98 protein-coding genes and 5 pseudogenes (2 of these 103 running past the window's edge) are annotated in these 115,343 nt (G+C 69.4%); 62 read left to right on the forward strand and 41 right to left on the reverse strand.

The window, feature by feature from the left end:
• Positions 1-191 (forward strand): annotated as a pseudogene (locus RNB18_RS03475) (PQQ-dependent sugar dehydrogenase); it begins 924 nt to the left of the window's first position.
• Between the two features lie 389 nt (positions 192-580).
• On the opposite strand, the gene RNB18_RS03480 reads toward RNB18_RS03475, so the two are convergent.
• Positions 581-1,525 (reverse strand): helix-turn-helix transcriptional regulator, encoded by a 945-nt coding sequence (locus RNB18_RS03480; RefSeq protein ID WP_311712637.1) that lies wholly within the window; start codon positions 1,523-1,525, stop codon positions 581-583.
• Between the two features lie 232 nt (positions 1,526-1,757).
• Between RNB18_RS03480 and RNB18_RS03485 the strand changes: the two genes are divergently transcribed.
• The 4 genes from RNB18_RS03485 (at position 1,758) to RNB18_RS03500 (ending at position 4,924) form a co-directional block, all read left to right on the forward strand.
• Positions 1,758-2,507: an SDR family oxidoreductase gene (locus tag RNB18_RS03485; protein ID WP_311712638.1), complete on the forward strand. Its 750-nt coding sequence runs from the start codon at positions 1,758-1,760 to the stop codon at positions 2,505-2,507.
• A 10-nt stretch (positions 2,508-2,517) separates the two neighbouring features.
• A complete protein-coding gene (locus RNB18_RS03490; RefSeq protein ID WP_311712639.1) occupies positions 2,518-2,898 on the forward strand; it encodes a hypothetical protein in 381 nt (126 codons plus the stop codon).
• Between the two features lie 28 nt (positions 2,899-2,926).
• A complete protein-coding gene (locus RNB18_RS03495) occupies positions 2,927-3,763 on the forward strand; it encodes a helix-turn-helix transcriptional regulator (protein ID WP_311712640.1) in 837 nt (278 codons plus the stop codon).
• Between the two features lie 417 nt (positions 3,764-4,180).
• Positions 4,181-4,924, forward strand: a complete 744-nt coding sequence (locus tag RNB18_RS03500; RefSeq protein ID WP_311712641.1) for an NADPH-dependent F420 reductase — start codon at positions 4,181-4,183, stop codon at positions 4,922-4,924.
• A 370-nt stretch (positions 4,925-5,294) separates the two neighbouring features.
• On the opposite strand, the gene RNB18_RS03505 is transcribed toward RNB18_RS03500, so the two are convergent.
• Complete coding sequence (locus RNB18_RS03505) at positions 5,295-6,221, reverse strand: AraC family transcriptional regulator (RefSeq protein ID WP_311712642.1); 927 nt, start codon at positions 6,219-6,221, stop codon at positions 5,295-5,297.
• A 190-nt stretch (positions 6,222-6,411) separates the two neighbouring features.
• On the opposite strand from RNB18_RS03505, the gene RNB18_RS03510 reads away from it, so the two are divergent.
• From RNB18_RS03510 to RNB18_RS03520, 3 genes and pseudogenes are all read left to right on the forward strand, one after another.
• Positions 6,412-7,194: an MBL fold metallo-hydrolase gene (locus RNB18_RS03510; RefSeq protein WP_311712643.1), complete on the forward strand. Its 783-nt coding sequence runs from the start codon at positions 6,412-6,414 to the stop codon at positions 7,192-7,194.
• 222 nt (positions 7,195-7,416) lie between these two features.
• Positions 7,417-7,560: pseudogene (locus tag RNB18_RS03515) on the forward strand (DUF6192 family protein); the annotation flags it as partial.
• Positions 7,561-7,757: 197 nt separating this feature from the next.
• Positions 7,758-8,111, forward strand: a complete 354-nt coding sequence (locus RNB18_RS03520) for a DUF6192 family protein (protein ID WP_311712644.1) — start codon at positions 7,758-7,760, stop codon at positions 8,109-8,111.
• 781 nt (positions 8,112-8,892) lie between these two features.
• Here RNB18_RS03520 and RNB18_RS03525 read toward each other — a convergent pair.
• Complete coding sequence (locus RNB18_RS03525) at positions 8,893-9,048, reverse strand: hypothetical protein (protein WP_311712645.1); 156 nt, start codon at positions 9,046-9,048, stop codon at positions 8,893-8,895.
• A 16-nt stretch (positions 9,049-9,064) separates the two neighbouring features.
• Here RNB18_RS03525 and RNB18_RS03530 point away from each other — a divergent pair, with 16 nt between their 5' ends.
• A complete protein-coding gene (locus RNB18_RS03530) occupies positions 9,065-9,652 on the forward strand; it encodes an alcohol dehydrogenase catalytic domain-containing protein (protein ID WP_394817591.1) in 588 nt (195 codons plus the stop codon).
• 99 nt (positions 9,653-9,751) lie between these two features.
• On the opposite strand, the gene RNB18_RS03535 is transcribed toward RNB18_RS03530, so the two are convergent.
• From RNB18_RS03535 to RNB18_RS03560, 6 genes are all read right to left on the reverse strand, one after another.
• Positions 9,752-10,171, reverse strand: a complete 420-nt coding sequence (locus RNB18_RS03535; RefSeq protein WP_311712647.1) for a (R)-mandelonitrile lyase — start codon at positions 10,169-10,171, stop codon at positions 9,752-9,754.
• A 36-nt stretch (positions 10,172-10,207) separates the two neighbouring features.
• Entirely contained in the window at positions 10,208-11,050 is an 843-nt protein-coding gene (locus RNB18_RS03540; RefSeq protein WP_311712648.1) for an SDR family oxidoreductase, read from the reverse strand.
• 47 nt (positions 11,051-11,097) lie between these two features.
• The gene (locus RNB18_RS03545; RefSeq protein ID WP_311712649.1) at positions 11,098-12,141 is read right to left on the reverse strand and encodes an NAD(P)-dependent alcohol dehydrogenase; all 1,044 of its coding nucleotides are present in this window, start codon (positions 12,139-12,141) and stop codon (positions 11,098-11,100) included.
• 92 nt (positions 12,142-12,233) lie between these two features.
• Positions 12,234-12,839 (reverse strand): SDR family NAD(P)-dependent oxidoreductase, encoded by a 606-nt coding sequence (locus RNB18_RS03550; protein WP_311712650.1) that lies wholly within the window; start codon positions 12,837-12,839, stop codon positions 12,234-12,236.
• Positions 12,840-12,930: 91 nt separating this feature from the next.
• A complete protein-coding gene (locus RNB18_RS03555) occupies positions 12,931-13,806 on the reverse strand; it encodes a carboxymuconolactone decarboxylase family protein (RefSeq protein WP_311712651.1) in 876 nt (291 codons plus the stop codon).
• Positions 13,807-14,119: 313 nt separating this feature from the next.
• Positions 14,120-14,779, reverse strand: a complete 660-nt coding sequence (locus tag RNB18_RS03560) for an SDR family NAD(P)-dependent oxidoreductase (protein WP_311712652.1) — start codon at positions 14,777-14,779, stop codon at positions 14,120-14,122.
• A 300-nt stretch (positions 14,780-15,079) separates the two neighbouring features.
• Between RNB18_RS03560 and RNB18_RS03565 the strand changes: the two genes are divergently transcribed.
• From RNB18_RS03565 to RNB18_RS03580, 4 genes are all read left to right on the forward strand, one after another.
• The gene (locus RNB18_RS03565) at positions 15,080-16,063 is read left to right on the forward strand and encodes an aldo/keto reductase (RefSeq protein WP_311712653.1); all 984 of its coding nucleotides are present in this window, start codon (positions 15,080-15,082) and stop codon (positions 16,061-16,063) included.
• Positions 16,064-16,096: 33 nt separating this feature from the next.
• Complete coding sequence (locus RNB18_RS03570; RefSeq protein WP_311712654.1) at positions 16,097-17,065, forward strand: aldo/keto reductase; 969 nt, start codon at positions 16,097-16,099, stop codon at positions 17,063-17,065.
• 43 nt (positions 17,066-17,108) lie between these two features.
• Entirely contained in the window at positions 17,109-17,714 is a 606-nt protein-coding gene (locus RNB18_RS03575; RefSeq protein ID WP_311712655.1) for an alpha/beta fold hydrolase, read from the forward strand.
• A gap of 255 nt (positions 17,715-17,969) precedes the next feature.
• Positions 17,970-18,338 (forward strand): cupin domain-containing protein, encoded by a 369-nt coding sequence (locus RNB18_RS03580; RefSeq protein ID WP_311712656.1) that lies wholly within the window; start codon positions 17,970-17,972, stop codon positions 18,336-18,338.
• Positions 18,339-18,432: 94 nt separating this feature from the next.
• Here the strand turns inward: RNB18_RS03580 and araD are convergent, their stop codons facing one another.
• The 9 genes from araD to RNB18_RS03625 form a co-directional block, all read right to left on the reverse strand.
• Positions 18,433-19,158, reverse strand: coding sequence for an L-ribulose-5-phosphate 4-epimerase AraD (gene araD, locus RNB18_RS03585; RefSeq protein ID WP_311712657.1), 726 nt, complete (start codon positions 19,156-19,158; stop codon positions 18,433-18,435).
• A gap of 35 nt (positions 19,159-19,193) precedes the next feature.
• The gene (araA, locus tag RNB18_RS03590; RefSeq protein ID WP_311712658.1) at positions 19,194-20,711 is read right to left on the reverse strand and encodes an L-arabinose isomerase; all 1,518 of its coding nucleotides are present in this window, start codon (positions 20,709-20,711) and stop codon (positions 19,194-19,196) included.
• Between the two features lie 63 nt (positions 20,712-20,774).
• On the reverse strand, positions 20,775-22,454 hold the full coding sequence (gene araB / locus RNB18_RS03595; RefSeq protein WP_311712659.1) for a ribulokinase: 1,680 nt from the start codon (positions 22,452-22,454) through the stop codon (positions 20,775-20,777).
• 143 nt (positions 22,455-22,597) lie between these two features.
• The gene (locus RNB18_RS03600; RefSeq protein ID WP_311712660.1) at positions 22,598-24,403 is read right to left on the reverse strand and encodes an RICIN domain-containing protein; all 1,806 of its coding nucleotides are present in this window, start codon (positions 24,401-24,403) and stop codon (positions 22,598-22,600) included.
• 21 nt (positions 24,404-24,424) lie between these two features.
• On the reverse strand, positions 24,425-26,590 hold the full coding sequence (locus RNB18_RS03605; protein ID WP_311712661.1) for a beta-galactosidase: 2,166 nt from the start codon (positions 26,588-26,590) through the stop codon (positions 24,425-24,427).
• 49 nt (positions 26,591-26,639) lie between these two features.
• Positions 26,640-27,557, reverse strand: coding sequence for a carbohydrate ABC transporter permease (locus tag RNB18_RS03610; RefSeq protein ID WP_311713011.1), 918 nt, complete (start codon positions 27,555-27,557; stop codon positions 26,640-26,642).
• Between the two features lie 14 nt (positions 27,558-27,571).
• Positions 27,572-28,516: a carbohydrate ABC transporter permease gene (locus RNB18_RS03615; RefSeq protein ID WP_394817576.1), complete on the reverse strand. Its 945-nt coding sequence runs from the start codon at positions 28,514-28,516 to the stop codon at positions 27,572-27,574.
• A gap of 73 nt (positions 28,517-28,589) precedes the next feature.
• The gene (locus RNB18_RS03620) at positions 28,590-29,987 is read right to left on the reverse strand and encodes an ABC transporter substrate-binding protein (RefSeq protein ID WP_311712662.1); all 1,398 of its coding nucleotides are present in this window, start codon (positions 29,985-29,987) and stop codon (positions 28,590-28,592) included.
• Between the two features lie 370 nt (positions 29,988-30,357).
• Positions 30,358-31,500 (reverse strand): LacI family DNA-binding transcriptional regulator, encoded by a 1,143-nt coding sequence (locus RNB18_RS03625; protein ID WP_311712663.1) that lies wholly within the window; start codon positions 31,498-31,500, stop codon positions 30,358-30,360.
• Positions 31,501-31,813: 313 nt separating this feature from the next.
• Between RNB18_RS03625 and RNB18_RS03630 the strand changes: the two genes are divergently transcribed.
• Positions 31,814-32,251 (forward strand): NAD-dependent epimerase/dehydratase family protein, encoded by a 438-nt coding sequence (locus RNB18_RS03630; protein WP_311712664.1) that lies wholly within the window; start codon positions 31,814-31,816, stop codon positions 32,249-32,251.
• 123 nt (positions 32,252-32,374) lie between these two features.
• On the opposite strand, the gene RNB18_RS03635 is transcribed toward RNB18_RS03630, so the two are convergent.
• The 3 genes from RNB18_RS03635 to RNB18_RS03645 form a co-directional block, all read right to left on the reverse strand.
• Positions 32,375-33,001 (reverse strand): NAD(P)-dependent oxidoreductase, encoded by a 627-nt coding sequence (locus RNB18_RS03635; RefSeq protein ID WP_311712665.1) that lies wholly within the window; start codon positions 32,999-33,001, stop codon positions 32,375-32,377.
• A 310-nt stretch (positions 33,002-33,311) separates the two neighbouring features.
• Positions 33,312-33,620: an SRPBCC family protein gene (locus RNB18_RS03640; RefSeq protein WP_311712666.1), complete on the reverse strand. Its 309-nt coding sequence runs from the start codon at positions 33,618-33,620 to the stop codon at positions 33,312-33,314.
• Positions 33,621-34,037: 417 nt separating this feature from the next.
• A complete protein-coding gene (locus RNB18_RS03645) occupies positions 34,038-34,748 on the reverse strand; it encodes a GntR family transcriptional regulator (protein ID WP_311712667.1) in 711 nt (236 codons plus the stop codon).
• A 109-nt stretch (positions 34,749-34,857) separates the two neighbouring features.
• Here RNB18_RS03645 and RNB18_RS03650 point away from each other — a divergent pair, with 109 nt between their 5' ends.
• From RNB18_RS03650 to RNB18_RS03710, 13 genes and pseudogenes are all read left to right on the forward strand, one after another.
• Positions 34,858-36,024, forward strand: coding sequence for a mandelate racemase/muconate lactonizing enzyme family protein (locus tag RNB18_RS03650; RefSeq protein ID WP_311712668.1), 1,167 nt, complete (start codon positions 34,858-34,860; stop codon positions 36,022-36,024).
• Between the two features lie 184 nt (positions 36,025-36,208).
• On the forward strand, positions 36,209-37,549 hold the full coding sequence (locus RNB18_RS03655; protein ID WP_311712669.1) for a cation:dicarboxylate symporter family transporter: 1,341 nt from the start codon (positions 36,209-36,211) through the stop codon (positions 37,547-37,549).
• 136 nt (positions 37,550-37,685) lie between these two features.
• Positions 37,686-39,431 (forward strand): CocE/NonD family hydrolase, encoded by a 1,746-nt coding sequence (locus RNB18_RS03660; protein WP_311712670.1) that lies wholly within the window; start codon positions 37,686-37,688, stop codon positions 39,429-39,431.
• 266 nt (positions 39,432-39,697) lie between these two features.
• Positions 39,698-40,666 carry an NADPH:quinone oxidoreductase family protein gene (locus RNB18_RS03665; protein WP_311712671.1) on the forward strand — a complete coding sequence of 323 codons (969 nt, stop codon included), beginning with the start codon at positions 39,698-39,700 and terminating at the stop codon, positions 40,664-40,666.
• Between the two features lie 113 nt (positions 40,667-40,779).
• On the forward strand, positions 40,780-41,469 hold the full coding sequence (locus tag RNB18_RS03670) for a TetR/AcrR family transcriptional regulator (protein ID WP_311712672.1): 690 nt from the start codon (positions 40,780-40,782) through the stop codon (positions 41,467-41,469).
• Positions 41,470-42,130: 661 nt separating this feature from the next.
• A complete protein-coding gene (locus RNB18_RS03675; RefSeq protein WP_311712673.1) occupies positions 42,131-42,970 on the forward strand; it encodes a helix-turn-helix transcriptional regulator in 840 nt (279 codons plus the stop codon).
• Between the two features lie 331 nt (positions 42,971-43,301).
• Positions 43,302-43,895 (forward strand): TetR/AcrR family transcriptional regulator, encoded by a 594-nt coding sequence (locus RNB18_RS03680; RefSeq protein WP_311712674.1) that lies wholly within the window; start codon positions 43,302-43,304, stop codon positions 43,893-43,895.
• Positions 43,896-44,013: 118 nt separating this feature from the next.
• Positions 44,014-44,751, forward strand: a complete 738-nt coding sequence (locus RNB18_RS03685; protein ID WP_311712675.1) for an NADPH-dependent F420 reductase — start codon at positions 44,014-44,016, stop codon at positions 44,749-44,751.
• Positions 44,752-45,001: 250 nt separating this feature from the next.
• On the forward strand, positions 45,002-45,700 hold the full coding sequence (locus RNB18_RS03690; protein WP_311712676.1) for a nitroreductase: 699 nt from the start codon (positions 45,002-45,004) through the stop codon (positions 45,698-45,700).
• 49 nt (positions 45,701-45,749) lie between these two features.
• Positions 45,750-47,090 (forward strand): NtaA/DmoA family FMN-dependent monooxygenase, encoded by a 1,341-nt coding sequence (locus tag RNB18_RS03695; protein WP_311712677.1) that lies wholly within the window; start codon positions 45,750-45,752, stop codon positions 47,088-47,090.
• A 13-nt stretch (positions 47,091-47,103) separates the two neighbouring features.
• Positions 47,104-47,377 (forward strand): annotated as a pseudogene (locus RNB18_RS03700) (IS5/IS1182 family transposase); the annotation flags it as partial.
• Between the two features lie 512 nt (positions 47,378-47,889).
• Complete coding sequence (locus tag RNB18_RS03705) at positions 47,890-48,876, forward strand: cellulase family glycosylhydrolase (protein WP_280859895.1); 987 nt, start codon at positions 47,890-47,892, stop codon at positions 48,874-48,876.
• A 35-nt stretch (positions 48,877-48,911) separates the two neighbouring features.
• Positions 48,912-49,274, forward strand: a complete 363-nt coding sequence (locus tag RNB18_RS03710; protein WP_311712678.1) for a hypothetical protein — start codon at positions 48,912-48,914, stop codon at positions 49,272-49,274.
• Between the two features lie 292 nt (positions 49,275-49,566).
• Here RNB18_RS03710 and RNB18_RS03715 read toward each other — a convergent pair whose 3' ends face one another.
• From RNB18_RS03715 to RNB18_RS03745, 7 genes are all read right to left on the reverse strand, one after another.
• Positions 49,567-50,772 carry a DUF6596 domain-containing protein gene (locus tag RNB18_RS03715; protein ID WP_311712679.1) on the reverse strand — a complete coding sequence of 402 codons (1,206 nt, stop codon included), beginning with the start codon at positions 50,770-50,772 and terminating at the stop codon, positions 49,567-49,569.
• Positions 50,773-50,831: 59 nt separating this feature from the next.
• Positions 50,832-51,194, reverse strand: coding sequence for a YciI family protein (locus RNB18_RS03720; protein WP_311712680.1), 363 nt, complete (start codon positions 51,192-51,194; stop codon positions 50,832-50,834).
• Positions 51,195-51,893: 699 nt separating this feature from the next.
• The gene (locus RNB18_RS03725; protein ID WP_311712681.1) at positions 51,894-52,451 is read right to left on the reverse strand and encodes a DUF1097 domain-containing protein; all 558 of its coding nucleotides are present in this window, start codon (positions 52,449-52,451) and stop codon (positions 51,894-51,896) included.
• Between the two features lie 2 nt (positions 52,452-52,453).
• Positions 52,454-53,491, reverse strand: coding sequence for an alpha/beta fold hydrolase (locus RNB18_RS03730; RefSeq protein ID WP_311712682.1), 1,038 nt, complete (start codon positions 53,489-53,491; stop codon positions 52,454-52,456).
• A gap of 20 nt (positions 53,492-53,511) precedes the next feature.
• Positions 53,512-54,759 (reverse strand): formamidase, encoded by a 1,248-nt coding sequence (fmdA, locus tag RNB18_RS03735; RefSeq protein ID WP_311712683.1) that lies wholly within the window; start codon positions 54,757-54,759, stop codon positions 53,512-53,514.
• Positions 54,760-54,801: 42 nt separating this feature from the next.
• Complete coding sequence (locus tag RNB18_RS03740) at positions 54,802-55,083, reverse strand: FmdB family zinc ribbon protein (RefSeq protein ID WP_311712684.1); 282 nt, start codon at positions 55,081-55,083, stop codon at positions 54,802-54,804.
• 103 nt (positions 55,084-55,186) lie between these two features.
• A complete protein-coding gene (locus tag RNB18_RS03745) occupies positions 55,187-56,284 on the reverse strand; it encodes a substrate-binding domain-containing protein (protein ID WP_059203778.1) in 1,098 nt (365 codons plus the stop codon).
• Between the two features lie 109 nt (positions 56,285-56,393).
• On the opposite strand from RNB18_RS03745, the gene RNB18_RS03750 reads away from it, so the two are divergent.
• Positions 56,394-56,834 carry a MarR family winged helix-turn-helix transcriptional regulator gene (locus RNB18_RS03750; RefSeq protein WP_311712685.1) on the forward strand — a complete coding sequence of 147 codons (441 nt, stop codon included), beginning with the start codon at positions 56,394-56,396 and terminating at the stop codon, positions 56,832-56,834.
• 348 nt (positions 56,835-57,182) lie between these two features.
• Here RNB18_RS03750 and RNB18_RS03755 read toward each other — a convergent pair whose 3' ends face one another.
• Entirely contained in the window at positions 57,183-58,094 is a 912-nt protein-coding gene (locus RNB18_RS03755; RefSeq protein ID WP_311712686.1) for an LLM class flavin-dependent oxidoreductase, read from the reverse strand.
• A gap of 61 nt (positions 58,095-58,155) precedes the next feature.
• On the opposite strand from RNB18_RS03755, the gene RNB18_RS03760 reads away from it, so the two are divergent.
• From RNB18_RS03760 to RNB18_RS03770, 3 genes and pseudogenes are all read left to right on the forward strand, one after another.
• A complete protein-coding gene (locus RNB18_RS03760; RefSeq protein WP_311712687.1) occupies positions 58,156-58,614 on the forward strand; it encodes a MarR family winged helix-turn-helix transcriptional regulator in 459 nt (152 codons plus the stop codon).
• 421 nt (positions 58,615-59,035) lie between these two features.
• Positions 59,036-60,724, forward strand: a complete 1,689-nt coding sequence (gene murJ, locus RNB18_RS03765; protein WP_394817578.1) for a murein biosynthesis integral membrane protein MurJ — start codon at positions 59,036-59,038, stop codon at positions 60,722-60,724.
• Between the two features lie 108 nt (positions 60,725-60,832).
• Positions 60,833-61,355, forward strand: a pseudogene (locus RNB18_RS03770) (methyltransferase domain-containing protein); the annotation flags it as partial.
• Here the strand turns inward: RNB18_RS03770 and RNB18_RS03775 are convergent.
• Positions 61,334-62,281: a methionyl-tRNA formyltransferase gene (locus tag RNB18_RS03775; RefSeq protein WP_311712689.1), complete on the reverse strand. Its 948-nt coding sequence runs from the start codon at positions 62,279-62,281 to the stop codon at positions 61,334-61,336. The pseudogene RNB18_RS03770 and the gene RNB18_RS03775 sit on opposite strands and share 22 nt — an antisense overlap.
• A 249-nt stretch (positions 62,282-62,530) precedes the next feature.
• Between RNB18_RS03775 and RNB18_RS03780 the strand changes: the two genes are divergently transcribed.
• The 10 genes from RNB18_RS03780 (at position 62,531) to RNB18_RS03825 (ending at position 85,882) form a co-directional block, all read left to right on the forward strand.
• Positions 62,531-63,886 carry a lysine N(6)-hydroxylase/L-ornithine N(5)-oxygenase family protein gene (locus RNB18_RS03780; RefSeq protein WP_311712690.1) on the forward strand — a complete coding sequence of 452 codons (1,356 nt, stop codon included), beginning with the start codon at positions 62,531-62,533 and terminating at the stop codon, positions 63,884-63,886.
• Between the two features lie 109 nt (positions 63,887-63,995).
• Positions 63,996-65,054 (forward strand): FecCD family ABC transporter permease, encoded by a 1,059-nt coding sequence (locus RNB18_RS03785; protein WP_311712691.1) that lies wholly within the window; start codon positions 63,996-63,998, stop codon positions 65,052-65,054.
• Positions 65,051-66,133 carry a FecCD family ABC transporter permease gene (locus RNB18_RS03790; RefSeq protein WP_311712692.1) on the forward strand — a complete coding sequence of 361 codons (1,083 nt, stop codon included), beginning with the start codon at positions 65,051-65,053 and terminating at the stop codon, positions 66,131-66,133. Before RNB18_RS03785 ends, RNB18_RS03790 begins: the two co-directional genes overlap by 4 nt.
• A 40-nt stretch (positions 66,134-66,173) precedes the next feature.
• Positions 66,174-67,013 carry an ABC transporter ATP-binding protein gene (locus RNB18_RS03795; protein ID WP_311712693.1) on the forward strand — a complete coding sequence of 280 codons (840 nt, stop codon included), beginning with the start codon at positions 66,174-66,176 and terminating at the stop codon, positions 67,011-67,013.
• A gap of 111 nt (positions 67,014-67,124) precedes the next feature.
• Positions 67,125-68,174, forward strand: coding sequence for an iron-siderophore ABC transporter substrate-binding protein (locus tag RNB18_RS03800; protein ID WP_311712694.1), 1,050 nt, complete (start codon positions 67,125-67,127; stop codon positions 68,172-68,174).
• Positions 68,175-69,962, forward strand: a complete 1,788-nt coding sequence (locus RNB18_RS03805; RefSeq protein ID WP_311712695.1) for an ABC transporter ATP-binding protein — start codon at positions 68,175-68,177, stop codon at positions 69,960-69,962.
• A gap of 68 nt (positions 69,963-70,030) precedes the next feature.
• Positions 70,031-80,950: a non-ribosomal peptide synthetase gene (locus RNB18_RS03810; protein WP_311712696.1), complete on the forward strand. Its 10,920-nt coding sequence runs from the start codon at positions 70,031-70,033 to the stop codon at positions 80,948-80,950.
• A 4-nt stretch (positions 80,951-80,954) separates the two neighbouring features.
• Complete coding sequence (locus RNB18_RS03815; RefSeq protein ID WP_311712697.1) at positions 80,955-82,658, forward strand: ABC transporter ATP-binding protein; 1,704 nt, start codon at positions 80,955-80,957, stop codon at positions 82,656-82,658.
• Between the two features lie 357 nt (positions 82,659-83,015).
• On the forward strand, positions 83,016-83,831 hold the full coding sequence (locus RNB18_RS03820; protein WP_311712698.1) for an MHYT domain-containing protein: 816 nt from the start codon (positions 83,016-83,018) through the stop codon (positions 83,829-83,831).
• A gap of 47 nt (positions 83,832-83,878) precedes the next feature.
• On the forward strand, positions 83,879-85,882 hold the full coding sequence (locus tag RNB18_RS03825) for a sensor histidine kinase (protein WP_311712699.1): 2,004 nt from the start codon (positions 83,879-83,881) through the stop codon (positions 85,880-85,882).
• 64 nt (positions 85,883-85,946) lie between these two features.
• Here RNB18_RS03825 and RNB18_RS03830 read toward each other — a convergent pair whose 3' ends face one another.
• A complete protein-coding gene (locus RNB18_RS03830; protein ID WP_311712700.1) occupies positions 85,947-87,038 on the reverse strand; it encodes an alpha/beta hydrolase-fold protein in 1,092 nt (363 codons plus the stop codon).
• Between the two features lie 106 nt (positions 87,039-87,144).
• Between RNB18_RS03830 and RNB18_RS03835 the strand changes: the two genes are divergently transcribed.
• Genes RNB18_RS03835 through RNB18_RS03845 form a run of 3 tightly spaced genes read left to right on the forward strand, consistent with a single transcriptional unit; the run spans position 87,145 to position 89,170 of the window.
• Positions 87,145-87,357, forward strand: coding sequence for an MbtH family protein (locus tag RNB18_RS03835; RefSeq protein ID WP_266513522.1), 213 nt, complete (start codon positions 87,145-87,147; stop codon positions 87,355-87,357).
• An 8-nt stretch (positions 87,358-87,365) separates the two neighbouring features.
• Positions 87,366-88,943: an amidohydrolase gene (locus RNB18_RS03840; RefSeq protein WP_311713013.1), complete on the forward strand. Its 1,578-nt coding sequence runs from the start codon at positions 87,366-87,368 to the stop codon at positions 88,941-88,943.
• Positions 88,940-89,170 carry a hypothetical protein gene (locus RNB18_RS03845; protein WP_311712701.1) on the forward strand — a complete coding sequence of 77 codons (231 nt, stop codon included), beginning with the start codon at positions 88,940-88,942 and terminating at the stop codon, positions 89,168-89,170. Before RNB18_RS03840 ends, RNB18_RS03845 begins: the two co-directional genes overlap by 4 nt.
• Positions 89,171-89,651: 481 nt before the next feature.
• Here the strand turns inward: RNB18_RS03845 and RNB18_RS03850 are convergent, their stop codons facing one another.
• Positions 89,652-90,110, reverse strand: coding sequence for a MarR family winged helix-turn-helix transcriptional regulator (locus tag RNB18_RS03850; protein WP_311712702.1), 459 nt, complete (start codon positions 90,108-90,110; stop codon positions 89,652-89,654).
• A gap of 62 nt (positions 90,111-90,172) precedes the next feature.
• On the opposite strand from RNB18_RS03850, the gene RNB18_RS03855 reads away from it, so the two are divergent.
• Positions 90,173-90,541, forward strand: coding sequence for a VOC family protein (locus RNB18_RS03855; RefSeq protein ID WP_311712703.1), 369 nt, complete (start codon positions 90,173-90,175; stop codon positions 90,539-90,541).
• Between the two features lie 647 nt (positions 90,542-91,188).
• On the opposite strand, the gene RNB18_RS03860 is transcribed toward RNB18_RS03855, so the two are convergent.
• Positions 91,189-92,160: a helix-turn-helix transcriptional regulator gene (locus RNB18_RS03860; protein ID WP_311712704.1), complete on the reverse strand. Its 972-nt coding sequence runs from the start codon at positions 92,158-92,160 to the stop codon at positions 91,189-91,191.
• Between the two features lie 136 nt (positions 92,161-92,296).
• On the opposite strand from RNB18_RS03860, the gene RNB18_RS03865 reads away from it, so the two are divergent.
• Complete coding sequence (locus tag RNB18_RS03865; protein WP_311713014.1) at positions 92,297-92,692, forward strand: RidA family protein; 396 nt, start codon at positions 92,297-92,299, stop codon at positions 92,690-92,692.
• 211 nt (positions 92,693-92,903) lie between these two features.
• Here RNB18_RS03865 and RNB18_RS03870 read toward each other — a convergent pair.
• Positions 92,904-93,002 (reverse strand): annotated as a pseudogene (locus RNB18_RS03870) (short-chain dehydrogenase); the annotation flags it as partial.
• Between the two features lie 178 nt (positions 93,003-93,180).
• On the opposite strand from RNB18_RS03870, the gene RNB18_RS03875 reads away from it, so the two are divergent.
• Together RNB18_RS03875 and sigJ are read left to right on the forward strand one after the other, a co-directional pair.
• Positions 93,181-93,756 carry a carboxymuconolactone decarboxylase family protein gene (locus RNB18_RS03875; RefSeq protein ID WP_311712705.1) on the forward strand — a complete coding sequence of 192 codons (576 nt, stop codon included), beginning with the start codon at positions 93,181-93,183 and terminating at the stop codon, positions 93,754-93,756.
• Positions 93,753-94,613, forward strand: a complete 861-nt coding sequence (gene sigJ / locus RNB18_RS03880) for an RNA polymerase sigma factor SigJ (RefSeq protein ID WP_311712706.1) — start codon at positions 93,753-93,755, stop codon at positions 94,611-94,613. The genes RNB18_RS03875 and sigJ overlap by 4 nt, the downstream gene beginning before the upstream one ends.
• Before the next feature lie 795 nt (positions 94,614-95,408).
• Here the strand turns inward: sigJ and RNB18_RS03885 are convergent.
• Positions 95,409-95,759, reverse strand: coding sequence for a VOC family protein (locus RNB18_RS03885; protein ID WP_311712707.1), 351 nt, complete (start codon positions 95,757-95,759; stop codon positions 95,409-95,411).
• A gap of 183 nt (positions 95,760-95,942) precedes the next feature.
• On the opposite strand from RNB18_RS03885, the gene RNB18_RS03890 reads away from it, so the two are divergent.
• The 3 genes from RNB18_RS03890 (at position 95,943) to RNB18_RS03900 (ending at position 97,288) form a co-directional block, all read left to right on the forward strand.
• Positions 95,943-96,107, forward strand: coding sequence for a DUF3223 domain-containing protein (locus RNB18_RS03890; RefSeq protein WP_311712708.1), 165 nt, complete (start codon positions 95,943-95,945; stop codon positions 96,105-96,107).
• Positions 96,108-96,218: 111 nt separating this feature from the next.
• Positions 96,219-96,434 carry a hypothetical protein gene (locus tag RNB18_RS03895; RefSeq protein ID WP_311712709.1) on the forward strand — a complete coding sequence of 72 codons (216 nt, stop codon included), beginning with the start codon at positions 96,219-96,221 and terminating at the stop codon, positions 96,432-96,434.
• A 371-nt stretch (positions 96,435-96,805) separates the two neighbouring features.
• Positions 96,806-97,288, forward strand: a complete 483-nt coding sequence (locus RNB18_RS03900; protein ID WP_311712710.1) for a hypothetical protein — start codon at positions 96,806-96,808, stop codon at positions 97,286-97,288.
• 61 nt (positions 97,289-97,349) lie between these two features.
• Here RNB18_RS03900 and RNB18_RS03905 read toward each other — a convergent pair whose 3' ends face one another.
• From RNB18_RS03905 to RNB18_RS03915, 3 genes are all read right to left on the reverse strand, one after another.
• Entirely contained in the window at positions 97,350-97,739 is a 390-nt protein-coding gene (locus RNB18_RS03905; RefSeq protein WP_311712711.1) for a VOC family protein, read from the reverse strand.
• A 9-nt stretch (positions 97,740-97,748) separates the two neighbouring features.
• Positions 97,749-98,024 carry a DUF1684 domain-containing protein gene (locus RNB18_RS03910; RefSeq protein ID WP_311712712.1) on the reverse strand — a complete coding sequence of 92 codons (276 nt, stop codon included), beginning with the start codon at positions 98,022-98,024 and terminating at the stop codon, positions 97,749-97,751.
• Between the two features lie 438 nt (positions 98,025-98,462).
• Positions 98,463-99,386 carry an LLM class F420-dependent oxidoreductase gene (locus tag RNB18_RS03915; protein WP_311713015.1) on the reverse strand — a complete coding sequence of 308 codons (924 nt, stop codon included), beginning with the start codon at positions 99,384-99,386 and terminating at the stop codon, positions 98,463-98,465.
• 170 nt (positions 99,387-99,556) lie between these two features.
• Here RNB18_RS03915 and RNB18_RS03920 point away from each other — a divergent pair, with 170 nt between their 5' ends.
• Positions 99,557-100,765 (forward strand): RNA-guided endonuclease InsQ/TnpB family protein, encoded by a 1,209-nt coding sequence (locus RNB18_RS03920; RefSeq protein ID WP_311712713.1) that lies wholly within the window; start codon positions 99,557-99,559, stop codon positions 100,763-100,765.
• A gap of 26 nt (positions 100,766-100,791) precedes the next feature.
• Here the strand turns inward: RNB18_RS03920 and RNB18_RS03925 are convergent, their stop codons facing one another.
• The 3 genes from RNB18_RS03925 to RNB18_RS03935 form a co-directional block, all read right to left on the reverse strand.
• Positions 100,792-102,192: an NtaA/DmoA family FMN-dependent monooxygenase gene (locus tag RNB18_RS03925; protein ID WP_311712714.1), complete on the reverse strand. Its 1,401-nt coding sequence runs from the start codon at positions 102,190-102,192 to the stop codon at positions 100,792-100,794.
• Complete coding sequence (locus RNB18_RS03930) at positions 102,189-103,292, reverse strand: LLM class flavin-dependent oxidoreductase (protein WP_311712715.1); 1,104 nt, start codon at positions 103,290-103,292, stop codon at positions 102,189-102,191. Before RNB18_RS03930 ends, RNB18_RS03925 begins: the two co-directional genes overlap by 4 nt.
• 393 nt (positions 103,293-103,685) lie before the next feature.
• Positions 103,686-104,699, reverse strand: coding sequence for a LacI family DNA-binding transcriptional regulator (locus RNB18_RS03935; RefSeq protein ID WP_311712716.1), 1,014 nt, complete (start codon positions 104,697-104,699; stop codon positions 103,686-103,688).
• 293 nt (positions 104,700-104,992) lie between these two features.
• Between RNB18_RS03935 and RNB18_RS03940 the strand changes: the two genes are divergently transcribed.
• From RNB18_RS03940 to RNB18_RS03985, 10 genes are all read left to right on the forward strand, one after another.
• Positions 104,993-106,012, forward strand: a complete 1,020-nt coding sequence (locus RNB18_RS03940; RefSeq protein ID WP_311712717.1) for a sugar ABC transporter substrate-binding protein — start codon at positions 104,993-104,995, stop codon at positions 106,010-106,012.
• Positions 106,012-107,088 carry an ABC transporter permease gene (locus RNB18_RS03945; RefSeq protein ID WP_311712718.1) on the forward strand — a complete coding sequence of 359 codons (1,077 nt, stop codon included), beginning with the start codon at positions 106,012-106,014 and terminating at the stop codon, positions 107,086-107,088. The genes RNB18_RS03940 and RNB18_RS03945 overlap by 1 nt, the downstream gene beginning before the upstream one ends.
• Positions 107,089-107,096: 8 nt before the next feature.
• Positions 107,097-108,002, forward strand: a complete 906-nt coding sequence (locus tag RNB18_RS03950) for an ATP-binding cassette domain-containing protein (protein ID WP_311712719.1) — start codon at positions 107,097-107,099, stop codon at positions 108,000-108,002.
• 73 nt (positions 108,003-108,075) lie between these two features.
• The gene (locus RNB18_RS03955; protein WP_311712720.1) at positions 108,076-108,927 is read left to right on the forward strand and encodes a sugar phosphate isomerase/epimerase family protein; all 852 of its coding nucleotides are present in this window, start codon (positions 108,076-108,078) and stop codon (positions 108,925-108,927) included.
• A 54-nt stretch (positions 108,928-108,981) separates the two neighbouring features.
• The gene (iolC, locus tag RNB18_RS03960; RefSeq protein ID WP_311712721.1) at positions 108,982-109,971 is read left to right on the forward strand and encodes a 5-dehydro-2-deoxygluconokinase; all 990 of its coding nucleotides are present in this window, start codon (positions 108,982-108,984) and stop codon (positions 109,969-109,971) included.
• Between the two features lie 4 nt (positions 109,972-109,975).
• Complete coding sequence (locus RNB18_RS03965; RefSeq protein WP_311712722.1) at positions 109,976-110,848, forward strand: Cgl0159 family (beta/alpha)8-fold protein; 873 nt, start codon at positions 109,976-109,978, stop codon at positions 110,846-110,848.
• Positions 110,845-111,726 carry a 5-deoxy-glucuronate isomerase gene (gene iolB, locus RNB18_RS03970; RefSeq protein WP_311712723.1) on the forward strand — a complete coding sequence of 294 codons (882 nt, stop codon included), beginning with the start codon at positions 110,845-110,847 and terminating at the stop codon, positions 111,724-111,726. The genes RNB18_RS03965 and iolB overlap by 4 nt, the downstream gene beginning before the upstream one ends.
• Positions 111,723-113,606: a 3D-(3,5/4)-trihydroxycyclohexane-1,2-dione acylhydrolase (decyclizing) gene (iolD, locus tag RNB18_RS03975; protein ID WP_311712724.1), complete on the forward strand. Its 1,884-nt coding sequence runs from the start codon at positions 111,723-111,725 to the stop codon at positions 113,604-113,606. Before iolB ends, iolD begins: the two co-directional genes overlap by 4 nt.
• Before the next feature lie 29 nt (positions 113,607-113,635).
• A complete protein-coding gene (locus tag RNB18_RS03980) occupies positions 113,636-115,132 on the forward strand; it encodes a CoA-acylating methylmalonate-semialdehyde dehydrogenase (RefSeq protein ID WP_311712725.1) in 1,497 nt (498 codons plus the stop codon).
• A gap of 79 nt (positions 115,133-115,211) precedes the next feature.
• Positions 115,212-115,343: the 5' end (the start) of a Gfo/Idh/MocA family protein gene (locus tag RNB18_RS03985; protein WP_311712726.1), read on the forward strand. The gene runs 1,065 nt beyond the window's last position; the window shows 132 of its 1,197 coding nt (coding positions 1-132); the start codon lies at positions 115,212-115,214; its stop codon lies off the right edge, out of view.

Consider the following 115,343-nt stretch of genomic DNA (forward strand, 5'->3'; position numbering starts at 1 on the left):
TGTGGCGCATCCCGCTGGACGGCTCCAGGGTCGCGGGTGAGCCGTCGGCCGCGCTGGAGGGCTCGTACGGCAGGCTGCGCACGGTGGTCGCGGCGGGCGGCGACCGGTTGTGGCTGGTCACCAGCAACACGGACGGCAAGGGTTCGCCGGAGGACGGCGACGACCGGATCCTGCTTCTCCGGGTGTCCTGAAGGCACACCAGCGCGGGCACATCGGGCTTGCTCCGTTTCCCCGGCCGGAACAGCCCATAGACACCCGGGAGTTCGGTCGGGTACGGGAGGACGCTGTGCCGCGCTGTTCGGTTGGCGTGGCCGCTCAAAAATGTTGGCGGTGTCCCAGAAGGTGATGCCGAGTTCGACGGTCTGCCGGGAGATCGGCTCGGCCGCTGTGTCGTCGAGCACCCATGGCATGCGCTTCGCGGGGTCGCCGAAGCTCATGCAGCCGAGGGCGACGCGGCTGACCTTCAGGCCCGAGGTGCCCAGGCGCGTGTATTCCATGAACAACTACCTCTGTCCGTCTGTCTGTCGGGGTCTGTCTGGCCGAACGCGTCGACTGCTGTCCTGCTCGGGTCGGTGTCGGCTCAGTAGGGGCGGTCGCCCTGTGGGGTGTGCAGGGCGGTCCTCGACGCATGGGCGGAGTCGGACGCCGCCAGATCGAGCAGGACCATCGCGTCGTACTCGGCGCTGCCGGGCTCGGCGTGGTACACGACCATGCGATGGCCGGGGGCGCCCTCCAGTTGCAGGGACTGGTAGCCGAGCGTGAGATCGCCAACGTCGGGGTGGTGGAACGTCTTACGGCCGTAGGAGTTGCCCTTGACGTCATAGCGTTCCCACAAGCGCGCGAACTCGGGGCTTTTGAGGAGGAGATCACCGGCAAGCCGGGTGAGGTCGGGGGCGTCCGGGTCAGTGCCGGCCAGGGCCCGCAGGCGGGCTACGCAGCCGCGGACCTGGTTTCCCCAGTCGTCGAAGAGGTCGCGGGCGGCGGGGTGGAGGAAGACGTAGCGTGCGATGTTGCGCTGTCTCGCGGGCCAGTCCTCCATGCCGGCGAGCAGTCGAAGTCCGCCCGGATTCCAGGCCAGTACGTCACCCGTGCGGCTGACCACGTGCGCGGGCAGGGGCCGCATGGCCTCCAGCATGATCTTCACCCCGGGGCGAACGGAGCGGCTGGGTGTGGGCCGTTCCGGAGCGCTGGGCGTCCCCGCGCTCGAGCGAAGCCGAGAGTGGGGGAGGGCGGCATGCGTGACCAGGCTGCGCAGGTGGTCGTGTTCCTCCTCCTCCAGCCGGAGGGCGCGGGCGAGGGAGTCGACGACGGATGGGCTGGGGTGGGTCTCCTTGCCGCGCTCCAGCCGGGTGAAGTAGTCGATGCTGATCCCGGCCAGGGTGGCCAGTTCCTCGCGGCGCAATCCAGGTGTGCGACGCACCCCCGCGCCGGGTGGAAGGCCGACCTCCTCGGGGGTCACCTGGGCCCGTCGGGCGCGTAGGTAGCGCCCCAACTCGGTGCCGCCGCTGTGCTGCTCACGATCCATGTCTTCCGAGTGTGGGGATGCCACGACCTGGGCGGAAGGCGGATGGGGTGCCCTGTCACGGCACTGAACAGCACTCCGGGCTCGGACCCAACCCGACGGACCGGCGTTCTCCTCACGAGGCAGGGACCGCCGATCCATGGATGAACCTTCCTCTCCCGCCTCTGTGCGGGCGCCCCTACGGTCGAGGCTGCGGGCGTTCACCGGCCCGCCGTAGCGGAGGAGCAGGACCCCTATGAAGATGACCGGTAACACGATTCTGATCACCGGTGGCACCTCGGGTATCGGCCTTGGTCTGGCTCTGCGTCTGCACGAGGCCGGCAACAAGGTGATCGTCGCCGGCCGGCGCAAGGAACTCCTGGACGAGATCACGGCCGAGCACCGGGGCATCGACGGGCTCGTCCTGGATGTCGCGGACCCCGACTCGATTGCACGGGCCCGTGAGACGGTGGCGGCGAGCCATCCGGGGCTGAACGTCCTGGTCAACAACGCCGGCATCATGGCGTTGGAGGACCTCCTGGACCCGGCCGGACTCCAGGTGGCCGAGGATCACGTGACGACGAATCTGCTCGGCACGATCCGGATGACGTATGCGTTCCTGCCGCTGCTGGTGGGCAAGGACGACGCGGTCGTCATGAATGTCACCTCGGCGCTGGCGTTCGTCCCGTTTCCGCTCACGCCGGCCTACAGCGCGACGAAGGCCGCGCTGCATTCCTTCTCGGAGAGCCTGCGTATCCAGCTTGCTGGTGCTGATGCCGGTGTTCAGGTGATCGAGGTGGTCCCGCCGGGTGTGCGTACGACCCTGCTGGGCCAGCAGGACAGCGACCAGTCCATGCCGTTGGAGGATTTCCTGACCGAGACCCTCGACCTGCTGCGTGAGAAGCCCGAGGCGAAGGAGTTGGTCGTCGAGCGGGCCAGGTTCATCCGCGACGCGGTGGCGAACGGTTCCTACGACGACGTCCTCGCCATGATCGCCAGCAGCTGACCGACCTGACATGCCGGACGCGGAAGGCTCGGGAAGCGCCTTCGGGTTTGCCCCGGTCGTCGCACTGGAGGCGACCGGTTCCGTCCTGAGCGCCGACGGCAGGTCGAGCGCCCATCACACGACGAACATCGTCGTGTCGGCCGGGCCGGGCGACGAGTCCCGCGGCCGGTCCCAAGCGTTGGGCGTCCTCGACGGAGAACCGTCGCGGCGGGCCGTCTTCCAGGCCGACGGCCTGCGGCGCACCGCCGACAGCCGGCGAATTTCCCAGCGGGTCATGCAGGTCATGATCAACGGATCGTCTCGCTGCGAGCACTATCGGCGTCGGCCGTATGAGCGGCTTTGCGCGGGCGGGACAGGACTGCTCAGCCATGGATCGGCGGTCTCTGGATAGCCGGGCGGGATGCGGCGAGGATGGGCGCATGGACAAGAAGGAACTGGCGGAATTCCTGCGCCACCGGCGTGAGACCTTGCGCCCTCGCGACGTCGGGCTGGTCGCGGGGTCGCGCAGGCGTACGCAGGGGTTGCGCCGCGAGGAGGTCGCGCAACTCGCCGGCATGTCCACCGATTACTACGCCCGGCTGGAACAGCAGCGTGCTCCGCAGCCCTCCGTCCAGATCACCGCGGCTCTCGCCCGGGCGCTGCGGCTGACCCTGGACGAACGCGACCATCTCTTCGTCCTCATCGGCCACAACGCCCCGGCCCGCTTCGAGCGCTCCGAGCACGTCAGCCCGACGCTGCTGCGGGTTCTGGACCGCCTGGACGATTCCCCGGCCCTGGTAACGACAGACCTGGTCGACACCCTCGCGATGAACCCCTTGGCCGTCGCGCTGCTCGGCGACCAGACCCGCCACACCGGTCTGGCCCGCAGCGGCTACTACCGCTGGTTCATGGACCCCGCCGAACGTCTCGTGTATCCCGAGGAGACCCACGAAAGCCACGGCCGCGCCCAGGCGGCACGTCTGCGGGCCGCGCTGACAGCCGGCAGCGACACCCCTCGAGCCGCCCGGATCCTCGCCGAACTCCAGGAACGCAGCCCCGAGTTCGTCCGCATGTGGGAACTTCAGGAGGTCGCCCGCTACGGCCACTGCAAGACCATCCTCCATCCCGAACTCGGCCGCATCGACGTCGACGCCCAGCTCCTTTACACCGAGAACCGCGCCCAAACGCTGGTGGTGCTGACCACTCGCCCCGGCACGGAGAGCCACAGCAAGCTCGAACTGCTCTCCGTCATAGGGCACCAGCAGCTCACCCCCTGACGTCCTGGACCGGGGCGGGCTCCGCGCTCAGGTCGCCGGTTTGACCGGATGGGGCCTCCGTTTTAGTCTCGGATGTGTACGGAGGCAGCATCCGTTTTGGTGCGGCCGCAGGATCAGGGCAGGCGGGAGGGCGTATGAGCGCCGGTGAAGTGCGGGGACGCAAGCTGCGTGCGGACGTTCAGCGCAACCGCGCCGCCCACCGCTGAATCACCCGACACGCCTCGCGTGCACCCAACGGCACGAGAGCGGCAGCGCCGTTACGCCTCAAACACACACGACGAACACGAAGAGCGCGCTCAGTTCGGCAAGGTCGTCATCACCCACTGGCACCACCGCGTCCGCAGTCGGCCGCAGGGACCAAGCCCCGGAACCCCGGTCACCGAAACCCGGGTTCCGTTCCGGACAAGGAGTTTCACCATGAAGATCGGCATTCTCGGCACCGGGAACATCGGCAAGACGTTGGCCAGGCGGTTGAGCGCGGCCGGGCACGAGGTGAAGGTGGCCAATTCGCGCGGCCCGGAGACAATCGAGGCGGACGTGCTGGCCTCGGGCCGACGAGCGGTGACAGCGGCGGAAGCCGTAGCGGACGTCGACGCCGTGATCCTCTCCATTCCCTTCACCCGCATTCCGCAGGTCGCACCCCTGATCGCCAAGGTGCCGGCTGACACGGTTGTCATCGACACGTCCAACTACTTCCCGCATCGGGACACCGACATCGCGGCGATCGAGGCCGGCCAGGCCGAGAGCGTTTGGGCTGCCAAGCTGCTGGGCCGAACCGTCGTCAAGGCGTGGAACTCGATCGGAGCCGAGTCGTTCGCGCACAGGAACAAGCCGGCGGGAAGTGCGGACCGCATCTCGCTCCCCGTCGCGGCCGACAGTCCGCGAGAGCGTGACCTGGCAATGGCACTCGTTGAGGACACCGGGTTCGACGCCTTTGATGCGGGGCCCCTCGCGGAATCGTGGCGGCAGCAGCCCGGCACACCCGCCTACTGCACGGATCTCACCCGGCAGGAGCTGCCGGACGCACTTGCGGCGGCCGACGCGGCGCGATCACCGAAGCGGCGCGACCTCGGGCTCGCCGTGGTCCAGGAACGCTTCGGGGCCGGCGTGCAACCAGACGCGGAATACCTTGTCCGCCTGAACCGCGCAATTTCCATGTGAGGAGGGACGGGGGCTGACGCGGTGACCCGTCAGAGGCCCTCGTATCTCGCCCACCCCCTTCTCCAGCTGCTCCGCGACGAACGCCGCCGCCCCCGGCGGCACGTCGGCCGGCCAGCCGGAAAAACTCCTCCAGCTCCTGAACGGACGGCTCGCCGGCGAAGCGCGCGTACCGGGCCTTCTGCTCAAGGGTTCTGCAGGACGGCGAGGGTGAAGGAGACGGGATTGAAGGCGACGATGGTGTCGGTGGCCGACAAGCCCAGCCAGGTTCAGAACCTTGGGGGCCCGGTTGGCAAGTGACCGACTCTGAGAGTCGCTGCACGCCGAGCGGACACGCGGAGTTTCCACACGTCGGCCCGACAGCCCCGGCCGATCAAGGCGCCCGCTGAGGCAAAACGCGTTGGGAGGCGCGGAAGGCCAGGGGGGTGTGACCGGTGTGGCGTTGGAAGAACTTGCCGAAGTGGGTGGCGCTGGTAAAGCCGAGGTGGGCTGCGATGGTGGCGGCGGGTTCGGTGCCGTGGGCGAGGAGGCGCTTGGCCTCCAGGGCGAGGCGCTCGTCGAGGTAGTCCTTTGCGCTGAGGCCCGCTGCGGTCTGGGTGGCGCGGGTGAGGGTGCGGGTCGAGTAGCCGAGCTCGCGGGCGTAGTCGTCGATGCGGTGGGTGCGGGAGAAACCCCGCTCGACAGCGTCGCGGAACCGCACGAAGGGCTCGGGTGCGGATTCCGCGGCCTGACCGTCCTGCTGCAGGTTGGCCAGGCGCAGGAGTACCACGTCGAGCAGGCGGTGCAGCAGGGCGGTGTGGACCGGCAGCGGATGGCGGTCCGACTGGGAGAACTCCGCGGCCAGTTGTTCGGCCGCAGAGGCCAGTGCGGGGGCCTCCGAAGGATCGGGGCTGTACAAGGGCATCGGGGCAGTCGTGGCGCCGAGGCCGGCCAGTTCCGCGGTCTCGGGGGCGACGAAGTCCTCCTGGAGCATGATCATGATGGCCTCGGCCTGGTCGGGGTTCTGCCACTGGTGCACTTGGCCGGGCCGGATCCACAGCCAGGAACCGGGCGGCAGTACGTACCCGGTGAAGTCGACGCGGTGGCGCAGAGTGCCGGAGGTGACCAGCAGCAGGGCGTGGAAGTCCTGCCGGTGCGGGGTGGCGATGTGCCAGGGCCAGTCACGGGTGCGGTCGCGGAAGTCGGCCAGAGTCATCACCTCCAGGCCTGCCGGGGATCCGTCCGGAGGCTGGAAGACCACCTTCGGAAGCCCCAGCTCCCGTCGACCGGACTTCTGCCGCGCCTGTCGCCTGTGGACCATCACGAGACCGCAGCGTACCTCGCCAGACGTCGGGTTCCACCCCAGTATGGAGCTGTTACAAGGGGCGGCCCGCCCCAGGCGTGGGAGCCGGAGCCGTGTCCGCTGCAGCCGATGGCCGGTCGTAAGCCGGGACACCAATGGCCCCGCCTCTTCCCCCGTTGCCTCACCGCACTTCGACAGGAGCAGAGCCATGCACGGCACCTTCACCGTCATCGACAAGGGCCCGGTCCGCATCCACAGCTACGCCGCGCCCGAGGACGGTCTGGACGTCAACACCCAGCTGATCGAGACGCCGTCGCGGATCATCGCCGTCGACGCGCAGTTCGTCCTTGCCTACGCCGACGAGGTCGTCGCCCACGCCAAGCAGCTCGGCAAGCCGCTCGACCGCCTGGTCATCAGCCATGCACACCCGGACCATTACCAGGGCGCGGCCCGCTTCGGCGTCCCCGTGCACGCCCTGCCGGAGACCATCGCGGAGATCGTCGCCGTGGGCGCCAAGACCGACCTGCCCACCGGCACCCCGATCCCGCTCGCCGACATGACCCCGACCGTGGAGATCGCCCCCGGCACCGAGGTCATCGACGGCATTCCCTTCGTGTTCGAGAAGGTCACCGGCGGCGAGATCCACACCACTCTCGTGATCAAGCTGCCCGAGCAGGGCGTCCTGGTCGCCCAGGACGTCGTCTACAACCGCACCCATCTGTGGTTCCTGGACAAGGACTTCGACGGCTGGCAGGCCAACATCGACCGCTTCGCCTCCGAGAGGGAGTACGACACCATCCTCCCCGGCCACGGCGAGCCGGCCACCCCTGCCATCTGGGCCGAGCTCACCGACTACGTCAACGCGGGCCGCGAACTGCTCGGCGACGACGGCGACGCCTACAAGAAGGCCATCACCGAGCGCTATCCCGCCTACCAGGGCGCAGCCCTCATCGACGTCGCCAACGCCTACATGTTCGGGCCCAAGGGCTGACGCGTCTCCCGGGCCGGCGACGCCCGCGTCCACGCTCGCCTGCAGCACCAGCGGCGAAGGAGGCAGGCGCTGGAGAACGTGCCGATCCGCGAGTGCGGCGGGCACCTGCGAGTTCCCGAGAATGGGCAGAGCGTCGAGGAGGCGCGCTGTGATCTGCCGTGGCCGTGATGAGGACGTCGCCGTGAGCCGCTACCACGAGCTGGTGGCCTCATCGTCGCGGACGTGGACGAACGGTGGGCGGCGATCGAGGACGCGCCGTTCAACCCGCGCACCGGGGCGAGGCAGTGGAGGCCGGACGGCGCGAAACGGGTCGTCGGCCGGCGGGTCGACCGGCCGGTCACGGTGGATGAGCAAGTCCAGGCCGTCGCCGACCTGACCCGGGACGACGAGGTCGCAGCCCAGGTCGCCACCGACCTGCTGAAGCGGCATGGCGGTCACCGAGCACGTCACCCTGGCCGAACGGGTGCGGGTCGTCACGGAGCTGACCGGGGATGGCCGTGCCCAGCAGGTGACCACCGACCTGCTGCGCCGGCCGGACGACCATGCGGGACGACACCACTCGAATGCTCGTCAACCGCGCGCAGTTCGACAACTCCGCCGAGACCCGGGACCGCCGGATCCGGGAACGCACCCCGGCGGTCCGCGCGATCGAGCACACCATCGAGTACCTCGACCTGGTGGGCTCCTGCCACGGCTTCGTGGCCACCCTGAGCAGGCTGGTCCCGCAGCTGCGCGGGCAGGAGTTCACCGAGGACGAGCGCGAGACTGTCCGCCGTCAGATCGGCCGGGTCTGCGCGGCGGCGCACTGGCTCGAAGGGGCGCTCGACAACGGCGAGTTCACCCAGGACGAGCCGCTCTTCCAGCTGCTCAAAGACGCCCGCGCCAGCATGTCGACCAAGAGGCCCACCTCGGGCTAGGGGCTGATCACTGAGTTGGACGCCCACGCCGCCGCTTGGCGCGCCCGGATCCCCGGAGTCCGTCTCGCAGGTTGATGAACTCGAGGACTCCAGCGATCCCCCGGCCGATCCATCGCAGTAGACGGGGCGCTGAACTCGTCAGGTCATCCACGGTGTTTCCCCCCAGCGGTTTCACAGCGGAGCCTGCCGCCAAGATCAGAACTCTCCTCCACAAGGTATCCGATGTCACCGAGCTGAGTCCGACAGCCAGTTCGATGCGAGAAGCGCCTGCTGGCACGCCGGTTGAGGATGCCGACGCACTCACGCAGCGCAGACGTCGGGCGATCGGCACGCTCTGGTCTCCGGGCCGAGAGCCTCTTCCCGTCCGCCCGCCGAGGCGCCATCTGGCTACGGTGCTACCTTGCGCTCTCTACGGGACCGAAACCACGAGAACAGTGACCCGGCGGCTATCACCGACGCGGACGTCACCGCAGTGGTCAGCCAGCCCCGGTAATCGCCCGTGAGATCAGTGGCGAAGCGCATGATAAGGGTAAAAACAACCCAAATAGCCAGCCATCGAGCTGTCTTGGTCATTCGCCTCTGCCCTCGCACAGTGTGAGCATATCGGTGGGCCTCCGGGAGAACAGGCCAGTCCTTGACCTGTCGTGCTCCACGCGAGCCGTAGACGGTCTCCCTGCCGAGAACCTGCCGACGACATCCGGGGACATGAAACGCTGGCGGCCCTGAAGGCGGCACGGTCGGTGGAGTGCTGTTCGGCCATGCCCAGCGTCGTCGCACTATCTCAATGATCCGCATGCACCGGCCCTATCGCCAGAGGATCCGGCGTCCCGATCAGATAGCGACCGCGACCGAACCGCTCGTCCCCACCAGCCTCGAGCGCCGCGACGTCGGCCCGCACGACGTCCTCATCGAGATCAAGTACTGCGGCATCTGCCACGCCGACATCCGCCCCCATCGTCCGCGGCGAATGGGGCCCGCAGACCTACCAGGTCGTCCCCGGCCACGAGTTCGTCGGCATCGTCACCGAGGTCGACTCCGAGGTCACCAAGCACGCCGTCGGCGACGGGTCGGCGTCGGTTGCGTGGTCAACTCCTGCCGTGAGTGCGCGAATGGCGGCCCTCGTCAAGGACGGCACGCGCACCCAGGGCGGCTACTCCACCCACGTCGTGGTGACCGAGGACTTCGTCGTACGCGTTCCCGAAGAGCTCGGGCTGGACGAGGCGGCCCCGCTGCTGTGTGGGGGCGCCACGACGTACTCCCCGCGCACGCGATGGGCGCCGAGGTCGACGTCCTGTCGCGCCGGCACCTTCGATGGCCTCCTGAACCCCGTGAGCGGGAACCTCGGCCGGGGCGCCTACATGAACCTGCTCGCCCTGAACGGTGCGTTCGTCGCCCTGGGCGCCTCCTCGGAACCGGAGATCTCGTTCCCCATGTTCGCCGTGGCGGCCAACCGCCGTGTGTTGACGCACTCGCTGATCGCCGGCGTCCGCGAGAGCCAGGAGATGCTCGACTTCGTGATTGACCCTTCGACGCTCGCTTGATCAGCAGACCTCACTGTGTGTCAGGGGACAGTGAGGACGATCTTTTCGTGGGCCCGGTGGGAGCGGAGCCGTTCGGGCACTTCTCCTTCGCGTACGGGGTCAGTGGCTGCGGGTGCGCGGGCCCGCGTACTGCTCGTCGGTGATGTGCTCCAGCCAGGTGGTTTCGGGCCGGTCGTCGTCCGGGGCGGTGCCGTCCCACAGAGCGAGGTGCTGCATGAAACGTTCCTCGGTGGCGCCGTGCCAGTGCTCCTCGCCGGGCGGGCAGGTAACCGTCTCGCCGGGGTGGGCCTCGTAGACGGTGCCGTCGCGGGTGCCGATCAGGGCGATGCCGGCGACGACGTGCAGGGTCTGGCCGACGGCGTGGTGGTGCCAGGCGGTGCGGGCGCCGGGGGCGAAACGCACCATGTTGGCGCGGATACGGGACGGCTCCTGGCCTGCGTGGACGACGTCGAACCAGACGTCACCGTTGAACCAGTCCGCGGGGCCCTTTCCGGTGGGCTGCGGCTTGACGAATTCCATGAGTGCTCCTCGAGTTCTTCGTAGGGACCGGGGTGGTCAGGCGGCGTCGTCGTGGGAGAGGGCGATGCCCAGGGAGCGGGATGCGCTCGCCTGGTCGGCGATTTCCTTGCCCTTGCCCTCTGCCCTGGGAATCGCGTCGTCGCCGGCGACGAACCGCAGCGGCGGCTGGTCCAGGTCGATCACCTTCAGCAGGGCGTCGGCAAGTTTGGTGGGATCGCCGGGCTGCTGACCGTTCATGGACTGCCACATCTTCTTGGTCTCGGCGGTGCGCCCGGCGTAGTCGTCGAGGGACAGTTCCGCCCAGCTGGTGCAGGCGTCCACGAGCAGTTCGGTGCGGAAGAAGCCGGGCTCGACGATCGTGGTGCGGATACCGAACGGTTCCAGGTCGAAGTGCAGGGACTCCATCCAGCCTTCGACACCGAACTTCGAGGCGGCGTACGCGACGCAGAACTCCTGGCCGACCAGGCCGGCGATCGACGAGATGGTGACGACGTGACCGGCGCGCTGGGAGCGCATGACGGGAAGGACGGCGCGGGTGACGTTCATCGGGCCGAACAGGTTCGTCTCGATCTGCGCCCGCATCTGGGCGTCGGAGATCTCCTCGAAGTAGCCGGCCTGGAACGTGGCGGCGTTGTTGATCAGCACGTCGATACGGCCGAACTTCTCCGTGGCGGCCTCGGCCGCGGAGCGGGCGGCGTCCGGGCTGGTGATGTCCAGGCCGGTGGCCAGCAAGTTGTCCTGCTGCCCTCCGAGGGCGTCGATGACCTTCTGCGGGTTACGGGCGGTGGCCACGACCTGGTGGCCGGCGTCCAGAGCCTGCCGGGCGATGTCGGTGCCCAGGCCGCGCCCGGCACCGGTGACGAAGATGACCTTGCTCATGGGGAGTGCTTCCTGCTGTTGAGGGGGGAGGGGCCGCCGAGAAGGGCTCAGCTCAGCGTCGCGATGTCGATGACGAACCGGTAGCGCACGTCGGAGGCGAGGACGCGCTCGTACGCCTCGTTGATCTTCTCGGCGGGGATCACCTCGACCTCGGAACCGATGCGGTGCTCGGCACAGAAGTCGAGCATCTCCTGCGTTTCGCGGATGCCTCCGATCAGGGAGCCGGCGAGGGCCCGCTGTCCGCCGAGGAGGGCGAAGACGTTGAGTGAGACCGGCTCGGCGGGAGCGCCGACGTTGGCCAGGATGCCGTCCGTGGCAAGCAGCGACAGGTAGGCATCGAGGTCGATCCGGGCGCTGACCGTGTTCACGATGACGTCGAAGCTCCCGGCGAGCTGCTCGAAGGTGGCCGGGTCGCTGGTGGCGTGGTAGTGGTCGGCGCCCAGACGCAGACCGTCGTCCTGCTTCTTGAGCGACTGGGAGAGCACGGTGACCTCTGCGCCCATCGCGTGGGCGAGTTTGACGGCCATGTGGCCCAGCCCGCCCAGGCCGACGACGGCGACCTTCTTGCCGGGGCCGGCACCCCAGCGGCGCAGCGGTGCGTAGGAGGTGATGCCCGCGCACAGCAGTGGCGCGGCGGCGTCGAGTCCGATCCCATCGGGGATGCGGAGGACGAAGTCCTCGGTGACGACGATGTGGGTGGAATAGCCGCCCTGGGTGAGGCGGCCGTCCTCGCCGAGGGAGCCGTAGGTGAGCGTGTTGCCCTTGAGACAGTATTGCTCCCGGCCCTTGCGGCAGTTGACGCATTCGCGGCAGGAGTCGACCATGCAGCCGACGCCGACCCGGTCGCCCACGGCGTACCGCGTGACGTCGGAACCGACCTCACTGACGACGCCGGCGATTTCGTGGCCGGGAACGAGGGGGTAGGTCTCCTCCCTCCAGTCACTGCGGGCGTGGTGGATGTCGGAGTGGCAGATGCCGGTGTACTCGACCTCGATGAGGACATCGTGCGGGCCGACTTCGCGACGGTCGACCGTCATGGGGACGAGCGGCTCGGTCGCGGAGGTCGCTCCGTACGCGTTGACGGTGAACATGGTTCTCCAATCAGTACCGGTGCGGGTACGTGACGGGTGGTTGTTGTCCGGCAGCGCAGGACGGGTTGGGCGGTCCGTGAGGCGGTTGTCGGTCACTCCCCGGCGGGGTAGTCCGTGGACTTCGCCAGGTCCCGCTGCGACTCGAAGTCGGCGGTCCTCCTGCGCAGCACGTCGAGGGTGGCGTCCAGAGCCTGTGAGCCGAGGACCATCCGCAAGGGGGCGGGCTCGACGTCAACGGATTCGATGATGCGCGCGGCCATACGCTGCGGATCGCCGGGCGCGAGGCCGTTCGCGGGGTCGAGCATCGCCTTGAAGGCGTGGGCGGGGGTGGCGTCGTAGACCTCGGTGAGGTCGGCGACTCGTGCGCTGCCGCAACGGAACTCGGTGCGGGCACCGCCGGGTTCGACGATGGTCATGCCGATGCCGAACGGAGCGACCTCCTGTGCCACCGACTCGACGAAGCCTTCGATGCCCCACTTGGTCGCGTGGTAAAGGGAGTTGCCGGGGAACGCGACCTGACCGCCGTAGGAGGACAGTTGGACGACGCGTCCGCCGCCCTGTGCCCGCAGATGGGGGAGGGCCGCACGGATCAGGGTGATGGATCCGGTGAGGTTGGTGGCGATGATGTGGTCCACCTGCGCGTCGGTGAGTTCCTCGGCGGCGCCGAACAGCCCGTACCCGGCGTTGGAGACGATCACGTCGACACGGCCCGCCGCGAACGCCTCGTCTGAGTGGTCAGGGCGTGGCCGAAGCCGCTGCTGACGCCCGTGATGAGCCAAGTGCCTGTGGTCATGCTTGTTCCTTTGGGGCCTGGGCGCCCGGGGACGGGGTGACGGCGTCGAGGGCGCTCAGGGCGTTGAGGGTGCGGGGATAGCCGATGAACGGCAGCAGGCCGGTGAGAACGGCGATCAGGGTGGCGCGGGTGTTGCCCACGTTCAGGTTGGCCGCCACATGTCCGCGCACCTGTGCGTCTGCTCCGCCGAGCGCGGTCAGCATGGCGAAGGTGAGCAGCTCGCGGGTGGGGACGTCCAGGCCCGTGCGGGTGTAGTGATCGCCGAAGCAGTTGGCGCTCAACAGCTCCTGGACGTGCTGTTCGTCCTTGGGAGCGTTGGCGTACAGGGCGTCCACTGTCTCGTCGCCCACGATCCGCTTCTGCACCGCCAGACCCTCCGCCATACGGGTGGCGGGCGTGGTCGTGGACTGGCCTTCCAGCGGCAGGCGCACACCGCGGTCGGTGAGCGTTTCATTGGTGGCGTGCAGGAAGTCGAAGACGCGGGCCATACCGGCGTACGGCACCGCCTGGTAGACGATCTCCTTCGCCTCCACCGGGGTGACCCCGATGGTGAGGGCGGCGCCGAGCATGATCCGGTACTCCGCCACCGCGCCGACGCCGATCATCGCGGCGAGCTGCGTCATCAGGCGGGTGCGCTCGGGCAGATCAGAGGTGTGGCGCTGTACCTCGTCGAAGGCGAAGTTGTCGAAGTACTCGATCAGCTCCGGATCGGTGAGCGCGAGGCTGGAGACGTGGCCGGGGAACAGCCGCTCATGTGCCGCTGCGGCGGCTTCGTTGGGCTTGCCGACGGTCACGGCTGCCTCCAGGACCCGGTGCGGGGGACGGATGGACTGCGCCTCGCCGGTGCCTGGGTCGGCGGTGCCGTGGGACATGCCCACGGCACCGGCCCCATCCGGGCAAGGTTTCGCAGCTGCATCGCTCGTTCCCTCTCGTCGTTCGTCTTCCCGGCGCGTCACCGAGGCCTGGACAGGCGAAGCGGTACCTGCCAGGCGGCAGCGCCTTCCAGTCGGTCGGTGCTCCATGTGCACAGGCACCGACGTCCTCCAGAGTGCCCCTGTATGCCGGTGACAGGCAGGCCCCGGTGTTCCGGGGAGTGGCCAGCCAGGGTGTGACAGGGCACCCCTGACCGGGCGTGTGACAGTGACGGCGGGGAACGACCGGCTCCTCGGTCTTGAGGGCGCGCTGTCAGGCGTAGACGAGCTCGGCCTGCCACTGGTCCTTCGGCTGGTGGTGCAGGTCGAGGTAGGCCGCGGCCAGGACGTCGGGAGCGAAGCGCGGGTCCTCGCCTCCGATGGCGCCGGCAACGGTGACGGTGGAGGCGTGCACGTCCGAGCCGTGCTGGTCGGCGTGGAGGGCCTGGACGTAGGCGCGCAGAGCGGCCTTGCCGACCGACAGCGTGGTGTATTCGGGCGAGGGCTGGAGGGCGAAACCGCCACCGGTGAAGAGCAGACTGCCCCGGCCGTCCCGCAGCAGGGGAAGGACCGTCCGGGCGGCGACCACGGCCCCGGTGACGTTCACTGCGAGGGTTCGCACCCATGACTCGGCGTCCACCCCTGTGGGCGTGTCGGGCTGCAGTAGGGCCGCGTTGTAGACGAGCACCTCCGGCGCGCCGAAGTCGTCCACCGCCCGGCCGAGCGCGGCCCGCAGATCTTCGGGGGCACCGGCATCGGCCTGGTAGGCGCCCGCCGTAAATCCCTGACCGGTCAGCTCGGCGGCGTGTTTCTCCAGCCGTTCCGCGTCGCGGCCGAAAAGTGCGACCCGGTGACCGTCCCGCGCGAAAGTTTCCGCGAGTGCCAGGCCGAGGCCGGGGCCGACGCCGACGATGAGGGCGGTTCCTTTGCTCATGTCTTGCTCTTCTCCAGATGCTCTGCGGTCCCGCGGGCAGCGGTGATCGAGGTCGTGCATGCGGCAGATGTTCGCGCGTGCGGTGCGCCCCTTCATGGAACAGGCTCGGCGGCCGATGAGGGAGTGCCTGCTGATCCAGGCACTGACAGGGCACCCCACGCGCGATGCCCGTGGGGTGCCCTGGCGCACCACTGAACACCGTTCCCCGGCACAACCCGACCTGCCATCCGACGAGCGTGGCGAGCACGCTGGACGTGAACTGAAGATCTGTTTCGAAGCCACCTGCGGAGCACTGGAGCCATGAAGCACATCAAGCTGGGGGACCTGGACGTCTCCCGCATCGGCCTCGGCACCATGACGATGTCCGGCGTCTACCTCAGCCCGGGGGAGACCCCGGACGACACCGAGTCCATCCGGGCCGTCCACCGGGCACTCGACCTCGGGGTCACCCTGCTCGACACCGCGGAGGCCTACGGACCCTTCGTCAACGAAGAACTCGTCGGGCGGGCCATCAAGGACCGCCGCGCCCAGGTCGTCCTGTCGACGAAGTTCGGCATGTACTCGCACACCAGCGGCGGCATGGGCCACATCGACGGCACCCCGGCCAACCTGCGCACCGCGCTCGAAGGCTCCCTCAAGCGGCTCGGCACGGACTACATCGACCTGTACTACCAGCACCGCGTCGATCCCAACACGCCCGTCGAGGAGACCATCGGCGCCCTCGCCGACCTGGTCACCGAAGGCAAGGTCCGCCACATCGGCCTGTCCGAGGCCGGCCCCGAATCGATCCGCCGTGCCCACGCCGTGCACCCGATCGCCGCCCTGCAGTCGGAGTACTCGCTGTGGACGCGGGATGTGGAGGCGGAGATCCTGCCGCTGCTGCGGGAGTTGGGCATCGGCCTGGTGCCCTGGTCGCCGCTGGGCCACGGCTTCCTCACCGGCAAGATCCGTGCCACCGAGCACTTCGAGGCGAACGACTGGCGGGCGAACAACCCCCGCTTCACGGAGGAGAACCTCAAGAGCAACCTGCGCATCGTCGAGGAGGTCGAGGTCGTCGCCGCCGAGGGCGACGCCACCCCCGCGCAGGTGGCCCTGGCCTGGCTGCTGGCCCAGGGAGACGACATCGCCCCGATCCCCGGCACCAAGCGGGTCTCCCGCGTCGAGGAGAACACCGCCGCCGACGCCGTCGTGCTGACCGCAGAGCAGCTCGCCCGCCTGAACAACCTCGCGCCGGCCGCCGGCGACCGCCTCCACGAGGCGGGCATGCGGCTGGTCAACCGCTGACCCGACACGCCCGACGACCCTCGGAAGGAACACATGCGCACCACCACACTCGGCCCCGACGGACCCGAGGTCGGCGTCATCGGCCTGGGCTGCATGGGCATGAGCTTCGGCTACGACCAGGCCACCCCGCGTGACGAGGCCGAGCTGATCTCAGTGATCCACCAGGCCCTCGACCAGGGGATGACCTTGCTGGACACCTCCGACGTGTACGGCCCGCTCACCAACGAGGAGTTGCTCGGCCGGGCGCTGGCCCAGGGCGGGCGGGAACGCGCGGTCCTGGCCACCAAGGTCGGGGCTCTCACCCGTAACGCCCAGGGCGAACCCGTACCCGGCCTGAACAACCGCCCTGAGCACATCCGCCGCTCGATCGACGAGAGCCTGGGCCGTCTCGGCACGGATCACGTGGACCTGTACTACCTGCACCGCGTCGATCCGAGTGTGCCGATCGAGGAGAGCGTGGGCGCGCTGGCGGAGGCGGTGGAGGCGGGCAAGGCCCGCGCGATCGGTCTGTCCGAAGTGAACGTCGAGCAGATCAAGCGGGCCCAGTCCGTCCACCCGGTCACGGCGGTGCAGTCCGAACTGTCCCTGTGGACACGGGACTGGATGACCGAGGTGCTGCCGTACTGCAAGGAGCAGGGCATCGCCTTCGTGCCGTACTCACCGCTCGGCAAGGGCTTCCTCACCGGCCGGTTCACCTCCTTCGACGACCTGCCCCAGGACGACTTCCGGCGCGGCCTGGCCCGCTTCCAACAGGACGCTCTGCGCGTCAACTTCGCCCTCGCCGAGAAGGTCCGGCAGCTCGCCGAGCGCATCGGTGCCACTCCGGCGCAGGTGGCGCTGGCGTGGGTGCTGGCCCAGGGCGAGTACGTCGTCCCGATCCCCGGCACCAAGACCCCCAAGTACCTGCTGGACAACGCCGGCGCGGCCGACGTGCAGCTCAGCGCCGAGGACCTCGCCGAGCTCGACGCCCTGCCCACCCCGCAGGGCGGCCGCTACTACTGAACCTCCGCACCTGGCCCCCGATAGCGGGGCCCACAAGGCCATCGTGCTGCACTCGCTGTTCGCCGGACACGAGTCGTTCAGCCCCTGGTGGCCGTACCTGGACGGCACCCGCTTCAGCTACGCGTTCATGGACGCCCGCGGCTTCGGCGACGCCATCGACGTAGAGGGCTCCTACACCTGCGACGAGATCGCCTCGGACGTCCTCCTGCTCGCCGACAGCCTCGGCTGGCGCGAGTTCTCCCTGATCGGGCACTCGCTCGGCGGCATGCCGGTCCAGCAGGTCGTACTCAAGGCGCCCGAGCGTGTGCGCAAGCTCGTCGGGCTCAGCCCCGCGCCCGCGAACGGCCTGGGTATCCCGGACGCGGCCTACCCCGTGCTCGCCGAGGCCGCGCGCAAGGTCGAGAACCGCCGCATCATCATCGACTCGTCCACAGGCGGCAAGCTGTCCCCGCACTGGGTTGCCTCCTGGGCCGAGCAGTCGATGAAGGCTGTCGGCCCGGACGCCTTCCGTGGCTATCTCGACTCCGTCAACACCACCGATTTCTCCGCCGAGATCACGGGTGCTCCGCTGCCCGCGCTGGTGGTGGTCGGTGAGAACGACCCGGCGACCAATGCCGACGCCATGAACCAGACCTGGATGCGGCACTAGCCGAACGGACAACTCGCAGTCGTCGGCAACGCCGGCCACCACCAAATGGTGGAGACCCCGATCGCCCTCGCGACCCTCGTCGAAAGGTTTCTCGGAGACTGACCGCAGCGTGGCGGCCTCGTGTTGCGGACACCGGAAGAAACCGTGCTTGTCGTGGCGGACCTGTCTCCCGCCTGCCAACCGGTTCGAGCATGTCCGCTGCTTATATAGAAAGGAGGAACGCCGGTTTCCGATGCGGCTGATATATTCCGAGTTATGGATGACAGCGTGTATGTAGGGAATGCCGGTGATGATGCGCCGTTGGATCGAGGATGGCTTCTTGGTCATTTCAAGGACGTCGATGATCCTCGTCACACCAGTGCGGTAGAGGTCAAATGGGGCGTTCATCCACGTGGTGACCAGCGACTGCAATGGGTGAGAGGTGAAGCGCGGACGGCCCTTTTGGTGCTCGTCAGTGGCAGGTTTCGCGTGGATTTCGCGGGGCGCAGTGTTCTTCTGGAGAAGCAAGGGGATTACGTTGTTTGGGGGCGCGGCGTCGACCACTCGTGGTTCGCGGAAGAGGAATCCGTATTGGTGACGGTTCGATGGCCATCTGTATCCGGTTATGCGGTGACGCGAGAATAGTGAATGGGGTCGAGTATTTCACGGTCTCATTGGGCGGTTCCGGCCGACCCTAGGTGGTCGGCCGGAACCGCCCCGGCATCGCGGACAGCGTTCGTCACGTGGAAGTCGCCATCTCCGGGTTGCCGTAGTAGGCGTCGGGGCCGTGTTTGCGGGTGTAGTGGCGGTTCAGGAGGTGCGGGGGTGGCGGGGCCGTCGGGGACAGGGCCATGGTGTGGACGGCGATATCGGCGACGGCCTCGCAGATGATGGCGTGTTCGAGGGACTTGCGGGCGGTGGTGCCCCAGGTGAAGGGGCCGTGGTGGGCGACGAGGGCGCCGGGGACCTCGACTGCCTTCTGGTCGTCGCCGTCGAGCATGTCGACGATGACGCGGCCGGTGTTGTACTCGTAGTCCTTCGCGCACTCCTCGGGGGTGAGGTCACGAGTGACCGGGATGGGTCCGTTGAAGGTGTCGGCGTGGGTGGTGCCGAGGACCGGGATGTCGCGGCGGGCCTGGGCGAAGGCGACCGCGTGGGTGGAGTGGGTGTGGGTGACGCCGCCGATGGAGGGGAAGGCGCGGTAGAGGCAGCGGTGGGTCTCGGTGTCGGTGGAGGGGCGCAGGTCGCCGTCCACCACGGCGCCGTCGGACAGACGGACGGTCACCAGGTGGTCGAGGACGAGGTCCTCGTAGGGCACGCCCGACGGCTTGATGACGAAGACACCGGCCTCCCGGTCGACGCCGCTTACGTTTCCCCAGGTCAGTGTGGCCAGGCCGACCTGAGGGATGGCCAGGTTGGCGTCCAGTACCTCTTGCCGCAGGCCGTCGCGGACGTGAGCGGTCATCGGTCGTTCGTCTCCTCGGATGCGGTCCACCGGCTTCACAGGGCCTGTGCGAGGCGGTGGTAGGCGGCGTTCCAGCGGACTTCCTTGGCGAACTGGTCGGTGCTGGTGTGCTCGTCGATGGTGAGCAGTTCGACGCCGGTCATGGCGGCGTAGTCGGTCAGGGTTTCCAAGTCGACCGCCGAGCTGAGCACGGTGTGGTGCGGGGCGCCGGCCAGCAGCCAGCTCTCGGCGGACTCCGCGAGGGAGGGGCGGGGCTTCCAGACGGCCCGGGCCACCGGCAGACTGCGCAGCGGCTCGCTGGGGGCGATGACGTCGACGGCGTTGGCGGTCAGCCGGAAGCGATCGCCGAGGTCCGAGAGGCCAACCACGACGGCGGATCCGGGCGCGGCGTCGAAGACCAGACGAACCGGGTCCTCGCGGCCGCCGATGGACAGGGGATGGATCTCGCAGCGGGGGCGGGCGGCGGCCACCGAGGGGCAGACCTCCAGCATGTGGGCGCCGAGCACGCGCGGGACGCCGGGGCCGAGGTGGTAGGTGTAGTCCTCCATGAAGCTGGTGCCGCCGGACTGTCCCTGGCCCATGACCTTCATCGTGCGCAGCAGCGCGGAGGTCTTCCAGTCGCCCTCGCCGCCGAAGCCGTAGCCGTCGGCCATCAGGCGCTGGACGGCCAGGCCGGGCAGCTGGCGCAGCCCGCCGAGGTCCTCGAAGTTGGTGGTGAAGGCGGTGAAGCCGCCCTCGGTGAGGAAGGTGCGCAGGCCCAGTTCCTGGCGGGCGGCATACAGGAGCGAGTCGCGGCGGATGCCGCCGGGGCGCAGGGAGGGGACGACGTCGTAGGACTCGACGTATTCGGCGGCGAGTTCGGCGGCCGCCTTGTCCTCGACGGCGTCGACGACGGCGACCAGGTCGTTGACGGCGTAGGTGTTCACCGAGAAGCCGAACCGCAGCTGAGCCTCGACCTTGTCGCCCTCGGTGACCGCGACATCGCGCATGTTGTCGCCGAAACGCGCCAGGCGCAGGCTGCGCGAAGTGTGGCGGCCGACGGCGGCGCGGGCCCAGGCCGCGACGCGTCGGACGACGCGCGGGTCGGTCGCGTGACCGGCGACGATCTTGCGATCGACGCCGACGCGGGACTCGATGTGGCCGAACTCGCGGTCGCCGTGAGCGGCCTGGTTGAGGTTCATGAAGTCCATGTCGATGCTCGGCCAGGGCAGCGACAGGTTGTACTGGGTGTGCAGATGGAGGAGGGGCCGGTCCAGGGCGGTGAGTCCGGCGATCCACATCTTGGCGGGGGAGAAGGTGTGCATCCACACGATCACGCCCACACACGCCTCGGAGGCACTGGCCTCCTGGCACATCCGGCGGATCGACTCGGCGTCGGTGAGGACCGGCTTCCACACGATCTTGACCGGGACCTTGCCGGGACGGCCGAGGGTCTGGGAGATGCTCCGGGACTGGTCGGCGACCTGACGCAGGACGTCGTCGCCGTACAGGCCCTGGCTTCCGGTGAGAAACCAGATCTCGTGGTCGGGGTAAGGGGTGACGTCGGTTTCCATGAGGGTTTTCCTTCCAAGGGGGCGGCCACCGAGCAGTTGGCTGCCGGGCAGAGGGGGTGTTGCTCAGGCGGAGACCTCGACGCGGATGCGGCGCAGGCGATGCATGACCTCGTTGGCGCCGCGGCCGAAGTAGTCGTGCAGGAGCCGGTACTCGGCGTACAGGCGGTCGTAGGCCGCGGCCCGCTCGGGGTCGGGCAGGTAGACGGCCGGGCGGGCCTTGCCCATGGTCCGAGCGGCGGCCCGGATGTCCGGGTACGCGCCGGCCGCGACTGCCGCATGCATCGCCGCGCCCAGTGCCGGGCCCTGCGCCGAGTCGATGACTCCGAGAGGCTTGCGCGTGACGTCGGCGTAGATCTGCATGAGCAGCGCGTTCTTCGTCAGCCCGCCCGCGATGATGAGCTCCTCCACCGGCACGCCGGCGGCCTCGAACGCCTCGATGATGGTGCGGGTGCCGAAGGCGGTGGCCTCCAGCAGCGCCCGGTAGACGTCCTCGGGGCGGGTGGACAGTGTCAGGCCGACCATCACACCGCTCAGGTCGTGGTCGACCAGGACGGAACGGTTGCCGCTCTGCCAGTCCAGCGCGATCAGGCCGTGCTCACCCACCCGCTGCCCGGCCGCGAGGGCCGTCAGGTGTTCGTGCGCGTCGCGCCCGAGGGCGGCGGCCTCTTCGGCGTACGACGCCGGGAACCCGGTGCGCACGAACCAGCCGAAGATGTCGCCGACGCCGCTCTGCCCGGCCTCGTAGCCCCACAGCCCCGGCAGGATGCCCCCGTCGACGACCCCGCACATGCCGGGCACTTCGGCCCACTGGTCGGAGCTCATCACATGGCAGGTCGAGGTGCCCATGATGGCCACCATCCGGCCCGGCTCCACAGCCGTGGCGGCGGGCGCCGTCACATGGGCGTCGACATTCCCGACGCACACCGCGATGCCCTCCGGCAGGCCCGTCCACGCCGCCGCCTCAGGCGTCAACCGCCCGGCCAAGTCACCCAGTTGACCGATGGGGTGCTCCAGCTTCGCTGTCACGAAGTCGGCGAAGCCCGGATTGAGTGCCGCCGAATACTCCCTGGACGGGTAGGCGCCATCCTGGAGTTGGCCCTTGTATCCGGCGGTGCAGGCGTTGCGGACGTAAGTGCCGCACAGTCGCCACACGATCCAGTCGGCGGCCTCCAGCCAGCGGTCGGTCAGCGCGTAGAGCTCCGGATCCTCCTCCAGCAACTGCAGCGCCTTCGCGAACTCCCACTCCGAGGAGATCTTTCCGCCGTACCGCGCCAGCCACGGCTCCTTGCGCTCCGCTGCCAGCGCGGTGATGCGGTCGGCCTGGGCCTGCGCGGCGTGGTGGCGCCACAGCTTGACGTAGGCGTGCGGACGGCCCGCGAGGCCAGGCAGTTCACACAGGGGGGTGCCGTCGGCGAGCACCGGCAGGACCGTGCAGGCGGTGAAGTCCGTGCCGATCCCGATGACCTGCGCCGGCCGTACGCCGGCCCGGGCCAGCGCCTCGGGCACGGCGATGCGCAGGACGTCGATGTAGTCGGCGGGCACCTGCAGGGCCCAGTCGGGCGGCAACCCCGTACCGTCGGGCAGCTCCCGGTCCAGGACCGCGTGGGCGTACGGGTGCTCTGCCGTCCCCAACTCCGCCCCGTCGCGGACGCGGACCACCACGGCCCGCCCGGACAGCGTGCCGTAGTCGACTCCGACGACACAGGGTTCGAGGTTCGCGCGGTCATCGTGGTCTGTGTTCACAACCAGCCGTCCTTCCGGTGAGGAGCTCGTGTCGGCGGACCGTCCGGACTGGATGTTCGGAATGTCGGCCAATGTTCGATCATGAGAATGAGGGTGGGGGGCCTGGCAGCGGGTGCCAGGCCCCGGCTTCGAACGAGGTGCTGCTACTGGACGAGCTCCCAGTCCTGCGAGCCATCCGTGGCCGCGGTCTGCAAGGTCAGCTGCGACCCGGCAGTCGCACCGGTCAGGTACAGGCTCGTGTTCTTGACGGACTGGAGCTTGTAGAACCCGTCGCTGGTCTTGACGAGGTTCCAGCTGCCGGTGGCACTGTTGTCGACCCATTGGCCGATCTTCTGGCCGGCCGTGGCATTGCCGGTCCAGATCGCCGCCGCGCGGCCGCCCGACTTGTTCAGCAGGCTCACGCCACCGTTCGGCTCGGTCGTCACGTGCCAGTACTGGGTGTCCGCGTTGCCCGCCGAGCCCGGGGCCTCGAGCCGGACGTCGGGAACGTCCGCGTTGCCGATGTTCGCGTCGTTGGTCTTGTTCCCGGTGCCGATCACCTGGTCGGTCTTGCGGTTCACCAGCTGGTAGTAGGCGCCGTCCGTGTGGCCGAGATCGACCTCGGCGAACTTGAGCGTCGAGGTCCCCTGGTTGTTGAGGATCACGATGCGGCCGGTGCCGTCGACGTACTGGAGGTTGCGGCTGTAGCCGGCCTGCGAGGTCGTCTGGTATTCCTTCCAGGCGCCGTCGCTGCGTCCGCTGTCGTTGACCCAGACGTTGCCGCTGCCGGCGGCGTTGTAGACCAGGCGGCCACCGGGCAGCTTGATGAGGACCGGGCTGCCGCCCGTCGCGAGGGCGTGCGAGCCGGTGTCGAGCGGCAGGCTGGTGACGCCCGTGCCGGTGGCGGAGCCGGTGTAGAACTTCAGCGGGTCGTCGGCGAGCACGTACTTGGTGTTGACTCCGCCGCCCCAGTACTCGAAGGTCAGCAGCCACTTGCCGTCCGTCGTACGGACGACGTTCGCCATGCCCGGCCGCCCGCCGCCGATCTCCGTCTTGCCGCCACCCATGGTCTGGGTCAGCCCCGCGATGTCCACGACGGGGGCGCTCCACACGGCGCCGGTGCCGTCCCAGGTCTTGTGGGCCAGGATTTGGCCCTGCGAGTCCGTGGCCGTGTCGTTGGCGGGGTCGAGGGTCGGGACACCGGTGGTCGCGTTGAAGCCGGTGTAGTCGTTCTCGTCGGAGTAGTAGCAGACGAGCTTGCCCTTGTAGACCATCAGGTACGGCTCCCAGACAGGGTCCACCTGCTGGTTCGTGTTCGCGGCCGCGATGTTCTGGCCGACGGCGCCCGCGCTGCCGCCCTGCCAGCCGCCGGTCGCGACGACGTTCTCGACCTTCCACGTCGCACCGTCGTCGGTGCTGGAGTACAGGGCGATCGCCAGGTCCTTGCGGTCGCCGTCGTTGGTCGGCGTCCAGTTCGGGTCGGCCGCCTTGTGCTCCTTGTAGTAGTAGTCGTCGCCCGAGACGACACTCGCGAGCAGCAGCGTGCCCTGCTTCAGGTTCCCGACGTCCTGCGGAAGGACGTACAGGTAGGGGTTCGTCCAGTTGCTCGTGTACTTCGCGTACTGCGGGTCGCTGGAGAGATATGCCGGAGCCTTGACCTCGGACAGCGGCTGCCAGCTGGTTCCGTGGTCATCGCTCTTGTAGACGGGGAGCGTCTGCTTGTCGGCGCTGCCCGTCGCCGTCACGACCGTGGACTTCTCGAAGGACGCGACCAGACGTCCGCTCGGCAGCTGCGCCGACTTCGGGTAGACCGCGCAGTTGCCCCGCCCTTTCAGGCACGGCTCGGTGCCCAGCTGGTAGAGGGTTCCGCCCGTTGGGTTGTACGCCTGCGCGCTGACCATGGGTATCGCGAGGATCGCGGACGTCGCCGCGAAGGTTCCGAGGGCTCGTCCAAGCCTTCTTCTCTGCATGGCCCCTCCTCAGGGGATGGATCAGGATCGGTTGGTTGCTCCAGGAGTCGGCGCGCTGTCGGCGTCGGTGGAGACGAGTACGCGTACGTCCCAGGCGCCGAGGTCCAGCGCCGTGCCCGTCAGGACGGGGGTGTCCGTCAGGACGTCGGAGAGGTCCGCCGGGGCGGGGACGCTCACGGGCTCCCAGCTCCAGTTGTGGACGATGTGGACACGGCGTCCGTCGGGTGAGGTGCCGGTGGTCGCGGTGACCGATGCGGGGAGGTCGCGCCACCCGCTGCTCGCGGCCGGGACCAGCCATTCGGCCAGCGCCCGGGCGAGGTCGCGGCCCGGCACCGTGCCGACGGTGGTGACGCGGCCCGCGCCGTGGCCGCGGGTCGTGACCGCGGGCCAGCGGCCGTAATGGGGGTGCTCGTACACGGCGAGAACCTCGGCGTCGGTGACCGTGAGGCCCTCGATCCACTGCGTCGCCGTGGCATCCGCGGGCACCTCGAACGGGCCACCTGGCACGGCGCGGATCGGGACGTCGTGCGCGAGGTTGCCGAACTCGTCGTACTGGACGCCCGCGGCTTCCACCAGCCGCCCGGGGGCCGGTTCGTGACGGGCCCGGGCCTCGTGGTCGGCGTAGGCGGTGCGCGGACCGAGGACCAGGTGGCCGCCGGCGTGAGCGTAGGCGGCGAGCCAGTCGATGGTGGCGTCGGCGGCGATGTACAGCGCCGGTACCACCAGCACGGGGTGGCGGCGTGCGGCTTCCTCCGGTGCCATCCGCTCGTGCAGCTGGCGGGCGTGGATGATGCGGACCTGGCGGCCCGCGTCGAAGGCGCCGCGGTAGAAGGGGTCGAAGATGCGGTGGTAGGCGGCAGCGTCAGGTTCGCCGTCGGGGGTCGCGAGCGGCGGATACTTCTGCATCAGCCACTTGCTCGGCATCGAGTAGACCATCGTGATGTCGGCGTCCGGCTCGAGCCCCGCGACGAGCTCGCCCGCCGTCTCGAACTCCGCGCCGAGGCGGGCGATTTCGGCATAGGTACGGCCGGGCCGGCCGCTGTGCGGGAGGACGCCGCCCCAGTAGGTCTCCGCGCCGAAGCGCAGGGTCTGCCACTGCCAGTACTCGATCATCCGCGCCCCGCGCGCGACGTGCGCCCAGGCGGCCTGCCGCCACTGGCCGTCGTAGCCGGGCCGGTTGTCCCATGCGAAACCGATGCTCTGGGCGTTGGTCTCGGTGACCAGGAACGGCGCCTGGCGGGAGGAGAACATCCAGTCCGCGGTCTGGTACATCGACCACACCCCGGTGGTCTTCCACTTCTGCTCGTGGGCATCCGGAGTGGGATCGGGCAGCAGCAGGCCGTCCTGCATGTCGTAGTACGGGTTGCCGGAGGCGATGTCGAGGCGGTCCGACATCTCGTCGTCCTCCACCCCTTGGCGGGTGTAGGAGATGCAGGTGGTGACGAACTGGCCGGGCTGGGCGTACTCGCGGACGATGTCGGCCTGCCAGCCGATGAACTCGGTGACCTGCCGGGCCTGGAACTCCCGCCAGGCGACGTCGTACTGGGGCTGTTCGTTGCCGTCGGGGGTCCACAGGTCGGCCCACGTGGACAGGCGGTGCGACCAGTAGACCAGGCCCCATTCTCGATTGAGGGTCTCGACGTCTCCGTACTTCTCCCGCAGGTGGTCCACGAAGCGCTCGAAGACACCGCGGTTGTGCAGGAGGTGCAGGCCGGGCTCGTTGTCCACCTGCCAGCCGATGATCGCCGGGTGGTCGGCGTACCGGGCCACCATCTTGCGGATGACCCGCTCGGCGTGGAAGCGGAAGGCGGGGTGGGTGAAGTCGATCTCCTGGCGTGCACCCCAGCCCAGGCGCTGCCCGGTGGCGTTCTCGGCGGTGATTTCCGGGTACTGGCGGGCCAGCCACGGCGGAGCCGCGTATGTCGGCGTCCCGAGGACGACGGAGATGCCGCGTTCGTGGGCGCCGTCCAGCACCGGCTGGAGCCAGTCGAGGTCGAAGCGTCCGTTCTCCGGCTCCCAGGTCGACCAGACCGACTCGCCGACCCGGATCACGGTGAAGTTCGCCTCGGCCATCAGGTCCAGGTCGGTCTTGAGCCGTTCGTCGGGCCGCAGTTCGGGGTCGTAGGCGGGCGTGTACTCGTGGTAATACGCGGCGCCGAAGAGGACGCGGGCAGGCAGAGCCGCCATGAGGGGACACCTCCGATAAATGCAGGGAGTGGTACGAGGGCTGCGGGCCCTACTGCTTGACGCCGCCGGCGGCCAGGCCGCTCTGCCAGTACCGCTGGAGCAGCAGGAAGGCCACGACGAGGGGCAGGATCGAGATGAGGGAGCCGGTCACGACCAGTGCGAGCATGTCGCTGCTGGCACCGGCCCCGCCGTTCTGCGCCTGCGCTGCCCAGGAGGAGAGGCCGACGGTGACGGGGTACAGATTCGGATCATTGAGCATGATCAGCGGCAGGAAGTAGTTGTTCCAGGTCGCCACGAGCGTGAACAGCAGCACGGTGACCAAGCCCGGGGCGAGGAGCCGCAGCACGATCGTGCCGAAGATCCGCGCTTCCCCGGCGCCGTCGATCCGTGCCGCCTCGAGGAGGCTGTCCGGGACGGCGTCCTGTGCGTAGATGCGCATGAGGTAGAGACCGAAGGGGTTGACCAGCGAGGGCAGGATGACCGCCCACGGGGTGTTGACCAGACCTGCCTTGGCGAACAGCAGATACGTCGGGATCGCCAGCGCGGTGGCCGGGACCATGACGGCGCCGAGCACCAGGTTGAAGGAGAACCGGTCACCACGGAAGCGGAACTTCGCGAAACCGTACCCGCCGGCGGCCGCGAGCAACGCGGCCCCGACCGCGCTGACGCCCGCGTACATGACCGTGTTGAGCAGCCAGTGCACGAAGACCCCGTCGTCCTGGGCGAAGGTCTGCTTCACGTTCGTCAGCAGCTGCGGGGCGTGCGAGAACCACAGACCGAAGCTGTTGAACAGGTCCTGGGTGCTCTTGGTCGAGGCGACCAGCAGCCAGAACAGGGGCAGGAGGAAGTAGGCCAGGACCGCCAGCATGGCGATTGTCAGCGGGGTGCTGCGGCGCCGGGAGGCGGATCCCCGCCGAGGTGGCGCGGCGGAAGGCGGCTTCGTCAATGGCTCGGCGGTCGTGGCCATGCGGGTGGCGGTCGTCACGAGGACCTCCTGCGGTTCGCGGTGAGCAGGACGGCGTAAGAGGCGATCACGATGACGAGGCCGAGGAGGAAGGACACCGTGGCTGCATAGTTGACCTGCTGGCCGGTGAAGGCGAGCGTGTAGGCGTAGAGGTTGGCCGTGTAGGAGCTGCTGATCACGTCCGGGGCGATGGTCATCAACAGCTTCGGCTCGTTGAACAGCTGGAAGCTGCCGATCACCGAGAACAGCAGGGTGAGCATCAGCGCGGGGCGCAGGGCCGGCAGTTTGATCGACCAGGCGGTCCGCCATGCGCCGGCCCCGTCCATCGCGGCGGCCTCGTACAGCTCCTCGGGGATGGTGCGCAGGGCGGCGTACAGGATGATCATGTTGTAGCCGACGAACTCCCAGGTCACGATGTTGGCGAGGCTGCCGAGCATCCAGCCGTCGCTGAGGAAGTGCGGGACGGGCAGGCTGAGGTTGCGGCTGAACTGGGCGAAGGGGCCGAAGTCCGGTCCGTACAGGTAGCCCCACATGAGCGCGGCGACCACGCTGGGGACGGCGTACGGGACGAAGATGCCCAGTCGGATGACACGGGCGAGCCGGAGCAGCCCGCTGTCGAGGACGAGGGCGAACACCAGCGCCAGCAGCAGCATCACAGGGACCTGGATGACGAAGAACAGTGCGACGCGTCCGATGCCGTGCAGGAACTGCGAATCGCTCAGGGCCTGGGCGTAGTTGTCGAGCCCGACGAACGCCGTGCCGCCGATGAGGCGTTCCTGGAACAGGCTGAGATAGGCGGCGTAGCCGAGCGGGGCGAGGAAGAGCAGCAGGAACAGCACCATGAACGGTGCGACGAACAGCGGTCCCGCCGCCCGTTGACGGCTCTTGCCGCCGCGCCCGAGGCGTGTCGACCCCTCTCGCCTCCTGCCCTTGGGGGAGGCCGCGGTTGTGGCAGTCATCATCGGGCCTTTCTGAGGGATGGGACTGTGTCAGTGGGGGCGGGTCCCGCGCCTCCGCACGGGACCCGACGGGCCGTTACGGCGTCTCGACGGTGAAGCCCTGGCTCTTGGCGTAGGTGGTGAGTCGCGTCTGCCAGGTGCCGAGCGCGCGGACTGTGTCGGTCTTGTCGGCGAGGGACTTGCCGACCGTCTCGGTCCAGTCGGTCGCCGCCTGGTCGAGGAACGGGGGCCACTGGAAGGAGGAGTTGACCGTGGAGCTGATGTCGGCGAAGACCTGGTTGACCTTCTGGCCGCCGTAGAAGGCGGGCGCGTCGCCGGTGAACGTGGCGTCCGTGAGGAGGGCCTTGGTGGCGGGGAAGAAGAACTGTTCGGTGGCGAACATCTTCGCGCTGGCCGGGTCGCTGTTGAGGAACTGTGCGAACTGGGCGGCCGCGATGGGGTTCTTGGTGGAGCGGATGACCGCGGTGGTCGAGCCGCCCCAGTTGCCCGAGCTCGGCTTCGACGCGTCCCACTGCGGGAGGGGGGCGGCGCGCCACTTACCGGAGGTGGCCTTGGCGGAGCCGGAGAGGAAGGCCGGTCCCCAGGCTGCGGTGATCCAGGTGGCGTACTTGCCCTTGTTGAACCCGGCGTACCAGCCGTCGGTGAAGTCCGGGTCGGTGCTGACGACCCCTTCTTGGGCCAGGCCACCCCAGTACGCGCCGAGCTTCCTGGAGACGGCGTCGTCGACACCGATGGTGATGTCGCTCCTGTCGGACACCACGTACGGCTTGGCGCCCGCCTGCCACAACAGGCCGTGCCAGGCGGCGACCTGGTTGGCCGCGAGGTTGGTCAGGTAGACGTCGGGGTCGGCCTTGTGGAGCTTGCGGGCCGCGGCGGCGAACTCGTCCCAGGTCGTGGGGACCTTGATGCCGTGCTTGTCGAAGATGTCCTTGCGGTACAGCATGCCGAGCGGGCCGGTGTCCTGGGGGATCGCCCACACCTCGCCCTTGCTGCCGCTGACCTGCTGCCAGGTCCAGTCGACGAACTTCTCCTTGAGCGCGGAGGCGCCGTACGGCCGCAGGTCGAGCAGACTGTCGGTGATGGTGAAGGTCGGGATGGCCTGGTACTCGATCTGCACCATGTCCGGGGCGCCGCTGCCGGCCTTCAGAGCCGTACGCAACTTGGTGTACTGCGGAGTGCCCTGGCCGGCGTTGACGACCTTGACCTTGATGGCCGGGTACTTCGCCTCGAAGAGGGCGACTTCCTTGTCGATGTTCGGGACCCAGGTCCAGAACGTCAGCTCGGTCGGCGTCTTCATCGCCTTGTCGATGTCGGCCTGACTGACAGGCTTGGAGGACCCGGACGAGCCGCCGGAGTCGCTGCCACCGCAGGCGGTGAGAGTGAGGCCGAGCGAGACGGCACCCGTCGTGGTGAGGAACAGCCGACGGCTCATCGAGGAGCGGCCGGACATGGATGTGGACGTGTTTCTGAGCATGGTGAACTCCCGCAGGTGGCGAAGATGACGGCACGCCTGGCAAGGGCGCACGGAGGTGTGGTGAAGGAGAGGCGCGGACGCGCCTACCGAGGCTCGGACACCGACGGGGCCGGGTGCGGGTCCTCGTGGACCGGGGCCGGCACGCCTTCCGTGTGCGGAGGTGGCGGTCGCGGCCGAAGAAGAAGGGGACGAAACCAGAGGCAGAGAAGGCGGGGAAACCTGGCTCAGTGCCTGCTGGGTTCAGGAACGGCCCCGCGGTGATCGTGCGGGGGAGGCGTCGAAAGGAGGCGGGGCGTGACCGGAAGAAGCGGCTCGTCCTGAAGTCACGCGCCCGCCTTGAGCTTGCTGTTGTTCGGGCTGACCGGTGGGGTCAGCGGTGGGTGGACGGGTCTCCGCTCGGGAGCGGCGGATGGTCCGCACCCCCGAGTGAACGAGAGGCGATGTGCCGGCCAGGAACCGGGGTCGTCCGGCTCGGTGGTGGCGCGGTCGAGGCGCGGATGACGAGATCGATCGGTGGATCGCTCGTCGCTAAGGGATCTGCGTTCGGGTTCTCGATGGCATGCACCAGACGCTTGAGTCCCTCCTGCGCCACAGCGTCGAACGGCTGCCGCACCGTGGTCAGGGGAGGAGACACATAGGCGGCGACCGGAATGTCGTCGAAGCCGACGACGCTGACGTCCTCCGGCACCCGACGTCCGGCCTCCGCCAGCGCGCGGATCAGGCCGATCGCCATGTCGTCGTTGGCGACGAACACTGCTGTGACGTCACTGTCTTCGGCCAGTTCGCGTCCCGCCCGGTACCCGGACGCGGCCGACCAGTCGCCCTCGACGACCGGCGGTACGGTCCTGCCGTGAGCGGTCAGCGTCGCCCGCCATCCCTCGAGGCGGTCCCGGGCGGCGTACCACCGCTGCGGACCGGCCAGATGATGGACTGTCAGGTGCCCGAGATCCAGCAGGTGCTCGATGGCGGAGTGTGCCATCAGGTCGGCACCGCCCCCCGCGATCAGCGCCCTGGGCGCGGTGACGGGTAGTGGCGCACCCAGGACGAGGACCGGAACGTCGATGCGGAAGGAAGCGTCTCCTTCGGCACCCGCTTCGTCGATCGGTTCGGAGATGACGATGCCGTCCACGCCCTGATCGAGGAGTGAACTCACGGCACCGGTCACGCCCGCGGCGTCGCCCTCCATCGTGTTGACCACGCGCAGCGCGTATCCCGTGTCCCGGACGACCCGCTCGACACCCATGAGCAGCGAGGCGGGCCCGTACAGGGCCGTGCCCAGAGTCACCACACCGATGGAGCGAGTGCGCCCGGAGGCCAGTGCCCGGGCGGCGTTGTTACGCCGGTAGCCGAGCTCTTCAACGGCTTCGAGGACGCGCCTGCGCACATCGGCGGAGACGTACTGCTCGTCATTGAAAACCCGCGACACCGTCTTCTGCGAGACCCCCGCCAGACGGGCCACATCCACGCTGCGCGGAGCCGCGGTGTTACCGCTCCGTGCCGTTCCTCGCGTCATGGTGTCTCCCGATGGCCGGATGTACGAGCCAGATGATGTCAGAACCGCCAGTGACTGGTCACGCGGTCTGTCTGCGCTGTCATGTCTACGCAGTCATACGGCTGTCGTCAAGAGTTCGGAACGGATCCGTAACCAAGCGCGGGACGGGCACGGCGCGCGCGGGGGGCGGTCGGTGCGGTGTGTTTCCTTTGAGTTCCAGCCCTGCGGCCGAACTGCTCAGGTGGGGAACTGAAGGCGATAGCCGCTGAATGCGGGCGAACGCACTGGGCGACGTCGGACGCTCACCCGGCCCGTCCGTGGCACCGACCCGCCTTTGGCGATCGCGACCGACGTGTGGCTGGAGCACCCCGGCCGAACGCGTTTACCAAAATCCCCACGTCATGGTCAGGAGGTCCCAGACCTGCTCACGGGCCTGGGGAGGGTGGCGGCAACGGGCGCGGCGGGGAACATCGGTTCCGGGGTGCGTGAGGCACTGCGGCGTGATGCGGCGCGTTTGAGGGACCCGGCCGCCGTGGAGTGGACGCTCGCGGGGACCGACCGCGTGCTCCACCTGGGCGGCGCGCCGGGCGAGGCGCCACTTGCGGACCTGCTTCAAGCCAATGTGCTCGGCAGGCACAACGTGGAGGCGGCGCGGCGCACAGGAACCGAGCGGGTGGTGCCGGCCGGCAGTAACCGCGTGACCGGCTTCTACCCCGCCGCACATCTCACCGGGCTACTGCCTGACATGCCACAGATCTGGCACATGCCATGAGGCTCCGACCGTAAGGACGAACACTGACCATGTCCGAGGAGGAGCAGCTGAGGGGCAGTCCGGGGGACGTCGTGCTCACGGCGAACGACCCGGTGGGCCCTGGCACGATGCCGCCTCCACCGACTACTTGGTGAGCACCGCGGTGCGCCGGGACCAGGAGCCCTCGGTGGCGGCGCTGAGCAGGAATGCGGCGACATCGGCCCGGGAGATCCTGGGCACGCCGGGCAGGCGGTCGAGCTGCTTCAGGTCGATGGCCTGGACGGCCGTGGCCGGCTTGTTGGTCAGCAGCACCGGATAGACGAGCGTCCAGTCAAGGGCGGAGGCGGCGAGGATGTGCTCGCCCGCGGCCTTGTCGGCGAAGTTCGCCTTGCCGCCCTTGTAGAGGAACCGGAGGATCCCGGAGGCCTTTGCCAGGGATTCGCCGACGCCGAAGGCCGACATGATCACCACTCGCTTGGTGCCGCCGGCCTCGGCGGCCTGGACGAGCGCGCGAGTGCTGTCGGTGATCAAGTTCGCCGGATCCTTGGCCTTGCCGATCCCCAGGGTGCTGACCACGGCGTCCACGTCGCGCATGGCCCCGGCCAGCGCATCGGCGTCGCGGACGTCACCAGCGACCGCGGTCACCCCCTCCCGCTCGGCGAGCTTGGCCGGGTCGCGCACGAAGGCGATCACCTCATGTCCGGCGGCGGTGGCCGCGTCCGTGAAGAGGCCGCCGGTCGCGCCAGTGGCGCCCAGGAGGAGAATTCTCATTGCAGTCGGTCCTTTCAGGAGCCTCGACGGGCACTCGTATGACGAATCTGTTCGTGCGCCGCGCCACGCCTCCGGCACGGGGATCGGCCCCCGCCCGCGGGGAGGCAGTCCGGGCAGGTGCGTCCACTGCCGACTGAACGTCTCCGCACAGCAGGGCAGTTGGTGTGCGGTCAGCGCCCTGCCCCGGCGGAGGCTTTGGCTTCCGCCCAGTCCTTGAGGTGCTGGTTCATCCGCTCGAAGTTCTCCAACGTGCGGTCGATGATGCTGCTCATCACGGGTACCAGCAGCTCTGAGAACCTCTCGTCCTGGGTCACCCGCGTCCCGCCGTCGTGCGGACTGAAGGCGAAGCCGTGGTCGCCGCCGAAGAGACCCGGAACGGGTAGCCCGCCGGCCCAGCGCAGTTCGATGCCTCCGTCACGGCTGTCACCCGCGCTCTGAAGTTGACCGGGCCACCCTTGGCGGGCTGAGTCCGAAGGGCCGGCGTGCCCCCGACCCGGATCTCTCCGGTCACCTCGCGGACGTACGGATTCCAGTCCGGACAGCGGGCGAAGTCGGTGAGGACCTCCCACACGATCCGGGGTTTCGCGTCGATGTCGACGTACGTGCTGATCTCTCGCATTGCCACTCCCCGCTGGTCGCGCCGACGACGACCAGCTCGTCCGGGTGTGCATACCGGTAGTGACGCACGATAGTAAAAGTGGAACTCAGTATCAAGTTAGAGATGGAGATTCTGAGGTCGATGGGTAGTGGTGGACACGAGTGGGATTGTCAGGTGGTCGATCGGCGCGTACCAGCACCGGAGAGATCGCACGGGCTCGTCAGCGAACGCCCGGGTTGCGGCAGGCGTTCGTGATCCACCCCAGGGTGCGTTCGACACGCCGGCGGCGCGGGAGGACGACAACTCCCTTGGGCGGGAGACGGTCTTGAGGTGATCTGGAGGAAGGCTCTGGCCCGACCGAGGCCAGGGTGATCAACCGGCGCAGCATCTATGCCGCCTACGGCAACAAAGAGCCCCCGGCTCTTGTGGGGCGGGTGATCACCGGCTCGTCGGTCCGCCCGCGGACTCGTCTGCCTGCATGCCCTCGCGGTCTTCGAGGGCGCTGATGGCGGTGGCGGTGAGGCTGTGGGTGATGTGGCCTCGCATCAGCTGGGCGGCCTCGGCGGCGCGGCCGTCCACGATCAGGGAGACAAGTTGGTGGTGCTCCTGAAGGTCCCGGGTGCGGGGTTCGTCACCGGGCGGGAGTTCGAGGCCGAGGCGCCGGTAGCGGTCGGACTTGTCCCACAGGTCGTCCAGGAGGCGGATGAGGACGTCGTTGTGCGAGGCCCGGTACAGCGCCTGGTGGAAGGCGCGGTGGGCGGTGAGTGCCTCTTCCCCCCATTGGCGGGTGACGGGAAGGAGCTTGTCGACGGCGGCCTGCATGGTGGCGATGTCGTCGTCGGTCCGTCGCTGGGCGGCGAGTTCGGCGGCGGTCGGGTCCAGGGACAGGCGGACCTCGAACAGCTGGCGGGCCTCGTTCGAGTTCATGACGGAGACCCGGACGTCGCGGTGGGTTTCGACGGTGAGGAGTCCCTCGCTGCTGAGGCGGCGGATGGCCTCGCGCAGGGGCGTGATGCTCATGTTGAGGGACTCGGCGAGGTCGTACTGGGCGAGCCGTGACCCGGCAGGAAGAGTGCCGGAGAGGATCCGATCGCGGAGCTCCGCGTAGGCGAGGTCGCTCTTGCTGAGGAACAGGTTCTGCCCTGCCATAGCCCCCTGACCGTCCCTTTCCGGAGATTCCCCACCCCTTGACATCCCTCAACGGACCAGCTCACTCTAACAGGCGTCACATCTTATAAGATATGAGAAAGGCTCCGCAGTGAAGATCACCAACGTCTACGAGGGCGTCGTTCCGATCAACTCCTCGATCCGCAACGCCTGGATCGACTTCAGCTCCATGGACTGTTCGATCGTGGCCATCCAGAGCGACCTCATCCGGGACGGCAAGCCCGTGGTCGGCTACGGCTTCAACTCCAACGGCCGCTACAGCGCCGGCGAGATCCTGCGCCGCCGGGTCCTGCCCCGCCTCCTCGAGGCCGAGCCCGGCACTCTGCTCGACGAGCAGGGCGGCCTGGACCACGCCAAGGCGTGGGACGTGATGATGAACAACGAGAAGCCCGGTGGGCACGGCGAGCGCTCGGTCGCGGTGGGTGTGGTGGACATGGCCCTGTTCGACCTGGCCTCCAAGATCGAGGGCAAGCCGCTGTACCGGTATCTGTCCGAGCGCTATGGCGACGGGCAGCCCGACGACGACGTCTTCGTCTACGCCGCCGGCGGCTACTACGCCCCCGGCAAGACCCTCACCGATCTTCAGGACGAAATGCGCGGCTTCCTCGACCTGGGCTATGACGTCGTCAAGATGAAGATCGGCGGCGCCGACCTGGCGGAGGACCTGCGCCGTATCGAGGCCGTCATCGACGTCCTGGACGGCGACGGCTCCCGGCTGGCCGTCGACGTCAACGGCCGCTTCGACCTCAACACGGCCCTGGAGTACGGACGGGCCATCGAGCCCTACGGGCTGTTCTGGTACGAGGAGATCGGCGACCCGCTCGACTACCACCTCAACGCCACCGTCGCCGAGCACTACACCGGCTCCATCGCCACGGGCGAGAACCTCTTCTCCCTCCAGGACGCCCGCAACCTGATCCGCTACGGCGGCCTGCGCCCCGACCGCGACACCATCCAGGTCGACCCCGCGCTCTCCTACGGTCTGGTGGAGTACCTGCGCATCCAGGACATGCTCCGTCAGCACGGCTGGTCATCGAGGCGCTGCATCCCGCACGGCGGGCACCAGTTCTCCCTGCACATCGCAGCCGCCCTCAAGCTCGGCGGCAACGAGTCCTACCCGGGTGAGTTCCAGCCCACCGGCGGCTTCGCCGACGACGCCGTCGTCGAGAAGAGCCGCGTCGGCCTGACCGGCACCCCCGGCATCGGCTTCGAGAGCAAGGCCGCCTTCTACAAGGTGCTGCGCGCCCTGCACAGCTGACCGCCACCCCACCGCAGACGCGTCCGCCATCGGGCGGGCGCCGTCGGCCGGCACCGCCGGATACGGGCGCCACACACGAGATAGGGGCGTCACACACGACATAGGGGCGCGCGTACGCGTCGCGTCCTCCGCACCCCCCACGGGACAGGGCTACACACAATCGTCGTGCAAGGGAGCACCAACGATGACAAGCACCACCACCGCCGGCCGCCCGCAGCGGTCACGGCTGAGCCGTCTCATACGGGAGCTGTGGTTCCAGGTCGTACTGGCCGCCGTCCTCGGCATCGCCGTCGGCATCCTCGTGCCCGGGCTGGGTGAGGACCTGAAGCCGCTCAACGACTGGTTCATCGCGCTGGTCAAGATGATCGTGGTCCCGGTCGTCTTCTGCGTGGTCACCACCGGCATCGCCTCCATGGACAACCTGCGCAAGGCGGGCCGGATCGGTGTGAAGGCGATCGGCTACTTCCTGGTGCTGTCCCTGGCGTCCATGCTGATCGGGCTGGTCGTCGCCAACATCTTCCAGCCCGGCTCCGGCCTGCACGTCGACCCCTCGTCCCTGAACGCCGACGACGTGCCCAAGACCGCCACCGAGCACGCCACCTTCACCGGCTTCGTCTCCTCCCTCATCCCCGCCTCCCTGCTGGGCGCGATCACCGGGGATGCGATCCTGGCCGCGCTGATGGTCTCGATCGTCTTCGGTGTGGCCCTGAACATGGCCGGCGAAGAAGGGGCACCGCTGACCCGCGGCATCAAGGCGCTGTCGGACGTCGTCTTCCGCATCGTGGGCTGGGTGATGCGGCTCGCGCCCTTGGGCACCTTCGGCGCCCTGGCCACCGTGGTCGCCACCTACGGCGCCGAGAGCCTCAAACAGCTCGGCTTCCTCATCATCCTGTTCACCGCGACCTGCGTCATCTACGTCCTGGTCGTCCTCGGCGCCATCATGCGGGCCTGCCGCCTGAGCCTGTTCGGCCTCATCCGCTTCCTCAAGGCCGAACTGCTCGTCGCCCTCAGCACTTGTTCCAGCGAGGCCGTCCTGCCCCAGCTGGTACGCAAACTGGAGATCCTCGGCATCGGCCGGCCCGTGGTCGGCATCGTCATCCCCTCCGGGTTCTCCTTCAACCTGGACGGCTCCGCGGTCTACCTCACGATGGCCTCCCTCTTCCTCGCCCAGGCCATGGGCATCGACCTGTCCTGGCAGCAGCAGCTGATCATGGTCGGCGTCATGATGCTCACCAGCAAGGGCACCGCCGGGATCGCGGGCGGCGCGTTCATCGTCCTCGCCAGCACCGTCACCGCGGTCGGCCACATCCCGCTCGCCGCCCTCTCGCTGATCGTCGGCATCGACCGCATCCTGAACGAGGGCCGCGTCTTCATCAACGTCCTTGGCAACGCCGTCGCCACGATCGTGATCGGCAAGTGGGAGAACGACTTCGACACCGAACAGGCCCGCAAGGTCCTGCACTCCCGAGCCATCACGCCGCCGCAGGGCGAGTTGGACACCGCCAAGGTCGGCGCGGACAAATAGCCGTGCCCGGCGATCTCTCAGCTGCTCGTGCGAGGCGCCACGCAGGTTGACCCTTTAGGTAATTGACAGGGTACGAACGTACCTCTTAACGTACCCAAATCCGGAGGCGATGCCGTCAGCTCAACGAGGAGCACCGATGCAGCACCTGTACGAGATAGATGTCCGGGTTCCGATGCGTGACGGCGTAGCCCTTGCCGCCAACGTGTGGCGTCCGGCCGAGGGGAAGGCGCCGACGCTGCTCGTGCGTCTGCCGTACGGCAAGGACGTGATGGGCCTCGCTCATGAGTCCATGCCCGGGTTCCTCGCGTTGCTGGAGGCCGGGTACGCGGTGGTGGTGCAGGACTGCCGGGGCACCTACCGCTCGGAGGGCGAGTTCGTACCGCATATGGCGGACCGGGCCGACGGTGAGGACACCGTCGCCTGGATCGCCGACCAGCCGTGGTCGGACGGCACGGTGGGCATGTTCGGGGCGTCCTATAGCGGGATGGTCCAGTGGGAGACCGCCGCCACCGGCGCCCCCGCTCTCAAGGCGATCGCGCCGACCTTCACCTCGATCGACAACTACGAGGCGCCCTGGTTCTCCGCGGGCGGCGCGTTGTCACTGAGTCTGGTCACGTGGTGGAACGCCCTGATGTACGCGGCCGACGCACAGCGGTCCCTGGCGGCCGGCGAGGACACCCTGTCCCAGCTGCAGCAGCTGGGACAGGCGGCGCTGTTTCCCGAGTCTCTCAACGATGTGCTGCCGACGGGCGAGGTTCCGGTCCTGGCGGCGTACGGCAAGTGGTGGGACGACTGGATGGCCCACCCCTCCCACGACGGGTACTGGGACGCCATGGAGCTCACCCCCGAGCTCAAGAACGTCACCGCCCCGGCGCTGAACATCGGTGGCTGGTACGACCTGTACATCGGCCAGACCGTGCGTACCTACACCGCCGCCCGCCAGAAGGCGGGCAGTGCGCAGGCGCGTGAGGGGCAACGGCTGGTCATCGGTCCGTGGGATCACATGTCCACGAGTGGCGTCTACTCCGACCGCTCCTTCGGTCCGCTGGCCGGTGCCCAGATGATGGGCCTGACCGGCCTGCATGTGAAGTTCTTCGACCGCTGGCTCCGGGGCGACACCACCGCTCTGGACGACGTGGCACCCGTGAAGCTCTTCGTGATGGGCATCGACCAGTGGCGTGATGAGCAGGAGTGGCCGCTGCCCGACACGCAGTGGACCGACTTCCACCTGACCAGCGCCGGTCACGCCAACACAGCGGACGGCGACGGCGCGTTGACCACCGAGCCGCCGACCGGTGCCGGGCACGACACCTACCTCTACGATCCGCGCCGCCCGGTTCCCACAGTCGGCGGGGCGTGCCTGCCGATGACGCCGGGGTTCGGCGGCCCGGTCGACCAGCGGAGTGTCGCCGGCCGCGAGGACGTCCTGTGCTTCGCAACCGCCGTACTCAATGAGGCTGTCGAGGTCACCGGTCCGGTCAGCCTGACCCTGTTCGTGTCCTCATCGGCGGTGGACACCGACTTCACCGCCAAGCTCATCGACGTCTTCCCCGACGGCAAAGCGATCAACCTGTGCGACGGAATCCTGCGCGCCCGCTACCGCGATGGTCTCGCCACGGAAGAACTCATGAAGCCAGGCACGGTCTACGAAATCACCGTCGACATGACCGCCACATCCAATGTGTTCCTCCCCGGACACCGCATCCGCGTCGACGTCTCCAGCAGCAACTTCCCCCGCTACGACCGCAACACCAACACCGGCGGCGTCATAGCCCGTGAGAGCGAGGAACAGATGATCCCCGCGGTCAACCACATCCATCACGGCCCGAACCACCCCAGCCGCCTGCTCCTGCCGATCATCGACCGCAAGGACCAGCAGTGAGCACCGCCGACCGGGTCACCGAACTGACCGCGACCTCCACGTCCCGATTCGCCACACCGGCAGGCCCGAGGACATCGCCGAAACCGCGGCATTCCTCACGGGCGAAGCCGCCGACTAGGTAACCACGAACCTGGCGGGCAAGCAGGTACACGCCCACGCCTGCTCCGAAGCCGGGTGAACGTCGGAGACAGTCACCCCGCCGACCCGGTCAGCAGTTCTGCAAGCACGCAGTGGTCTCGAGATGGTCCTGGGGCCGGGAGGTATTGATGCAGGGTGTAATCGTCACCGCTTTCGAGGGTCCTGACGCTTTGGTCGTACGAGAGCTTCCGGAGCCGGAGGTCCAAGAGGGCCAGGTTCTCATCGACGTCGAGTGGGCGGGCGTGGTTTTCCCGGACCTCCTGCAGACTCGCGGGGAGTACCAGACGCGTCCCGAACTGCCCTTCGTGCCCGGCTGGGAGATGTCCGGAACGGTCCGCACGGACGGTGCCGGATTCCGCGCCGGTGACCGCGTCGCAGCGCTGCCGGTCACCGGTGGCTTCGCCCAGACGGCCGCTGTCGACGCATCGATGGTCTTTCCACTCCCGGACAACGTCGACACCCGCAGTGGGGCGGCCCTGCCCCTGAACTACCTGACCGCACATTTCGCCCTCATCCACCGGGGTGCTCTCCGCCCTGGCGAGGTCGTCCTCGTCCAGGGAGCCGCAGGCGGAGTGGGGAGCGCGGCCTGCCAGCTGGCCGCGGCGTATGGCGCGCGCGTCATCGCCGTCGTGTCCACCGACGAGAAGGCCGAACTGGCCAGGTCGGTAGGAGCACACGAGGTCGTACGTGTCGGCGGATTCCTCGACAAGGTCAGGAGCCTCACCGACGGCCGAGGAGTCGACGTGGTGGTCGACCCCGTCGGCGGGGATCGCTTCCCGGACTCGCTTCGTGCGCTACGGCACGGGGCGGGGCGCCTCCTCGTCCTGGGATTCGCGGGCCGGGGCATCCCCATGGTCAAAGTGAATCGACTGCTGATGACCAACACCTCGGTGCTCGGAGTCGGGATGGACGAGTACTGGCGGCAGGATCCGGAAGCTGCCCGCGTCTATTGGCACGAACTCTGGCCGTTGCTGAAGTCCGGCCGGTTGGACCCGCCCATCTCGTCCGTCTTCCCTTTGGAACAGGCGTCGGCCGCGCTGAAACACCTGGACCAGCGAGAGGTTCTCGGCCGGACACTGCTGCAGATCGGTGCGTGACGACACTGCGGGTACGTTAGGCGGTACGTTAGTACCCAGTTGTAAGGGTCGGCCTTCCGGCTCGGACGACCACCCGCCGCTTTGGGCGGGGACGCCCATGGGAGACTGCTGCGGTGACGGCCCAAACTGACTCGCGCGACCGACGCCCGCGCCGGACGGCACGCAGGCGCGTCGTCGACACCCGTCGGCGGGACGAACTGCTGCGCCAGGCCGAGGCGATCATCCTGGCCGAAGGCTTCACCGCGGTGACCATGGATGAGCTCGCCCAGCGACTGGGGTGCTCCAAGGCGACGCTGTACAGCCTCGCCTCCACGAAGGAACAGCTGGTGCTGGCGGTCACCCGCGCCTTCTTCCGGGACGCGACGGCCGAGATCGAACACGCCGTCCAGGCCGAGCCGGACCCCCGGCAGCGCATCAGGGTCTATCTCACCGGCGTCGGCACGGCCATGCGCCGGCATTCCCACGCCTTCTACGACGACATGGTCGGTTACGAACCGACCGCACAGATCTACCGCAAGAACTCCGCCGCCGCGGCGCACCGGGTCCACGAACTGATCGAGGAGGGCGTGCAGACCGGTGTTTTCCGAGCGCTCAACGGCCATTTCGCAGCCCAGGTCGTGGCGGTCACCATCGACGCGGTCCAGTCGGGGGTCCTTCTGGAGAGCACCGGCCTGACCGCCGGCGACGCCTTCTCCGAACTCGGGGACCTCCTGCTGGACGGACTCAGCTCGGGGCAGGGCACATCCGTGCCTCCTTCTACGACTGTCCGCGCACCCAAGGACGAGACCCCGGCGTCGAGTTAAAGCCTGGGGGAGTGGCGCACCTCGCGGATCGTCTCCGACCAGGCACCATCCCCAGATCCAAAACGACGTGCGCTGTTGTTGCATGGGCAGACCTCGGACCCGTTCAGACAGCGGGTGCTCGTCAGGACGAGACCCGACCAACACCATGTGATCGTCGATCGATGCCATCAATGTGGTCGACCTCGACCACTGTCTTCTCAAGCCGTGGAGCCCGGCCGGAGGAGCATCCGTACACAGTCGTCGGCAGCCTCCTGGAGGCGTGGTCGGGCACTGCTGGTCGGCGATGTGCTCTGTCCTGAGCGCTGAGGGGCACGCGAACGCCCGACTGACACGGCCAACATCGTCCTGTCAGCCGGGCCGGGCCGGGTGACGAGGCCCGGGCCGGTCAAAGCGTTGGGTGCAGAGCGTTGGGCCCAAAGCGTTGTGTGTCCTCGAGGGGGATCGTCGCGGCGGGCCGTCTTCCAGGCCGACGGCCTGCGGCGCACCGCTGACAGCCGGCGAATTTCCCAGCGGGTCATGCAGGTCATGATCAAGGGGTCGTCTCGCTGCGAGCACTATCGGGGTCGGCCGTATGAGCGGCTTTGCGCGGGAGGGACAGGACTGCTCAGCCATGGATCGGCGGTCTCTGGATAGCCGGGCGGGATGCGGCGAGGATGGGCGCATGGACAAGAAGGAACTGGCGGAATTCCTGCGCCACCGGCGTGAGACCTTGCGCCCCCGCGACGTCGGGCTGGTCGAGGGGGCGCGCAGGCGTACGCAGGGGTTGCGCCGCGAGGAGGTCGCGCAACTCGCCGGCATGTCCACCGATTACTACGCCCGGCTGGAACAGCAGCGTGCTCCGCAGCCCTCCGTCCAGATCACCGCGGCTCTCGCCCGGGCACTGCGGCTGACCCTGGACGAACGCGACCACCTCTTCGTCCTCATCGGCCACAACGCCCCGGCCCGCTTCCACCGCTCCGAACAAGTCAGCCCGACGCTGCTGCGGGTCCTGGACCGCCTGGACGACGCTCCGGCCATGGTGCAGACCGACCTGTTCGACACCCTCGCGATGAACCCCTTGGCCGTCGCATTGCTCGGCGACCAGACCCGCCACACCGGTCTGGCCCGCAGCGGCTACTACCGCTGGTTCATGGACCCGGCCGAACGCTTGATGGTTCCCGAGGAGACCCACGAACGCCACGGCCGCGCCCAGGCAGCCCGCCTGCGGGCCGCGCTGACAGCCGGCAGCGACACCCCCCGAGCCGCCCGGATCCTCGCCGAACTCCAGGAACGCAGCCCCGAGTTCGTCCGGATGTGGGACCTTCAGGAGGTCGCCCAACGCTACGACGACTGCAAGACCATCCTCCATCCCGAACTCGGCCGCATCGACGTCGACGCCCAGGTCTTGTTCACCGAGAACCGCGCCCAGACCCTGGTGGTGCTGACCACTCGCCCCGGCACGGAGAGCCACAGCAAGCTCGAACTGCTCTCTGTCATAGGGCACCAGCAGGTCACGCCCTGACGTTCTGGGCCGGGGGAGAGGACGAGCTTCTGGGTGATCTGCGGTACGGGCACGCCGTTGGCCGGCAGGGACCGCGTGTACGTGGCCATGTCATCGTCGACGCCCTTGGCCCGCCCGCCATCTGGGCGCGGCACCGCCGACCTCCTGGCCGTCCCCAAGAACCTGCGCCACCACGATCTCCAGCTTGGGCTCCGGAGCGCGGCCACCGCGCTTCACCTCCGTGGCCGGGTCGCCGATTTGACCGGATGGGGCCTCCGTTTTAGTCTCGGATGTGTACGGAGGCAGTATCCGTTTTGGTGCGGCCGCAGGATCAGGGCAGGCGGGAGGGCGCATGAGCGCCGGTGAAGTGCGGGGACGCAAGCTGCGTGCGGACGTTCAGCGCAACCGCGCGGCCCTGCTGGAGACCGCGCAGCGTCACTTCCTGCAGTACGGGGTCGGGACCTCTCTCGAGGCGGTGGCGAAGGAGGCGGGCGTGGGGCCCGGCACCCTGTACCGGCACTTCCCCACCCGGGAAGCGCTGCTGGCGGCGGTGCTGCAGACGCGCTCCGAGGAGCTGGTGGCCCGTCAGGCGGACATCGACCGGCTCGGCGACCCGGTCGTGGCGCTGGAGCAGTGGCTGCGGGCGATGGAGGAGTACTTCAGCGCCTTCAGCGGTCTGCCGGACCCGCTCATGGCCGCGGCCCGGGCGCAGGAGCCGGACAACCCGCTCACCATTCCCTGCCACATCCTCATCACCGCCACCGATCAGTACGTGCGCGCCGCGCAGCGCGCGGGGCGCGTGCGCGCCTCCGTGCGGGGCAACGACCTGTTCCTCGCGGCCTGTTCCGTTGCCTGGATCAAGGGCACCGGCACCGAGGAGGAGTCACTCGACCGGCTCCGCACCCTCATCGCGAGCGGCTACCGCCAGCAGGACAGCCCGGCGTAAACCGCCGGGCACTCCTGCCCAGCCCCGACCCGACCCGCCGCAAGGCCAGGCGGCACCCCCACCCAGCCATCACCTCGTGCTGCCCTGAGGGCCGGCACAACCATGCAAGGGACAATTCATGAAAATTACTGTCATAGGTGCCGGTGCCATCGGCGGGAGCCTCGCTGCCAAGCTCAGCACGGCCGGTCACGATGTCCAGGTGGCCCACGCCCGCGGCCCCGAGACCATCCCGGCGCAGGTACTGGAGTCCGGGGCGCGTGCTGCGGAGCTCGCCGACGCCGTCCAGGACCGGGACGTCATCATCCTGGCCATCCCCTTCGGGGTGGCGGGCCAGCTGGCCGGTCTGTTCGCGTCGGTGCCCGCCGAGACGGTGGTCATCGACACCGCGAACTACTACCCCGGCATGCTCAGCGAGCCGATCGAGGCGGTGGACAACGGCCAGGTGGAGAGTGTGTACACCGCCGAGCAGCTGGGCCGGCCCGTGGTCAAGGCGTGGAACGCCGCGCTGGCCGGAACCCAGCAGACCCGGGGTGTTGCGGCCGGAACACCCGGCCGCCTCGCCCTCCCCGTCGCCGGCGACACCGAGCAGGCGCGGCGCGTGGCCATGCAGCTCGTGGACGACACCGGCTTCGACCCCTACGACGCCGGCACCCTGGCCGACTCCTGGCGCCAGCAGCCCAACAGCCCCGCCTACTGCACCGAACTGACCCTCGACGAGCTGCCGGCGGCCCTGGCCGCGGCCGACCGCGCCAAGGACGCGCGCGTCCGCGACAGCCTCCCGGAACGCCTCGCCGCCCTCGGTGCCAACCCCACCGTCGACGACGTCGTCGAGATGAACCGCGCCGCCCACCGCTGAGACACCCGACGCCGCTCTCCGGAACCGAACGAGAGCGGCCACATAAAGACGAACACGAAGAGCGCACAGTCCCCGCGCTGCAGCCCGCAGTCTCGGCACGCCGCTGCCCGCGAGCATCCGCATGCCCGCCGGCACCCGAGGGTGTGTCCGCAGCCGGCTCATACACCGCCTGCCTCCGTGCACGGCTCGCCGTACTGCGCTGCGCCGCGGCCGCCGTTGCGGTGACTGCACGCCACGGAGAGGAACCGCCTTGCCCGGCACCGCATCACCCTTCACCGACATCGCACGCTCCCGACGCTCCCCCCGAAGGTTCCTGCCCACCGCCCTGTCGCCTTCGGACATCCGCGGCGTACTGGAAGACGCACAGACGGCGCCCTCGAACAGCAACACCCAGCCGTGGACGGTGCACGTCGTCTCGGGTGCGGCACGGAACGCCCTGGCCAAAGAGCTGCTCCTGGCCGAGGAGGAGGGACGGACCTCCCCGGATTTCACCGATGGCTACGGCGAGGGCATCTACCTCGAGCGGGCGCAGGCCCTGGGCGCGAGCCACTTCCGGGCCCGGGGCATCGAGCGCTCGGACCGGGACGGCAGGAGTGCGGCGGTCCGCGAGAACCTGGACTTCTACGGCGCTCCCCATGCCGCCTTCCTGTTCATGCCGGCGCTCGGAGACGGGGTACGGACGGCCGGCGACATCGGCATGTACGCCCAGAACTTCCTGCTCTCACTGTCGGCCCGGGGGCTGGCCGGCATCCCGCAGACCGTACTCGGCGTCTACGCCGACACCGTCCGCGAGTTCCTGAGTGTCTCCCCGGAGCTCAAGCTGCTGTTCGGCATCTCCTTCGGCATGGCCGACCCGGCGGCACCGGTGAACTCGCTTCGCACAGAGCGGGTTCCGCTTCGGCGGAGCGTGGTCCTGCACGACACCCCGGGAGTCCTCGAGAGGCCGTAGGCCCTGTGCCCGCACCGCTATTTTCCTCGCCTGGTCTGGAGAAGTAACCGTGACAAGCCGACAGATGGTTCTGGGCATGCAGTTCAGCGGCGGATACGGCGCCGCACCCGGGGCTTGGCGGCTGCCGGGTGCGAACCTGAACAGCTACACGGACATGGACCAGTTCGTGCGTTACGCGCAGGCCGCCGAGCGCGGCAAGGTCCAGCTGTTGTTCATCGCGGACACCCCGGTCCTGGACGTCGACCTGGACCACCATGCCCCGCACCACATGATCGACCCGCTGCTGATCCTGACCGTCCTCGCGCGCGAGACCGAGCGGATCGGCCTGGTCACCACCGCCTCCACCACGTTCACCGAGCCCTACAATCTCGCCCGCCAGTTCAAGGCCCTGGACGTGATCAGCCACGGCCGGGCCGGATGGAACGCGGTGACCACATCCGACCCCGCCGCCGCGGCGAACTTCGGCGCGACGATCCCGCCGCGCGCGGAGAAGTACGAGCGTGCCCACGAGGTCATCCAGATCGTCCAGGCACTGTGGGGCAGCTGGGAGAAGGACGCCTGGCTGCTCGACGTCGACGGCAAGCGGTACGCCGACATGGACAAGATCCAGCCGGTCAACCTGCAGGGCCAGCACGCCGCCTCCCGCGGCCCGCTGCCCATCCCTCCGTCCGAGCAGGGCCAGCCGGTCATCTTCCAGGCAGGCGGCGGCAGTTACGGCGTGGAACTCGCGGGCCGTTACGCCAGCGGCGTCTACGCCAACCCGTACACCATCGAGGACGCCCGGGCCCAGCGCCAGGCCCTGCGGGACGCCGCCACGCGCGCCGGACGCGACCCGGACGAGGTGAAGATGCTCGCCGGCTTCATGTCGACCATCGCCCCCTCCCGCCACGCCGCCCTTCAGCGGCGCCGCTTCCTGGACGAGGTCGTCGACCTGAACCAGCGCGTCCGCTACCTCGGCGCCATGATCGGCCTCCCGCTCGGCCCCGCCCAGCTCGACGAGCCCCTGACCGCGGACCAGCTCGCCGACGCCAAACCCAGCCCACACGACCCGCGTTCCGCCCGCGCCCTCGCAGTGGCCCGGGAAGGCTGGACCCTGCGCGACGTCCTCGCCCACGGCGTCATCGACTACCACCCGGTGGTCGCCGGCACCGCCACCGACGTGGCCGACCACATGCAGCAATGGTTCGAAGCAGAGGCCTGCGACGGCTTCTCGATCGCCGTCGACAGCTACCACGACGGCTTCGACGCCTTCGTCGACCAGGTCGTCCCGATCCTGCAGCAACGCGGCCTGTTCCACGACGACTACGAAGGCCCCACCCTGCGCGAGAACCTCGGCGCCCACGAGCAGTACGGCCTCGACCCACGCCTCGCGACGCCGACCCGGCAGTGACCACCACGCAGCCCATCAGCGCCCGGCTGCGCTGCTGGAGGGGACCCTCGCCGAGTGCGACCGGGTCGGCGACGGCCGCGGCGACTACTCGCCCAAGCACCGCCGCTACGGGGTGAACGTCCAGGTCGTCACCGATCACGCCGGCGAGCTACTGCTCAGCTGTGCTGCCGGACCGCGCCCATGACCTGACCGCGGCCCGCGGCAACCGGATCATCCGGATCTGCGAGCGGCGGGGCGTCCCGCGCGCACTGGCCCAGGCCCGGGCTCCCGTCGAACGCGGCATGGCACCGGGCTCAGTGTTGCTGTGATCGCCCGGTACGAGTGAAATACGGTGGGCCTCACCCCATGTTGACTTTGAGGCCCACCGCTATCGTGTGTCGGTCGCACCACTAAATGGTGGTCGCCGATGCGCAGGGTGCTGGCGGGTTTGGTGAAAGAGGCCGCCCGGCGGAGCGGCGGCGTGCTGGCCTTCTTGGAGGCGACGCCGACCGGCCCTGCGAGGTCGCCGCGATCCCAGTGAACTTCTTGCGGGACCTGGCCGCCGATGAACACCGGCTTGTTGGTCGGCCAGGTCGGGGGTTCGGTGTCCCAGGCAAGGCGTTCGGGGTCCACCTCGGTGAGCGCCCATTGGTCGCCCGCCCCAACTCGCCGCTGTCACACGGGATACGGCTCCTGACAGGCTCTTGACACTGAATCGATGGAGGATCAGCATTCAGAAACCTCCCCGTCTTCGACTCGGTAGCCCCACGTCAGGACGGATGTTTACGTAAACATCGAGCAATCGAACAATGGAGTTCGTGTGAATCGCCTCCGCTCTCGCGCCCGTCTGCGCGCCTTCCTGATCGCAGCACTCCTCGCGCCACTGCTGACGGTTTCCCATGGCGCATCCGCCGCCACCAACTCCTTCCGCGGAGTCAACTGGGCGGACAGCCGCGACAATTACGTGGACGGCTGGGTGATCCCGACCGGCCTCACGGCCGGGGACAGCTACGACAGCGTCCGCTCCAAGGCCGACGGCATCATCAGCGGCTTCCAGCAGCAGCTCGGCGCGAACACCGTGCGGCTGCCGATCAACCCGCAGAGCGTCAACTCGGACTGGTGGGGGCGGTACAAGGGCGCCGCCGACTCGGCCCTGTCCCACGGCATGAAGGTCATCTTCGGCTACTGGGAAGCGAACAAGGACGGCAAAGTCGATGACATGAACGCGTGGAACACCATGTGGGACAAGGTCATCAGCGACTACGGCAGCAACGGCAACGTCTACTTCGAACCGATGAACGAGCCGTTCGGTTACAGCCTGAACGACTGGGTGTCGCTCTGCTCGTCGTGGCTGTCCCGGCATTCGAGCACCCCCCGCGGGCGAGTCCTCATCAGCGGCACCGGTTACAACGACAACGTCACGGGCGTCGGAGCGGCCAGCGCCCTGAACGGCACGCTGCTGTCGCTGCACTTCTACGGATACTGGGCCTCGGACACGACCCGCTCGGCGTGGACCACCAACCTGAGCAACCGGCTCGGCTCGTACTCGTCCCGCACCATCATCGACGAGGCCGGTGCCCCGATGACGACCGGGCTGAACTACTACGGCGGGAACCAGGACGGCAACACCTTCACCGCGTACTTCGCCGCCACCACGGACCTGACGAGGTCCCGTCAGATGGGCGTCGTCTACTGGCCCGGCCTGCGCTCGGACGACAGCTATTCGATCACCCGGCAGAGCGGCAGCGGTCTGGCGGTGAACAACTCCTCGGGCGTGGCACAACTGCGTTGGGGCTGGGGCCTGTAACGGGTCACACGGCCAAGGGGGCTTTCCGCCCCACCTTGACGTTCTTCGTCACAACCGTGCGCCCCGACGGATGCCCGCACTCGGCAGCCGTCGGGGCCGTAACTTCCTCCTGGTACTACCAGCGCGGCACGGCGGGCGTCTCCCATCCCGGCTCGGCGCCCCGCATCGCCGCCGCGTCGTCCCGCTCGCGCAGCGAACCGTCGTCGTCCAGACAGCGCCGGTGGAGGAAGAACGAGGCCGACGCGGTTGCCAGCCCGGTGGAGTACGCCTCTTTGGAGTTCTCCTGCCACCAGGCGGCTAACCTCGGATCGGTGTGCTTGGCGGCGTTGAACGCCTTCCTCAGCGACGCCAGCGACCACGGCCACCACTGTGTCAGCCCGGCCTGCGGGACGCCGTAGGACTCCTCCGCGTGGGCGCTGCCACCAGGAGGCGGTCACCCAGCCCACGGCCCAGTTGTACGCGGCACGCGCGGCGCCGCAGTGCGAACGCAGCGCCGCCTCCTGGCGGCGTTCGGGTCCAGAGCGAACCGGAACGCCTGCACCCCGAACCCTGGCTGCGGATACGGCGCCGCACCCGGCGCCTGGCGGCTGCCGGGTGCGAACCCGCCACGGCCGAGGGAACAGCATCACCGACACTGGTCGACCCTGAGCTCGGAGGACGGCGGAGTCGAGGCGGCCGAGAGCCCGGTACCTACGCCCGATGCAGTCCGGCGAGCCGTTCGGCCAGGAACGCGCGCTCGGTGTCGTTCCCGGTCAGCTCCAGCGCCTGGCAGTAGGCGATCGAGGCATCCTCCGAGCGGCCCAGCCGTTGCAGCAGGTCCGCCTTGATCGCTGGCAGGTACTGGCATCTCGTAAGCCGGCCGTCCTTCTCCAACGCAGCGACCTGTTTCAGCGCCTGTTCTGGCCCGGCGACCATCGACACGGCGACCGTGCGGTTCAACGCCACCACCGGTGAGGGCCACACCGACAGCAGCTCGTCGTACAGGGTCACGATCTGTGGCCAGTCCGTCTGGTCGTAGGACGGCGCCTCGGCGTAGAGCGAGGCGATCGCCGCCTGCAGGACATAGCGACCCGGTCGCCCGCCGCGTAGCCCGTCCACGATCAGGTCGTGCGCCTCGGCCATCGCCGAGCGGTCCCAGAGCGATCGATCCTGGTCCTCCAAGCGGAGCAGACGACCATCGACGTCGACCCGGGTGGCACGCCGGGCGTCGGTGACCAGCAGCAGAGCGAGCAGCCCCCGCACATCCCGCTCGTCGGGCATCAGCTCCCGCAGCATTCGGGCCAGCCGCAGCGACTGGTCCACTAGGTCTGTACGCACCAGCGATGCGCCGGACGGCGCGGTGTGCCCAGCGGTGAACAGCAGATGGATCACGCCGAGCACCGCGCGCAGCCGATCCGGCAGCTCAGCTGCCCCCGGCAGTCGGAAGGGAATCCGCGCAGCCGAGACCTTCTTCTTCGCTCGGGTCATCCGGGCGGCCATCGTCGGCTCCGACACCAGAAACGCCCGAGCGATATCAGCGGTCGTCACTCCGCACACCAGGCGCAGCGTAAGCGCCAACTGCGCCTCCTGCGCCAACGCCGGATGGCAGCACATGAAGATCAGCCGCAGCCGCTCGTCCGGCACCAGGTCTCCCGGCTCGACGGGGGCCGGTTCGGCGAGGGCCACCTCGTCCTTCGTCTCCTCTGGTACTACCAGCAGCGGGAGCTTCGAGCGGAACGTCTGCTCGCGCCGTACCGCGTCCATCGCGCGGCGCTTGGCCGCGGTGGTGAGCCAGGCCGCCGGGTTGTTCGGGATTCCGTCGCTGGCCCAGCTCGCCAACGCCGCGGCATACGCTTCCTGCACGCACTCCTCGGCCAGGTCCAGGTCGCGCGCGACGCGCGCCGTCGCGGCGAGCACCAGGGCCCACCCTTGACGGTGCGCGTCCGCGACCGCCGTTTCGACGTCTGCCGGGGGCGTCATGCGGCGGCGGGTCGATCCGCGATGAAGCCGCCTTCGACGGGCCGCACCTCGACGCCGCCGCCCTGCTGGGTGGCGGGATTGGCCCGAGCGATCTCCAAAGCGGCGTCCAGGTCGGGCGCCTCGATGATGGCGAAGCCGGCGATGACTTCCTTGGCATCCACGAACGGGCCGTCCGTCACCACGTCGCCGCGGATCGAGGTCGCCGTGTCGGCGGCCGGCTGCAGCGCGAATGCCGTGACCAGGGCTCCGGACTCCACCATGTCCTCGAAGTGGCGGTCATGGGCTTCACGCGCCCCGGGAATGACCTCGGCCTCCTCGACTTGGGCCTTGGCGTAGATGAGGATCGCGTACTGAGCCATGGTGGCTGTCCTTCCAGGTGGTTGTTGTTGCCCGACACCCCTACGTCGAACGGTCAGCCCCGATTCGACAGCCTCCCTCGAAATCTCTCCGGCCGATTGCACGCCACGTGACGATCATCCAAGCAGGCCCTCTTCCGCCTGCCCTCGAAGCGCTCCACAGTTTGCAGCCGTAACCGCTCCCGCGTGCCCCTCTTCGCGTCGGTTAGCCCACCGCCTTGTGCATACCTCACGCCTCCACAGCTACCGGCATCAGCCTTCAGCCGTCAGGCGAACGTCACCGACATCACCCAATCAAGTTCAGTACCTCAGCCGCAGGTCACCCAGGTCTGGGCCGACCGCGGCCACGCCGACGGACAGGTGGACCGGGCCCGCCGTTTCCGGCCCTCGTCCCAGCCTCGCGTGCTGTCCCGGCGTGCGCCGTGCGCGTCAGTGCCGCACCTGCCACGGCCCCGGCCAGGAGCCCTCGTCAGGCCGTGCCGCGTCCCCAACTGTTGCTTCGGACATGCTGTTTCTCCCTCGACTCAAGGGCAGTCAAGCGCCCCGGACGGCTCGGGGAGGGCCGTCCGGGGCGGTCTGAGGCGGAGTGGGAACGGCGGTCGCCTCTCGGCGAGTGGTTCCGTGGGGCTTCAGCCGAGCGGTGCCCCCACGGGTAAATGGTCCGGCGTACCGGCCGCACGGGAGATGCGGGCCTGTCGGTGCTTAAGTGGTCGATGGCGCCACCTCCTCGGTCAGGTGCTGCTCCGGCTCAGGAGCGGGAGGTGGCGCGAACATCAGGCGCAGTCCCAGGACGGCGCAGAGCGGGCCGAGGGCGCACATCGCGGCGGCGCTGATGAACGCGGCGCCCAGGTTCCCCCCGTCGTAGCCGAATCCGCCGAAGTACGTGGCGAAGGTCGACGCGAAGCCGAAGAACATTCCCGGGATGAGAGCGAACGGCTTCAGCCGGCCGGTTGCCAGTAGGGTGCCGTTGACGAAGAAGATCACCACGCCCAGTGCCAGGGTCCGGGCGAGCTCCCCGGTGCCGAACATCGTGCCCGTCTCCCGGTTGAGGAGTACGGCTGCCACCGCGAACCCCGCGCCTGTCGTGGTGGCGGTGATCATGGAGATGGCGTTGGCAATGCTCGGGCCACCTTGCAGGAACGTTCCCGCCCAGGTGATGAAGATCGCCCAGGTCGGCATGTGGAGCGGGCTCAGAAGCAGGAGGACCGTGGCGAAGGCGACGATCGAGGCGCTGACCTCGTGCGGCAGTCTGCCCTTCATGGCTACGCCAACCCGCCCGGCTTGGCGAGCAGTTCCCTGATGCCCGTGTCGATGAACGCGGTGTCCTCGGGGCTGCTGCCGCCGCCGGCGAAGTGGCCCCAGATGCCGGGGATCACGCGGAGTTCGGCGCCCGGTATGTGGCTGACGGCCCAGGCCTCGTCCTCCGGCGGGAAGTAGAGGTCCTTCTCGGCGGGCATGTCGAGCGTGGTCGCCTTGATGGAGCCCAGCGCCGCCTCTGTGTCCCCGCCGAAGCCGGGGGTGAGTCCGACGTCGCCGTTCTGCCAGGTCCAGAGCATGGCGAGCAGGTTGTTGGGGTCGCGGCCGTCGAGGAAGAAGCCCTCCCAGAAGCCGATCAGGAAGTCCTCGAGGGAGGTGTAGCCGAGCTTCTCGTACTCCTTCTCCCAGTAGAACGCCTGCGAGAAACCCCACCCCGCGTACACCCGGGCGAGCGCGCGCAGTCCGGTGGTCGGCCACTTGCCCTCGTCGTACCAGCCGCCGTTGAAGACTGCGTCGGCGGTCAGTGCGGCCTTGACGCCCTCAAGGAAGACCTTGTTGTGGAGGCTGGTGCGCGGGGAGCCGCAGAACGGGGCGATCCGCTCGACCATCTCCGGGTGGCTGACGGCCCACTGGAAGGTCTGCCCGGCACCCATCGACCAGCCGGTCACCAACTGGATCTTTTCGATGCCGAATTCCTCGGTGACCAGCTTGTGCTGGGCCTCGATCTGGTCGTACACGGTGATGTGCGGGAAGCGGGCGCGGTCGTACGGCGGCGGTGTGTTGCTCGGCGAGGTGGACAGGCCGTTGCCGAGCATGTTCGGGACGATGATGAAGTACTCGGCCGGGTCGAGGGCCATGCCGGGGCCGATGAGCCATTCGTTGTCCCAGTGGCGGCCGGAGTACCAGGTGGGGTAGACGATGACGTTGGACTTGTCCGCGTTGAGTTCGCCGTAGGTGGTGTAGGCGAGGTGCGCGCCGCGCAGGGTGGCGCCGTGCTGGGTGGTGAAGTCGCCCAGCTGGAAGGTGAGATGGTCACTGCTCATGGGGCTGCCTTTCGGGACGTTCAGGAAGTGACGGCGCACTGGCCGCGGTCGGCCTTTCTCGGCCCTTCGGCCGTCGGCCGGATGTCGAAGTCGAAAATCGCCGTGGGGAGGTAGAGGGTGCTGCACGCGTTCGGGATGTCCACGACGCCGCTGAGGCGGCCCTCGATCGGGGCGGAGCCGAGCAGCAGGTAGGCCTGTTCGCCGCTGTAGCCGAAGGTCTTCAGGTACTCGACGGCGTTGAGGCAGGCGTTGCGGTACGCCATCGTCGCGTCGAGGTAGTGGTTGGTGTCGCTGGCGTGGTCCACGGAGATGCCGACGAACGAGATGAACTCGGTGTACTGCGGGGCGACGTTGCCGGGCATGAAGATCGGGTTGGTCGTGACTCCGTACTTCTCCATGCCGCCCTTGATGAGGTCGACGTGCAGGTCGATGAAGCCGCCCATCTCGATGGCGCCGCAGAAGGTGATCTCGCCGTCGCCCTGGCTGAAGTGCAGGTCGCCGCCGGAGAGCAGGGCGCCGGGGACGAGGACGGGGTAGAAGACCCGGGAGCCGCGGGTGAAGTTCTTGATGTCGTGGTTGCCGCCGTTCTCCCGGGCCGGGACGGTACGGGCGCCCTCGGCGGCGATCCGCCTGCCGACGTCGCCGCTCGCCGTGCCGGCCAGGGCGTTGTCGGCTAGGGGTGGGAGCGCGAGGGCCGGTACCCGGTGCGGGTCGGTGTCGATGAGGGCCTGCTCACGGGCGTTCCATCGGCCCAGCAGTTCGGCTGAGGGCGCGGTGCCGAAGAGGCCGGGATGGGTGATCCCGGTGTAGCGGACACCGGGAATGTGGCGGGAGGTGGCCTGCTGGCCGTGGAAGTCCCAGACGGCCTTGTAGGAGTCGGGGAAGTGGTCGGTGAGGAATCCGCCGCCGTTGTTCTTGGCGAAGACGCCGGTGTAGCCCCAGCCCTCTCCGGAGCCGTCGCCCTGCGCCTGCGGTACGGGGCCCAGGTCGAGGATGTCGACGACGAGCAGGTCACCGGGTTCGGCGCCCTCCACGGCGATGGGGCCGCTGAGCATGTGCGCGTGGGTGAGGTCGACGTCGCGGACGTCGTTGGCGGAGTCGTTGTTCCCGATCTGGTTGTCGGTCCAGTCCCGGCACTCGATACGGAACTCCGAGCCGGGCCGCACGGTGACGGCGGGCGGGATGTCGGGGTGCCAGCGGTTGTGGCCGGGCACTTTCTGGTCACGCATGGACAGGGCCTGGTCGACACTGAAGACGACTTCGGGCATGGACTGCCTCCGTAATCCGGTACGTCGCTGTGCGTGTGGGGATCAGGGCTTGGGGAGCCCGGCCTGCCGGGGATCGGCCGGCGGGGTCGGCCGGCGGCGGGCCGCGGGTACGTCGGTGACGACCCGCGGCTCATGGGCGCTGGCCTCCTGGGCGTGCAGGGCACGGGCCAGGTGAGTGGAGGTGCGGGCGAGCAGCGGAGCGGTGAAGACCCGGCGGGCCGGGCCTGCGCAGCTCCCGCACGGCTCCTCGGCTAGAGCCCGGCCGATCGGCCGGATCACGTCGAAGGTGCCGCAGCCCGCACAGCGGTACTGATACGTGGCCATGGGCTATCAACCTCCAAAAGCTTCGAGAAAAAAGTATTTCTAGCCGAAGCAATTGGGCAAGGGGGTCGCGTGTTGCGCACAGGTAAAAAAGAACTCCCGCGGGTCAGGGAAGCTGCTGCAGCACGTCCCACCGCAGCCCGTCGGCCGCCGCGAGGAAAACCCGCTGCTCGAGGTGGCGGTCACGGATCTGGACCGTGCCGCGGGGGCTCTCGTACTCCAGCCCCTCGGCGGTCGCCTGGATGCGCCGCACATCCGTGTCGCCCGCCCGGCGCAGCAGTTCGGTGAGCATGCGCACGCCCTCGTAGCACGACTCGCCGAGGCTGTTGAGCACCGGTGCGCCGGGGCCGAACCGGCGGAAGTAAGCGGCGGCGAAGTCCAGCCCGGACGCGGTCGGCAGGTCCTCGAAGTAGCCGGCCGAGGTCATCAGACCCCGGGTGTTCTCCGGCCCGGTGGCCAACAGGACGTTCTCCTCGATCAGAGAACTGAACCGGATGAGGTCGCGGTCCAGCCCGGCCGCGGTGAAGGCACGGTTGAAGAGGACGGCGTCCTGTCCGATCAGCAGCATCAGTACGGCCTCGCAGCCGCTTGCCGCGACTCGCGCGAGGACGGGCCCGAAGTCCTGGGTGCCCAGCGGCACGTACATCTCGTCACAGACCTCGCCGCCCAGTTCGCGCAGATAGCGGTGGGCGGCGCGGGCCGACGAGCGGGGCCAGACGTAGTCGTCGCCGACGATCGTCCAGCGGCGGATGTCCAGTTCGCTCGCGAACCACCGTAGTGCGGGCCGTAGTTGACGGTTCGGGGTCTCACCGGTCAGGAAGACGCCCGGGGAGCGCTCGCCGCCCTCGTACAGTGCCGTGTAGACGTACGGCACCCGGCCGTCGATGCGCGGGGCGACGACCTCGCGGACGGCGGAGATGTGCCAGCCGGCCACCGCGTCGACGACGCCTCCGGAGATCAGGGCGTCGACCTCCGTGGCCACCTGCTCGGGCGGCGCGCCGCCGTCGACGAGGACCAGGCGCACCTCCCTGCCCAGTACGCCCGATGCGGCGTTGACCTCCTCGGCCGCGAGCTGGGCGCAGCACTCGCAGGAGGGGCCGAAGATGCCGGCCGGGCCCTGGAGCGGTATCACCAGGGCGACATCCAGTGCGTCACGGGCCCGGTTCGCCGGGGCGCCGAGCCGGACAGACGCCTTCTCGATCATAGGCGCTCACCCTAGCCATTGCTTGCTACGGGAATATTTCACAGCGATAAGGAAAGGACTGTATCGTGGAATCACTCCACCCGTAGATCACGACGACTCTGGCAGGGCGATGACCACGACCACCCCGGCGGCCGTAGCCGATCTCGACCTCGCGCGAGCGCTCACCCTCGTCGAGCGCAGCGTCGTCCTACGGCTCGGTGAGGCGCTGAAGGCCGAGGGCGGCACGCTCGAGGAGTGGCGGGTGCTGTCGTTCCTGGGCGACGGCGAAGGTCGTGCCATGACCGAGATCGCCGAGTTCGCGCTGCTGTCCGCACCCACCCTGACCAAGGTCGTCGACCGCATGGTCTCCCTGAACCTCGTCCTGCGCCGGGTCGACGACCAGGACCGGCGGCGCGTGCTGGTCTTCGCGTCCGAGCGGGGCAACGAGGCGCTGACCCGCTGGACGGCGGCGGTGGAACAGGAGCAGGAGGGCATCGTGTCCGCTCTCGGTGCGGAGGAGACGGCGCTGCTGAGGGCATTGCTCCAGCGGGCATCCCGACGCCTCGGCTGAGCGGTCGCCCCGAGCCGCGTGGGGGCGGTGTCTTCCGGCCGGCCGTTCGACGCGGGACGTGCCGGCCGTACGTCCCGCGGTGATCAGCCGCTTGGTCACCTGCCGCAGTTGGGTGGCCGTGACGGCTGCGCCGTCGTCGGTGGGCCCGAGGCGGACCGAGTCCAGCACCGCGGTCCACGAAGTGCGGTTTGGCGTCAGCGCGGCGACGAAGGACGACGGCCGGCCGGCCCGGGATGATCTGCGCAGCCGCTTTGAAACGTCGCATGCGAATCCTGCGCACTCGCCCCCAAAGCGTGTCGGGGCAGAGGCGGCGCGCGGCCGATACCGAGCCGAGTAGCGGAGATCCCGTCAGACGCCGTTCTCACGGACAGGGGTGACGATCTCGTCGACGAGCCAGCGGGCGGCATTGCCCGGATAGGGGCGGGGCAGCGCGAGCACGACGTGCCGGATGCCGGCAGCGGCGAGTGCGCGGACGTGGGCGCGGGTGGCGGCCGGGTCGGCGTAGTCGACGATGATCTGCGCGGAGCGGGTGATCTCGGCAGGGTCGCGGCCGATCGCCGCGCAGTGCGCCTCCAGGACGCGGGCGCGCTCCGCGATCCAGTCGGCGCCGTTGTGGGGCGGGCCGGGGACGTTCCAGATGTCGGCGTGTTCGGCGATGATGCGCAGCGTGCGGTCTCCCCAGCCGCCGAGCAGCAGCGGCGGGCCGCCGGCCCGGACGGGGCCGGGACCGTTGCGGGTGCCGCGCAGAGTGGTGAAGAGGCCGTCGTGATCGAAGACCTCCTCGGTCCACATGCGACGCAGAATGTTGATCGTCTCGGTGAGGCGGGCCAGGCCCTCACCGGGACTCGGGAGCGGGAGGCCGTAGGCGGCGTACTCGGCGACGGCCGGGTTGGGACCGTCCGGCTGTCGCGTGCCGCCGACGCCCAGGCCCATGACCAGGCGCCCTTTGGAGATCACGTCCACGGTGGTGGCGATCTTCCCGAGGTGCGCGGGGGCGCGGAGTCTGTTGCTGGTGACGAGCAGGCCGAGGCGGAGCCGAGTGGTGCGAGCGGCCAGCGCGGCCAGCAGTGTCCAGCCCTCCAATACGGCGCCGCCGGGCGGTCCGGCCAGGGGCATCAGGTGGTCCCACAGCCAGGCGTCGTCGAGTTCGGGCAGTTCGTCGGCCTCCTCCCAGACGCGGACGATCTCGTCGTAGGCCAGGTGCATGGGCGTCGTCTTGACGCCGAAGCGGAGCGTGCGGTGGGGCACATCAATTGGCATAACCGTCAGCCTAGAAGATCGTCAGTTATGCTGACGATCAGGAGAGGGTTAAAATTTCGGAATGGCGGAGAGCGACGACGGGGCCGCGGTCGAGGAGTTGCTCGGCACGCGGCTGGGCTACCTGCTCAAGCACACGCAGCTACGGCTGGCCGAGCACGCGGGGCCCGCACTGGCCCCGTTCGGGCTGGACGCGCGGGAGTTGGCGGTGCTCGCGGTGCTGGCGGCCGGCCGCCAGCTGTCGCAACTGGAAGCAGCGCGGCGGCTGGGAGTGGACCGAACGACGATGGTCGCACTCGTCGACGCGCTGGAGGGCAAGGGATTGGTGGAGCGGCGCCGCAGTGAGGAGGACCGCCGCCGCAACGTTGTTGAGTTGACGGAGAGGGGCAGGCGGGTGCGGGCCGATGCGGAGGACGCCCGCGAGGCGGCGGAACGCGAGTTCCTCGCCCCGCTCGGCGCGAAGGACGCGGCACGTCTGATGCAGGCGCTGCGGGTGCTGACCAGAACTCCGAACAGACCCTGAAGGCCCGCATTCGACCGGAACGCCCCGGCGGAGATCACGGAGCTGTACGAGAGCCAAGGCGAGTCCGTCCGGTTCTTCGAGCCGAGCGGCCTGCCGGGGCCGGGCCGGTTGGGTTTGGGTGCACGGGTCGGACAGGGCAGGTTCGGGAGGAGGGTGCGGGCCGCGACGACCCCCACCCTGCCAGCGCCGGACGGAAGTTGAAGAACAACCAGCTTCCTGACCTGCCCGGCGGACTGCGGCCCCAGGCGCTCGGGACGCCAGCGAGTGGTGAGGACCTTCCCGGCCTGACGCACCTGCGTACTGCGTGACCCCACGGCCCGGAGTTTCCATTCGCCGCAATGCGCCGACCGGGGACTGAGGGCCGGCCCGAGAACCCGGGGCAGTGCCCATGACGATGATCTCTACGCCGTAGATTGGGCACATGGTGGAGGGGACGCCGGGCGCGTCGAGAACACGGTTGCCGGGGAAACAGAAGCGAGGGCGGCACGCCGCCACGAAGTCTGGCGCGGCAAAGGGCGGGCTGATGCGCTCGTCCATGCTGATGGCGGCAGGGACGGTGGTGTCCCGGGCAACGGGCCTGCTGAGAACAGTCCTCCAGGCCGGGGCACTCGGGACGGGACTGCTGGCCACGACGTACAACCAGGCCAACGTGGTGCCGGCGAGCCTGTATTTCCTGCTCATCGGCGGTGCGCTGAACTCGGTACTGGTACCGCAGTTGGTGAGGGCCAGGGTGGAGCAGCCGGATGGCGGACGGGCCTTCGAGCAGCGTCTGGTCACCCTCACGATGTCCGTGCTGGGAGTCGGCACGCTGCTGGCCGTTTGGGCGGCGCCGCAGATCATCAGCCTCTATCAGAGCGACTCACCGGCCAACCATGAAGCGTTTCAGCTGACGGTGGTCTTCGCGCGGTTCCTGCTCCCGCAGATCTTCTTCTACGGGCTGTTCAGCATCCTGGGCCAAGTGCTCAACGCGCGGGACAAGTTCGGCGCGATGATGTGGACCCCTGTCCTCAACAACGTCGTCCTCATCTCCATGTTCGGCGTATACCTCGGCATGATGACCGTCCCGGACTCCGTCCAGGACATCACGCAGACCCAGGTCACGCTGCTCGGCGCGGGCACCACAATCGCCCTGGCGATCCAGGCTCTTGCCCTGATCCCCTTCGCCAGGGCGGCCGGCTTCCGCTTCCGCCCACGTTTCGACTGGCGCGGCACAGGCCTGGGCAAGAGCATCAGCGCAGCCCGTTGGACCCTGCTGTTCGTCCTGACCAACCTCGTAGCCAGCACGGTGGTGACCCGCTACGCCTCCGCCGCGGACACGGAGCTGCCCAACGGCGGCGTGGGCTTTTCCGCCTACACCTACGCGCAGACCATCTGGTCGCTGCCGCAGTCGGTGATCACTGTCTCGCTGGTCACCGCCCTGCTGCCGCGGATGAGCCGGGCCGTCGCCGAACACCGCCTGGACGACATGCGCGGTGACCTCTCCCGGGCCCTGCGGATCAGCGGCGTCGTCATCGTCCCCGCCGCCTTCTTCTTCGTGGCCCTCGGCCCGCAAATGGCGCAGGTGATCTTCGCTCACGGAGCAGCCGACGCGGCGTCCATCGTGCCGCTGGGCCAGATGCTCCAGGCTTTCGGACTCGGCCTGATCCCCTTCTCGGCGCAGTACATGCTGCTGCGCGGCTTCTACGCCTTCGAGGACACCCGGACCCCGTTCTGGATGGCCGTGTGGATCAGTACCGCAAACATAGCCCTGGCCACCGCCTGCCATCTGCTGATGCCCCCCCGATGGGCCGTCACCGGCCTGGCCGGCGCCTACGCCGCCTCGTACGCCATCGGCCTGCTCATCACCGCCATGCTGTTGCGACGACGACTCGAAGGTCGGCTGGACGGCAAGAGACTGTGCCGCACCTACGGCAAGCTGACGGCTTCTGCCCTCGCGGCTGGAGCACTGGGCTGGTTCGTGGCCCGCTCATCCTCCATCGCCGTCACGTCAACCACCTGGGCACCCGCTCTGGGACTCGCCGCGGGAGGCCTCACGATGCTCCTCGTGTTCGTGCTGCTCGCACGCATCATGAAGATCAGCGAGCTGCGGAGCCTGCCGGGCCTGGGGTGAACGCCCGGTCGCGACTGCGTGGCAGCGGCCGGTCATCGGCGGCTGTCACCGGGCGCGAGCAGGCTGGTGACCTCGGCGACGGCCTCCGGCGACGGCTTGAAGTACGGCGCCCGCTACGGAGACGCCCGTGTCCTGGCCGTCACCGACTCCGGGCACGACGTGGTGCTGCTCCTTGGTCCGTTGTACCACCTGCCCGAACGGCCCGACCGTCTGCGGGTGTTGGCCGAGGCGTGCCGGGTGGTCCGGCCGGGCGGGGCGGTGGTCGCGGCCACGATCAACCGGTTCGCCGGTTTGCACGACGTGCTGCGCGAGGAGCGCTGCTTCACCCCGCCGCACCGCGAACGCACCGGCGCCGTCACGGTGGACGGCCGCCACCGCCGCGCCGAGGCCGGGCTCACCGTCGGGCGCCAGTACGGCGTCGAGGGCGTCGCCTGGCTCATGGGTGTGCCGAGGATTGGCTGGACGACCCGGAACGCCGCGAGGCCGTCCTCCCGGCGCCCGGCGCCCCGAGTCCGAGCCGACGCTGCTCGGAGCCGGCGGGCATCTGCTCACGGCGGGTCGGTGGCCGAGTCGGCCGTCCACGATCCGTCGAGGGTGGCCGCCGGCCCGTCAGGGGCGGCTGGTCAGGTAGCCGCCCATGGAGGTGAAGTACTCCGTGGCGGGCATCTCCAGGCCGTCCTCGGTGCGCACGCGCGTGATGGCCAGGCCCGGGTTGCGGCCCGTGCGGGCATCGGCTCCGGCGACGATCACCACGCCGTCGCCCTCGCGGTAGAAGATCCGGCCGGGCGTGCCGCCGTAGCGCCCCTGGGACACCACGGCGGCGAGGACCTCGAGCCGCTTGCCCTTGTGGAAGGTGAAGGCGCTGGGGTACGGCTCGGACTGGGCACGGACGAGGCGTTCCAGGTCCGCCGCCGGCCAGGTCCAGTCGATGCGGATGTCCTCGGTTGAGCGCTTGTGGAAGAAGCTGGCCTGGGACCGGTCCTGCTTGGTGAACTCGGTCTGCCCGGCGGCGATGAGGTCGAGTGCGCCGATGGTGACGGGGGCGATGAGGTCGACGGTCTTGTGGAAGAGGTCGGTGGCCGTGTCCGTCGGTCCGACCGGCACCGCCTCCTGCCGGACGATGTCGCCGGCGTCGAGTTCATCGTTCATCATGTGCGCGGTGACGCCCACTTCGGGCTCGCCGTTGATCAAGGCCCAGATCAGCGGTGAGAAGCCGGCGTACTTCGGCAGCAGCGAGTCGTGGACGTTCAGCGTGCCGTGGCGCGGAAGGTCGAAGATGCGCGGGGGGATCCACGTCCGCCAGTTGTTGGCCACGATGATGTCCGGGTCGGCGTCCTTGAGGCGCTCGAACAGTTCGTCGTCGTCGGGGCGGTTGCGGATCAGCACCGGGACGCCGTGCTCCTCGGCGAGGTCGGCGACGGAGTCGCTCCAGATCTTCTCGTACGCGTGCTCGCTCTTGGGATGCGTCACGACCAGGACCACGTCGTGTTCGGAGTCCAGGAGGGCTTGCAGGGTGCGGTGCCCCCACGTCTGGTAACCGAGCATGGCGACCCGCATGGGGGTTCCTCCTCAGAGCAGGGATTGACCGGAAGCAGTAAAGCAAGGCTTACCTTAGTGTGCAATGCCCTTACGTGGCGGCCCAGTTGACGGGGTGAATCGGCGGTCGGCTGTCCGTTTCGCCCTATCGACACCCTCACGGGTTTAGCTTAGGCTCACCTAAGTTCCTGGCAAGTCGCTCCGTCGGCGTGCCACTTTTCGTGCTTTCCCCACGCCCGGCAGACGACTGCCCCGCACGATGGGAGTGACATGTCGCAGGTTCTTCCTGGTGACGTACCACCGATCCACGACCTCATTGGCATCGGCTTCGGACCGTCCAATGTGGCCATGGCGATCGCGCTCAGCGAGCACAACGCACGTGTCGGCGGGCAGGAGGCGATCAGCGCTCACTTCTTCGAGCAGCAGCCGCGCTTCGGCTGGCACCGAGGCATGCTGATCGACGACGCGACCATGCAGGTGTCCTTCCTCAAGGACCTGGTGACACTGCGAAACCCGTCCAGCGAGTTCAGCTTCCTCTGCTACCTGCAGAGCAAGGGACGGCTGATCGACTTCATCAACCACAAGAACCTCTTCCCGCTGCGGGTTGAGTTCCACGACTACTTCGAGTGGGCCGCCGCCAAGGTCGACGACATGGTCTCCTACGGCCACGAGGTCGTCGGCGTCGCGCCCGTCGTCCGTGACGGAGCCGTGGAGTACCTGGACGTGACGGTCCGGTCGGGGGAGGGGCTTGCGGTGCACCGGGCCCGCAACCTCGTCATCGGTACCGGTCTGCGTCCCCTCATGCCGGAGGGTGTGGAGCGCGGTGACCGCGTCTGGCACAACTCCGAACTGCTGGCCAAGGCCGACGGGTTGGAGGGCACCTCGCCCTCCCGGTTCGTCGTCGTGGGTGCCGGGCAGAGCGCCGCCGAGAACGTCGCCTACCTGCACCGCCGCTTCCCCGAGGCCGAGGTCTGCGCGGTCTTCTCCCGCTACGGCTACAGCCCCGCCGACGACAGCAGCTTCGCCAACCGGATCTTCGACCCCGAGGCGGTCGACGAGTACTTCGCCGCGCCCGAGGACGTCAAACGCCGACTGATGGACTACCACGGCAACACCAACTACTCCGTGGTGGACATCGACCTGATCGACGACCTGTACGGGCAGATGTACCGGGAGAAGGTCCTCGGCACCGAGCGGCTGCGCTTCCTCAACGTGTCCCGGCTCACCGACGTCAAGGAAACACCCGACAGGGTCCGTGCCACCGTGACGTCCCTGGTCACCGGCGAGGAGACCGACCTGGACGCGGACGTCGTGGTCTTCGCCACCGGCTACAGCCCCGCCGACCCCATCGGCCTGCTCGGCGAGGTCGCGGACCGCTGCCTGCGCGACGACGAGGGCCGCGTCCGCGTCGAGCGCGACTACCGCATCGCGACCGAATCCGACCTGCGCTGCGGCATCTACCTGCAGGGCGGCACGGAGCACACGCACGGGATCACCTCGCCCCTGCTGTCCAACACCGCGATCAGGGTCGGCGAGATCCTGGACTCGGTCCTCGGTCAGGGTCTCAAGTCCGCATCCGGCCAGGCCCGTCCGGTCGCCGACGGAATCGGCAGCACCGCCCGCTAGCCCGCCACCGGTCCCGCCCCCCACAGCCCCGCCCTGCCCGGTGGTACCGCACCCAACAGGCGCGGCACTGAGCAACCCCCGTGAAAGCAAAGGGATAACGTACCTCGCCATGGGCACGACTGCAGTGGAGCGCCCCGCGCCCAGGGGCACAACAGAGGCCCGTCGGCGGCGGGTTGTGGGTTTGGGCACGCTTGTGGTGATCCTCGTGGTCACGGGGGCGGTGTCGTTGGCGGTGGGGGCGCGCGCGCTGAGTCCCGCAGAGGTGTGGCACGGGTTGTTCGCGGCGCCGGACTCCGACCGGCGGCTCACTGAGATCAGGCTCATCGTGGAGACCGTGCGGGTGCCCCGGACGGTGCTCGCGATCGTGGCGGGCGTCGCCCTGGGGATCGCCGGGGCGTTGATCCAGGGCTACACGCGGAACCCGATCGCCGACACGGGCCTGCTCGGGGTGAACACCGGCGCCTCGTTCGCCGTGGTGTCGGTGATCGCGGTGTTCGGATTCTCCAACCCGTTCCAGTACGTCTGGTTCGCCTTCCTGGGCGCGGCCCTCGCCGGTGTCGTCGTGTTCGGGCTGGCGAGCATCGGGCGCGGGGCCGGCAACCCGTTGACGCTCGCCCTGGCCGGGCAGGGGATCACGGTGTTCCTCATGGCGATGACCACGGCGGTCGCGCTGTCCAACCAGGCGTCGCTGAACGCGCTGCGGTTCTGGAACGCGGGTTCCGTCGCCGGTGTCGGCTTCGACGTCATCTGGCCGGTGACCGGGTTCATCGTGGTCGGCCTGGTGCTGGCACTGACCACTCTGCCCACCATCAACCTGCTCAACCTGGGCGAGGACGTGGCGCGGGGGTTGGGCGCGAACATCGCGCTGAGCCGGACCGTCGGCATCGTGGCCATCACGCTGCTGGCGGGCGCGGCGACGGCGGCGTGCGGCCCCATCGCGTTCCTCGGGCTCATGGTGGCCCACGTGGCCCGCTATCTGACCGGGCCGGACTATCGCTGGCTGGTGCCGTACGCGGGTCTGCTCGGAGCCATCATCCTGCTGGTCTGCGACATCGTGGGGCGCCTGGTGGTGCGGCCGGGCGAGCTGGACGCCGGTGTCGTCGTGGCTCTCCTCGGCGCCCCGTTCTTCGCGGTTCTGGTGTGGCGCGGAAAGTTCAAGAACGCATGAGCGGGAGAGAGTTGAAGCCGGACGGAACAGACCTGAAGCCCTCGGTGGCGCCGGGCGTGCGGCTCGGCCAGGTGTCGTTCGTATGGCGACCGTGGCTCGTGCTCGTCACGCTGCTGCTGGCGGCGGCGACCTTCCTGGTGTTCTGCGTGTCCATCGGCGTCGGGGACTTCCCCATCGGTCTGTCCCGGGTGATCGCCACGATCTTCGGCGGGGGCGAGCGGGTCGACGAGTTCGTGATCATGGACCTGAGGATGCCGCGGACCCTGGCCGGGCTCGTCGTCGGCATCGCCCTGGGGGTTTCCGGGGCGATCACGCAGTCCATCGCGCGCAATCCGCTGGCCAGCCCGGACATTCTGGGGATCACCGGGGGCGCGAGCGCGGTCTCGGTGTTCCTCGTGACCGTGTCGGGCGGAGCCTCCGCGGCGATCGTCAACTCCGTGGGCCTGTCCGCGGCGGCGCTCGCCGGCGGACTCGGCACGGGCCTGCTCGTGTACTTCCTGGCGTGGCGACGCGGCATCGACGGCTTCCGGCTCATCCTCATCGGCATCTCCGTGAGCGCCGTGATGGAGGCCATCACGACCTGGCTGCTGGTCACGGCGGACATCAGGGACGTGGCCCGGGCCCAGGCGTGGCTGGTCGGCTCGCTGGACAACCGGTCGTGGGACGAGGTGTGGGTGGCGCTGTGGTGCTCGCTCGTCCTCCTGATCGTCGTGTCGTGTGCCGCGTTCCAGTTCAAGCCGATGCACTTCGGCGACGAGGTCGCTGCGGGCCTGGGCGTCCGGTACGCGATGGTGCGGGCGGTCCTGCTGTTGTGCGCCGTCCTGCTGGCCGCGGTGGCGGTGAGCGCGGCGGGCCCGGTCCCGTTCGTCGCGCTGGTGGCGCCGCAGGTGGCGATGCGTCTGGCGCGGTGCCCGACGCCGCCGATGGTGGCCTCCGGCCTGGTGGGAGCGTTGTTGCTGATCGGCGCGGACCTGGTCGCGCGCGCGGCGCTGCCGATCAGTCTCCCGGTCGGCGTGGTCACCGCCGCGATCGGCGGCCCCTTCCTCGTCTATCTGCTGGTGCGGGCGAACCTCCGATAGCTGGTACAAAAGTTAGGCAGACCTAATGCAGGGGGATCCCATGGCCGCTCAGTACATCACCGAGATCGAGTCCGGGGTCCGTGACGCCTCGCGGCTGGCAGCCAGAGACGTCACGGTCGGGTACGGCGGCCGGATGGTCATCGACGGTCTCGACGTGGCGATCCCGCCCGGGGTGATCACCACGATCATCGGTCCCAACGGCTGCGGAAAGTCCACCCTGTTGCGGACCCTGTCACGGCTGCTCAAGCCGACCAGGGGGACGGTCGTGCTGGACGGCGACGACATCGTCAGGCTCAGGACCAGGGACGTGGCGAAGAAGCTCGGCCTGCTGCCGCAGGCACCGGTCGCGCCGGAGGGGCTGACGGTGTCCGACCTGGTCGCCAGGGGCCGTCATCCGCACCAGAGTTGGCTGCGGCAGTGGTCGTCCGACGACGCCGCCGTCGTGGAGCGGGCGCTGGCCATGACCGGGGTGTCCGACCTGGCCGACCGTCCGGTCGACTCGCTGTCCGGCGGACAACGTCAGCGCGTCTGGATCTCGATGACGCTGGCTCAGGGAACCGACCTGCTGCTCCTCGACGAGCCGACCACCTACCTGGACCTGGCCCACGCGATCGACGTGCTCGACCTGGTGGACGACCTGCACGAGTCCGGGTGCACCGTGGTCATGGTTCTGCACGACCTCAATCTGGCCACGCGCTACAGCGACAACCTCGTGGTGATGAGGGAGGGGGCGATCCTGGCGCAGGGGCACCCGCGTGACGTGATCACCGCCGAGTTGCTGCACGAGGCGTTCGGACTGCGCGCCAAGGTGATCGACGATCCGGTGGGCGACCGGCCGCTCGTCGTGCCGATCGGCCGTACACACGTCCAACTGGGCTGATTCCTCGTGAAGTTACGCGAGTTAGGCTAGGCTTACCTCACCTGCGCACGGTAAGGTTTGCCTGCCCTTAGACGGGGGCGCAGTGGACAGCGCGAAAGCAAGGGATTTCGAATGCTCCTCCATCGAACGACGCTCAAGAGATCCCGGCGGCTGGCGGCCATCTTGTCCGCCGCAGCCCTTGGCGTCGGTCTCCTCGCGGGATGCGGTTCCGACTCGTCCGACTCGAACAAGGCGGGCGACAGCACCACAACCGCCGCCGGCGCATTCCCGGTCACCGTGGAGCACGCGTTCGGAACCACCGAGGTGACCAAGGCTCCCGAGCGGGTCGTCTCCGTCGGCTACACGGACGACCAGACCATCCTGGCGTTCGGCATCAAGCCGGTCGGCATGGTCGACCAGTACCCGAACCCGGCGGGCAAGTCCCCCGACATCAACACCCAGTGGCCCTGGGTGAAGGACAAGTGGGGCGACACCAAGCCCGAGGTCATCATGGCCAACGGTGACTCCGGCCCCAACTACGAGAAGATCGCCGCCCTTCGGCCCGACCTGATCATCGCGGTCTACTCCGAGATCGACCAGGCCGCCTACGACAAGCTCTCCCGGATCGCCCCGACGGTGGGCCGCACCAAGGCCGAGAAGGAGCCGTTCAGCGCGCCCTGGCAGGACAACGCGCTGCACATCGCCAAGGCGCTCGGCAAGGCCGAGGAGGGCGAGAAGATGGTGGCGGACATCCAGGGTCAGCTCGACGCGGCCAAGAAGGCGCACCCCAAGTTCGCGGACCAGAAGGCCGTCGCGCTGTCCTGGTACGAGAACTCCGTGGCGCCGTTCACCTCCACCGACGTGCGTGGACGGCTGGTGACGGGCATCGGCTTCACGTACCAGACCGAGATCGACAAGGTCGCGGACGGCAGCTTCTACACCAAGCTCTCGCCCGAGCGCATCGACCTGATCGACGTCGACCACATCTTCGTCATCAACGACAAGGCGGACACGGAAGCGCTGAAGAAGTTCAAGCTGTTCACCAACCTGGACGCCGTGAAGAAGGGCAACGTGTCGTACCTGCTGGACAGTGAGGGCCCGGCGGTCGGCGCGGCCATCTCCCAGGGAACCCTGCTGTCCATGCCGTACGCGATCGACGAGCTCGTCAAGTCGGCCGGGTAGGTGAGCGCCACCGACACGCGCCTCGCCCCGCCGACCCTGCGCACGGCGACCGGACGCGAGGCCGGCCGATGGGTCGCGGCGCACTGCCGCGAAGTGCCATGGCTGACGGTCGCCACCGTGCTCACCACGGTGGCCGGGGCCGCGCTCCAGGTGCTCCCGGTGCTTCTGCTCGGCCGGGTGGTCGACGGGGTCGTCGAGGGCGAGTCCCGCTCGGTCCTGGTCACGGTCGGGGCGTGGATGGTGGCGGCCGCGCTGCTCGGCGCGGCGGCCACCGCTGTGTCGACCTACCTGATCGGGCGGCTGGGCGCGGATCTGCTGGCGCGGCTGCGGGAAGGCGCCGTCCGGGCGGTGCTCGGGATGCCGAGCGCCCGGATCGAGCAGGTCGGCCGGGGAGACGTGCTGTCCAGGGTCGGTGACGACGTGGCCGTGATCTCCAAGGGCATCCGCACGGCCGTCCCCACGGTGTTCTCGGCGGGGGTGCTGGTCGCCATCGCCACGGCAGGCATGTTCGGCCTCGACTGGCGGCTCGGCCTGGCGGGCGCCGGCGCGCTGCCCGCGTACGCGCTGGCCCTGCGCTGGTATCTCCCCCGATCCGCCCCGCTCTACCGGAAGCAACGGGTGGCCCAGGCCGACCGTGCGCAGGCGTTGATGAGCGGTCTGAACGGGATCGACACGGTCCGGGCGTACCGGCTCGAAGGCGCCTTCCGCGAGAAGGTCACCGGGGAGTCGTGGCGGGTGCGCGAACTCGGCATCGAGGTGTTCCGGTTCTTCGGCCGGTTCGTCGGCAGGGAGAACCGCGCCGAGTTCATCGGACTGGTCCTGATCATCGTCGTGGGGTATGCGCTGCTGGAGGCCGATGCCGCCAGCCTGGGCGAGGTCTCGGCGGCCCCGCTGATGTTCCACCGGCTGTTCACCCCGCTGGGCTCCATCATGTTCACCTTCGACGAGGCGCAGAAGTCGGGCGCGAGCCTGACCCGGTTGGTCGGCGTACTGGGGGAGGCCGCGGAGGACCGGCTGGTGGGCGACGCGGCCGTCGCCGCGGCGGACACCGCGCCGTACCCGGTGACCGTACGAGGGCTTACGTTCAGCTATCCCGGCAGCGAGGAGCCGGTCCTGCGGGAGGTCGACCTGACGATTCCGGCCGGCGGTTCGCTCGCGCTGGTAGGGGCGACGGGCGCGGGCAAGACGACCCTGGCCGCGCTGATCGCGGGCATCGGAACACCGCAGGCCGGATCGGTGCGCGTCGGGTCGACCGACCTCGCCGGTCTGGACGAGGCCGGCGCGCGGGCCCTGGTCAGCATCCTGACGCAGGAGACGCACGTGTTCTCCGGTTCGCTCGCCGACGATCTGCGGCTGGCCGCGCCGGAAGCGACCGACGCCGAGCTGATGGAGGCGTTGCGCACGGTGGGCGCCGACGGCTGGGTCGACGCGCTGCCCGACAAACTGAACACCCTGGTCGGTGAAGGGGGCGAGCGCCTGGACGTCACCAAGGTCGCCCAGATCGCCCTGGCCCGGCTGGTGCTGGGCCGCTCGCCGGTGGTCGTACTCGACGAGTCGACCGCGGAGGCGGGCAGCGAGGGCGCCGCCGCACTGGAGCGGGCCGTGCTGGCCGCGTGCGCGGGCCGGACCACGTTGTTCGTGGCACACCGGCTGACCCAGGCGATGGCCGCGGACCGGATCGCCGTGCTGGACGCGGGACGTGTCGTGGAGCAAGGAACGCACGAGGAGTTGGTGGCGCTGGGCGGCCGCTACGCGCGGCTGTGGCGGGCCTGGCGAGAAGGTAGTTAGTCACCCCGAGTGGATCCCTGAGCAGGTTAGGCCGACTTTCATGCCTTGGAAGGGGCGCTGAGTCTTCGATGGTGGAACCGAGCGCTGGTCTCGTACTGCTTTCTCCCACGCGCCTGGCCGACGTGCGCCGGCGAACCGGCGACTTCTCCGACAGGACCGTCGCCGAAGCGTGCGCCATCGGGCTGTCGTACTGGGCGACCGGCCGGAGCCCCGACGGCATCGACCTCACCCCCGGCACTCTGTTCGCCGACGTCCTCGGGTGGGTCGACAACGGCGGGGACGGGCCCGGAGGTTGGGAGACCGGAGTGGACGGCGTGGGCGGCTGGAGCATCGCCGTCCCGGAAGACGTCGTACCGGCCGAAGCGCAGCTCGCGCTGGACGACCTGGCCGACTTCCCGGACCGGCCCCTCGGCACCATCGGCCCCTCCGGACCGTCGGCCAGGCTCGAGGCCCTGACAGAGTGGAACGACACCCGGGCCGACCGGGTCCGCCCGACCATCGTGGAGATGTTCCGCGAGCAGGCGCGGACCAGGCCGGACGCCGTCGCCGTCGTCGACGAGCACCGATCGCTGACCTACCGTCAAGCTGCCGAACTTTCGGGCCAGTTGGCCCACCACCTGATCGCACGCGGGCTCACCGACGAACAGGTCGTGGGCATCTCCCTGGGCCGCTCCGCCGACATGGTGATCGGGCTGCTGGGTGTGCTCCAGGCGGGGTGTGCGTTCGTGCCGCTCGATCCGCAGTGGCCCGCCGCGCGCCGGGCCGTCGTCATCGAGGACGCCCGCGTTGTGGTGCAGCTCAACGACTCCGGCGAGCACGACCCGGACGAACCCGAAGCCGTGGCCGTCGACCTGGGCGACTGGCGGTACGGATCCCAGCCCGCCGAAGGGACCGGGATCACCGTCCCCGGCAACGCCCTGGCCTACGTGATCTTCACGTCCGGTTCGACCGGGCGGCCCAAGGGTGCGATGATCCGGCACGAAGCGATCAGTGAGCGCCTGCTGTGGCAGGTCGACGAGATCCTGGGCTTCGGCCACGACGACGCGTCGCTGTTCAAGGCGCCCTTGTCCTTCGACATCTCCATCAACGAGATCTTCCTGCCGCTGGTGTCCGGCGGCAGGCTGGTGGTCCTGCGGCCCGGCGGCGAACGCGACCCGCACCACCTGCTGAGCGTGATCGCCGAACACCGCGTCACCTTCACCTACCTGGTGTCGTCCATGCTGGACGTGCTGCTGGAGATCGCGGGCGACTCCGGACAGTTGGACAGCCTGCGACACGTGTGGTGCGGCGGCGAGGTGCTGACCCCGGAGCTGTACGAGCGGTTCCGCACCCGGCTCGACATCCCGATGTACCACGGCTACGGCCCGGCCGAGACGACGATCGGCGTCTCGCACGTCATCTACCGGGGCGCGGCGGAACGCCTGTCGACGTCGATCGGCAAGGCCAATCCCAACACCCAGTTGTACGTGCTGGACGACGAGTTGCGCCCGGTCCCGGTCGGGGTCGGCGGCGAGCTGTACGTGGGCGGCTTCCTCCTGGGGCGCGGGTACGTGGGTGCGCCCGGCCTGACGGCGTCCCGGTTCGTGGCGAACCCCTTCGCCGACGACGGCTCCCGGCTGTACCGGACCGGTGACCTCGCACGGTTCGCCCCGGACGGGTCCCTGGACTTCCTCGGCCGGGCCGACAACCAGATCAAGATCCGCGGTATGCGGCTGGAGATCGAGGACGTCGAGGTCGGTCTCGCGGAACACCCCGGGGTACGGCACACCTGTGTCGTCGCGAAGAAGAACGCGGCCGGCGGCACCTACCTGGTGGGCTACGTGATCCCGGCCACCGGGAGCGAGGACCTACGGGCGGACGAGGTCAAGGCGTGGGCCGCCGCGCACATGGTCGAGTACATGGTGCCCGCCCACATCGTCGTGATGAAGGAGTTCCCGCTCACCGCGAACGGCAAGCTCGACCGCAACGCGCTGCCGGAGCCCGCGGTCGGGGCGGGCTCCCTCATACCGCCCAGCACCGAGAACGAGCGCGCGGTGTGCGCGGCGGTCGCGTCCGTACTGCGGCTGGACGAGGTCGGAGCCGACCAGGACTTCTTCCAGCTCGGCGGAGACAGCATCCTGGCGATCTCGCTGCTGAGCGCGCTGCGCGAGGCGGGTCTGTACGTCACGGCACGGCAGATCTTCGCCCACAGTACGGCGGGGGCGCTGGCGGCGGTGGCGAGCCGAGAGGACGTCTCCATCGTGGACCACCGCGACGTCCCGACCGGCTCCGTCGTGGGATCGCCCATCGTGCAGTGGCTCGGCGAGACCACGGACGCGATCGACGGCTTCGTACAGTCGGTGGTGCTGAACACCCCGGCCGACCTGACCGCCGACGCCCTCGACGAGATCCTCGCCGCTGTGGTGGGACGGCACGACATGCTGCGCGCCAAGTTGGTGCGCGGGAACCGCTGGAGCTTCGACATCCCGGAGGCGGACCAGGCCGCAGCCGTATGGAGTGAGAGCGAGCGGCCGCTCGACGAGTGCGTCGCGCTCGCCACCGAGGGGCTGGACCCGGCGAGCGGTGTGATGCTGTGTGCCGTCTGGCGCCGCGAGCCACGTCAACTGGTCCTGGTCGCCCATCATGTGGTGATCGACGGCGTGTCCTGGCGGGTCCTGATGGAGGACCTGGTCACGGCGTGGCGGCAGTTCGCCTCGGGCGCGCCCATCGAACTGCCCCCGGTGGGCACCTCGTTCCGGCGCTGGACGCAGCTGCTGGAGCGTGCGGCCTTCGACGCGGACAGCTCTTACTACTGGCGTCCCCTGCCGGGACCGGACGGGCCGGTCGGCCGGCGCGCGCTGTCCGAAGCCGACACCGTCGCGCGGGAACAGGTGCGGACCATCTCGGTCGGACCCGGCGTCACGGCCGCGCTACTGGGTGAGATTCCCGCGAGGTTCCACGCGGGCGTCAACGACGTGCTGCTGACCGCCCTCGCCGTGACTCTCGCCCGGTGGCGCCGCGACCTCGGCCAGGACCAGACGTTCGCGCACATCGAACTCGAAGGCCACGGCCGCGAAGGACAGTTCGTGGCGGGCACCGCCGGCTTCGAGCCGGAGCTGTCGCGGACCGTCGGCTGGTTCACCACCCTGTTCCCGGTGACCGTGGACCCCGGCGCGGCGGCCGACCTCACCGCACCCGAGTACCTGGCCGCCGCGCTCAAGGCGGTCAAGGAGGACCTCGCCCGGGTGCCGGACAACGGAGTCTCCTACGGCGCCCTGCGATACCTGACCCACACCGAGTTCGACCCGCCCGCACCGCAGGTGCTGTTCAACTACCTGGGCCGCTTCGACGCGGGCGCTCCCGGCGACTGGCAACTCGCGTCCACGACAGGTCAGTTGGGCGAGAAGCGCGACCCGAGGATGCGCCTGCCGCGCGCCCTGGAGTTCAACGCGATCGCCGAACCCGCCCCGAACGGCGGCGAGTACGAGCTGGTCACCAGCATCTCCTGGCCCGAGGGGATGTTCATGGACGAGGACATCACGACCCTCGGCGCATACTTCCGGGAGGCTCTGTCCGGGCTGGCCGCGCTCGACGAGGGCGGCCACTCGCCCAGCGACTTCGGCCTGGTGCGGCTGACGCAGGACGATGTCGACGCCCTGGACGGCCCGGCGCTGCGGGACATCCTGCCGTTGACCCCGCTGCAGGAGGGCCTGTACTTCCACTCGGTCTTCGACGACGACTCGGCGGGCGCCTACGTCGAGCAGCAACTGCTCACCCTGGACGGCGAGGTGGACGCCGACCGGCTCGCGGCGGCGGCCACCCGGCTGCTCACCCTGTACCCGAACCTGGCCGCGCGGTTCGCGGCCCTCGCCGACGGCCGTGTGGTCTCCGTGCTGGAGAGCGGCGTGGAGGCGCCCTTCACCACGCTGGACCGCCCCGGCATCACCGACGCCGAGATCCGAGACCTGGCCGAGCGGGACCGCCGCGCCGGGTTCGACCTGGCCGCCGGCCCGCTGATGCGGTACACGCTCATCCGTGCGGGCTCCGGCAGGAACGTCCTGGTGCAGACCGTGCACCACATCATCGCCGACGGCTGGTCGGTGCCGCCGATGCTGCGCGCGCTGCTGGCCGAGTATCACGCCCCGGGCACCCGGTACCCGCTCGGCGGCTTCCCCGACTACGTGCACTGGCTCGCTGGGCGCGACGAGGACGAGAGCGACCGCGTATGGCGCGAGCAGCTCGCCGAACTGCACGGGCCGTCGTTGATCGCCGAGGAACACACCCCGTCCGACCGGTTCGCCGACACCGCCCTGGAGCCGGAGGCCGACATCGACGCGGCCGTCCGGTCGGCCGGGGTGCCGCTGAGCGTGGCCGTGCACAGCGCCTGGGCGGTGACATTGGGAGGCCTCCTGCACGACACGGACGTGGTGTTCGGCTCCACGGTGTCCGGGCGCGACGCCGAGGTGCCCGGCATCGAGGACGTGGTGGGCCTGTTCATCAACACGATTCCCGTACGCGCCCGTTGGACCGGCACGACCACTTCCCGCGACCTGCTCGTCTCCGTGCGGGAACACCAGAGCGCGGTGCTGCCCCACCAGCACGTCTCGCTGGCGAGGATCGGCCGCCAGACCGGCGCCGGCTCATTGTTCGACACCCTGGTGGTGTTCGACGTGGCGACCGATGTGGACGCCCTGCGCGGGCCCGACGACACGCTGGTCGTCACCGACATCGTGAACGAGGGCGCCCCGCACTACCCGTTGACGCTGGTGGTGGAGCGCACGCCCGACGGCCGTCCGCGCTTCAACCTGATCTACGACGGTGAGCTGCTGCGGGAGGCGAGTGCCCGGGCGATCCTGCGGACGTTCACCTCGGCCCTCACCGGACTGCTCACCAGGCCGGACACCCTGGTCGAGGACCTGGCGCCCGAGAGTACCCGTAGTCCCGCGCACATCACTCCGACGACCCTGGGCGGGCTGTTCGACGCCGCCGCGCGCCGCGCCCCTGGGGCCACCGCCGTCACCCAGTGCGGTCTCGACGGCGGTACCAGGTCACTGACCTACGGCGAACTGGCGGAGGTCAAGGACGAGTTGTCCGCGGCCCTGCGCGCGGCCGGTGTCGGTCCGGGCAAGCGAGTCGCCGTCGCCGTCCCGCGCTCCCTCGAGCAGGTAGTCGCCCTGATCGCGATCGTCACCGCGGGCGGTGCCTACGTACCGCTGGACCTGGCGTACCCGGACGAGAGGCTGGAGTACATCCTCGCCGACGCCGCTCCGCAGGTTGTCCTCGTGGAACGTGAGCAGCGGGACCGCTTCACCGAACTGCTGGCCCGGGCAGGTGTGTCGGCCCGCGTGCTCGTGCAGGGGGACGAGCTGCCGCCGGCCACCACCGATGCTCCCGAGCCCGGGGCCAGTTGGCACGACCCCGCGTACGTCATCTACACGTCCGGGTCGACCGGGCGACCCAAGGGTGTCGTCGTCCCGCACTCCAGCGTGGTGACGTTGCTCGCGAACACTCAGTCCGACATAGACTTCGGCCCGCACGACGTGTGGGTCCAGTTCCACTCCTTCTCCTTCGACTTCGCGGTCTGGGAGTTGTGGGGCGCCTTGGCGCACGGCGGTGAGCTGCTGGTGCCGGAGTACGGGCTGACCCGCTCCCCGGTCGACTTCCACCGGCTGGTCCGTGAGCGCTCGGTGACCGTGCTCAACCAGACACCGTCGGCGTTCTACCAGTTCATCGAGGCCGACCGGCAAGCTGACGAGCCGGTCACCGCCCTGCGCCGGATCATCTTCGGAGGCGAGGCGCTGGATCTCGGGCGGCTGTGCGGCTGGGTCGAGCGGCACGGCACCGGTTCGCCGGAGCTGGTGAACATGTACGGCATCACCGAGACCACCGTCCACGTCACGCACCGGGTGCTGACCGACGAGGACTTCGACCGCGGGGACGACGTCAGCCCGATCGGCGGTCCGATTCCCGGCCTGGTCACCTACCTGCTCGACGACCGGCTCCGGCCGGTGCCGCCGGGCCGGGTGGGCGCCATCTACGTCGCCGGCGACCAGGTGTCGCTCGGCTATCTGGGCAGGCCGGGGCTCACCGCGGGCCGGTTCGTGGCGAACCCGTTCGCCGGCGACGGCTCCCGCATGTACCACACGGGCGACCTCGCCCGCCGTACGCTCGACGGCGAGCTGGAGTTCGTGGGCCGCGCCGACGACCAGGTCCAACTCAAGGGATTCAGGATCGAGTTGGGCGAGGTCGAGTCCGCGATCAGGGAACTCGACGGCGTGGTCGACGTGGCCGTCACCGTGGCGGACAGCGACGACCACCTGGTTGCGCACGTGGTGGGCCGGGTGCCGGGGGACTTCGTCGAGTCGCTGTCCACGAAGTTGCCCGTGCACATGGTGCCGGGCCGGGTCTTGCCGGTCGACGTGCTGCCGTTGACGGTCAACGGCAAGCTGGACCGCAAGGCTTTGGCCGAGCAGGCCGAGTGGGCTGCCCGGGACGAACCCCCGGTTGCCGCGAGTGATTCCGCGCTCGCCTCACTGGTCGGCATCTTCGCCGACACCCTCCCCGGCTCCGACGTGGACGCCGACACCGACTTCTTCCGGGCCGGCGGCGACAGCATCGTCGCCATCACCGTGATCAACCGGGCCAGGGCGCTCGGCCTCCAGATCGCGCCCCGGGACGTGTTCCTGTTCAGGACGCCGCGCGCGCTCGCGGATCACCTGGCGACGAGCACACCGCAGGCCGCGCTCTCGGCGCCGGTCCGCCGCGAGGACGGCCCCCTGCCGCCGACGCCGATCATCCTGCGCCAGCGCGAACTGGGCGGATCGCTCGCCCGGTTCGCGCAGGCCAGGGCGCTGACGGCCCCCGACGGCACGGGGTTCGCCGACGCCGAGCGCGCCGCGAACGCCGTAGTGGCAGCGCACCCGGCGCTCCGGTTGCGGCTGCGCGTCGAGCACGGGGTGTGGGCACTGCGCACCGAGCCCGCCCGCGAGGTCGCCGTGGTACGGCCGGACGCGACCGACGCGACGACCGCGGCGAACGAGGCCGCCACACGGCTCGATCCCGAGTCCGGGGACGTCATCGCGTTCTCGTGGCTGGAGGCGAGCCGCACCCTGGTGGTCACCGTGCACCACCTCGCCGTCGACTCGGTGTCCTGGCTGGTCCTGCTGGACGACCTGGCCACCGCCCTGCGAGGGGATCCCCTGGCACCGCCGACCACGTCCTACGCCGAGTACGCCGAAGCACTGACGCTCCGGGCCGCCCAGGTGACCGACGACCTCGGGCACTGGCTCACCACGCTCCAGGCACCCGCGATGTTGCCCGCGGTCGAGGGGCTGCGCGAGAACACAGTCGTGCTCGCGCCCGACGTGAGCGACCGCGTGACACGCACCGCCCCCGCCGCGTTCGGCGTCGGTCTCACCGAGTTGCTGTGCGGCGCGCTGCGCACCGCGCTGACACACATCCAGCCGTCGCCCACCGATCTGGCGGTCGAACTGGAGCGCCACGGCCGGGTCCCGGTCCTCGAAGACCACGACTACACCCGCACGGTCGGCTGGTTCACCTCCATCGCGCCCGTGCGGCTCACACCGCACACCGACCCCGTCGCTGCGGCGCGCGAGGTCGCCGAACGCCAGCCGGACGAGCGCGCGCACGTCGCCTACGGCCAACTCCGGTACCTCAACCCGCAGACGGCCTCCCTGCTCGACGCCCGCCCGCAGGTGCTGTTCAACTACCTCGGCCGGGGCGGCGAGTCGCAGGCCCTGCACATCACGGGCGGCGAGCAGAGCAGCCCGTACGCCGTCGAGGTCAACGCCTGGACCGACGCGGCCACCGGAAGCCTGCACGCGGCCTTCACCCTCGCCGAGGGCATCCCCGACGAGATCACCGAGCACTGGCTGAGCGCACTGCACCACATCGCGGACGCCTCCGCGACGGCCGAGCGCACGGCACCGGTCACCCCGCTCCAGCGGGGCCTGTACTTCCAGGCCCAGATGGCCGGCACGGCCGGACACTACGTCGCGCAGAGCTGGTTCACCTTCGACCGGCGCCTGGACACCGACGCGCTGGCCGAGGCGATGGCGTACGTGATCGCGCGGCACCCGGTCGTGGGGGCGGGCTTCACCACCGACGACGACGGAGACCCCGTCCAGGTCCTCAGCGCGGAACGGCAAGTCACCGTACATACAGTCGAGTTGGTGACGGAGGCGGAAGTAGAAGCCCTGCGCGCCAGGGACCGCGACACCGGCTTCGACCCGGGCGAGCCACCGCTGATCCGCCTGACCGTGGTACGTCTGCCCGACGACCGCGACGGCCTGCTGCTGAGCTACCACCTGCTGCTGTGGGACGGCTGGTCCCGCGAGATCGTGCTGCGGGACCTGTTCGACGCCTATCGGGCCGTCGTCGCGGGCGAGCCCCTGGACGCGGCCCCGGCCACGCCGAGCTTCGAGGACTACGCCCGGGCGCTCGACGCCAAGGACCCCGCCGTATCGGAACGCTTCTGGGCGGAGCACCTGGCCGGCCTCCCCGGCCCGACACTGCTCGCCGGAACGGCGCCCTCCCTCTCCGACGACCTGCCGCGCGCGCTCGTGCACACCCTCTCCGTCGAACAGTCGGAACTGCTGCGGGAAGCGGCCAGGGTGCACGGCGTCACGCTGAACTCGGTGCTGACCGGCGCGTTCGGCCTCCTGCTCGGCGCGCACACCGGACGTGGTGACGCCGTGTTCGGCGTGACCGTCTCCGGCCGGGAGGGCGAGGGCCTGGGCGATGTCGTCGGCGTGCTGCTCAACACCGTGCCCATGTGGACGCGGGCGCGGCCGGGCGACACGGTCCGTGCGTACCTGACGGCCGTACAGGCGGCCCGGGTGGAGGCGATGGAGCACGAGCACCTGGGGCTCGGCGAGATCCAGCGGGCCAGTGGGCACGACACCCTGTTCGACAACCTGTTCGTGCTCCAGAACTTCCTGGACGTGGACGCCTTCGCCGAGATGAACGCCAGGCATGGCATCACCTCGGTGAAGGCCGATGACTCCACCCACTATCCGTTCACGTGGGTCGTCACGCCGGGCGAGCGGCTCACGGTCAAGCTGGAGCATCGCGACGACGACACCGAGAACGCTCGTCGTCTCCTCGACGACTACCTGCGGGTGCTCGAAGACCTGGCTCGCTCGACCGGACCGGTCGGCGCGCTGCGGGGACCGGGGCCGCGGCCCTCGCCGGAAGCACGCACGGACGTCGGCACCGACACCGTCGTCGACCGGTTCGACCAGGCGGCGGACCGCGACCCGCGGCGAGTGGCACTCGTCGCCCACGGCTCGACCATGACCTTCGCGGAGCTCCGGGACCGCAGCCGTGCCGTGGCGGGTGTGCTCGCCGGGCGCGGCATCGGCCCCGAGACGACCGTGGGCCTGGCGATCCCACGCTCCCTCGACTCGATCGTGGCGCTGTTCGCCGTGCTGCGCGTCGGCGCCGCGTACGTACCGCTGGAGCTGGACCACCCGGACGAGCGGATCGCCGCGATCGTCGCGGACGCCCGCCCGGAGGTGGTCCTCACCGTGAGCGCCGTGTCGCCCCGGCTGACCGGCACTCCGGTGGACCTGATCGAGCTGGACCGTCCCCTGCCCGAGGCCGAGCCGTATCCGACGTTCGCGCCGGACGACCCGGACCGCCTGCGGCACCCCGCTTACACCATCTACACCTCCGGATCGACCGGGAAGCCCAAGGGTGTGGTGACCGAGTACGCCGGGCTCACCAACATGCTGATCAACCATCAGCGCCGGATCTTCGAGCCGGTACTGGCGCAGCACGGCAACCGGGTCTTCCGGATCGCGCACACCGTGTCCTTCGCGTTCGACATGTCGTGGGAGGAGTTGTTGTGGCTCGCCGACGGCCATGAGGTGCACATCTGCGACGAGGAACTGCGACGTGACGCACCCCGGTTGGTCGAGTACTGCCTCGAACACGGCATCGACGTCATCAACGTGACCCCGACCTACGCCCAACAGCTCGTCGCCGAGGGACTGCTGGACAATCCGGCGCGGCGCCCGGCTCTGGTGCTGCTGGGCGGCGAGGCCGTCACCCCGACGCTGTGGCAGCGGCTCGCCGAGACGGAGGGGACGGTCGGCTACAACCTGTACGGGCCCACCGAGTACACCATCAACACCCTTGGCGTCGGCACCTTCGAATGCCAGGACCCGGTGGTGGGGGTGGCGATCGACAACACGGACGTGTACGTGCTGGATCCGTGGCTACGTCCCCTGCCGGACGGCGTCCCCGGGGAGCTGTACGTGTCGGGCATCGGCATCGCGCGCGGCTACCTCGGACAGTCCGCCCAGACCGCGCACCGCTTCGTCGCATGCCCGTTCGGCGAACCCGGCGAGCGCATGTACCGCACCGGAGACCTGGTGATCCGGCGGCCCGACGGGAACCTGATGTACCTGGGCCGCACCGACCAGCAGGTCAAGATCCGCGGGCACCGGGTGGAACTCGGCGAGGTGGAGGCCTCGTTCGCGGCGCACCCGGCGGTGCGGTTCGTCGCCGCGGTCGCCCAGCCCGACCCGCAGGTCGACGGCGCGTACCGGCTGGCCGCCTACCTCGTGCTCGCCGGCTCCGATCTCGCGGCGGTCGCCGCCGAAGTCGGCGCCGGGCTGCCGGACTTCCTGCGCCCGACGCACTACGCCCAGGTCGACGGCATCCCGCTCACGGTGAACGGGAAGGCTGACACCAAGGCGCTGCCGGAGGCCAAGCCGCTGGGCGCGCTGACCACGGCGGCCGAGCGCGGCCCGGAGACCGAGACCGAGACGGTGGTGTGCGAGTTCTTCGCCGAGGCACTGGACCTGGACGACGACGAGGTGAGCGCGGTGAGCGACTTCGTGTCCCTCGGAGGGCACTCCATGCTGGCGGTGCGGCTGATCGGGCTGCTCCGCCGGGAGTACGGACCTGTGATCACGATCCGCGATCTGTTCACCCTGCGAACCCCGGAAGCGATCAGCCGCCACCTCGATGACAACTCCTGACACGATGACAACTCCTGACACGCAGCGGCCCCACCCGGGGTCCCACATCCTCCGGACCGCACTGCGCCGCAACGTCGGCGCCATGGTCTGGGGCACCGTCCTCATGGGCCTGTACCAGGCGGGGGAGACCGCCTTCCCCATCGCGCTCGGCCTGATCGTCGAACACACGATGAAGGGGGACCGGAACCTCGGCTCGCTCGGTCTGTCGATCGCCGCGCTGGCCGTGATCATCACGACCGTGTCGCTGTCGTGGCGGTTCGGGATGCGCGTCCTGCAGAAGGCCAACACCACCGAGGCGCACCGCTGGCGGGTGCGGGTCGCCTCCTGCGGACTCCAGCCGGTGGCCAGGGACGTCGACCTCAAGTCCGGTGAGGTGCTGACCATCGCCACCGAGGACGCCGACCAGACCGCAGACATCATCGAGGTGGTGCCGCTGCTGATCAGCTCGCTGGTCGCGGTCGTGATCGCGGCGGTCGCGCTGGGCCTTGCCGACGTCCGGCTCGGCCTGCTGGTGATCGTGGGAACCGTCGCGATCCTGTCGATCCTGAGCGTGATGTCCAAGCGGATCGGCGCCAGTACCCGCGAACAGCAGGCCCGGGTGGCACGGGCCGGCGCCAAGGTCGCCGACCTGATCATCGGCCTGCGTCCGCTGCACGGCTTCGGCGGCAACCACGCCGCGTTCCGGTCCTACCGGGACGTCAGCACGGAGGCCAAGCACCAGGCGATCACCGTCGCCCGGGTGAACGGCGTGTACGCGGGCACCGCGCTGGCCCTCAACGCGGTCCTCGCCGCCGCCGTGACCCTGACGGCGGGCTGGCTGGCGTTCGAGGGCCGGATCACCATCGGGGAACTCGTCATGGCCGTGGGTCTGGCGCAGTTCATCATGGAACCGCTCAAACTGTTCTCGGAGATGCCGAAGTACGTGATGATGGCGCGCGCGTCGGCCGAGCGGATGGCGCTGGTGCTGACCGCGCCGCCGGTGACGACCCCGGGGTCGCGGCGCCCGGCCGCGGGCAAAGGCCTGGAGATCGACGGCGTCCGCCACGGGTCCTTGCGCAGACTCAAGTTCCAGGTGGCCCCCGGCGAGTTCGTGGCGATCGCCGTCTACCAGCCGCGCGCGGCGGCCGACCTCGCGTCGGTCCTGGCCGTGAGCGTGCCGCCGCACGCGTACGAGGGAGTGGTGCGGGTCGGCGGGCAGGAGCTCGCGGACCTGTCGGCCGAGGCGGTCCGTGAGCACATGCTGGTGAACCCGTATGACGGAGAGATCTTCGCCGGCACGCTCCGCACGAACATCGACCCGGCGGGCACCAGCCGGATGATCCCCGAGGCCGTCGAGGCGTCCATGCTGACCGATGTCGTGGCCCTGCACCGCGAAGGCCTCGACCACCCCGTCCGCGACCGCGGCGCGAACCTCTCCGGGGGCCAGCGCCAACGTCTGTCCCTGGCCCGCGCCCTCGCCGCCGACACCGACGTCCTCGTCCTGCACAACCCGACCACAGCCGTCGACGCCGTCACCGAACAGCTCATCGCGCGCAACGTCGCGAAACTGCGCCGGGGGCGCACCACCCTCGTGATCACCAGCAGTCCCGCCCTCCTGGACGCCGCCGACCGTGTCCTCGTCCTGGACGACGGCGTCATCACCGCCGAGGACACCCACCGCAACCTCCTGGCCACGGACGCGGCCTACTGCCTGGCGGTGGCCCGGTGACCCGCCGCGGTGGACGGCCGTCGAGGCCAACCGGCTTACGGTGACCGCTTCTTGGGCGCTTTTCGGCCATGCTCGGAGCGCATGGAACGCTGCCGTCCGTGGACGTTCCGCTGCCCGAATAGACGACCAATCCAGCGGCCTGTGGCGCCGGCAGGCCGCGCCAGCGGTGAAAGTACAGGCGCCGTAAGAGGTATGTGAAGCACTTGCGTGCAAACGGGTCCGTAACCCACACCGCAGTACTTTAATCCTCACCGACCTCCGGCAGGCAGTGGCGCGATCTCGTTCCCCCGGGTCTCTGTTACCGGTGGTAACTACGTGCACGCTGAGCTCTCCGCCCGGCGGGCGAGAGGGGTCCCCGTGGGACACATGGACCATTTCAGTGCAGGGTGGGTCACCCCTGTCCTCTCCTACGTCATGGCCTGTGTCGGCTCGGCGCTCGGCCTGCGGTGCACAGTCAGGGCCCTGGAGGCCGACGGCACCTCGAAACGGAACTGGCTGACGCTGGCCTCGTTCGCGATCGGCTCCGGCATCTGGACCATGCACTTTGTCGCGATGATGGGCTTCAGCGTCGAGGGCACCCCCATCCGCTACGACGTCCCGCTCACCGTACTCAGCCTCGTCATGGCCATCGCCGTCGTCAGCGCCGGCGTCTTCACCGCCGGATACGGGCGCTCGCGCATCATCTCGGTGGCGCTCGGCGGGCTCGGCACCGGACTGGGCGTCGCCGCCATGCACTACGCCGGCATGGCCGCGCTCAACCTGCATGGGACGGTCGGATACGACCCGTTCCTCGTCGTCACCTCCGTCGTGATCGCCGTCGTCGCCGCGACCGCCGCGCTCACCCTCACCCTCATCGTGCGCGGCCCCTTCCTCGCGGCCGTCGCCGCGCTCGTCATGGGGCTCGCGGTCAGCAGCATGCACTACACCGCCATGTACGCCGTCGACGTCCGCCTCGCGCCCAGCAGCGCCGAGCTGCCCGGGGCCACCGCCACCGAGTTCCTCTTCCCGCTCGCCGTCGTGCTCGGCTCGTTCCTCTTCCTCACCTCCGCGTACGTCGCGCTCTCCCCGACCGGCAAGCGCGCCGAGTCCGTCGCCGCCGAACTGCTGCGCGAGGTCGAGCTCTCCACCGCGACCGCCGCCACGCCCGCTCCCGCCACCACCGCGACCGCCTGAGGCGCACGTCCGCGAAGCCGCACGCACCCCCTCGAAGAGGTATCCCCATGTCTGTCACGCGTGCCACGGAACGGCTGCGCCCCAGATCGGTCCGGGCCAAGATCGTCGCCCTGCTCATGCTGCCCATCGTGTCCCTCATGGCACTGTGGGGCTTCGCCGCGGTGACCACGGCCTCCAGCATTGGCGACACCCAACGGGTCAAGGACGTCAACGCCGAACTCCTCGCCCCCCTCGACGGGTTCGTCACCGCCCTGCAGAACGAGCGCACCGCCGCCGCCCGTCACGCCGCCGCGCCGAACACGGCCGGCCTCGACACGATCGAGGTAGCCCGGAACGCCACCGACAAGGCCGCCGACGCCTTCCGTGACGGCGCCGACGCCGCCACCGCTGACGCCGAGCTCCTCGACGCGGGACTGCCCGCCCGCATCGACCGCCTGGAGGCCGACGTGCGCGGACTCACGGCGCTGCGCGCGCGGACCGACGCCAAGGGCGCCGCCCAGGCAACGTTCACGGGGTACTCGACGGTCATCGAGGACGCCTTCGCCGTCACCGGGGCGCTCACCGGCGAGAACGGCATCCACGCGGCATCCGAAGCACGGGTCGTCCTCGAACTCGCCCGCGCCCGCGAGGCCGTGGCCCAGGAACAGGCCCTCCTCGCCGCGGGGAGCGGGGCAGGCAAGCTCACCACTGAGCAGTACACGCTGTTCGCCGGGGCCGTCGCCACCCAGCGGGAACTGCTCAAGCCAGCGGTCGCCGACCTGAAGCCGGCGCACCGGGGTGCGTTCAACGCGGTGCTCGACAGCGGAAGTTACGATGCGCTCGCGGCCGGCGAGGACCGGTTGCGCAGCGCCGGGCCCGGCACCCCGGTCATCTCCGCGGGCTTCCTGAGGGACTGGGACAACGGCGCCGACGCCGTGCTGAAGGGTCTCGCCGAGGCCCAGTCGGACGCCGGCACCGGCGCCACCGCCAAGGCCGACCCGTTCGGCTGGGACACGCTGGGCGCCTCCGGCGTCGCCGTCATCCTCGGACTGGTGGGGGTGCTGCTGTCGCTGCTGGTGTCCGTGGGCGTCGGCCGCGGGCTCATCGTCGAACTGCTCGACCTGCGCAACTCCGCCCTGGAGGTCGCCGGTCGCCGACTGCCGCGGGCCATGCGCAGACTGCACGCCGGACAGGGCGTGGACATCGACGCGGAGGCCCCGATGCGCCGCCTCGTCGGCGACGAACTCGCCCAGGTGGGCACCGCACTCACCGCCGTGCAGCGGGCCGCGCTCAAGGCGGCCTCCGAGCGCGCCGAACTGCTCAGCGGCATCTCCGGGGTGTACGTCAGTCTCGCCCGCCGCAGCCAAGTGCTGCTGCACCGCCAACTCGACCTGCTCCACCAGCTGGAGCAGCGCCCGCGCGACCCGGCCGAGACGCAGGACCTGTACCAGGTCGACTACCTCGCCACCCGGATGCGCCGCCACTCCGAGAGCCTGCTCATCCTGTCCGGCGTCGCACCCGGACGCGGCTGGCGCGACCCCATCCCGCTGGCGGACGTCCTGCGGGCCGCGGTCGCGGAGATCGAGCAGCCGGGCCGGGTCCAGATCTGGGCGGTACCTCGCGTCTCCGTGCACGGCGGCGCCGTCGCCGACGTCATCCACCTGCTCGCCGAACTCGTCGAGAACGCGGCCTCCTTCTCACCGCCCAGCGCCCATGTGCAGCTGCGGGCCGCCCGGATGCGCGAGGGCCTCCTCATCGAGATCGAGGACAGCGGCTTCGGCATGAACGAGGAGGCGCTGGCCGAGGCCAACCGCAAGATCCAGTCCGAGAACGTCGACCTGCTCGACGCCAAGCAGATCGGACTCTTCGTGGTCAACCGCATCGCTGCCCGGCAGGGCCTGAGCGTCGAACTGCGCTCCTCGGCGAGCGGAGGCGCCACGGCGGCCGTCCTCATCCGCGAGAACCTGATACGCGACGACATGCCAGTACACGAGGCGGTGTTCCCCGACGGCCAGGACGGCGGCCGGGCACTGGCCCCTGCGGCCGCGTTGATCCCGCAACAGCGGGGATGACGCTGGACCATGGGCAGCAGGCCGCACCGCCGAGGTTGGCGTCCCGCTGGTCGGTCGGCACGCCCTAGGCGAGCGCCCAGGCGACATCCCTGAGCAGAGCGTGACGCCAGCCCGCCCGGTCGTGGCCCGAGGGTGATCGGGAGACCCGTACGGTCGCGCCGGCCCGTTCTGCCAGGGTCTCGGTCAGTTCGCAGTGGGGCAGCATCCGCGTCTCGTGTTCCCCCACGTCGAACGCGACCCGCAGACCGGACAGGTCAGGGCGCTCCCGCAGGCGCGCGGCCACGGCGCCGCCGACCGGGCCGCCCAAGGGGTCGGCCAGACCGGGCGCGTCGGGTGTCCACCAGAACGACCCCGACTGGCAGGCGACGCGGGACACCAGATCCGGGAACTCCAGTGCCGCGTACAGCGCGCTCAGCCCGCCGAGGCTCTGCCCGGCGACCACCAGCCGGTCCCGGTCCGCGGATACGCCGGTTTCCGCCACCAGCGGCAGCAGTTCGTCCCGGATCGCCTCCCACAGCTCGGGCCGGCACCCGAACTCGCCCTCCCTGTCCGTGGTCGGAAGAAAGACGAGCGTGACCGGCGGCATCTCGCCACTGGCGACGGCCGAATCGAACGCGGTCATGGCCGGGTGCAGGTACAGCCAGTCGTCCCCGTCGAGCAGTAGGACCACCGGCCCGCCGCCGCCCGCCGGGTGGACCCGCACGGTGCGCCGCCCGCCGAGCCGCGCGCTGTTCCAGCGGATCCGGGTGCGCGGGACGGGCAGGACGTCATCGGCGCCGAGGTCGGGCCAGTGCGGCTGGGCGGGCGCGTCCGGGGTAGCGGCGACGGACCGGTCACCGCCCGCACCGACCGGGTTGAGCGGGTCGGCGTATGCCGCGTCCCCGGCCAGGAACTGATAGGTCACCCGCAGCCGGGCGGGCATGCGCACCTCGGCGTACCAGCAGTCCGTGTCACCCCACCTACGCAGGGGGATCGGCTCCGACCAGCTCTCGAAGCCGACGTTCGCCGGTTCGGACCCGCGCCGCAGGAACAGGGTCACCCACCCCTCGCCGTCAGGTATCGAGGCGGGTGTCCTCGCGCTCGCCCAGAACGCGGCGGTGCCGGGCGCGCCCGGCAGTCCGAACGCGGCGAAGGTGTCGTCCCCCACCAACCTCATGAACCCACCAACCTCATGAACGTCTCCTTGTGGAGCGGAAAGCGAGAAGGCTAAGCTCACATTTGATTAGGCGAGCCTAACCTTATTCTTTCAGGAGGCACCGCACATGAGCACCAACCCCTTCGACGACGCCGACGGCCGATTCCTCGTCCTGGTGAACGACGAGGGCCAGCACTCGCTCTGGCCGTCCTTCGCGGAGGTGCCCGGCGGGTGGACGGTCGTCTTCGACGAGAACACCCGGCAGGCGTGTCTGGACTACATCGAGACCCACTGGACCGATCTGCGCCCCCGGTCCCTCGCGACGTCCATGGACGCCTGACCTCCATGCTGCTCTGCACCAGACTGACGAACGCCCGCTTCCTCACCATGGACCCCGGCCACCCCGTCGCCCACGACCTGGGCATCTGGCAGGGCCGGATCGTCGGCCTGGACGAGGCCGTGACCTCCCTGCCCGCACGCGAGGTGATCGACCTGCAGGGCGCCACCGTGCTGCCCGGGTTCATCGATGCCCATGTGCACCTGGCCTGGACCGGGTTCAAGGAGAACACCCCGAGCATCGCGGGGTGCACGCGCGTCGACGAGGTGCTGGCCGTCGTGGAGGAGGCCGTCATCCGCAAGGGCACGCCCGGCGCCTGGGTGAGCATCGCCGGATACGACCAGCGGGCCCTGGGACGTCATCTGACCGCCGCGGAACTCGACACGGTCAGCCACGGACACAAGCTGTTCCTGCTGCACGACTCCGGGCACGGCTGCGTCGTCAACTCCGCCGTGCTCGACCTGCTGCCCGCCGACCTGTCCCGCGACGGCGGCTTCCTGGCCGAGGGCGCCATGGGCGCCGCCCGCGCCCTGCGACTGCCCTACTCCCAGCGGGAGTTGGCCGACGCGATCGGGCGCGCTGCCCGGACCTGCCTGGCCGAGGGCGTCACCGCCTGCGCCGAGGCGGGCATCGGTGGCACCCTCGTGGGCCACAGCCCTGTCGAGCTGGGCGCCTACCAACTCGCCCGCGAAGAGGGTTTGTTGCCGCTGCGTGTGCAGCTCATGGTGTCCGCCGACCGGCTGCACCCGGTCGCCGCACACGAGGCCGACGGCATTCCCCGGTCCCTCGACCTCGGTCTGCGCACCGGGTTCGGCGACGACCGCCTCTCCGTGGGCGCGCTGAAGATCTTCACCGACGGCGGCATGATGGCCCGGACCGCCGCGCTCAGCAGCCCCTACGAAGGTCTCGACCACGCGGGCCAGTTGCAGGACGACCCGGACGTGCTCGCGGACACGATCGTGGACGGCCACCTCGCCGGATGGCAGCTCGCCGTCCACGCCATCGGCGACCGCGCCGCCGACCTCGCCCTGGACGCCCTGGAACGCGCCCAGCGCCTGCGGCCGCGCCCCGGCGCCCGGCACCGCATCGAACACGCCGGCCTGATCCGCCCCGACCAGCTCCCGCGCTTCGCTCGCCTCGGCGTCAGCGCGGTCGTCCAGCCCAACTTCCTGCGCTACTTCGGCGACGACTACGCGGCGATCATGGGGGAGGAGCGGGCTCCGTGGCTGTACCGAGGCAGGGCGTTCCTGGACCGGGGCATCACGCTCGTCGGCAGTTCCGACCGTCCCGTCACGGACGGATCCCCGCTGCGAGCCGTCCAGTTCATGGTCGAGCGCGCCTCCGAGTCCGGCCAGGTGATCGGCCCGGACGAGGCCCTCACCGTCGACGAGGCCCTGCGCGCCTACACCGTCGCCGGCGCTTTCGCCTGCCACTGGGACGACCGCCTGGGAAGCCTCACCCCGGGCAAGCTCGCCGACCTGGTGGTGCTCGGCGACGACCCACGGCGCGTCGATCCGTCGCGCATCGGAGACATCGAGGTCGTGGCGACATACGTCGACGGCCGCTGGACCGGAAAGGCGGCGTCGTGAGCCGGAAGACGATGGCTGTGGAGAGCTACGCGCATCTCTGGGACGACGGCACGTCCCGGTATCGCTGGGTCATCTGGCACACGGCGGGGGAGACGCTGGTCTTCGACCGGGAGACCAACTGCCCGGCGGACACCGGCGACGAGTCGCTCCTGCCCGAGGTGCTGCGCAGGATGCGCGAGGCGGGCGTCCCCGAGACGGACGACTATCCGGGGCGCCCCTGCGGGTGAGCGAGACGCCGAGCGCGCGCCCGCACGTACCGGGTCGACTACGCCGGCAGGACGGTCGACAGCTCACCGGGGCGTCCCGGGGGTGGGGCGCTGATCGGGGCCTGTCGTACTGCGGTGTGTCAAAGGTGACCCAGTACAGCAGCTCGCCGCTGAGCGCCTGGCCACGGACCGTCCAGTCCGCGGCACGAACGACGACGCCCCGACTGCCGGGTGCCAACGCACCCATCGGTCACGTTTGCGCAAGGGATGACCGAGGGTGTGCTCTGCTGAGTAGCTGTGCCTCACCCCGTCCAAGCGGGTCGCGTCGGCAGCGGTCGCAACGGACGGGCCTTCCCGGGTCATTCAGGGGGCACCGCGGTTGCTGGTCCGAACTGCAACGCCCTGGCGACAGTCCCGGCCGGCACTGCGTACTGCGCCCCTTCGCCGGGTTTCCCGATTCGGGCCTCATCGCAGTAGAGGGTGTAGTCGGGGTCTGTCGGAGCTAGCCACCCTCGTTGTCACCCCGCAGGGAATGGATCATGCTCTGCAGGATCCGGAACGCGTCTGACTGCTGGGTCTCGGTCAGGCCGGCCAGCATTCTGGCCTCGACGGACCGGACGGCTGCGCTCGCCTTCTCGAGGCTTCGTCGGCCGCGAGGCGTGAGCCGCGTGGGAAGCGCCTTCCCGACGGGTGCCTCCGCAGGCCTGGTCACGTAGCCGTCTCGTTCCAGGGTCTGGAGCAGCACGTTCATCGTCTGCCGTGTCACGAACGCGCCCCGCGCGAGCTCGGAGTTCGACAATCCCGGTCGCTGCGCCAGCAGCTCGAGGCAGGAGTAGTGCGTCACGCTCATACCGAGCGGCCGCAGCACTTCCTCCATGGCCGCGCGGAGGGCGCTCGACGCTTCTTTGAGCAGGTAGCCCAGTGACGTCTCCAGGTCGACGCCGACACCTTCTTGACTCATGTCAGCATTCTGACATAGCTTGATGCATGTCAGGAAACTGACACGACAGAAGGAGCGTCATCATGCCCGCCACCGGCCCCGACTTCATCTCGTTCCAAGTACGCGACCTCGACGCTTCGCAGGCGTTCTACGAGCAGTACCTGGGCCTCGTCCGCTCGCCGGCCGGTCCTCCGCACGCCGTCGTCTTCGAGACGAAGCCGATCGCGTTCGCACTCCGCGATGTCATTCCCGGCACCGACCTCGCATCCGTCGCTCAGCCCGGCATCGGTGCCGCGATCTGGCTCCACGCCACCGACGTCCAGGCCATCCACGACGCGCTCGTCGCCGACGGTCACACCATCGTCTCCGCACCGATCGACGGCCCCTTCGGCCGGACCGTCACCTTCGCCGACCCCGACGGGTACCAGGTGACGCTCCACGACCGCGCCTGATCGGCCAAACGCCCCCGGACGATCTGCTGCCCTGACGACGTTCTGCCGGCTGGATGACCTCGGCTTGGAAGTGGTCGGCCAACAAGCTCCATCCCGACCACGCAGTGTTGCCCTGTCGAGCGGTCGACCCTGTCGTGGTGATGGACCCGTTTGATGTTGTCGCCCTGGCCGGCATGCGCCGGACCGATGCCGCCAACGCGTCCAGCAAGACACCGCGTCGGCAAGACCCAACTCGCCGCCGTCATCAAAACGATCAGCCAGGTGTCCTGGTCGGACTGCCCGAACTGAGTCGACTCGGCAGAACACTGAAACAGCGCGCCGCTGACGTGCTGTGGCCGCACGTGCGCATCACGGCACGGTGTTCGAACAGGCCGTCCCGGACACGCGTGAGCTTCCCCAGACCCCGTCCATGCCGCTCGATTGGTACCGGTCGGGGTCCGTTCGACCGTGGACGGGTGCGGTGAACGCGCCTCCGGTCAAACCGCCGGTGACCTTTGACCACCCGCACATCATTCACCACCGCCCGTCAGTCACAACGGAGTTGCTCTCTCCTCGCCGTTGCGCGGGCAGACGGGGCATTGCGGCTGTTGAGCTGGATTTTGACGCGGAGCCGCGTAGAAATCAGCCATTGGGGAGGAGCACCAGGCTCAGGATGAGTCTCCGTAGCGCGTGGCAATCGCGGCGGCGCGGTTGTGCAGGGAGGTGCGCAGCGACTGCGGGGCCAGGGCTTCCGCGTCCGTGCTGAGCTGCCAGAGCGCCCATTCGGCGTGTCGTAAATCTTGGAAGGTCACCTCCAGCCGCAGCCAGCTGTCCGCGCCGGGTTCTTCTGCGCGGACGGCCACCGCAGTGTCCAGCAGGTCCTCTCGTCGCGCCGGGTTCACGCGTACCCGCACGGTGATGTGGTCGCCGGAGAGAAACTGCGCGGAGCGTTCCCGCCAGATCCGGTCCAGATCGACCCGGTTGGGTCGCTGTGCCGTTGCGTCGAGTTCCTCGGCGGCCAACACCCGCGACAGCCGGTAGGTGCGGTCCGCGCCGGATCTCGTGGCCAGCAAGTAGACCCGGTCGCGCACGGTGACCAGGCCGATCGGGTCCACCGTGCGCCACTGTGGTGTCTGGCCTGTGGCCGCGTAGTGGATGCGCAACTTGTGTCCGGCGAGCACCGCGCGCCTGACCTCGACCATTGTGGTGTCGGGTACCTCCTCGGTGACCAGCCGACGTGAGAGCAGGTCGGACTCCGGGTCGACGAGAAATCGCTGTGCCGCGTCGCTCGCGGTGGCCCGGTGGCTTTCGGGCAGCGCGTCGACGACCTTCCGCATGGCCGAAGCGAGCGCCGAGCCGAGGCCGAACACCTGCTCGCCGCGCCCCGATCCAGCGGTCAGCAGGGCAAGCGCCTCGTCGTGGTTCAGACCGGTGAGTTCGGTCCGGAAACCGGGCGCCAACGCAAAACCGCCGTGCCGACCGCGTTCGGCGTAGACGGGGACGCCGGCCGCGGACAGTGCCTCGATGTCGCGCAGCACGGTGCGGGTGGATACCTCCAGCTCCCGGGCCAGCGTGTTCGCGGTCAGCCGACCGCGCTGACGCAGCAGCAGCACCAGCGATACCAACCGATCGGCGCGCATACGAGAACTCTATCGACATACATGACTAAGGATGTCGTGTTTCTTTGCGAGGCTCATCAGCACGACGTCGAAGCCGGCGGCTACCGAGCCGATGGCCGTACGTACTTCCCATGAATCGAATGGAGCTGACGTGGCAATGCAACGAACGGCGGTCAACCCGGTGACGTGGTCGACGGAGATGGGATTCAACCAGGGTGAAGTCGTCTCCGGGCACGCCCGGACCCTGTACATCTCGGGGCAGACCGCGATGAGCGCCGACGGCAAGCCCCAGCATGACGGTGACATGGCGGCGCAGTTGGCGCTGAGCATCGACAACCTGCAAGCCGTGCTCAGCGACGCCGGCATGTCTCTCGCGAACCTCGTACGGCTCAACGTCTACACGACCGACGTCGATCTGCTTTTCCCGCACTACGGCGTGCTGGCGGCGCGGTTGGGCGCTGCCGGGGTGGCGCCGGCCACCACGATGCTCGGGGTGGCGCGGCTGGCGATCCCCACCCTGATGGTCGAGCTCGAGGGGACCGCCGTCGCGTGATGCGCCCTCGCCACCCCTGCTGCTCGCGCCGGCTCGACCGGCACGAGAGTGCCTAGGTGTTTTGTCGTCACCTGGTCGTACGGCAGTGGGTGGCGCTGACGGGGGAAGGGCAGTGACCTGGACAGGTCGAAAAGTCCTTCCCCGTTGTCAGTTCTGTTGGGTGGCGGGTGGTGTGTGTGCCGGGCCGGCCGGTCGGGACTTCACGTCGCGGTCAGAACTGGTCCTCGCCGCCGTTGACGCGCAGGGTGGTGCCGAGCATGAAGCTGCTGTCTGCGGAGGCGAGGAAGGCCACGGCGGCGACCTCCTCCGGGCGCTCCTTGATGGCGGCCGCGTTCGTAGGACATGCAAGAGGGGATCAGGGACCACTGATCGAAGTCGGCGAGTGTCCCCAGTCCAACCCACGTAACCGGCGGTTGTCACATACGTGGGCCGGGCGGTGTCTTCATGCCGAACAGCCCCACAAGGGGCGCATAACAAGGAGGGACAGCATGACACCGCGCCTGCCGAAGGCCGAGCTCCCCGCCGAGCTCAAGGAGAACATGACCAAGCAGCTGGGGGCCGTGCCCGAGAACGTCGAGGTGCTGTGGCACAGCCCCCGCGTGACCCATGACAACCTGGAGTTCGGAGCCAGGGTGGGGGCGTGGGACGCGGTCGACCCGGGCCTGAAGTCGTTCGCGCACATGGCCGTCGCGTCGCAGGTCGGCTGCAGTTGGTGCTTGGACGTCGGTTATTTTCAGGCACAGAACGAGAACCTGGACCTGGCCAGGGCGAGCCAGGTGCCGCGGTGGCGGGAGGCGGAGGTGTTCACTGCGCTGGAGCGCGACGTCATGGGGTACGCCGAGGCGATGACCAACACCCCGCCGACCGTCACCGACGAGCAGTACGCCGCCCTTCTTGAGCGGCTCGGGCTGCCGGGCATGGTGGAGCTCACCGCGTTCATCGCCTACGTCAACCTGGCGGCCAGGGCCAACGTGGCGAACGGGGTCACCTCGCAGGGCTTCTCCGACGCCTGCGAGATCCCGCTGGCCAACCGCCCGGGGACGTCCGTCGGGTCCACGGCATGATCGTGGACCCGTTCGTCGCCCACCGTAGCCTGCTGTTCACCGTCGCCTACGAGATGCTCGGCTCAGCGGCCGATGCGGATGACGTACTGCAGGAGACCTGGCTGAGGTGGGCCGAGGTCGACCGGTCACAGGTCCACGACCCGCGGGCGTACCTCGTCCGGGCCGTCACCCGGCAGGCGCTCAACCGCAATCGCACACTCTCGCGCCGCCGCGAGGACTATGTGGGGGAGTGGCTGCCGGAGCCTCTGCTGACCCACCCCGACGTCGCCGAAGACGTCGAACTCGCGGAAAGTGTCTCCATCGCGATGCTGACCGTCCTGGAGACGCTCGGCCCCACTGAGCGGGCCGTGTTCGTGCTCCGCGAGGTCTTCGACATCCCGTACGAGGAGGTCGCCGGGGCCGTGGGCAAGACCCCCGCTGCGGTTCGGCAGATCGCCCGGCGGGCCCGGAGCCACATCGCCGCTCGGCGGTCACGCGTCAGCGTGAGCCCGTCGGAGCACAGGGCCGTGGTGGCCCGGTTCGTCACCGCGCTGCACACCGGGCGCATCCAGGACCTGATGGAGATCATGGCGCCGGACGTGGTCCTCATCGCTGACGGCGGCGGGCTGGCCGGCGCCGCACTGGCCCCCGTCCACGGGGCCGACGTGGTGGCGACGATGCTCGCCCGCACCGACCGGGTCTCCTCCGAGACCACGGAGGTGTGGCTCAACGGCGCCCCGGCGATCCGGATCGAATCCGACAGCGGGCGGGCCGCGGTCAGCGTCGTGGTCGAGAACGGGCGCATCATCCGGATCTACGCGACATCCAATCCGAACAAGCTGACGCGGCTCGACAAACCGGCCGACCTCACCAGGTAGACCGCGGCGCGGGTGTTCCCCGCGGGACTGCCCTGAGGCGGGGCGTGGAGTCGCTTCGGGCGGTCAGCCGGCCTTGGAGGGGTGCTCGGCTCGTGCCCGGTGGAGGGAGGTTCTTGGGTTGCCGGGCTTGCTTGAGCGCGAAAGCGTGAGGGGACAACAGCATGCTCGGACAGGGGTGTCCGTCTCGGTCGGCTTCGCCGTCCGGCTGCTGACCTGGCGCCACCAAGGGTCCGTCGCTGCCATCCGCGGCTTCTGGATGTCATCGCCAGGCGCTCGGGGTTGTCGCCGACCGCGATCAGCAGGGCGGCGGCACTGTCGGGACCGACGCCTCTTGAAGCGGGTCGAACCCAATCTCCCTTCGGCCCTCCCGCCCCCGATCACGATGACGAGCCGACCCGTCAGTAAACCCCCTCCGGGGCCGGCCGTTCTGCCTGCGCCCGGCAGGATTTTGCACCTGCGACACCCAAGTCACCGTGAGGCCGCACGGCGGGGCCCAAAAGCCCGGTTTCGAGCAGCAGGACGGCAGCACGGGCACGGCCGTCCTCGTGATCACTGAGCGTAGAGACTCCATGATCACGTGGATCCGTGCCCGCTCTGCATCCGCTCCCACTCCCGATGCCAATTGCCGATCGTTCTAAGTTCGACGACACAACGTCCCAGCGTCGCGCCCTGGGTGCAGCGTTTCGAACCGCTGCGAACGCGATGCGTGTTGCGGACGGCCTCATTGCGGTGGCGAAGCCGTCGATGGGCCGTGGCCGCTGTGAGATTCGTCAGGCTGGGCTGGGTGTAGTGAGGTCACAGGCTGTGCGCGATGGGGTGCAGCGGTTCGTACAGCGGGAGTTCGGCGCCGCTGGGGAGCCGGATCGCCGTCAGTTTGCCCCAGCGCTGCTCGCTGACCGGGCGGGTGATCTCGACCCCCTGCGCGCGGAACTCGTCGAGCTGGCTGTCAAGGTCGTCGCACATCAGGAAGAACTCGTGCTGCGGCGGGCCGTCGGTCGGGTGCACGGCCACCTCGGCCGGGGGCAGCTTGAAGATGAGCCAGCCGCCGCCCGCGTCGACCCCGGGAAAGCCGAGGACGTCACGGAGAAAGGCGCGGTCCGCCTCGGCGTCCTGGCTGTAGAGGATGACATGCGCACCGCTGATCATGGCCGGCTCCTGCTCAGTCGACGTGCTGGCACTCGTGCCCCCTCGGCATCCTGGCACGCTCAGGTCCCGGAAGACCTTCGGCTGCATGCGCTGACACGCCGACCGAGTTGCATGACAACGGACACGAACTGGCGAATGAACCGATTGTGAGGGCTGAGATTCTGTGGCCGAATCTCAGGGCCGATGGCCAGTCCGATGGCCGGTCGGCCACGAGTGGCGATCAGGTCGTCGACGATCCTTGAAGACGTCGCGTTCCGTGTGAACGTCTGCGGGTGCAACGACAACCGATGCTTCTGGGTGCTGCGCAACGACGACACCTTCGACGACTTCTCCGGCCGGAGTGCGTGAAGAACGCTCCGAGACAGCCGCCTGCACAGCCGAACGCCTACTCTCAGGGAATATCACCCAACTGGCCCACCACACTGCGCACCGCACCCGCGCCGACGGCACGCTGGCCTTATGGCGTCCGATCAGCCCGTCGTCGTATACCCGCCCACCGAAGACGGAGGCCGACGCGTCCGCATAGGCGACCACTTCGTCGGCATCGCCTACGGTCTCCTCGACATCGCCGCCTACCTCCAAGAAGCCGGCTTGCAGGACTGGGACGAGATGGACGTCGCCCGATCTGGGCTCATCGAATGGCGCGGCGGCGGTCCCGACGTCTGGGAACACTGACCGGGCCGGCGGCCAAGGAGCGGGTCGCGGTCGCACCGTCGAAGAGATCCGAATTACCGCACGACGCTGCTGGAGCTGCCCGAGCCGGTCCTGCGCGCGCCGCCAGCCCCGAAGCTGCGCCCGATGCCCCGATGCACCCCGCTGCGGTCACGGCAAGTGTGCGAGGCGATGGGCATGGCGGTCACGCCCGACAACAGCAACGACACCCGCCCGAAACTCAAACGGCCCGCCGAGCGGGGCATCCTGATCGAGACCGAGCAGGGATTTGTTCGCCCAGCTGCGGCCGTAGCCGCCCGGCGGCCTACCGACCAGCCCGCCTACCGCAGCTGCCAGAGGCGGCGGCGTGATCGCCCCCTGCCTCACGATCCCTCGTGGGCCGGATCGTGCCGCCCGGCATGCTCACCGAGGTGCACACTTGGATCGCCACGGCCCCCGCCGCAGCCAACGCGGTCGGTGGGGCGATGGCGGGCATCATCGTGGACGGACCGGGCGGCGTGATCGTGACCTTCGTCATGGCGGGCACGGTGGTCGCCATCGCGGGGGTGACGGCTGCATGGCCGTCCGGGCTGATCACCCGGACCGACAGTGAAGCCGAAGAGGCGGCGTTGGCGTGGGCGACGGGCGACACGTCGCGCCATGCGGCCAACTGTGATGCGCAGAAGCGCCACGGCACGGGTGATGACCGCGTAGCCGTGAAGGCCACGGGCGTTGCACTCGGGCCGTACCTCAACCCTGACAGGACGCCAGAAGTCCGCCGGTCGGACCGGCAAACAGCCCCGCGATCGGAACCGGCCCATGGCCTCGACGTGCGGAGCCGACACGAGGGACACCGGCGGACCGACGTCTTGGGATGACCTGGCGCCGACGGGCAGCACTGGCAGGTGCGGTGCGCCGGGAATGTGCTCGGCGCGGGGCTCAGCCGCGTTCCTGCACGAGCTTCACGCGGTGACCCTCAGGATCGAGCAACCAGGCATAGCGAAGACGCCCGTCCGGGGAGTCGGTCGGACTCGTCAGTGGCCGGCCTCCAGCGTCGAGCGCCAGGCGATGCAGGCCGTCGACGTCGTCGCACCACAACACCACCTCGGTGTTCTCCCCAGGCGTCGTGGCGATGCCGAACAGTTCGTCGCCCACCCGGGCTGAGCTGAACCCGATCCGCACGCCGGCAGCCTCCACCTCGACCTGGTGCGGCTCGCCGTCCGGGGGAAAGCGGAAACGCTCGGGCATCCCGAGGCGCCGGAAGAACGCCGCGCAGCGTTCCACGTCGTCGCACCACAGGTTCACCTGAACGGCGTCGAATTCCACCATGCCCGTACGCTACTCCCGAGCCGGGCCAGGGACAGGGGCTGCCCGCTCGGCCGCGCAGGTGGCCAGGTCGGTGTAGGCGCACGGCAGGTTCGCGGCGCGGTTGAAGTCCAGGACGACTGTGCCGTCGGCGGCGGGCGGCTCGACGGCCAGGACCCGGTTGGCGGCGTAAATGGTGACCCTGGACGTCGCGTCGGTAAACAGCACCATCGACCCCCCGGGGAAAGCAGTCAGGGACAACTGCTGCCTGTCCAGCTCGAACTCGACCCTGCCCGGAGCGTCGTACACGTGCCCAAGGCTCTCGTCCGCGACGTGTCGAAGGGGGATGTACCGGCCTCGCGCGGGTCAGGCGCGTAGGCGGGGTTCCGGCGAAGGCAGTGCGCAGCGGCGCGTCAGGTGCCGGGGACGCACGATGTCGCTGCCACCGCACTTGGCGACCTCGATCACGCCGTCTCCCCAGCCCGCGTCGACGCCGCCGCGCTCGGGCAGTACGCCGAAGCGGTGTTCACCCCGGCCCGGCGTTCCGGCGACGACCGGTTTCTCGCGTCGTCGAGGACTACCACGACCCCGTCGGGGCCGGTGTGCGCCGGGCGTGTCGGGGAAGCGCTGCGGCCGGTCGTCGAGCCGGTGCAGGCCGGATCGCTTGGAACTCCGTGGGCCGGCGAGCCGGCCTCCTGGGCGCGGTACCAGTCCTCCTCGAGGGGTACGGCGGCATGTCGGGCGTACTCAACCGGTCAGTTCGCCGAGGAGTGCCCAGGTGCGTCGGCGATCCGCCTCTCCCGCGATCTCGGTGCCCGAGAACACGACCTCGGTGGCGCCCGCGTCCCGATACCTCTGTACCTCGGCCTGGACTGTCTTCTCGTCGCCGATCACGGCCAGGTCGGCGGCCCGTCGGCCACCGGAGAGTTCGATGACCCGGGCGTAGGACGGGATCTGTTCGTAGAACGCGAGGTTCTCGGTGGCCCGCGCCCGCACCGCGTCCACGTCGTCCGTGACCACGCCTGGCACCAGGGCCACGATCCGGGGCGCGGGACGGCCGGCGGTCCGGGCAGCCGCGGTCAGGGCGGGAACGATGTGTTCCGCCAGGGCGCGCGGTCCCGCCAGGTAGGGCAGGATCCCGTCCGCCAGCTCACCGCTGACCCGCAGCGCCTGTGGCCCCATCGCGGCGACCAGCAAGGGGATGCCGCTCTCGGCGCCCGGTACGCGCGCTGGGATCGGGGTGGTGGCGGTGAGCAGTTCGCCGTGGAAGTCGGCCGTGCCGGTTTCGGTCAACTGCCGTAGCGCGGTGAGGAATTCACGCAAGCGGGCGATGGGGCGTTCGAAGGGCAGGCCGAAGCCGCTCTCGGTCAGCAGTTTCGTGCCCAGGGCCAGACCGAGGTGGTAGCGGCCGTGCGTCGCGGCCTGGGCTGTCTGGGCCTGGCTGGAGACCAGCAGCGGGTGCCGACCGAAGACGGGGATCGCGGAGGTGCCCACCTGCAGTCCGGGCACCTCGCGTCCGACGATCGCTGCGAGCTGGGGTGAGTCCGCGCCGAAGGTCTGGCCGAACCAGGCCGACCGCAGCCCGGCGGCCGCGGCCTCCTGGGCCAGCTGCACGCTGGCGTCGACCTGGTTCTGTGCGTCGGATGCGTTGAGTGCTACTCCCACAGTCATGTCAGTCATCTGGGTCTCCCTTCGTGGATACCCCGGTCTTCAGGCCGGGGAGGAAACGAAGCTCCTGCGGAGCAGGGCAGGAAGAGCTGGTTCGCCGCCGGGGCGGACGGGCGTCCACCGCCCAGCGTTCGACATCGGTCGCTCACGCGGGAGCTGATAGGTTGTGAGGTATGGCGGAGCAGGTCAAGCGGGCGTTCAAGTACCGCTTTTACCCCACCGGCGAGCAGGCGGCTGAGTTGTCGCGCACGTTTGGCTGTGTCCGCCTCGTCTACAACAAGGCGCTGGAGGAGCGCACCCGGGCTTGGTATGGCGAGCAGCGCCGGATCTCCTATGTGCAGTCCTCGGCCGCGCTGACGGAGTGGAAGAAGACCGGCGAACTGGGCTTCCTGGCGGAGGTGTCCTCGGTCCCGCTGCAGCAGGCGCTGCGTCATCTTCAGACGGCGTTCGGGAACTTCTTCGCCAAGCGCGCGAAGTACCCGCGCTACAAGTCTCGGAAGAAGTCGCGGGCGTCGGCCGAGTACACGCGTAGCGCCTTCACGTGGCGCGACGGACAGCTGACGTTGGCGAAGATGACCAAGCCCTTGGACATCCGCTGGTCGCGTCCGCTGCCGGAAGGTGCCGAGCCCACGACGGTGACCGTGTCCCGCGATGCGGCGGGTCGCTGGTTCGTGTCCTTTCTGTGCGAGGACACCGTCGCCCCGGCCGCCGCCACCACGGCGGCCGTTGGCCTGGACGCCGGGATCACTTCCCTGGTGACGCTGTCCACCGGGGAAAAGGTCGCCAACCCGAAGCATGAGAGGCGTGATCGCGCGCGGCTGGCACGCGCGCAGCGGGAGCTGTCGCGCAAGGCGAAGGGCTCGGCGAACCGCGAGAAAGCCCGCCGCAAGGTCGCCCGCGTGCATGCGCGGATCGCCGACCGGCGCCGCGACTTTCTGCACAAGCTGTCGACTCGTCTCGTCCGTGAGAACCAAACGGTCGTGATCGAGGACTTGAGCGTCCGCAACCTGCTGAAGAACGGCACGCTCGCGCGCGCCATCTCGGATGCGTCGTGGGCGGAACTGCGCTCCATGCTGGAGTACAAGTGCGCCTGGTACGGGCGTGAACTCGTCGTGATCGACCGCTTCTTTCCCAGCAGCAAGCTGTGCGGGAACTGCGGCACGGTCGCGGCGAAGCTGCCGCTGAACGTCCGCGCGTGGACGTGTGATTGCGGCGCGGTGCATGACCGCGACGTGAACGCGGCGCGTAACATTCTGGCCGCCGGGCTGGCGGCGTCTGCCTGTGGAGACGGTGTAAGACCTCAACGGGAGTCCTCCCGGACGGGGCAGTCGTCGGTGAAGCAGGAACCCCAGCGGGCGACCGCTGGAATCCCCCGCCTTTAGGCGAGGGAGGAAGTCAAGTGAGGCTGTCAGCCCGCCTGCCGGTGGTCCGGTGCGGACCGGTGGGTGAGGGGTGCGCGCAGTCCGAGGTGGTCGCGGAGCGTGGTGCCGGTGTAGTCGGTGCGATACAGCCCGCGTTCCTGCAGTTCCGGGACGAGCAGGTCGACGATGTCGTCGAGACCGTCGGGGATGAGGTACGGCGTGATGTTGAAGCCGTCGACCGCGCCGTGTCGTACGAAGTGGGCGAACTTGTCGGCCAGCGCGGAGGGGGTACCGACGTGGCCGCGCTGCGGGCCGAGCGCGATGACGGTCTCGCGCAGTGACCAGCCGTGCGCCTCCGCCTTCGCCCGCCATTCGGCCACGACCTCGCGCGGGTCGGCGACGCGCCGTGCGCCGAAGGAGCCGTCGTTGTCGCTGACGACGGGATCCTCCTTGGGTAGCGGTCCGTCGGCGTCACGGTCGGACAGGTCGATGCCCCACAGCAGCCCGGCGATCCCCAACGCCGTGGCAGGGGTGACCTGTTGGAGGCGGATCCAGCGCTTCTTCTCCTGGGCCTCCTCCTCGGTGGCACCGATGATGATCTCTGTGCCGGGCAGGATCCGCAGGTCGTCGTCGGGCCGGCCGGCGGCGCGCAGACGGGTGCGGATGTCCTCGGCGAAGGCCAGGGCGTCGTCGAAGTCGGTGCCGTGCGCGGAGAAGATGACGTCGGCGTTGCGGGCGGCGAAGTCGCGCCCCTGGCCGGAGTCACCGGCCTGGAAGATGACCGGGTGGCCCTGGGCGCTGCGCGGCAGGGTCGGCGCGAGGTCGACGTCGAACTGCGCTCCATGGTGGCGCACTTGGTGTACGGCATCGGGCGTTGACCATGTCCGTGCGCCCGCGGAGTGGGCTACGGTTCCGTCGTCCCAGCCGTCCCAGAGGGCGCGGGCCACGGTGAGGAACTCCTCGGCGCGCCGGTAGCGGTCGGCATGGTCGAGGTAGCCGCCGCGGCGGAAGTTGGCGCCGGTCCAGGCGTTGTCGGTGGTCACCACGTTCCAGCCGGCGCGGCCTTCGGAGAGCAGGTCGAGTCCGGAGAGGCGGCGGGCGAGGTCGGCGGGCTCGTTGAAGGTGGTGTTGGAGGTGGAGACCAGGCCGATCCGGCGGGTGACCGCGGCCAGCGCTGCGAGCTGGGTGATGGCGTCCGGCCGTCCGGCCACGTCGAGTTCGTGGATCTTGCCGTCGACCTCGCGCAGCCGCAGCCCCTCGCCGAGGAAGAAGGCGTCGAACAGTCCGCGTTCGGCGGTCTGGGCGACCCGGCGGAAGGAAGCGGGGTCGATCTGGGAGCCGCTGTCGGGGGCGGACCAGATGGTCCAGTGGTTGACGCCCTGGAAGAACACCCCGAAGTGCAGCTGGGCGTCGGGCCGGGGGACGTCGAGGGGATCGGTGCGGGTCATCGGGCTTCCTCTTCCTGGACGGCCGCGGCGGCGAAGCGGTTGGCGGGGCGCTCCAGGCCCAGGGTCGAGCGCAGGGACGTGCCGGGCAGGGGGCTGGCGGCGAGGCGCCGTTCGGACAGGGCCGGCAGGACGAGGCGGGACAGGACGGGGAGGTCCTCGTCCAGCACCAGCGGATGCAGCCGTACGCCGTCGACATGGCGGCCCAACTCAGCGAGCAGGGCGATCAGTTGGTCCGCTGGGCCGATATGCCGCAGCCTGCCCCGGCCGGCCCACGGCGCGTGCCGTTCCAGGTCGGCGACGCGCTCGGTTGCGGTGGTGTCAGGGGTGTCCAGCGCCACCTCGATCTCCGCGAAGACGCGGGGCGTGCCCGCGGCAGCGGCGGCCGTGGCGACTGCCGTGAGGTCGCGACCCTCGACGAGGGCGACGTCGAGTTGTGCGGCGGGCACCCGGTCGGGTCTGCCCAGGACGACGAGCTGCCCCTGGGGCGGGCGCGGCACGATCGCCGGGCCCTTGACGGCGTAGGTCTCTCCGGTGAAGTCGATGTAGTGGAGCCGTTCGCGGTCGAGGTAGCGGCTCGTGGCCACGGACCGGATGACCGCGTCGTCCTCCCACGAGTCCCACAGCGCCCGGGCCACCTCCACCCCGTCCCGGGACTCCAGGGCCCGCGCGTCGGCGTCGGCGACCAGGTGACGGCCCCAGGCGCGGGCCGCCTCGGGGCTCTCCTCCTCCGTCACCACCCATCCGGCGCGGCCGGCGGCGATGTGGTCCAGGGACGCCAACTGGCTGGAGACGTGAAAGGGTTCGGCGTACGTGACCGGGACGACGGGCGCGATCCCGATGGTGCTCGTGGACGCCGCGAGGAAGGCCGCCCGCTCCACCGCGCCGATACGGCCGACCGGATCCGGTGAGGCCCCGGGCGGCAGCACCCCGTCATCCAGGGTGACCAGCGTGAACCCGGCGTTCTCGGCCACGGCGGCGATCTGGGCCACGCGGCGCGGGGTGAGCAAGTGGTCGGGCGAGTGGGCGGCGCGGCGCCAGGCCGCGGGATGGGCGCCGTCGCCGTCGATCTCGACGGCGACGTGCAGGGTGGGGCCGGACAAGGGGAGTTCCTTCCGAGACACACGCGAACTCGCGGCTGCAAGGCACAAGGCCTGAGGCCACGACGAGACGACCGGCGGGACGGGCCGGCAAGGGTCAGGCGCGTGCGGAGGGACAGACGGCGGAGGAGGTGCGGCAGTAGTCGACATGCCGCCGGGTGATCAGCCGCGCACCCGTGCAGGCACCCTGTGGTGCCGCGCCAGGTACGCGCATTGAAGGCCTCCACCCGTCAGAATATTGCAAGTTCAACGTACGTCGTCTGCCCCTGCGAGTGTCAAGGGCACTGTTGTCGAGGAGTCCGGTGTCGTCCACGATCAGGGCGCCGAGCCGCTGGGCAACGTACTCCCTGCATCGGGCCCCTCGCAGCCGTATCCGGCCGATGAACCCTGCGGGTGTCACCCAGGTTCGGCCGTGGTGCCGCGCAGGACGAGGTGTGGGGTGAGGACGACCTCGCGGGGTTCGGTGCGGTCCTGGTCGAGGCGCTCGACCGCCGCGGTGACCGCGTGCCGGGCCTGTTCCTGGGCGCTCTGGCTGACGGTGGTGAGGTTGAAGCAGCTCAGCCGGGACAGCGTGTCGTCGTCGTAGCCGACGACGGAGACCTGGCCCGGCACGGTTACGCCGGCGCGGGTCAGGGCGGTCAGCACTCCGATGGCCGACTGGTCGTTGAACGCGACGACCGCGCTGGGCAGTCGGGGGCCGTGGAGGAGTTGGCGGGCGGCGTGCTCGCCGGCCGCCTCGGTCTGGTCTCCGGTGAGAACACGGATGTGCTCGCCCAGGCCGTGGCGGCGCATGGCGGTGCGGTAGCCGCGGCGCCGGTCGGTGGCGATGACGCCCTTCCCGCCGTCGATGTAGACGATCTCGCGGTGGCCGAGACCGACGAGGTGGTCGACGATCTGGCCCACGCCGACGTCGTCCGCGGTGCGTACGACGTCCAGGGCCGCGTCGGCGATGCGGCGGCCGACGGCGATGACGGGGGTCTTGTTGTCGAGGGCGGCGAGCGTGTCGGCGGGTGAGGTCGGTCCGAGCAGGATCAGCGCCTCGCTGCGGAAGGCCAGCAGTGTCTCCACCGCGGTCTGTTCGTCACGGGTGCGGGTGAGCGTGCTCAGGACGAGGTCGTAGCCGACCTCCTCGGCCGCGGTGTGCAGGTGCTCGACCAGTTCGGCATGGAACGGGCTGCGGACGTCGACCATGACACCGAGCAGTCGGCTGCGCCTGCTGGCCAGCGTGCTGGCGGTGCGGTCCACCTGGTAACCGAGATCGGCAGCCGCCTTGAGGACACGCTGCCGGGTCCGCTCGCTGGGGCCGGACACGCCGCGCAGCACTAGGGACACCGAGGCCGTGGACACGCCCACCCGCGCGGCCACGTCCTCCAACCGCGGACGCTTGTGCCCGCCGTTGGGGTGACGCATGGAACCACTGTCGTCCACTTGTACCTCCGCGCGGCACATCTTCTCGTGCAACACCCTTGACACGATCGGGAAACAAGGCTGATAGTACCAGGACTTAAAGCGCTTTAAATTGTCCTGATGTTCTGAAGAACTCAGCCAGTGAGTCCGAGGCCCTACCACGGTCTTGGCACCTGGACGTCGGCCTCCCTCGCTCCACCACCTGCTCCGAGGCCTTGATCGCCACTCCTCTCCAGCGGCCCACCCGGAATCCGCGGATCCCTCTCTCCCCTCCATGCACAGTGAGGTGCACGCCCATGACCCGCACACCGCTTCCCCGCTCGCGCAGAATCGTCCCCGCAGTGGCCGTGGCCGCCGCGGCCGCCCTGACCCTCGCGGGCTGTTCCAGCAGCTCGGGCGGGAGGAAGGCCGAGGAGAGCGCCGGCAACGTCTCCGCGGGCAAGGCCTCCACACCGCGCATGACGATCGCGATGGTCACCCACGCGCCCTCCGGCGACACCTTCTGGGACACCATCCGCAAGGGCGCCGAAGCAGCCGCGGCCAAGGACAACGTCAAGCTGATCTACTCCAACGACGAGACCGCCGGCGACCAGGCCAACCTGGTGCAGAACGCGATCGACCAGAAGGTCGACGGCATCGCGGTCACCCTCGCCAAGCCCGACGCCCTGAAGGCCGTCGTCGCCAAGGCCGAGAAGGCCGGCATCCCCGTTGTCGGCCTCAACGCGGGCCTGGGCGTCTGGAAGCAGCAGAGACTGCTGTCGTTCTTCGGCCAGGACGAGTCCGTATCCGGCGAGGCCCTCGGTTCCAAGCTCAACGGCACCGGCGCCAAGCACACCCTGTGCGTGATCCAGGCCCAGGGCGACGTCAACCTCCAAGAGCGCTGCGACGGCGTGAAGAAGACCTTCAGCGGCAAGACGGACATCCTCTTCGTCAACGGCACGGACATGCCGTCGGTGAAGTCGACCATCACGGCCAAGCTGAAGCAGGACTCCTCCATCGACGAGGTGGTCACCCTCGGCGCACCCATCGCGCTGACCGCCACACAGTCGGTGTCCGAGTCGGGCAGCAAGGCCAAGGTCGCGACCTTCGACCTGAACAAGGCCCTGGTGTCCGCCATCGAGGAGGGCACCATCCAGTTCGCGGTCGATCAGCAGCCCTTCCTGCAGGGCTACCTGGCGGTCGACTCCCTCTGGCTCTACAAGACCAACGGCAACTTCAGCGGCGGCGGCCAACAGCCCGTGCTGACCGGCCCGGCCTTCGTCGACAAGTCCAACGTCGACGCCGTCGCCCAGTTCGCCGCCAAGGGAACCCGGTGATGAGCATGACCCAACAGGCTGCGCCGGCGGTGACCACACCGCCGGCCTCCGGCCCGCAGCAGACCGACGGCCGGACCGCTGAACGGCCCCTTGCCATACGTCTGTTGGCCCGCCCCGAGATAGGCGTCTTCCTCGGCGCCCTCGCGGTATGGGTGTTCTTCCTGGTGGCCGCTCCGCCGGTACGCGACGGCGACTCGATGGCGAACATCCTGTACCAGTCCTCCACCATCGGGATCATGGCGCTGCCGGTGGCCCTGCTGATGATCGGCGGGGAGTTCGACCTGTCGGCCGGTGTCGGAGTCATCACCTCGGCCCTGACCGCGGCCATGCTCAGCTACCAGCTGACCACGAACGTCTGGGTCGGTGTGATCGCCGCGCTGATCGTGTCCCTGGCGGTCGGCTTCTTCAACGGCTGGCTGCTGGTTAGGACCGGCCTGCCGAGCTTCCTGGTCACGCTCGGCACCTTCCTCATCCTCCAGGGCGTCAACCTCGCGGTGACCAAGCTGGTCACCGGCAATGTCGCCACCGACGACATCAGCGACATGGACGGGTTCAACCAGGCCAAGAAGGTCTTCGCGAGCTCCTTCGGCGTGGGCGGCGTCCAGGTGAAGATCACGGTCGTGTGGTGGCTGGTCTTCGCGGCGATCGCCACCTGGGTGCTGCTGCGCACCAAGTACGGCAACTGGATCTTCGCGGTCGGCGGCAACAAGGAGAGCGCGCGAGCCGTCGGTGTGCCGGTGACCTTCACCAAGATCTCCCTGTTCATGCTGGTCGGGTTCGGCGCCTGGTTCGTCGGCATGCACCAGCTGTTCTCCTTCAACACCGTGCAGTCCGGCGAGGGCGTGGGCCAGGAGCTCATCTACATCGCCGCGGCGGTGATCGGCGGTTGTCTGCTGACCGGCGGCGCGGGCTCCGCGATCGGTCCGGTCTTCGGCGCCTTCATGTTCGGCATGGTCCAGCAGGGCATCGTCTACGCCGGCTGGAACCCCGACTGGTTCAAGGCCTTCCTCGGCGTGATGCTCCTCGGCGCCACGCTCATCAATCTGTGGGTCAGCCGCGCGGCGACCCGGAGGTGACCCACCCCATGACAACGACCCACGACGAAACCCTCACCAAGGACACGGAAGCCCAGGACGACACCCCGGTCGTCGAGCTGAAGACCGCCGGTAAGTCCTACGGCAACATCCGCGCCCTGCACGGGGTGAGCCTGGCCGTCCGCCCGGGCAAGGTCACGTGCGTGCTCGGCGACAACGGCGCCGGCAAGTCCACCCTCATCAAAATCGTCTCCGGGCTGCACCAGCACACCGAGGGCGAGTTCCTCGTCGACAACACGCCGGTGCGCTTCTCCACCCCGCGCGACGCCCTCGACAAGGGCATCGCCACCGTCTACCAGGACCTCGCCACCGTCCCCCTGATGCCGGTGTGGCGCAACTTCTTCCTGGGCTCCGAGATGACCAAGGGCCCCTGGCCCGTACGCCGTCTCGACATCGAGAAGATGAAGAAGACCGCCGACGAAGAGCTGCGCAACATGGGCATCGTCCTGGACGACCTGGAACAGCCCATCGGCACCCTGTCCGGCGGGCAGCGGCAGTGCGTTGCCATCGCCCGCGCCGTCTACTTCGGCGCCCGAGTGCTGATCCTGGACGAGCCGACGGCGGCGCTGGGTGTGAAGCAGTCGGGTGTGGTGCTGAAGTACATCGCCGCCGCCCGCGACCGCGGCCTCGGCGTCATCTTCATCACCCACAACCCGCACCACGCGTACATGGTCGGCGACCACTTCAGCGTGCTGCGCCTGGGGACCGTGGAACTGTCCGCCTCCCGCAGCGAGGTCAGCCTGGAAGAGCTCACCAACCACATGGCCGGCGGCACCGAACTCGCCGCCCTCAAGCACGAGTTGGCCCAAGTGCGCGGCGTCGACGTCGAGGAACTTCCGGAAGCGGAAGACATCACCGCGCCCGTGACCGCCTCGTCCGAGGTCTCACCTTCCTGACAACGGCGTCGCCGCACGCGTACGGCGACAGCGACACCCCACCCCCGCCACCCTGATCCGAAGGCAATGCCCCATGAAGATCGCCCTCGACCCCTACATGATCCGTCACGTGTCCCTGCTCGAACTACCGTCTGTGGTAGCTGAGTTGGGCTACGAGTGGATCGAGCTGTCGCCCCGAGAGGACTTCATCCCCTTCTTCCGCCATCCGCGCGTGGACGACGCGACGGTGCGGAAGTTCCGTAAGGCGCTGGACGCGGCGGGTGTCGGCATCTCCTCGTTGCTGCCGCTGTTCCGCTGGTCCGGCCCCGACGAGGACGCCCGGCAGGCCGCCGTACGGTACTGGAAGCGCTCGATACAGATCGCCGCCGACCTCGGCGTGGACAGCATGATCTCGGAGTTCAACGGGCGTCCGGAGGACCCCGACCGCAGTGAGGCGCAGTTCTGGAAGTCGCTGGACGAGCTGCTGCCGGTCTTCGAGCGGGAGGGCGTCAAGCTGGCGCTGGAGCCGCACCCGGACGACTTCATCGAGAACGGCTACGACGCGATCAACCTGATCAGGGGCATCAACAACCCCAACGTCACGTTCCTCTACTGTGCCCCGCACACCTTCCACATCGGCAACGACGCCCCCGGCATCATCAAGTACGCGGACGACCTGCTCACCCACATCCACCTTGCCGACGCGTTCGACCACACCGCGTCCTCGGGCAACCGCTACATCCTCAACCCGCCCGGCACAGCGGCCCGTATCCACCAGCACCTCGACATGGGGCAGGGCGAGGTGGACTTCGACGAGCTCTTCCGTGAGCTGCGCGCGAACGGCTTCGACGGGACGCTGACCGCCTGCGTGTTCGCCTGGGAGGAGCGCGCCAAGGAGTCCTCGGTGTTCATGCGCAAGAAGATCGACGAGTACTTGTCCGCCTAAGTCGCATTAGATCCAACATCCCCGGAGTCTCCGGAGCGAAGGGAAACCAGAGAAATGCCGTTCGACGTACTGACCATCGGCCGGGTCGGAGTGGACGTGTATCCGCTCCAGACGGGTGTGGGGCTGGCGGAGGTCACTTCGTTCGGCAAGTACCTGGGAGGCAGCCCGACGAACGTGGCCGTGGCCGCCGCCCGCTACGGCCACTCCGCCGCCGTGATCACCAAGACCGGCCGCGACCCGTTCGGCGAATTCGTCCGGCAGGCTCTGGAGGGTTACGGCGTCGACGCCCGCTTCGTGGGTACGTCGGACATCGCGCCGACGCCGGTGACGTTCTGCGAGATCTTCCCGCCGGACGACTTCCCGCTGTACTTCTACCGCCTGCCGAAGGCGCCCGATCTGGACATCGAGGCCGGTGAGCTGGACCTGGACGCGGTGCGGGACGCGCGGATCTTCTGGGTGACCGGGACCGGGCTGAGCGAGGAGCCGAGCCGTTCGGCCACGCTGGCGGCGCTGGCCACCCGGGCCAAGGCCGGGGCGACGGTCTTCGACCTGGACTGGCGGCCGACGTTTTGGAAGGACACAGCCTGGGCCGATCCGTCCCAGGCCCGCGCGTACTACGCCGAGGCGCTGCGGCACACGACGGTGGCGGTGGGCAATCTCGACGAGTGCGAGGTGGCCACCGGTGAGCGTGAGCCGTACGCCGCCGCGAAGGCGCTGCTGGTCGCCGGGGTGGAGTTGGCGGTGGTGAAGCAGGGACCCAAGGGCGTGCTGGCGATGGACCGGGACGGGGCGACGGCCCAGATCCCGCCGGTTCCCGTGGACGTGGTCAACGGACTGGGCGCCGGCGACGCCTTCGGCGGGGCGCTCTGCCACGGGCTGCTGTCCGGCTGGGACACCCGGCGCACGGTGACCTTCGCCAACGCCGCTGGTGCCGTCGTCGCGGGCCGGCTGTCCTGCTCCGACGCCATGCCGATCGAGGCCGAGGTCGACGCCAAGCTCCGCGAGGCCTCACTCGCCTCCACCTCCGTAGAACGAAAGGCGTGACGCCGTGCTGTCCGACAACCTGAGCCGGATCGTGTCCGCCCGCGTGGGCGACCCCGGCGCCATCGCGGCCACTGCCGCCCGCCGCGTGAGAGCCTCTTCGCTGCTCGGTGAGCACGGCAAGGCGATGATCATCGCCGCGGACCATCCGGCGCGTGGCGCCAACGGCGTCGGTGGCGACCCGAGTGCGATGGCCGACCGCTCCGAACTGCTCGACCGTCTCTGCATCGCCCTCGAACGCCCCGGTGTGACCGGCGTGCTGGCCACCGCCGACATCCTCGAGGACCTCCTCCTGCTCGGCGTGCTGGACGGCAAGAGCGTCTTCGGGTCCATGAATCGTGCCGGTCTTGCGGGATCGGTGTTCGAGATCGACGACCGGTTCACCGGCTACGACGCCGCCACGATCGCCGCGATGGGCTTCGACGGCGGCAAGATGCTCACCCGGATCGCCCTCGACGACCCCGCGACGCCCTCTGCGCTGGAGAACACCGCGCGTGCCGTGGACGAGCTCAACGACCGTGAGCTGATCGCCATGGTCGAGCCCTTCCTGTCCGCCTGGGTGGACGGGAAGATCCGCAACGACCTGTCGACGGACGCCGTCATCAAGTCGGTCACCATCGCCTCCGGACTGGGCCGGCGCACCGCCTACAGCTGGCTCAAGCTGCCGGTGGTCGACGACATGGAACGCGTTCTGGCCTCCTCAACCCTGCCTGCGCTGCTGCTGGGCGGCGAGGTCACCGACCCCGACGCGGCCTTCGCCTCCTGGGGCAGGGCGCTGAAGCAGCCGACCGCGCAGGGCCTGGTCGTGGGCCGTTCGCTGCTCTATCCCCTGGGCGGCGATGTCGCCGGTGCCGTGGACAAGGCGGTGAGCCTGCTGTGAGCGACGCCGGCAAGTACCACCTGCCGAAGGGGACTTCGGCCGACGGCCCCTACGACCTCCTGGTCACGCCGGAGTCGGCGGGCTGGGCATACTCCGGCCTCAGGATCCTGACCCTGAGGCCGGGCGAGGAGCACGCCCTGTCCACCGGGGAGAACGAGTTCCTGGTCCTGCCCCTGAACGGCGGTTGCACCGTCGCCGTCGACGGGCGGAGCTTCGAACTCGGCGGCCGGACGGACGTGTTCTCGGCGGTCACCGACTTCGCGTATCTGCCCCGCGAGTCGCAGGCCGTGATCAGCAGTGCGGACGGTGGAACGTACGCACTGCCCTCTGCCCGTACCGAGCAGGGAGGTCACTCGGCTCGGTACGGGCGCAAGGAGGACGTCCCCGTTGAACTGCGCGGCGCCGGCGCCTGCTCACGGCAGGTCAACAAGTACTGCCTGCCCGGCACCTTCGACGCCGAACAGCTGCTGGTGTGCGAGGTCCTCACCCCGGGCGGGAACTGGTCCTCGTATCCGCCGCACAAGCACGACGAAGTCCGCCCGGGCGTCGAGTCGGAGCTGGAGGAGATCTACTACTTCGAGGTCGCCGGCGATGGGAACGGCTTCGGTTACCAGCGGGTCTACGGCACCGACCAGCGGCCCATCGACGTGCTCGCCGAGATCCGATCGGGCGACACCGTCCTGATCCCGTACGGCTGGCACGGCCCGTCCATCGCCGCGCCCGGCTACGACCTGTACTACCTCAACGTCATGGCCGGTCCCGGACAGGACCGCGCCTGGCTGATCTGCGACGACCCCGCCCACGGCTGGGTCCGCGACACCTGGCAGGCCCAGGACCTCGACGACCGGCTCCCCTTCGAAGGATCCCGCCAGCGATGAACACCGTACGACTGACCACCGCCCAGGCCCTGGTGCGCTTCCTCGCCCACCAGTACAGCGAGCGCGACGGCCAGGAACAGCGGCTGATCCCCGGCGTGTGGGGCATCTTCGGCCACGGCAACGTCGCCGGCATAGGGCAGGCCCTGCTGCAGGCCGCCACCACCAAAGAGGCCGACCTCCCCTACTACCTGGCCCGCAACGAACAGGGCATGGTCCACGCCTCCGTCGCCTACGCCAAGATGCGCGACCGGCTGGCGACCTTCGCCTGCACGGCGTCCACCGGACCCGGCTCGACGAACATGATCACGGGTGCGGCGCTGGCCACCACCAACCGCCTGCCGGTACTGCTGCTGCCCTCCGACATGTTCGCCACCCGCGCCGCCGACCCCGTGCTGCAGCAGCTGGAGGACACCCGCGGCGGCGACGTCACCGTCAACGACGCCTTCCGCGCCGTATCGAAGTACTTCGACCGCATCTCGCGCCCCGAACAGCTCATCCCCGCCGCGCTCGCGGCGATGCGGGTCCTGACCGACCCCGTGGAGACCGGGGCGGTCACCCTCGCCCTGCCGCAGGACGTGCAGGCCGAGGCGTACGACTGGCCGGTGGCCTTCTTCCGGCGCCGGGTGTGGCACGTGGGCCGCCCGGTGCCGGAGGCCGCCGCGATCGAACGGGCCGCGCGGCTGCTGCGGAACGCCAAGAAGCCGCTCATCGTCGCCGGCGGCGGAGCCGTCTACTCCGGCGCCGAGACCGCGCTGCGCGCCTTCGCCGAGGCCACCGGCATCCCAGTCGCCGACACCCAAGCCGGCAAGGGCGCGGTGCCCTGGGATCACCCCTATGCGGTCGGCGGCATCGGCTCCACGGGCTCCTACGCCGCCAACGAACTGGCCCGAGAGGCCGATGTCGTACTGGGTATCGGCACCCGCTACTCCGACTTCACGACCGCCAGCCACACCGTTTTCGGCCGGCCCGATGTCACCTTCGTCAACCTCAACGTGGCCCGCCTGGACGCCGTCAAGCATGCGGCGGAACCCCTGGTGGCCGACGCCAGGCTCGGTATCGAGGCCCTCGCCGGAGCGCTCATGGACTGGGAGGTCCCAGCGGAGTACCGCGCGCTCACCCGTCAACTCATCGCCCGCACACGGGAGATCGAGGAGGAGTGCTTCGCCCCCGACCGCATCACCGGTGACCTCCCCGCCCAGACCCAGATCCTCGGCGCCCTCAACGACGTCCTCGACGACCGGGCCGTGGTCATCAACGCGGCCGGCTCCATGCCCGGCGATCTCCAGCAGCTGTGGCGGGCCCGCGATCCCAAGGCCTACCACGTCGAGTACGCCTACTCCTGCATGGGCTACGAGGTCGCCGCCGGCCTCGGCGCCAAGATGGCCGACCCCACCCGCGAGGTCGTCGTCCTGGTCGGCGACGGCTCCTATCTGATGATGGCCCAGGAGATCGTGACCATGATCTCCGAAGGCATCAAGGTCATCGTCGTCCTGGTCCAGAACCACGGCTTCGCCTCCATCGGCGCCCTGTCGGAGTCGCTCGGCTCGCAGCGCTTCGGCACCAAGTACCGCTACCGCGACGGCGATTCAGGCCTCCTCGATGGCGAGGTGCTCCCCGTCGACCTGGCCGCGAACGCCTCCTCCCTGGGCGCGGACGTCCTGCACGCCACCTCCGTCGACGAGTTCCGCTCGGCCATGGAGAAGGCGAAGGCGGCTACCCGCACCACGGTCGTGCATGTGGAGACCGACCTGTACGGGCCCAACCCGCCCGGCCACGGCTGGTGGGACGTCCCCGTCAGCCAGACCTCCGCCCTCGACACCACCCGCACCGCCTACGCCACGTACGCCGCTCGCAAGCAGACCCAGCGCCACTACCTGTAACACCCTCGTCCCCGAAGGAAACCCGCACCGTGACCACCATCCAGCACTGGATCAACGGCTCCCTCGCCCAGGGCGCCGCCACCGCCACTCAGCCGGTCTTCAACCCGGCCACCGGCGCCGAGCAGGCCCGGGTCGTCCTCGGCGGGTCCGCCGACGTGGACGCCGCCGTGCAGGCCGCCGGCCGCGCCTTCGAGACCTGGTCGGAGTCCTCCCTCACCCAGCGCACCCAGGTCATGTTCGCCTTCCGTCGGCTCCTCCTCGACCACGAGGAGGAACTGGGCCGGATCATCTCCGCTGAGCACGGCAAGACCGTCGACGACGCCCGCGGCGAGATCACCCGCGGCCGGGAAGTCGTCGAGTTCGCCTGCGGCCTCGGCGACGTCCTCAAGGGATCCTTCTCCGACCAGGTCTCCCGAGGCGTCGACGTGCACGACTTCCGCCAGCCCCTCGGCGTCGTCGCGGGCATCACCCCCTTCAACTTCCCCGCCATGGTGCCCCTGTGGATGCACCCCATCGCCATCGCGACCGGCAACACCTTCATCCTCAAGCCGTCCGAACGCGACCCCTCCGCCGCCAACTTCGTCGCGGGGCTCTACCAGAAGGCCGGCCTCCCCGACGGCGTCTTCAACGTCATCCACGGCGGCAAGGACGCCGTGGACGCGATCCTCACCCACCCCGGCATCGAAGCGGTGTCCTTCGTGGGATCGACGCCGATCGCCAAGTACGTCCACGAGACGGCCACTTCACACGGCAAACGCGTCCAGGCCCTCGGCGGCGCCAAGAACCACGCCGTCGTCCTGCCCGACGCCGACCTCGAATTCACCGCCAACCACATCACCGCCGGCGCCTACGGCTCCGCCGGCGAACGCTGCATGGCCGTCTCCGTCGCCGTGGCCGTGGGCGACGCGGCCGACGCCCTGGTCGCGGTGCTGCAGCGCAAGGCCCTCAAGGTCGAGGTCGGCCCGGGCGACCGGCCCGGCACCGACATGGGCCCGCTGGTCACCAAGGCCGCCCAGGAGCGCGTCGAGAAGGCCGTCGGAACGGCTGGAGCGCAGGGCGCCACCATCGTTGTCGACGGCCGCGGCCTCAAGATCGACGGACACGAGGACGGCTTCTTCACCGGCCCCTCCCTCCTCGACCACGTCACCACGCAGATGGATGCCTACCGGGAAGAACTCTTCGGCCCGGTCCTCGCCGTCGTCCGCACCGAAACCCTCGACCAGGCCATCGACGTCATCAACGCCAACCCCTACGGCAACGGCACCGCCCTGTTCACCGCCTCCGGCGAGGCCGCCCGCCGCTTCCAGCGCAAGGTCAAGGTCGGCATGATCGGCATCAACGTCCCGGTCCCGGTCCCCATGTCGTACTACTCCTTCGGCGGCTGGAAGGACTCCCTCATCGGTGACTCCCCGATCCACGGACCCGAAGGCACCCGCTTCTACACCCGCCCCAAGGTCGTCACCACCCGCTGGCCCCAGCCCGCCCAGCAAGTCACCGCCGGCTTCGACTTCCCCACCTCCAACTGAGAGACGCGACATCGCGTCCCACGTCCACCGGCAGTTCGCCGCCTGCTCACCACTCCTTACTCCTTTGAAGGGCACCGCCATGACCACGTCCGCCAAACCCCTCTCCGTCGCTGTGATCGGCGCCGGAATGGCCGGCCGCAGTCACGCTGCCGGATACCGCAACGTCAACACGGTCTTCGGGGCAGGTCTGCCGCCCGTCCGGCTGGCCGCG

It is taken from the genome of Streptomyces doebereineriae (assembly GCF_031845645.1).
In the GTDB taxonomy this organism is placed as follows: domain Bacteria; phylum Actinomycetota; class Actinomycetes; order Streptomycetales; family Streptomycetaceae; genus Streptomyces; species Streptomyces canus.

Bases quoted from the DNA above. Each gene is read 5' to 3' on its own strand.
- RNB18_RS03480 (WP_311712637.1), bottom strand. From the start codon at position 1,525: ATGGATCGTGAGCAGCACAGCGGCGGCACCGAGTTGGGGCGCTACCTA.
- RNB18_RS03485 (WP_311712638.1), top strand. From the start codon at position 1,758: ATGAAGATGACCGGTAACACGATTCTGATCACCGGTGGCACCTCGGGT.
- RNB18_RS03490 (WP_311712639.1), top strand. From the start codon at position 2,518: ATGCCGGACGCGGAAGGCTCGGGAAGCGCCTTCGGGTTTGCCCCGGTC.
- RNB18_RS03495 (WP_311712640.1), top strand. From the start codon at position 2,927: ATGGACAAGAAGGAACTGGCGGAATTCCTGCGCCACCGGCGTGAGACC.
- RNB18_RS03500 (WP_311712641.1), top strand. From the start codon at position 4,181: ATGAAGATCGGCATTCTCGGCACCGGGAACATCGGCAAGACGTTGGCC.
- RNB18_RS03505 (WP_311712642.1), bottom strand. From the start codon at position 6,221: ATGGTCCACAGGCGACAGGCGCGGCAGAAGTCCGGTCGACGGGAGCTG.
- RNB18_RS03510 (WP_311712643.1), top strand. From the start codon at position 6,412: ATGCACGGCACCTTCACCGTCATCGACAAGGGCCCGGTCCGCATCCAC.
- RNB18_RS03520 (WP_311712644.1), top strand. From the start codon at position 7,758: ATGCTCGTCAACCGCGCGCAGTTCGACAACTCCGCCGAGACCCGGGAC.
- RNB18_RS03535 (WP_311712647.1), bottom strand. From the start codon at position 10,171: ATGGAATTCGTCAAGCCGCAGCCCACCGGAAAGGGCCCCGCGGACTGG.
- RNB18_RS03540 (WP_311712648.1), bottom strand. From the start codon at position 11,050: ATGAGCAAGGTCATCTTCGTCACCGGTGCCGGGCGCGGCCTGGGCACC.
- RNB18_RS03545 (WP_311712649.1), bottom strand. From the start codon at position 12,141: ATGTTCACCGTCAACGCGTACGGAGCGACCTCCGCGACCGAGCCGCTC.
- RNB18_RS03555 (WP_311712651.1), bottom strand. From the start codon at position 13,806: ATGTCCCACGGCACCGCCGACCCAGGCACCGGCGAGGCGCAGTCCATC.
- RNB18_RS03560 (WP_311712652.1), bottom strand. From the start codon at position 14,779: ATGAGCAAAGGAACCGCCCTCATCGTCGGCGTCGGCCCCGGCCTCGGC.
- RNB18_RS03565 (WP_311712653.1), top strand. From the start codon at position 15,080: ATGAAGCACATCAAGCTGGGGGACCTGGACGTCTCCCGCATCGGCCTC.
- RNB18_RS03570 (WP_311712654.1), top strand. From the start codon at position 16,097: ATGCGCACCACCACACTCGGCCCCGACGGACCCGAGGTCGGCGTCATC.
- RNB18_RS03580 (WP_311712656.1), top strand. From the start codon at position 17,970: ATGGATGACAGCGTGTATGTAGGGAATGCCGGTGATGATGCGCCGTTG.
- araD (WP_311712657.1), bottom strand. From the start codon at position 19,158: ATGACCGCTCACGTCCGCGACGGCCTGCGGCAAGAGGTACTGGACGCC.
- araA (WP_311712658.1), bottom strand. From the start codon at position 20,711: ATGGAAACCGACGTCACCCCTTACCCCGACCACGAGATCTGGTTTCTC.
- RNB18_RS03600 (WP_311712660.1), bottom strand. From the start codon at position 24,403: ATGCAGAGAAGAAGGCTTGGACGAGCCCTCGGAACCTTCGCGGCGACG.
- RNB18_RS03605 (WP_311712661.1), bottom strand. From the start codon at position 26,590: ATGGCGGCTCTGCCTGCCCGCGTCCTCTTCGGCGCCGCGTATTACCAC.
- RNB18_RS03610 (WP_311713011.1), bottom strand. From the start codon at position 27,557: ATGGCCACGACCGCCGAGCCATTGACGAAGCCGCCTTCCGCCGCGCCA.
- RNB18_RS03615 (WP_394817576.1), bottom strand. From the start codon at position 28,516: ATGATGACTGCCACAACCGCGGCCTCCCCCAAGGGCAGGAGGCGAGAG.
- RNB18_RS03620 (WP_311712662.1), bottom strand. From the start codon at position 29,987: ATGCTCAGAAACACGTCCACATCCATGTCCGGCCGCTCCTCGATGAGC.
- RNB18_RS03625 (WP_311712663.1), bottom strand. From the start codon at position 31,500: ATGACGCGAGGAACGGCACGGAGCGGTAACACCGCGGCTCCGCGCAGC.
- RNB18_RS03635 (WP_311712665.1), bottom strand. From the start codon at position 33,001: ATGAGAATTCTCCTCCTGGGCGCCACTGGCGCGACCGGCGGCCTCTTC.
- RNB18_RS03640 (WP_311712666.1), bottom strand. From the start codon at position 33,620: ATGCGAGAGATCAGCACGTACGTCGACATCGACGCGAAACCCCGGATC.
- RNB18_RS03645 (WP_311712667.1), bottom strand. From the start codon at position 34,748: ATGGCAGGGCAGAACCTGTTCCTCAGCAAGAGCGACCTCGCCTACGCG.
- RNB18_RS03655 (WP_311712669.1), top strand. From the start codon at position 36,209: ATGACAAGCACCACCACCGCCGGCCGCCCGCAGCGGTCACGGCTGAGC.
- RNB18_RS03660 (WP_311712670.1), top strand. From the start codon at position 37,686: ATGCAGCACCTGTACGAGATAGATGTCCGGGTTCCGATGCGTGACGGC.
- RNB18_RS03665 (WP_311712671.1), top strand. From the start codon at position 39,698: ATGCAGGGTGTAATCGTCACCGCTTTCGAGGGTCCTGACGCTTTGGTC.
- RNB18_RS03675 (WP_311712673.1), top strand. From the start codon at position 42,131: ATGGACAAGAAGGAACTGGCGGAATTCCTGCGCCACCGGCGTGAGACC.
- RNB18_RS03680 (WP_311712674.1), top strand. From the start codon at position 43,302: ATGAGCGCCGGTGAAGTGCGGGGACGCAAGCTGCGTGCGGACGTTCAG.
- RNB18_RS03685 (WP_311712675.1), top strand. From the start codon at position 44,014: ATGAAAATTACTGTCATAGGTGCCGGTGCCATCGGCGGGAGCCTCGCT.
- RNB18_RS03720 (WP_311712680.1), bottom strand. From the start codon at position 51,194: ATGGCTCAGTACGCGATCCTCATCTACGCCAAGGCCCAAGTCGAGGAG.
- RNB18_RS03725 (WP_311712681.1), bottom strand. From the start codon at position 52,451: ATGAAGGGCAGACTGCCGCACGAGGTCAGCGCCTCGATCGTCGCCTTC.
- RNB18_RS03730 (WP_311712682.1), bottom strand. From the start codon at position 53,491: ATGAGCAGTGACCATCTCACCTTCCAGCTGGGCGACTTCACCACCCAG.
- fmdA (WP_311712683.1), bottom strand. From the start codon at position 54,759: ATGCCCGAAGTCGTCTTCAGTGTCGACCAGGCCCTGTCCATGCGTGAC.
- RNB18_RS03740 (WP_311712684.1), bottom strand. From the start codon at position 55,083: ATGGCCACGTATCAGTACCGCTGTGCGGGCTGCGGCACCTTCGACGTG.
- RNB18_RS03745 (WP_059203778.1), bottom strand. From the start codon at position 56,284: ATGATCGAGAAGGCGTCTGTCCGGCTCGGCGCCCCGGCGAACCGGGCC.
- RNB18_RS03750 (WP_311712685.1), top strand. From the start codon at position 56,394: ATGACCACGACCACCCCGGCGGCCGTAGCCGATCTCGACCTCGCGCGA.
- RNB18_RS03755 (WP_311712686.1), bottom strand. From the start codon at position 58,094: ATGCCAATTGATGTGCCCCACCGCACGCTCCGCTTCGGCGTCAAGACG.
- RNB18_RS03760 (WP_311712687.1), top strand. From the start codon at position 58,156: ATGGCGGAGAGCGACGACGGGGCCGCGGTCGAGGAGTTGCTCGGCACG.
- murJ (WP_394817578.1), top strand. From the start codon at position 59,036: ATGGTGGAGGGGACGCCGGGCGCGTCGAGAACACGGTTGCCGGGGAAA.
- RNB18_RS03775 (WP_311712689.1), bottom strand. From the start codon at position 62,281: ATGCGGGTCGCCATGCTCGGTTACCAGACGTGGGGGCACCGCACCCTG.
- RNB18_RS03780 (WP_311712690.1), top strand. From the start codon at position 62,531: ATGTCGCAGGTTCTTCCTGGTGACGTACCACCGATCCACGACCTCATT.
- RNB18_RS03785 (WP_311712691.1), top strand. From the start codon at position 63,996: ATGGGCACGACTGCAGTGGAGCGCCCCGCGCCCAGGGGCACAACAGAG.
- RNB18_RS03790 (WP_311712692.1), top strand. From the start codon at position 65,051: ATGAGCGGGAGAGAGTTGAAGCCGGACGGAACAGACCTGAAGCCCTCG.
- RNB18_RS03795 (WP_311712693.1), top strand. From the start codon at position 66,174: ATGGCCGCTCAGTACATCACCGAGATCGAGTCCGGGGTCCGTGACGCC.
- RNB18_RS03800 (WP_311712694.1), top strand. From the start codon at position 67,125: ATGCTCCTCCATCGAACGACGCTCAAGAGATCCCGGCGGCTGGCGGCC.
- RNB18_RS03810 (WP_311712696.1), top strand. From the start codon at position 70,031: ATGGTGGAACCGAGCGCTGGTCTCGTACTGCTTTCTCCCACGCGCCTG.
- RNB18_RS03815 (WP_311712697.1), top strand. From the start codon at position 80,955: ATGACAACTCCTGACACGCAGCGGCCCCACCCGGGGTCCCACATCCTC.
- RNB18_RS03825 (WP_311712699.1), top strand. From the start codon at position 83,879: ATGTCTGTCACGCGTGCCACGGAACGGCTGCGCCCCAGATCGGTCCGG.
- RNB18_RS03830 (WP_311712700.1), bottom strand. From the start codon at position 87,038: ATGAGGTTGGTGGGGGACGACACCTTCGCCGCGTTCGGACTGCCGGGC.
- RNB18_RS03835 (WP_266513522.1), top strand. From the start codon at position 87,145: ATGAGCACCAACCCCTTCGACGACGCCGACGGCCGATTCCTCGTCCTG.
- RNB18_RS03850 (WP_311712702.1), bottom strand. From the start codon at position 90,110: ATGAGTCAAGAAGGTGTCGGCGTCGACCTGGAGACGTCACTGGGCTAC.
- RNB18_RS03855 (WP_311712703.1), top strand. From the start codon at position 90,173: ATGCCCGCCACCGGCCCCGACTTCATCTCGTTCCAAGTACGCGACCTC.
- RNB18_RS03860 (WP_311712704.1), bottom strand. From the start codon at position 92,160: ATGCGCGCCGATCGGTTGGTATCGCTGGTGCTGCTGCTGCGTCAGCGC.
- RNB18_RS03865 (WP_311713014.1), top strand. From the start codon at position 92,297: ATGCAACGAACGGCGGTCAACCCGGTGACGTGGTCGACGGAGATGGGA.
- RNB18_RS03875 (WP_311712705.1), top strand. From the start codon at position 93,181: ATGACACCGCGCCTGCCGAAGGCCGAGCTCCCCGCCGAGCTCAAGGAG.
- sigJ (WP_311712706.1), top strand. From the start codon at position 93,753: ATGATCGTGGACCCGTTCGTCGCCCACCGTAGCCTGCTGTTCACCGTC.
- RNB18_RS03885 (WP_311712707.1), bottom strand. From the start codon at position 95,759: ATGATCAGCGGTGCGCATGTCATCCTCTACAGCCAGGACGCCGAGGCG.
- RNB18_RS03890 (WP_311712708.1), top strand. From the start codon at position 95,943: ATGGCCAGTCCGATGGCCGGTCGGCCACGAGTGGCGATCAGGTCGTCG.
- RNB18_RS03895 (WP_311712709.1), top strand. From the start codon at position 96,219: ATGGCGTCCGATCAGCCCGTCGTCGTATACCCGCCCACCGAAGACGGA.
- RNB18_RS03905 (WP_311712711.1), bottom strand. From the start codon at position 97,739: ATGGTGGAATTCGACGCCGTTCAGGTGAACCTGTGGTGCGACGACGTG.
- RNB18_RS03915 (WP_311713015.1), bottom strand. From the start codon at position 99,386: ATGACTGTGGGAGTAGCACTCAACGCATCCGACGCACAGAACCAGGTC.
- RNB18_RS03920 (WP_311712713.1), top strand. From the start codon at position 99,557: ATGGCGGAGCAGGTCAAGCGGGCGTTCAAGTACCGCTTTTACCCCACC.
- RNB18_RS03925 (WP_311712714.1), bottom strand. From the start codon at position 102,192: ATGACCCGCACCGATCCCCTCGACGTCCCCCGGCCCGACGCCCAGCTG.
- RNB18_RS03935 (WP_311712716.1), bottom strand. From the start codon at position 104,699: ATGCGTCACCCCAACGGCGGGCACAAGCGTCCGCGGTTGGAGGACGTG.
- RNB18_RS03940 (WP_311712717.1), top strand. From the start codon at position 104,993: ATGACCCGCACACCGCTTCCCCGCTCGCGCAGAATCGTCCCCGCAGTG.
- RNB18_RS03945 (WP_311712718.1), top strand. From the start codon at position 106,012: ATGAGCATGACCCAACAGGCTGCGCCGGCGGTGACCACACCGCCGGCC.
- RNB18_RS03950 (WP_311712719.1), top strand. From the start codon at position 107,097: ATGACAACGACCCACGACGAAACCCTCACCAAGGACACGGAAGCCCAG.
- RNB18_RS03955 (WP_311712720.1), top strand. From the start codon at position 108,076: ATGAAGATCGCCCTCGACCCCTACATGATCCGTCACGTGTCCCTGCTC.
- iolC (WP_311712721.1), top strand. From the start codon at position 108,982: ATGCCGTTCGACGTACTGACCATCGGCCGGGTCGGAGTGGACGTGTAT.
- iolD (WP_311712724.1), top strand. From the start codon at position 111,723: ATGAACACCGTACGACTGACCACCGCCCAGGCCCTGGTGCGCTTCCTC.